This window comes from Devosia litorisediminis, assembly GCF_018334155.1.
Lineage (GTDB): Bacteria > Pseudomonadota > Alphaproteobacteria > Rhizobiales > Devosiaceae > Devosia > Devosia litorisediminis.
The window spans coordinates 227062-342404 of the sequence record NZ_JAGXTP010000002.1; the positions used below are offsets into that span (position 1 = coordinate 227062).

Consider the following 115343-nt stretch of genomic DNA (forward strand, 5'->3'; position numbering starts at 1 on the left):
CCTGATCGTCAGTTCACCAGTCTGGTTGGTAATTGCCATTCTGATCAAGGCCCACGATGGCGGACCGGTCTTTTACCGGCAGATCCGGACTGGCTTGGGCGGTCGTACATTCGGCATCCTGAAGTTCCGGTCCATGGTGCAGAATGCAGACAAGATGGGCGACTACTCGACCGCAGACAACGATTCTCGCATCACACCAATTGGAAGATTCATACGCCGCACCAGCCTTGATGAACTGCCCCAGCTTTTCAATGTTCTGCGTGGCGACATGAGTGTCGTGGGACCCCGTCCCGATGTGCCTCAGCAGCGCTCTCTTTATAGCGCTGAAGAGTTTGACAAGCGCAATCGCATTCGTCCTGGTATCACAGGCATGGCCCAGGCGACCATGCGATCCGCCGCGACACCCGAAGAACGAAAGCGCCTCGATTTGGAATATGTTGATCAGGCAAGCCTTCTCCTCGACATGAAAATACTTGCGCTGACGGTCCGTCAGGTTTTGACAAAAGGTGGCAATTAGCGATGTGCGGCATATTCGGCTATTTTGACCGGCAGGGACGGGGGCTGTCCGAGCGGACCCTTGCGGCCATGGCCAGTGCCATTCGGCATCGCGGTCCCGACGAGCAAGGCGTCTTCGCCGAACCGGGCATTGCATTGGGCAACCAGCGCCTGTCGATCATTGATGTTGACGGGGGGAGCCAGCCATTTGTCTCCGACGACGGCAATATCGTCGTCGTTCAGAATGGCGAGATATTCAACCACGTCGAACTGGCCGCAGAACTAAAAGGCTCGCGATTTGCCTGCCGGACCCACTCGGATACCGAAGTGCTGCTGCGCCTCTATGAACGTGACGGTATCGATTTCGTGCAGCGCCTCAACGGCATGTTCGCGATCGCTATATTCGACCGTCGCACGCAGAGCGTCTATCTCATCCGGGACCGCATTGGCGTAAAGCCGCTCTACATTTTCGACGATGGCGACCGAGCGGTGTTTGCCTCAGAAATCAAGGCCATCCTTGCCGCCACCGGCAGCCTGCAGATGGACGAGGAGGCGCTGCATCACTTCCTAACCTACAACTACGTGCCGCGCCCATTCACCATGTTCAGTGGGGTCCGCCATGTGTTGCCCGGCCACTGGCTAAAGATTGACCGGACCGGGACCCAACTGCGCCGTTGGTGGGACTTGGCGTCGGTCGAACCGGTAGACCAGAGCGAGGCGGCCTGGATCGAAGAGATCAATGCAACGCTGGAGGATGCGGTGCGCATAAGGCTGCGCGCTGATGTGCCCTTTGGTGCCTTCCTCTCAGGCGGCGTGGATTCATCTACGGTCGTCGGCCTAATGTCCCGACACATGGCCAGCCCGGTGAAGACTTTCTCCATCGGATTCGACGATCCACGCTACGACGAGACCGCTTTTGCTCAGGAAGCGGCAGACATGTTTGGCACCGAGCATTCGTCGCAAAGGGTCTCACCCAACATGCTCGATCTCTGGCCTATGGCGACCTATCACTGCGACCAACCTCATGGCGATGTGTCTTTCCTGCCAACTTTCAAAGTCTCAGAAATGGCCGCCAAGCACGTCAAGATGGTGCTCACCGGAGACGGCGGTGACGAATTATTTGCCGGATACGATAAGTATAAGGACTTCTTTACGCCTGCCGTCGACGAGCTCGATGAGGCCGCATTTCGCACCGCCTACTATCGTAACATCAGCCTCTTCCAGGATGAGCAGAAGGCACGGCTCCTTGGAAATGCCCGCACGCAAAGGCCGAACTCCTTTGCTCTTGTATCCGAGCTCTTTGATCGCGTCCCGCACTGGGATCGCATCAATCGGGCGCTCTATATCGACATGGAACTGCTGCTCTCTGGCAACAACCTTGTCAAACCTGATCGCATGGGTATGGCGGTTTCGCTTGAGGCGCGCACGCCCTTCCTGGATTATCGGATGATGGAACTGGCCTTCCGGATGCCGGGTAACATGAAGCTGCGCGACGGTGTGACAAAATATATCCTGAAGAAGGCCGTATCCCCGATGATCGGGCAAAACCTTGCCTATCGCAAGAAGCAGATGTTCACAGTGCCGGTCGGTGGCTGGTTCCGTAGCGAGTTGCGCGAATATTGCCGGCAAATGCTGGGTGAGCAATCCTTCGGGCGCCGCACCGGTCTGTTCACAGATGAAGTTTCAGCACTGCTGGAGAACCATATCCAAGGGTCGCAGAACAACACGCGCGAAATCCGCGCACTGATCGCCATCGAGCACTGGGCTAAGGCATTTAGCGCATGAGAAAGCTGCCAGAGGGCCAGATTGATGTGCTGTTCGCGTCCTATGGTGGCGGGCATGTAGCTGCGCTGCGCCCGGTAGCGCAGGCTCTTGCACGCGAAGGCATTTCAGTGGGCTTCCTCGGCCTCAGCCTGGCCCAAGTCGATCTCGAAAGCCATGGCCTGGACTATTTTGGATTTGCCGAACTCGAAGGGGCAAATAGCGACGACGTTCAGGCATGGGGCCGCGAACTGGCGGGGCCGAATGTGCCCGGATCACCCGTAGCATACCATGAGAGTGTCGCCTATCACGGACTCAATTTTCGCGATCACGTCACCTTGTGGGGCGAGACACATGCTCGGGAACACTATGCTAAACATGGGCGGCAAGGATTTCTTCCGGTGCAGACCATGGAGGCGCTGCTTAGACAGCTCCAGCCGAGGTTGGTAGTCGCCACCAGTTCTCCCCGCGCCGAAAAGGCTCTGTTCATCTCGGCGCGCAAATTGGGAATTCCGAGGGTTTGCTTGGTCGATCTCTTCCCCATTCAGGAGGTCGAGTGGATCGCAAAACCCGGTTACGCCGACATTCTTTGTGTGCTGAATGATCAAGTCCGTGACTACGTGATCAGAAATGGGGGTGCGCCAGATAGCGTGACTGTGACTGGCAATCCTGCGTTTGACGCGGTGAATAGTCAGCACTCCATAGTTCTAGCCAAGGAAATTCGGCAGACGAGGGGCATTGCTGCGCAGAGCAAGGTCATACTTTGGGCTTCAAACATTGAGCCTGAAAAGCATCGCGTTACTGGTGCTGTCGGCGATCCACAATTGCCTAGGCGGATCGAACGAACTTTGCGCAAGATGCTATCGTTTCATCCGGATTGGCACCTCGTTGTCAGGTACCATCCCAGTGAATTTGTCGAATTTGAGCCTGCGCGTAACGTCCATCTCAGCTCGCGCGACGAAAATTTGCACGCACTGATACATTCGTCGGACTTAGTGGTGGTTCTTACCTCCACAGTCGGGTTGGAAGCACATTTGGCTGGAAAGTCGGTGATCTGTGTAGACATGTCCGTTTTCACAGCTGACACCCCACTTTCAAAAATGGGGATCGGGACCGGTGTCACATGTTTGGAGCAGCTCGAACCCTTGGTTGAGCAGCTTCTAGCGAAAGAGGATTTACCCGCAGATGCCAAACATGGCATTCCAAACGCCTGTGCGACCGTTTCCGGTATCATTCTAACTCACTTAGGCAAAATGCCATCATGACAGTAGAATTTTTCCAGGCATTGGTGCTAAGGGGCACAGGTGCATCGTCTGAGTTACCAGGGCGATACGAATCGCAGTCGACGACGCAAACGCGCGCTCGGTCGGTGGATCCCTAGGCCAGATTTCGTCCCAAGCGAGGAACCTAAATTATGCATGACGTGGCAACGAAATACGGCCTGCCTTCGGTAGTGAAATTCTGCAGAAAGTGCACGGTGTCTAACCAGCGCCCGCGCATCACCTTCGATGAGAATGGTGTTTGCTCAGCGTGCAACTATGCTGAATATAAACGAACACAGATCGACTGGGATCAGCGAGAGCAAGAATTGCTCGCGACATGCGAGAAGTACCGCAAGAAAAACGGTGAGTATGACGTTATTGTGCCATGCAGCGGTGGTAAGGATGGCAGTTTCGTAGCTCACCAGCTCAAGTACAAATATGGTATGAATCCATTGACTGTGACTTGGGCACCGTTGCTCGCCACCGAAATCGGTCGCAAGAACCTGGATGCATTTATTCGGTCGGGTTTCGATAACATATTGGGTACCCCAAATGGCCGCGTCACGCGCCGACTGACCGAGTTGGCCTTCAAGCATCTGGGCGACCCGTTCCAGCCGTTCATCTATGGTCAGACAAACTTTCCCATGCACATGGCCATCAAGCACAATGTCTCTCTGATCATGTACGGGGAGAACGGTGAAGTTGAATATGGCGGAGACATGAAGAACGCGTTCCGGCCTGACCGGGACATACAAGACCATGACAAGCACTATTTCTCGGGTCTCCCGCCCGAGTTTTGGGCCGAGCACGGTGTCAGCCTGGCCGATCTTCGGCCTTTCATGGTACCGCGCTACGAAGATATTCTGCGTAATGAGACATCCATTCAGTTCTTTGGTTACTACAAATTTTGGGATCCACAAGAAAATTTCTACTATTGTCAGGAGCACGCTGGGTTCACTCCAAATACCGAGCGGTCTGAGGGCACCTATTCCAAATATGCCAGTCTCGATGATCGGATCGACGGCTTTCATTACTATCTCGCCTATATAAAGTTCGGCATTGGCCGCACAACGTCCGATACAGCTCATGAAATTCGGGACAACAAGATCAACCGGGAGGAGGGAATTGCGTTGGTTCGCCGCTACGATGGCGAGTTTCCAAGGAAATACCTCTTTGAGTTCCTCGAGTACTGTTCAATCACAGAGGAAGATTTCAACGCGGTCATCGATTCTTGGCGCGCGGACCACATTTGGACAAAGCAAGGGAACGGTTGGCAGTTGCGGCATCCCATCTGGGCCGAGAACTGAACCAATAATCGATGAGCAATCTGCGTATCATCCCTAGACTGGACATCAAGGGACAAAACCTAATTAAGAGTGTTCAATTGGAAGGTCTCCGTGTCATCGGCGACCCGCAAGAGTATGCCATTCGCTATTATCACGCCGGCGCGGACGAGCTAATCTATATGGATATTGTTGCCAGCCTATATGGCCGAAACAATTTGTCGGACATCATCTCGCGTGCCGCGGATCAGGTCTTCATTCCGATCACGGTCGGCGGAGGCATTCGGTCTGTAGATGACGTGCGGCACATCTTGCGATCGGGCGCCGACAAAGTTGCCATCAACACGGCGGCTATTGCCCGGCCCGAGCTGATATCCGAAGTGGCCCGACGCTTCGGGTCACAGGCCATGGTTCTGTCAATCGAGGCAAAACAGATCGCTCCTGGCAAGTGGGAAGCCTATACGGACAATGGCCGGGAGCGCACTGGGCTCGACGTGATCGAATGGGCCAAGCGTGGCGCCGAAATGGGCGCCGGCGAACTGATGGTCACCGCCGTAGATCGCGAGGGCACGCGCAAGGGGTTTGACATCGACCTGATTCAGCAAGTCCGCTCCGCCGTTAGCATACCCGTCATTGCGAGCGGCGGCATGGGTACAATCGGACATTTTCTGGAAGCGGCCCAAGAAGGCGGGGCAGATGGCGTTGCCATGGCCGATGTTCTCCACTACGGGCGCATGTCCTTGGCGGATATTCGGGCTGCAGCGCTCGACGCCAAACTCGAGGTGCGCGACATATGATTACTTCCAAGAAGGTGACGTTGCTCGACTATGGCATGTGCAACATGCTCAATGTTGCGCGCGCTTTCGAATATGCCGGTGCTGAACTGACCGTGACCGAAGATCCGCGCGATGCCCTGTCCGCTGAGCGGCTAGTGGTGCCAGGCGTTGGCGCCTTTTCGGACAGCATGAAGGAAGTGCGGACACGTGGGCATGACGACGCCATCCGACGCTTCGTCGAGACGGGCCGCCCCATGCTGGGCATTTGCGTCGGCATGCAGATCCTTTTCGAAGGCAGCGACGAATTCGGCCCAGCGGCTGGCTTGGGCATCATCGACGGCTGGATCAGGGCTGTGCCCTCTCGAAGCCTTGAGGGTCAGGCCCAGCGCGTGCCACATATCGGCTGGAACCAGCTCGTGCAGCCACGTGAGACCAATCGCAGCTGGCAAGACACGATGCTGAAGAGCACTGAGCCGGGCAGAGCTGCGGTCTATTTCGTTCATTCCTTCGCCGCCGTGCCCGCTAACCCTGCGGACCGCCTTGCCGACTTCATTTATGGTGGTCACCAACTCAGTGCCGCTATCAAGCGCGACAACCTGACGGCCACCCAATTCCACCCAGAACGCAGTGGCGCCTTGGGCATTGAAATGCTACGGCGGTTTATGGACTCCTGAAGGCATGTCGACGCTGGCTATCATACCCGCGAGGGGCGGTTCCAAGAGATTGCCAGGCAAGAACGTCAGGCCCTTTGCCGGCACTCCCCTGATCGCCTGGTCGATTCGGTTTGCGCAGGCTTATCCGGGGTTTGACCGAGTCGCAGTTTCCACGGACTCAAACGAAATTGCCGCGGTGAGTGCTGCCGCTGGGACCGAAGTCACGCGCCTGCGTCCGGTTCATCTTGCGACTGATACCGCGGCGACCATATCGGTCGTTCTTGATGTGCTGACGCACGAGGCCTCCGAAGGTCGTCGCTACGACACGGTTGCGCTGCTTCAGCCGACATCGCCCATGCGTCTGACCAGACGTTGGGACGAGGCCTTTGCGCTGCTCGAAGACCCAGACTTGGATGCTGTGATCGGCGTCTCTCCGGTGCGTACGCACCCATTTCACACCTTCACATTTGGCTCGGGTGCACTCGCACCGCTTCACGATCGTGAGACTCTGAAGCAGCGCAGCCAGGACCTGCCCACGGTCGTGGCGGTAGCTGGCAATCTTTACTTAGCGCGCACATCCGTGCTGAAGAGCCACCAGACGTTCTTCCCGGAGAGAACCGCCGGAGTTCTCTGCGACGAGCCGTTCGAGACGATCGACATCGACGATGAACTGGATTGGATTGTCGCCGAAACCATCGCCAACAGATATGGAATTGAACCATGAGCACATTCATCATTGCCGAAGCCGGGGTCAATCACAATGGTGACGCAGCACTGGCGCGGCGGCTGGTCGAAGTGGCGGCGGAAAGTGGGGCGGATGCGGTCAAGTTCCAGACCTTTTCAGCCGATAAGCTGACGGCCAAGGGGGCCGCCAAAGCAGAGTACCAGAAGCGTGCTACGGGTGACGGCGACCAGTATGATATGCTTAAGGCGCTTGAGATGTCCGAGACCCTACACAAGGAGTTGGCGGCACTGTCGAGCGAGTTGGGCATTGAGTTTATGTCGACCGCCTTTGATGAGGAATCGCTCGATCTCTTGGTTGCCTTGGGAATTAGACGCATCAAGGTGCCCTCTGGCGAGGTTACCAACCATCACTTCTTGCGGTACATGGCACGCAAGAACTTGCCGCTCATTGTCTCGACCGGTATGGCCGACCTAGCCGAAGTCGAGGAAGCGATAGCGGTCATCGCAGCAGAGCGGGAGGCTCGGGGCTTGTCTGGCGCCTTAGAGGACATGGTCTCCGTGCTGCACTGCACCTCGAATTATCCGGCTGCCGTTGAAGACGTGAATCTTAACGCCATGCTCACCATGGGTAAAGCCACCGGGATGCCTGTGGGCTACTCCGATCATACATTGGGTATTGCTGTATCGACTGCGGCGGTTGCCATGGGCGCATGCGTCATAGAAAAGCACTTTACTCTCGACAAGAACATGCCCGGACCTGATCATGCCGCCTCGCTTGATCCCGAAGAGCTCAAAGCCATGGTTGACGCGATAAGAGCCGTGGAAGGAGCCCTGGGCGACGGCGTCAAGGCGCCGACTGCCTCCGAGGTTCCGGTACGTGCACTGGTCCGGCGGAGCGTTACCACGGTTCGTCCGGTCGCTGCTGGCATAGTGATCGAGCCATCGGACCTGACCCTGATGCGTCCCGGGACAGGCATACCGCCCAAGGACTTCCAGTCCGTTGTCGGCCGCAAGGCGGCCCATGACATCGCGGCCGGCAAGACGCTGGACTGGGCCGACCTGCAATGAGCGAGCGACGCAAGGTCGTATACGTGACGGGTACGCGGGCAGATTTCGGCCTGATGCAGTCGACCCTGAAGGCCATACATGCCAGCTCAGTTCTGGAACTGGGGATTGTGGTGACCGGCATGCATCTGGACGAGCGCTACGGGGATACCGCCAAGGAGATCGAGGATGCCGGCCTGCCTGTCGTAGCGCGAGTGCCGGTGAGTCATGTCCAGTCGCAGGGCGCCGACACGGCTCGCAACATCGCCACCATGCTCAGTGGCTTCGTCAATGCCTTCGCGGAAATAGTCCCGGATCTCGTTCTGATTTTGGGCGACCGAGGGGAAATGTTGGCCGCGGCAATTGCTGGCGGCCACATGTCGATACCGGTCGTCCACGTGCATGGGGGTGAACGCTCCGGCACCATAGACGAACCGGTACGCCATGCGATCTCCAAGCTCTCGCATATCCATCTCGTTGCGACGGAAGAGAGCGCCGAGCGGCTCGTCAAGATGGGCGAGACGCCAGAGACCGTGCATATCATCGGTGCGCCTGGTCTCGACGGGCTGACCGAGTTGGCCTCCTACGAAAAGAAGGCGCTGTTTGCAGAACTCGGACTCGAGCAAGGCAAACAAACAGCCCTCTTGCTCTATCACCCCGTATTGCAGGAGGCCGATGAGGCCGGCGAACAGGTTGATGCAGTAATCCGATCCCTGCTTGCCGAGAACTTTGCGGTGCTCGCACTCAAGCCAAACTCGGATGCCGGTAGCGCAAAGGTTCTTGGGGCCTTGGAGCGCCGGTCTGGACAAGGTGATATTCTACTTCTGACCCACCTTCGGCGCGACCAGTTCGTATCGCTCCTCAAGCATGTGGACGTTCTAATCGGCAATTCGAGCAGCGGTATCATCGAGGCAGCCTCTTTTGGCACCCCGGTAGTCAATATCGGCTCGCGCCAGCACCTGCGCCAACGAAACCGCAATGTGATCGACGTCGCCGCCGAAGAAAGCGCAATTGCTCGTGGCCTTGCCTTGGCACAGCAGATGGGGCGCCTGCATCCCGGCAACATTTACGGTGATGGCAACGCCGGTGGTCGACTCGTGTCCATCCTAGAATCGCTCGACCTCTCGGGCCAGCTTATGAACAAGTTCAATGCCTACTGACAGCCTGCAATTGATCGGTGCGGGTGGACATGCAGCCGTCGTGGCCGATGCTGCTATGCTCTCCGGGGAGGGGAGGCTGGTCGTTTTCTCCCAAGATCGCTACCAGGCGGGACATGACGTGCTGGGTTGTGTGGTCCAGCTTCTCGACGAGGGCATTGTGCTTGGCCGGATTCATGTGGCTATCGGCAACAATGCAGTTCGGTCGCGACTCCAGCGGCAGTTCTCCGGCAGAGGCGCAGTCTCGACGACGATAATTCACCCTCAGGCGATCATTGCGGCCACATCGGCTGCCGGGGCGGGGAGCTTTGTGGCGGCGGGTGCCATCCTTGCGCCGCGGAGCCGCATTGGAGAGGGGAGCATCGTCAACCACCGCGCCATCGTGGACCATGATGTTTCTGTGGGTGAATTCAGTCACATTGCGCCAGGATCCGTTCTGGGCGGGGGTGTAAAGGTCGGAAGTGGCGTCCTTGTGGGGGCGGGCGCCACGGTAATGCCTAATGTCACGATCGGAAATGGAGCCACGATTGGTGCTGGCGCGGTGGTGCTGGCCGATGTATCGGCTGGGGCAACAGTGGTCGGCGTGCCAGGCCGCGAGATAAGAAAGAATGCCTGATGGAAATCTTGGAATTGAGCATCCTGCGTCACGCTACTCTGCGTGAGGCTCTCGCGCAGCTCGATCGTACTGCGCAGGGGGTCATCCTGCTCAATGACGAGTCCGGTCGCTTCGAACGGACCATCACCGATGGCGATCTTCGCCGAATGATGCTGCAGGGGGCCAGCCTTGACGACCAGCTAGCAGAACTGGCGCACGCCGAATCGGTTACCTTGGCCCCTGGGTTCACGCGCCGCCAGGCCCTCGAAAAGATGCAGAAGCACGGCATCAATCAGGTGCCTGTAGTCGACGCATCTGGGCGCGCCGTGGACCTAGTACTTCGGGCCGAGATCGACGAACAGATACTGCTCTCTACGCCTCATATGGGAAGCGCCGAACTCGATTTTGTCGGTGAGGCGTTCCGAACCAACTGGATTGCCCCACTCGGTCCCAACGTCGACGCCTTCGAGGGTGAAATGGCCGACGCGGTGGGCGCTAGCCATGCAGTAGCTTTGAGCTCAGGCACAGCCGCCATACACATTGCGCTGATCCTGCTCGGCGTTGGCCACGGCGACGCCGTGTTTTGCTCGTCGCTGACTTTTGCCGCAAGCGTCAACCCCATTGTCTATCAGGGTGCAGAACCAGTCTTGATTGATTCCGAACCCGACAGCTGGAACATGTCGCCTGTCGCGCTTGAGCGGGCGCTGGCGGCTGCAACTCGGGCCAATCGCCTGCCGAAGGCCGTGATCATCGTCTCTCTTTATGGCCAGAGTGCCGACATGGACCCGCTGTTGGAGCTGTGCGACCATTATGGTGTGCCAGTTATCGAGGACGCCGCTGAGTCACTTGGCGCCACCTATAAAGGCAAGTCTTCGGGCACCTTTGGCAAGCTGGGCATCTATTCTTTCAACGGGAACAAGATTATCACGACGTCCGGCGGCGGCTTGCTGGTAACCGAAGACAAGGCACTTGCGGACCGTGCCCGATTCCTGGCTACCCAGGCGCGTGACCCAGCGCCGCACTACGAGCATACGGTCATCGGGTACAACTACCGCATGAGCAATATCCTTGCCGGCGTTGGTCGTGGTCAGCTCCGTGTACTGGGCGAACGGGTTGCCGCCCGCCGGGCCGTATTTGATCTTTACAAATCGGAGCTCAGCGACCTCGGCTGGCTTGAATGGATGCCGGAGCCAGAGTGGAGTGTTTCGACCCACTGGCTCTCAGTCTGCACAATAGCCAAGGATTGTGCACGTATCAGCAATTCGGATGTCATCGCTGCCCTTGCCGCAGACCTGATCGAGGCGCGCCCGGTTTGGAAGCCCATGCATATGCAGCCAGTTTTTTCGGCTTGCGATTATTATGAGCATGGCAACGCGTCGGTTTCTGACGACCTTTTCGCACGGGGGATATGCCTGCCCTCTGGTTCAAACATGACCGAGGGCCAAGTTCTGCGAGTTATCGAGCGTCTTCGCGCGTACTCTAGGCTGTGTTGACAAAAGGGATTCCCAAATCGCTGCCTGACTGATCGAGGCTTCCTTTCAGAGGAGGCAGTTTTGGCTCGGGGCGATCTGACTGATGATGAGTGGGCGCAGGTCAATCAACCCAAGGACTCTCCTCAAAATCGGAGGGAACTTGGGGCTCAGGTCAGACTCGACGCCAGCGTTTGGCATTTAGACTCTCCGCTTACGATTGTTGTTCGTCTGCTGAACAATCCCGTTCTTTTGGAAGCCGTTTCAACCCGGCTACTACATGCTGGACGTACCACTTGGGCGGCTCGTCAGTCAGCCGGTCCCAGGGTGCGATCAATCAAGCAAACCAGCGCCTACAGACCAATCTACAGACCGTTGGCGACCTTGCGCTACGTGCGGCCGCTGGTCTCGTCAGCCGAACGGCCTCGGCTTCAAGTTCGACTTACTAGTGTCGTGAAGTCTCTTGTTCCATCATTGGGAACTCGCCGCTTTTCCAGTGTACGCCCACACACGAGAGATGTCGGGTAAGCATTGTCACGGTTGGGATTTCATGGTAGCGAAACGCCTGCTCGACATAGCGAGTACCATGGGTCCGGCCTACATGTTCGATGCATGATCATATCTACAGTGTTGCATTTGTGGGCAGCTCTGCAGTGGTTGCAAAGTGAGTCACGATGTTCAGTTTTGGCTTAATGCTTCACCATTTTCATGGAGGGGCGCATCCACAGGGGCAAGGCACGATTTCTGCCGATGACCTGGCAGACATTATCGAGTATCTGGGGCCACGCAATGTGTTGGCCCCGGACGACTGGATAGAACGTTCGCTCGCCGGGCGCCTTGAACCGTATCATCGATGCATCACACTGGATGACGCCCTTCGCTGCCAGATGGACGTCGCCAAGCCTGTCTTTGACGCCTATAACCTAAAGGCGTTCTTCTTTGTCTATTCCGTGGTTTTCGAAGGTAAAGTGGAGCGTACGGAACTGTTCAGGCACTACAGGACTGTGCGCTTCCAAGATGTAGAAGAATTCTACGCGGCTTTCTTTCGTATTCTCAATAAATCGGAATATGCAAGTGAAGTCCGGGACATGGTCGAAGACTTCGATTCTATCGGGTATCTGTCGAACTACTCATTCTACTCGAGAAGCGACAGGATGTTCCGATACGTGCGGGACGTTGTACTGGGGCGCGACAGATATTTCAGCGTCATCGATGGAATGATAGAAGCCGACGCCGCCTACGACTCCACCGCTGCTTCAAGATCACTGTGGTTGAGCCCGCAGGACGTCAGTCTCCTGCATGAGGAAGGCCACGTGATAGGGCTGCACTCGCACACGCATCCCACATCCTTGGCCAGCCTCAGCGCCGAGGAGCAGCGCAGCGAATATGTGGCCAATATGGAGCACCTGTCAGCCCTGTTGGGGGAAGCGCCTCGGACCATGTCGCATCCGTTGAACAGCTATAATCTCGACACGCTGAACCTGCTGGCCGACCTTGGCGTCAAGATCGGGTTCCGCGATAATATGATGCTAGGCCCCGATGCGTCGCTGCTGGAACAGCCTAGAGAAGATCACGCGAACATAATGAGTGCAATTCGTAAATGAAGGTCTCGATATTCACGTCGAACAGCGCTCGGCACGTCTCGCTCGCAGAGAAGATCTCGAGCGTAGCTGATCATGTGTACCTGGTTCAGGAGTGTTCAACAGTCTTTCCGGGGCGGGTGGAGGGTTATTATCGCAAGTCGCCGGTCATGCAGGACTATTTCGGCCGCGTCATTGAAGCCGAACAAACAGTGTTCGGTACCCCGCGCTTCCTGCCCGGAAATGTTAGCCAGTTGTCTTTCCTTATGGAGGATATCTCCTTGGCGAGCCTTGATATGCTAACGCCAGCACTGGATGTTGATGCCATCATCGTCTTCGGTGCCAGTTACATAAGGGGGCCACTGGTCGATCAGTTGATTGCCCGCCGTGCAATCAACATTCACATGGGGATGTCGCCCTACTATCGCGGCAGTTCATGCAATTTCTGGGCGCTCTATGATGGCAACCCCGATCTCGTCGGTGCGACGATCCACATGATCAGTCGTGGATTGGACAGTGGGGCGATGCTCTTCCACGTGCGCCCGGCCCAGGTGGCCACCGATCCCTTCCTGCTGGGGATGCGGGCGGTCGAGGCAGCACACGACAGCTTGGTGGAACGCTTGTCGAATGGGAGTCTGGCGAGCTACTCCGAAGTCGCCCAAGATCGTACAGCGGAAATCCGCTATACAAGAAATTCTCAATTTACCGATGAGATTGCCGCGGAGTACCTAGCACGCCAGCTTGACGCCGGATGGGTCGGCGAAGCGATGGCCAAGGCTCCGCCACGAGACTTTATCAGCCTCTACCAGCAATAGCAGGTGGCTTATCAGCGGCTACCAAGTCATGGGTGTCGATTTTGCACGGATGCTGCGTCTGGTCCATGGGGCGCTGACGGGAAACCGTAAGACGCGTAGGCTGTCCCGTCTGACTTTAGGAGGCCGACTGGGTGTTGGCACCGTGGGTTTATGACGGTGTGCGTTCCTATGTCTGGGCATATGCCCAGTGATAGAAGTTTCCAGTTGCTGGAGAAAAGCGCGGGTCGTAGGGGTGGCGCTGGCGCCAGACGTGAACGTCTCGGCGGTGGCTCGGCGAAATGGGGTCTCGCTGTTGATTTCCGCCGAGAAGTGCCCCGGGTTTTCCATTGAGAAGTGACCCGCCTATCAGTTGTGGTTTGTGTCGGATGTTGCGGTCAAGGGGCTGGTTTTCTCTTTCGGTTTTGAGGGTGTGTGCGCCGAGCTGTTCTTGAAACGGTAGCTGTCGTTTCCGGTTTCGAGGATGTGGCAATGATGGGTGAGCCGATCGAGCAGCGCGGTGGTCATCTTGGCATCACCGAAGACACTGGCCCATTCGCTGAAGCTCAGGTTCGTGGTGATAATGACGCTGGTGTGCTCGTAGAGCCTGCTGAGCAGGTGGAAGAGCAAGGCGCCGCCCGAGGCGCTGAACGGCAGGTATCCCATCTCATCAAGGATGACGAGGTCGGCATAGGCGAGCCGACCGGCAATCTGACCGGCTCGCCCCTGCATTCTCTTCTCCTCAAGCGCATTGACCAATTCCACGGTTGAGAAGAAGCGGACGCGCTTGTGGTGATGCTCGATGGCCTGGACCCCGATGGCTGTGGCGATATGGGTCTTCCCGGTGCCCGGACCGCCGACCAGAACGATATTGTTGGCGTCCTGGAGGAAGTCGCAGCGATGGAGCTGGCGCACCAAAGCCTCGTTGACATCACTGCTCGAGAAGTCGAAGCCATTGAGGTCGCGATAGGCTGGAAAGCGCGCCACCTTGAGCTGATAGGCCGTCGAGCGCACTTCCCGCTCTGCCGTCTCGGCCTTGAGCAGCTGAGACAGGATGGGGATGGCAGCCTCGAAGGCAGGTGCTCCCTGTTCGGTCAGTTCGTCGACCGCCTGAGCCATGCCATGCATCTTGAGGCTCTTGAGCATGATGATGATCGCACCGGCGGCAGGATTATGACGCATGGCGGGCCTCCGAGGCTGTGCGCAGGGCGTCGTAGCGCTCTACATTGGCCTTGGGCTCATTGGTCAGAGCCAGTGCTTGCGGGGCATTGATGGTTGGCGGCGTGATGGCCTTGCCGTCCACCAGGCGGTGCAGCAGGTTCAACACATGGGTTTTGGTGGGGACGCCCGCCTCAAGCGCCATCTCGACCGCCAGGAGCACGGCATCCTCATCGTGCTGCAGGACCAGGGCGAGGATCTCGACCATCTCCCTATCACCGCCCGGCTTCTTCAGCAGATGCTGCTGCAGCGTTTTGAATGCCGGAGGCAGTTCGGCAAAAGGTGTCCCATTGCGCAGCGCACCGGGTTTGCGCTGCACGACAGCCAGATAGTGGCGCCAGTCATAGACGGTCCGGCCCGGCTGATTATGAGATCGGTCACTGATCCGATGGTGCTCGCAGACGACACCGCCTTGTGCGGCAACCACGATCCGGTCAGGATAAACCCTGAGGCTGACGGGTCGATTGGCAAAGGAGGCGGGCACGCTGTAGCGATTGCGGTCCAGATGCACCAGGCAGGTGGGCGTGACCCGCTTGGTGTATTCGACAAAGCCGTCGAACGGGCGTGGTGCCGGCATCAGGGTTGGGGCTAATGCGCTTCAGCGGCCGCAACTTTTGACGTAGGCTGCCGTCCATAATGCGTTGTAGCGGGGCTTGGTACGTGGCTGGCGGAAGGAAGAAGTTGGTTCAGACTGGCAAGCTGTCTGAGAGAGTACAGTCACTCCTGGAGGCTAGTCTCGCCGAAAATACGCACCGCACTTATGGGAGCGCCATTCGGCTTTTTCGCCTCTGGTGCACTAAGAACAGGTTCAACGCATTGCCCGCCACAGCTGAGGTGGTGGCTGAATACATCGCATCGCTCATCGCCGCAGGCAAACGAGGTTCTTCAGCAAAGATCCACGCCTGCGCCATTGCACATTTGCATAATAGCAACGGGTATTGCACCCCCACGGACAGTTACCTTGTCAGGGCGGTTCTGCGAGGAGCTATGCGTTTGCGAGGGAGCCTTGTTGATCAGAAGTTGCCGGTAGTGGTTGCCGATTTCAGAATTGTTCTGCAGCACGTTCCAGACACACTGAAAGGGCGTCGCGATCGCGCGATGCTTTCCTTATGTTTTGCAGGAGCGTTACGGCGATCGGAAGTGGCTGCACTCCGTTTTGAGGACATGACGCTTTCGGAACAGGGCGTGACGATTTGCATAAGGAAGTCGAAGACCGATGTTCAAGGTCGAGGCGCCTATGTTGGCGTGCCCAACGGACGGGCGCTTGAGGTCGTATCTGCGCTGAGAGATTGGTTGGATGCCGCGAACATTACAAAAGGGGCGGTATTTCGCCCCGTTTACCGTAACAGGGTATTAGCCCGGACGGTTGAACCTCTGCTGGTTTCGCGCGTCTTAAAGGCCTACTTAGAAAAGGCCGGTATCGACCCGGCGCGATACGGTGCGCACTCATTGAGAGCAGGCTTCATTACAAGCGCTGCAGAAGCTGGAGTCAGCTCGGATCGTATCATGGATCATTCGAGACATGTCGATCCAAGGCACGTACGAGAGTACGTGCGACGCGCAAATCTGTTTCTGGATCATCCTGGTGGTGCGTTCCTCTAGCGGGTCTGCGTTCTTGAAAGCTAATCGTGGAAATTTACCTCTTGATTTCAATCACATAAGAGTTCGCAGTTCTATTCTGACTGGCGCGCCACTTCTGAACAAAACAACCGACAGAGTGTGTCCGCGGCGTCGATCTGCTTCCAGATATCGGGCCAGTCATCAATCTTGGCGCCGTGCTCTGTCATGTCGGGATAAATCCCAAACGCGATTTGTCGGGCAGCGGCGTGGATGTGGACCACGTCTACCGCATTCTTGCCCATAATGTTCTCAACGGCCTGCAACACAGATCCAGTGTGGGAGGCACCCGGCTCAGGCTTAAGGCTGCAATTGATCACTACGGCTTAGAGAGGCACGGACATCGCCATGATCCTTGGAGGCGTGTGAGGATTCAAACACCCGACCGTTGCCGACGTCTTCTGACGACAACGCTCCATGCGCCCTAGCGTTGCGTCGTTGGCGCGAAAGACTGAACCGACTTCAGAAGCCCCGCACGATAGCGCAAGTCGATATTGTCGGGGTGGCGCCTGGATACCTATCCGCTGGACCCGGAGGTCTGCAGCAATTCGCTAGGCCGTTGGCGAGTTTTTGCGCCCGCCGACGGTCGGGATGTTCGCCGCCATGGGAGGATTACCTTGCTTCAGCTAAACTGGACGTGACTTGCGTGAACCGGTTTTGCCGCCTATATCGCCGTCGTCAGACCAAACCGGTCTGACAGACGTTCTCAGGGCGGGGTGCAATTCCCCACCGGCGGTGTTTGCGCTTTGGCGCATCAGCCCGCGAGCGCTTGCTTCAGTCGAGGCAAGGTCAGCAGACTCGGTTTGACTCCGAGGCCGACGGTATAGTCCGGATGGTAGAGAACACATGACAGGCGAACCACGTTTCCGCACTCCGGAGACGGGGAATTGCTGTCATTGCCCTGCGCTGCGTCTTTCTCTTGAGAAAGTGCGGGCTGGCATGCAGACGTCAAAAACCCAAGAACACTCAACACTGCCAGCAGAGGCAATCGCCTCGGCGTTTGCTCACGCGCTGGATCTGGCTCAGCAATGGCAAGGGGCGACGGCGCCCAATCCGCCCGTTGGCTGCGTCCTGCTCGGTGTTGACGGAGAAATATTGGCGGCGGCCGCACATCAGCGAGCGGGCCAGCCTCACGCTGAAGCGCTCGCTATTGCCCAGAGCCAATCAAATGGCAGCTTCGCCCGCATTCACACCATTATCGTCACCCTAGAGCCCTGCAACCATTCGGGCCGAACACCGCCCTGCGCGGGGGCCCTCCTGCAAACGCCGGCCCACCATGTCTGGATCGGCGTGCGCGACCCCAATCCACGCGTCGCCTGCGGTGGCGCAGAGCATCTTCAACGCGCAGGGCTGACGGTACATGACTTGGCCGAACTTGAGACCGGGACGACCGAAGAACTTCATAGAAGGGCAGCCCGCCTGCTGGCGCCCTTTGTCAAACACACCCAAACCGGACTTCCCTGGGTGACGCTCAAGCAGGCGATCAGCCGCGAAGGCGGCATGGTCCCCCCAGCAGGGCAGAAAACATTCACGGGTCCCGCAGCGCTCGATCTCGCTCATCGCCGACGCAAGCAGGCCGACGCCGTGTTGACGGGATCGGGTACTGTCCTCGCCGATGCACCCGATTTCAGCGTCCGTCGTGTCTCCGATTTCCAGAACAAGCAGCGTCATCTGGTCATTCTTGACCGTCGTGCTCGCGTCGCGCCCGCCTATATCGCGGCCGCGCAGAGCCGCGGCTTCCTGGTGTCGATCGAGACCGACATCACCACTGCCCTGACGCGGCTGGGCGCAGCCGGATGTCTGGAGGTCTTGGTCGAGGCCGGGGCCGAGTTGACCCAGTCCATCCTGGCCGGAGGGCACTGGGATGAACACGTTCTGATCCGGCAGGCCGCAGATCCCGGCGCGAACGATCTGGTCACGATCCGCTACCGCTCCACGACAACCTAAAGTTGAGAGGAAACCGATGTTTTCTGGAATAGTTGAACGATTGGCCCCGGTGATCAGCATCACCCAGCGGGGACAGACCCGCGTGCTGGTGTTGCAGACCGGTTGGGATGACCTAGCGCTGGGGGAGAGCGTTGCGGTCAATGGCGTTTGCCTGACCGTCACCGACCTGGCTACGGGGGGCGAGGCGACGTTCTTTGTCAGCCCCGAAACGACGGCGCGTACCAGCCTTGGCCGGATTGCGGTGGGCGGCAGCGTCAATCTTGAGCGTGCGGTGCGCCTGGAAACCAGGCTGTCGGGTCATCTGGTACAAGGTCACGTTGATGGCACTGCTCAACTGATCGCTGCGACCCCTGAGGACGGGGCGTTCAGACTGGAACTGGCACTGCCCGCAGAACTTGGCCGCTACTGCGTGCAAAAAGGCTCGATTGCATTGGACGGGATCAGTCTGACGCTCAATAGCGTCAGCGCCGCGGCAGACGGCAAAACCATTATCGGCATCACCATTATTCCCCATACGTGGAACCACACCAACTTGCACGCCACCGGACCGGGTGACGAAATCAATGTCGAGGTCGATATGATCGCCAAATATGTGGAGCGCCTATGTCAGCCCTATCCCAAGCCCTGAGCCAGCTTCGCCAGGGGGGAATGGTGATCCTGGTTGATGACGAAGACCGCGAAAACGAGGGAGATCTGATTGTTGCTGGGCAATTTGCGACTCCTGAAGCTGTAAACTTCATGGCCACCTATGGGCGGGGCCTGATCTGTCTGGCGCTGAGTGGTCAGCAGGTCGACCGGCTGCAACTGTCGCCCATGACGAACAGCAATAAGGGCCGCCGGACAACGGCGTTCACGGTTTCGATCGAGGCGCATGCGGGCATAACCACCGGCATATCGGCGCATGATCGGTCGCGCACGATTTTGGCTGCTGTGAATCCCGAAGCCCGGTCCGGAGACATTGTCTCGCCGGGACACGTCTTTCCGCTGCGCGCGGCAGAGGGTGGCGTTCTCGTGCGCAACGGTCATACCGAAGGCGGGGTCGACCTGATGCGACTTGCTGGCTTGGAGCCGGCCGCCGCAATTTGCGAGATCATGCGGGATGACGGGGAGATGGCGCGACGCCCTGATCTGGAGCGCTTTGCCGCCAGACATGGTCTGCCCATACTGACGATTGCCGAACTTGTCGCCCATCGCTACCGGACCGAACAACTGGTCGAACAGGTGGCCGTCGCCGATCTGCCATCGTCCCTGTCGGGCGTTGCCGCGCGGGTCTATGCCTTTCGCAGTCTTCTTGATGGAGCGGAGCACCTTGCAGTGGTCAACGCACCAATTTCCGGCGTGCCGCTGGTCCGGGTGCACTCCGAATGCCTGACGGGCGATGCTTTGGGATCGCTGCGCTGCGATTGCGGCCCTCAATTGCAGCAATCGCAGCAAATGATCAGCGGCACCGGCGGTGTGCTGATCTATTTGCGCGGCCAGGAAGGCCGCGGCATTGGCCTAGCCAACAAGATCCGCGCCTATGCCCTGCAGGACAAGGGCCGCGACACCGTGCAAGCCAATACCGATCTCGGTTTTGCTCCCGATGCCCGCAACTACGCGATCGCCGCCCAAATCTTGCGGGCACTCGAGATCGACACGATCACGCTGTTGACCAACAATCCGGCCAAGGCCGAGGCGCTAGAGGCCAATGGTATCACCGTTCAGGCGCAACAGCCCCTGATTATTGCCTCGAACCGATTCAACCTGCGTTATCTCGATACCAAGCGTGAAAAATTCGGTCACGCGCTGACTCATCCTAGCTGAAAGTAACCCATGACCAATATTATTGCTTCCCAAGATAGTCGGATCGCCATCGTGGTGAGCCGTTTCAATCAAGATGTGACCGATGGCCTGCTCTGGGGTGCCAGGGCCTGCCTGGCCGAACATGGCATCGCGCTGGCCGAGACCGACGTATTGTCGGCGCCCGGCGCCTTTGAAATCCCGCTGATCGCACAAGCCCTGGCCAAGTCTGGCCAGTTCGACGGCGTGATTTGCCTGGGCTGCGTGATCAAGGGGGACACCGCCCATTTCGAATACATCAGCCAAGCGGCCAGCTCGGGCCTGATGGCGGCTTCCTTGTCCACCGGTGTGCCGCTGAGCTTTGGCATTCTGACAACCTACACCGATGAACAGGCCGCTGTGCGCAGTCGCGACGACGTTCACAACAAGGGGCGAGAGGCGGCTCTGGCCTGTCTGGAAGCGATCCACACCCTCGCAGCGATCAACCAGTTCTCTGGTGCGGCCCGATGACCGACTAGCCTCATGATCTGAAGCTCGGCGCGGCCGGTACCATCCCCACGTCGCCAGAACAGGAGCGGAGATCGGACTGCTACATCGACATGCTTTACGCCACCCGTTTAAACGCTCCGAACTGCCCCCCCACCGTGCCTTATCCGGTAGCCCGAATTCGCCCAATCGCTGCTTCTCATGACAATATGCGAGTGCTTGGTTGTGCGGCGCAGAGAACCGACCGCGAACGACCGGAATGGGGACGGTTGTACCTTGGGGCGATTTTCTGCTGAACGGCGGCTATCGTCATTCAGGTCCTGACAGCTGCCGGTCCCCAACCGGCCCCATTCTTGCCATTGCCCGGATTCCGATAAACGGCTGAGTGGGGGCCGCAAGCGGGCCCGCGGCTTGTGAGAATAATCGATACCGTATCCGCCGTCTCATTCTCTGGTTCCGCGCCTACCAAGCCAACGGCCTCATGCTGGCGGGAAGTGCATGGTTGGTGCGGTCAGACATTTTGCATTTGTGTTTGAGCGCTAGGCCCCAAACTTATCCGGTTGTGGGAACTTGACATCACATTTGTCCTAATCAATAGATATGCATCAATGTTGGGGGCTGATGGCGTGTTGTGGGGGACGAAATTAGACGCGGTGACCCGGCACGGGGCGGCCCAGCTGTTGTTGTGGTCCGCATTTTACTACCAGCTTCCCGCCCTATTGCCCCATATGACAGGCGGTGAGCTGTCCTTCAGTGGTATCTCAGGTGCTGTCACCGCCGCGATCCTGGTCTGGGCCGTGCTCATCCCCGTGGCAGGGCGGTTGGTCGACCACGGCCATGGAGTTGTCATGATGCGCCTCGGCGGTGCTCTGGGTGTCGCCCTTCTGGTGCTGATGACCGTCGTGCCCTATGCGAGCGTGCCGCTGGTGATTGTGGCGTTGGGCGTGCCGATGGCCGCCACCCTCTATGACCCCTGTTTCGCGATCCTGTTGCGCACGACCGGACTGGATGCCAGTCGCGCCATAACCACAGTGACGCTGGTGGCGGGCCTTGCCACCTTGCTCAGTTTTCCGTTGGTCATGCTGATTGCCGCCGCATGGCCGTGGCAGGGCGTGGTGCTGGTCTTCGCGGCAATTGCAGCCCTTGGCGTTGCCAGTATCCCCGGCCAAGCCAATGCGCAGGCGTCCGTCCTTTCCGCTCCGGCGTCGCCTGAGAAGCCGCCGCATCGCACCAGATTTGATGTAGCGCTGATTGCCGTGCCATTCGGGCTGGCCATGTTCACCCATGCGGCGCTGTTATTCCTGCTCCCACTGGCATTGCTGAAAGTCAGCAGTGACAACAGCTGGGCCCTCTATTTGCCCGCCATTCTGGGCCCTGCCCAGATTGCCGGGCGCTTGTTGTGGCGCCGCCTGGCGCCGCGAAGTCAGCCCAAGAGTGCGGCGAATGCCATGTTCGCCCTGTTGCTGTTGCCGCCGCTGATCTTGCTGGTGGCGCAATCGCACTGGATGGGGGTCTTGCTGGCGCTGCTAGTGCAAGGTGGGCTCTATGGCATCCACACCGTCTTGCGCCCGCTCGTTGCCGCTTCAGTGCTGCCGCTGTCCAGTCTGGGTCAGACACTTGGTTCGATAGCGACAATTGGTTTGCTGATGATGGCCGCCGCGCCCGCGCTTGGGGGCGTCATGATGCAGAATCTGGGCTATCAGGGGCTGATCGCATCGCTGTTGGCAGTCAATCTGGCCGCGCTCGGTTTTGCGGTTTTCGGGCAGTTTGAATCGCATGGGAGAGCGAGATGGACCCAGTCATAATTGCCGGCGGTGCGATGACGCCGTTCAACCGACGCAAGGACGGCTCGTCCTGGCGCGACTGGGCCAGACAGGCCTTCGAGGCGGCATTGGCCGACGCCAATCTGGAGCGGTCGGACATTGATGCGCTGGTCGTGGCTAGCGAGAGCGACTTCTTCACCCTGCAACTGAACCCGGCCAGCGTGCTGGCCGATGATCTGGCGCTGTTTGGCAAGCCGGTGATGCGTGTCGAAGGTGGCGGTGCGTCGGGTCACCTCGCGGTGCAGGCGGCGGTGATGCAGGTGCTTTCCGGTCAGGCGGCCCGTGTCGCGGTGCTTGGTGTCGAGGCGCTGGCAGCCCATCTGCCCGGCACCACCGTGTCCGCTCTCTACGGGCTGTCGTTCGACGCCTGGACGGACGGAATGACTGGCGTCGATTCCACCGCGCTTTATGCCTTGTCCGCTCTGGCATTTCAGGAGCGAACCGGCGCCAGCGAAAGCGACTTCGCCGCAGTGGCCGTACGCAATCGGGACCATGCGCGCGACAATAAATTTGCGCATCTGCCACTCGAGATCAGCGTGCAGGATGTGCTGTCGTCGCCGATGATTTCGACGCCATATCACCGGCTGGACTGCTCGCCGCTGAGCGATGGCGCGGCCTGCCTCATTGTCGGGCGCGGCGCGGGTCTGCCACACGCTGGTCGCGATCGTGCCCGGCTGGTCGGCATGGGTGCGGCCAATGACCGCGTCCGTCTGGGCGAGCGGACTGACCCTGGATATTTCGGTGCCAAGCAGATTGCTGCGGCGCGCGCGATTGGCAGCGCCGGCGGGGCACTCTCCGACATCGATATCGCCGAAGTCTATGACAGCTATTCTGGTGCGCAGTTACAGGCCATCGAAGCCCTTGGGCTGAGCGACCAGTTGCTCGCGGATGAACGCGCGGGACGCTTTGGCGCGCAGGGCAGTCTGCCGGTCAATCTCTCCGGTGGGCTGCTGGGGCAGGGCGCTCCGGTCGGCGCAACCGGAGTGGCGCAGGTGCTCACCATCGCCCGCCAGCTCGAGGGCCGATATTGGGGACGCAGGCCTGACCGGACACCCCGCCGGGGATTGGTCGACACCCATGGCGGTATCGCCACGCTGTGCGCCGTCAGCATTGTGGAGGCACCATGAAACGCCAGATGGTTTTGGACTACACGTTGGTCTTTGGCGCCTTGGCGCCCTATGCCGAGGCGGTACGGGCTGGCGAGGCGTTGGCCAGTGTCTGCCAGCACTGCGGCCACACCGCATTCCCCGCCCGCATCGTCTGTCCGCAATGCACCGGCAACGTCATCGCCTGGAAGAAGCTTTCGGGTCGCGCCCGGATTTTGCAGCGCACAGCGGGGCCGGAACAGACGTTTGCGCTGGTCCAGTTCGACGGCGCAGAGACCCGCTCAATCGTGCGGCTGCACGCAATTGATCCTCACCTGTCACACGGGCGGCTGATCGCCCCGCACGATGAACTCATTGGCTTGTGGCTCGGCGCCGATGCGCCTGATGCCAGAAAGGAAGACTAGATGCTGAACGACCTGAATACCGAGGAACTCGCCAAAATTGGTCTTGTGCGCGGCGAAACAGGCCTGTCGATCAGCGTGCCCGATGATGCCAACATCTATGCAATGACGGTGGGGGCGCAACTGGCCGCGGGCAATGGCGAACGCCTTGCCATGATCTTTGAGCAGGCCGATGGCGTCACGCGCTGGACCTTCAACCAGATCGACCAGGCAGCCACCGCTCTGGCGGCGCACCTGCGCGGGCTGGGCCTTGGGCGCGGCAGCCTCGTCGCGCTGCATACCGGCAATCGCCCGGAAACCGCGATCGCCCATATGGCGATCTGCAAGCTTGGTGGCACGGCCGTCACCCTGTCCCAGCTCTATGGCCCCGATGCCCTCAGCCATGCGCTCAATCACAGCGAAGCCAAATGCCTGCTGACCATAGAAAAGGCCTGGGCGCCGCTGCGCGGTACGGCGGCCGCAGACTTCACCCATATCGAACATGTGCTGGTGGCAGGCTCGGCAGGGCCCGAGGCAGATCTGACCGACATTCTGACCGGTCCGGCGCCTGCCGATTTCGTGCCGGATCTGACCGGCGCCAATGACCCGGCCCTGCTGATGTATACCTCCGGGTCAACCGGCATGCCCAAGGGCATCCTGCATGGTCATCGGGTACTGGCTTCATACCGGCCCTCGATCAATCTGTTCTTCAACCTCGCGCTTGAGGACGAAGATGCGGTGTATTTCTCACCGTCCGACTGGGCCTGGGTCGGCGGCTTGCTGGACATGCTGTTTCCCGCCTGGATGGCAGGCCGCCCGGTAGCGACGGCCGAGTCACGGTTCAAGGCCGACTGGGCCTATGATTTCATGGCGCGCCACAAGGTCACCCACACATTCCTGCCCCCGACCGCGATCAAGCGGCTGGCCGACACTGAAAACCCGCGCGGCAAGCATGACCTGTCACTGCGTGTCATTTGCACAGGCGGCGAGGCCTTGGCGGCTGAAACGCTAACCTGGGTGGAGCGTGAACTGGGCGCCGTGTGCAACGAGTTCTACGGCATGACTGAGGTCAACCACCTGATCGGCAATTGTCAGGCCATGTACCCCCGTCGTCCCGGTTCGATGGGCGTTGCTTATCCGGGGCATGATGTCCGGCTGGTCGACGACAATGGTGTGGAAGTGGCGCGCGGCGAGGAGGGCGAGATCGTCACTCGGGCCGACGCCCCGACCCGATATCTGGGTTATCTTAAGAATGCCGAGAAGGAATCTGAACTGCGTCTGGGCGAATGGATGCGGACCTATGATCTGGCCGTACGTGATGCCGATGGCTATTTCTGGTACAAGGGCCGCAGCGATGACTTGATTAAGTCATCTGGTTTCCGCATTGGCCCCGCCGAAATCGAGGAATGCCTCATCGGCCATCCTGCGATTGCTGAAGCCGCTGTTGTCGGTAAGCCCGACAAGGATCGCGGCAGCATCATCAAGGCCTTCGTGCAGTTGGCGCGTGGCTTTGAGCCCTCCGACGAACTCACCGAACAATTGCGCGACCATGTGCGCAGCCGGCTGGCGCCCTACAAGGCACCGCGCGAAATCGCCTATGTCGAGGGCTTCGACATGACGTCGTCGGGGAAAATCAACCGCAAGAAGCTCCGTTTAGCAGAAATCGACGCCCAAGAGCATTGACGCCGCCAATTGGTACATACTAATCTGTAGCTATCAATTTGGAGGTCCCATGAAGTTCGGTATCCATGCAGGCCTTTGGCAACGCGCCTGGAGCGATGATCCAGCGCCGATCATGCGGCAAGCCAAAAGTCTTGGCTTTGACGGGGTCGAGCTTTCCCTGCTCGGTGTCGGTTTGACAGATGCGGCAGCGCTCCGGACCTTGTCTGGCGAGCTTGATCTGGCGTTGACCTGCTCGACAGGTCTGGGCGCTGGCGATGACCCTGGCTCGGCGGATCCCGAGCGTCGCGCTGCAGCGATTGCGACGCTGACCAATGCTGTGCGCACGGCGGGTGCAATGGGCGCGGGCAATCTCTCCGGAGTGGTCGCCAGTCCCTGGGGTTACTACGAGCCGGCGCGCAAGGCCGAACGTGCGAAGTACGCCGCGGAATCCCTGGCCAAGCTTGACTCGATATTACGTGAAGAGGGCGTCGTTATGGGGATCGAGGCGCTCAACCGCTTTGAGTCCGATCTGACCAATACCGCCGCCGAGACGCAGGCGATTGCCGTTGCCACTGGCAGCCAGAACATCGGCGTTCTGCTCGACACATTTCACATGAATGTCGAAGAAAAATCACCGCCAGCGGCCATCGTCGCGACCGGTAAGTCACTGGTGCATTTTCACATTTCCGATAACGATCGCGGCGTGCCGGGCTCCGGCCATTACGACTTCAAGACGACCGCGCAGGCGCTGAGCCAGATCGGTTACACCGGTTGGGTGATGGCCGAAATGTTCGTCACCGCGGGCAATCCCAATAGTGCGGACGTCAATATCTGGCGCAACATTGAAGCGGATCCGACCGAGGCAGCGCGAGCCACGTTGTCATTCATGCAAAGGATTTTTTCCTGATGACTGTGGCACAACAGTATTTTACGCGGCTGCTGGCCAGCATCACCGCCCGCAAGGATGAGCTCAATGCGCTTGATGCGGCCTTGGGCGATGGCGATCACGGTACCACTATGGTCCGCGGGCTGACCAAGGCGGCACAGGCCGAGCCGGGTCTGGGTGCCAAGGCTTTCATGCGCGCCTCTGGCGGGGCGGCCGGGACGCTGTTCGGACTGGTGCTCGTTGCCATCGAGCGGCACCTGGATTCCGGGGCAGATCTGGCGGCCGAGCTTGCGCTGGCCGAAGCGCGCATTTGCGATCTGGGTCAGGTCAAGCCGGGCGACAAGAGCATGATTGACGCGCTGACACCCGCTGTTGCGGCTCTGAAAAGCAGCGGTCTGGACGCCGCCATCGAAGTGGCGCGGCATGGGTGTGAGGCCACCATTGTGCTCGAGGCGCGCCGCGGACGCGCTCAATATGTCGAAGGCAAGGGCAGGGGCCATCAGGACCCTGGCGCGACATCGATCGTGATCTTGTTTGAAGTTCTGCGCCAAACCCAGGAAAACCTATGACCAAGCTCTTCAACAGCCAGGAGACGATGGTCGACGATATGATCGACGGCTTTGTTTCCGCGTTTCCCCAGGTCAAAAGGGGGCAAATCGATCCGCGTGTCGTCGTCCGCAGCCGGGCACGTAAGGACCCCGACCAGAAGGTCACCGTGCTGATCGGCAATGGATCGGGCCACGAGCCAATCGCCATGGGATTTGTCGGTCAGGGCCTGCTCGACGCCAATGTGGTTGGCGACGTCTTCGCCGCTCCTTCGGCTGATCTCATTCTGGACGGTATTCGCGAAGTGAACGGGGCGGCCGGTACGCTGCTGTTGATCTCGCAGCACTCAGGCGACGTGATCAATGGCCGTGCCGCGATCATGCTCGCTGACGACGAGAAGCTGAACGCCCGGGCGCTGCTGATGTATGACGATGTCGCCTCGGCGCCGCCAGAACGGCGGCAGGATCGGCGCGGCGCGCCCGGCACCATGTTTATCTACAAGATCGTCGGCGCCGCCGCTGAAGCTGGGCTGGACCTTGATGGCCTGATGGCGCTGGGCGAAGCGGTGCGTGATCGCACGGTGAGCCTTTCGGCGGCCATCTCTCCTGGTATCTCGCCATTGACCGGCAAGCCCATGTTCAAATTGCCGGAAGGTGAAATCTTCATCGGCATGGGCGTGCATGGTGAGCCTGGTGCAGGCCGCATGCCGCATGGGCCGGTCGACAGACTGGTCGAGACCATCGTCGACAAGCTGCTGCAGGATCGCCCCATCGCTGCGGGCGGACGCGCCGCCGTCATCATCAATGGCATGGGCGGCACCACCCTGATGGAGCTCTACACCATCTGGAACGAGACGAGCAAAGCGCTGGCCGTGCGCGGGATCACCGCGATTGCGCCAATGGTAGGAAGCTTTGTCACCACCCAGGAAATGGGTGGCTTCTCCATCTCGCTGCTCGAGCCAACTGAACAGATGCTGGACTACTGGTGTGAACCCTCCGACAGCCCGGCCTTCCCCAAAGTTTCACTGCTGACCCAGGAGGCACTGTCGTGATGCCCGCTCCTTTCAAATCCCAAGAGCTCATCCACGGCGTGGCCGTTGACCAAGGCAGTGGTCTGGCGGCGGCAATTGCCGCAGCTCGTGGCGCTGATGCACGCGATGATGACCTCAAGACCTTCAAGCGGATCGTTGTAGAAACGGCCAGTCCCTTGGCGACGACCCTGCTGGTCGACTCCAATTACGGACCCCAATTGCTCCCACACATGGCGCCATCCTGCATTCCGATGCTGGCGTTTGAAGCCGATGTTTATCACATCGCTGATGAGGACCGGATCACCCGCTTGCCCGATGATCTGAGCGTGGAACAGTTTCCCGCTCTTGGCGCACCAGTACTAAAATTCTTCCTGTATTACGGTCCAAACGATCCTGCCGAACTGAACCAGCGTAAGTTCGATCTGGTGCGCTCGATCGGTGACCGATGTCGCGCACAGGGCACTACCTTCCTGTTCGAACCCATCGTCTATGATCGCGCTATATCGGATGGCACATCGACGGAATTCGCGCTGCTCAAGCCCAGCCTCGTGCGCCGGGCCGTCGAGGATTTCGTCAATCCTGATTACAAGATCGACATTCTCAAGATCGAAATTCCGGTCACCCTGGATTTCGTCGAGGACTTCGGAACGGCAGCAATGAGCCGCCGTGACGCCGAAGCGGCAATAGTGGATGTTTCCAATGCCGCTGGTGACATGCCGTTCCTCTATCTGAGCGCTGGCGTCACATTCGAGCGCTTTATCGAGGGCCTGTCGTTCTGTAAATCCAGCTCGGGCAAGGCGGCGGGCTTCATGTGTGGGCGGGCCCTGTGGAGTGATGCCATCGGCGTTTTTGGCGCTGATGGCGGCAGCGCCATGGCCAAGTGGATGGAAACAACAGGCCGTGACCGGCTGGCCCGCATGGGCGAGGCCATTGCATGACCTTGCTGGCCCTTAACCCGGACGTTTCAGCCTTTCTGAACGCAGTTCAGGGACTGCGCATCGGTGCCGAACAGGTGCAGGCACGCCAAACCATCACCGTGCTGAACCCATCCACCGAGGAGCGGTTGGCGCAGGTGGCCTGCGGCGAAGCTGACCATATCGATGCTGCCGTTGACGCGGCACGCTTAGCGCTCTCAGGTCCCTGGGGCACCATGTCCAGCCATGACCGCGGGGTGCTGATCTGGCGGCTGGCCGATGCGATTGAAGCGCGCAAGGACATCTTCGGACAGCTCGATGCGCTCGATAACGGCAAGCCGTTCACCAAGGCCCGCGATGTGGATGCTGTCTATTCCGCTCGCCATTTCCGCTATTTTGCCGGCTGGGCCAGCAAGATTGAAGGGCGCACCATTCCGGTTTCCGATCCCGGGCGGTTCAACTACACCCGCGTCGAGCCTGTAGGCGTCTGCGGCCTTATTACACCTTGGAACTATCCCACTTTGATGGTGGCTTGGAAGCTGGCGCCTGCACTGGCTGCCGGCAACACTATTGTCCTCAAGCCTGCCGAACAGACACCGCTCAGTGCGCTATATCTGGCCGATCTGGCGCTGGAAATCGGGTTCCCGCCCGGCGTGCTCAATGTCGTGCCGGGTCTGGGTGCTGGCGCTGGTGCGGCTCTGGCGGGCCATAAAGGGGTCGACAAGATCGGCTTTACCGGCTCGACCGAGACCGGTCGACGGATCGTTGCTGCGTCGACAGGCAATCTCAAGAAGGTTTCGCTCGAACTGGGTGGCAAGGCCGCCAATATCATTTTCCCCGACGCCGACATCGAAACGGCAATCGAGGGGTCGTTCTGGGCGCTGTTTGGCAATAACGGGCAATCGTGCACTGCCGGTGCCCGTCTGTTTGTACACTCGTCCATCCGCGAGCAGGTCGTTGCCGGTTTGGTCAAGCGCGCCAAGGCGCTTTCGGTTGGTCCCGGCATGGACGCCCAACAGCATGATCTGGGGCCCATCATCTCCCAGCAGCAGATGGATAAGGTCTTGTCCTATGTCGGCCAGGGTCAGGCAGACGGCGCGCAATGTGTTGCCGGTGGCGAGCGTATTCGCAATGCCGGGTATTTCGTCGCGCCGACCGTCCTCGATGGGGTGACAGACACCATGTCTGTTGCCCGCGAGGAGATCTTTGGACCCGTCATGGCCGTTCTTTCGTTTGACGATGAAGCCGAAGTTCTGCAGCGCGCCAACAATACTGAATTTGGTCTGGCCGCCGGTCTGTGGACCAATGACCTGTCACGTGCCCACCGCATGGCGGCTCGGCTGCAGGCCGGTACGATCTGGGTCAATACCTGGGGCGATACCGATGCGGCGTCGCCCTTTGGCGGCATGAAGCAAAGTGGCTACGGCCGCGAAATGGGCCAGGAAGCCATCGCGCTTTACTCACAGACCAAGAGCGTATGGCTTGGTCTCAGGGAATCTGATTTGATCTAATCAATTTGTTTCTTTTGAAAGGGTGATCAGGTGGAAAGCAAGTCGGTTCCAAAATATCAGGCCGTGCATGACGAGGTGCTGAACAGGCTCGATACTGGCATGTACTCGGTGGGCACGCGCTTGCCCACGGAAGACGCGCTCGCCAAGTCGTTTGACGTCAGCCGGGTCACGGTGCGCAAGGCGCTCGATATGCTGGTGCAGTCTGGCTACGTCACCGCGCGCCAGGGCAGCGGCTATGTCGTTTCCACGCTGTCGCCGCCATCCTCGACCTGTTTGGTGTCGTTCACCGACCAGGTGATAGGCGAGGGGCGGATACCCGGTGCCAAGCTTTTGGGCATTGACGCCCCGGCTAAATCGGTACCGCCAGAAGTTGCTGCCGTGTTTGACGGTGAACTGACCTTGATCCGTCGTCTGCGCACTGTCGATGGCGCGCCGGTCATGCTGGTGCGCACCTGGGTGCCAAGCCATCTCGTGCCCGACATTTCCGCCGCTGACCTGCCCGAAACAGGTCAGAACCAGTCGATCCTGCGCATTCTGGGGCGTCGCTTCAAGATGCAGTGGACCCGTGCCTGCGAGGTTATCAGTTCACTGATCGCGGACGCCGAAGTTGCCGAATTGCTGGCTGTCCAGCCCAATGCGCCTATTCTTTCACAGGCCTGTACGGCATTTGACGAAGACCAGAAGCCGGTCTTTTACGACCAGGTCTTCCGGCAGTCGCCCATCACCTACAATCTCGACAAATCAGCCCCAACACGAACAGCCGGAAACTCGGCGGGAACCTCTGTGTAATGACCTTTACCATCGGCCTGATCAAAGCATCGTTGCCCAGCTATTTTCCGGAAAAGCATGGTGTCTTTGAACAGGCCGAATCCGCGCTCGGACGCCTTGCAGCGGAAGAGGGCGCGCAACTGGTTGTTGCGTCGGGTGTGCCGATGGATGCATCGCAGGCGCGGCAGGCCATGGATGTGGTTCTCGCACAGGGTGCCGATTTCGTCATCCTGCTGCATGGTGGCTTCACCATGGGTGACGTGGCTCGGGTCCTGGCGAGCTATGATGTGCCTTTGGGATTCTGGGCAACGCCCGAACCCAGTCATGAAGGCGACATCCAGCTCAACAATTTCGTCTCGCTGAATATGAGCATGTCGATTGCCCGCGGTGTCCGCGATCTTCAGGCGTCGCCAGTCCGCTGGTACTTTGGGGCGCCCGATGACGCGGCGCTACAGGGTGTGTTGCGACAGACAATCCAGGCGCTGGGCATGTGCACAGCGCTGCGCGGCTCGCGGATCGGCGTCGTTGGCGGTCTGGCACCGACCTTTTACAATATGGCAGTGCGGGAAGAGGAGCTGTTCAAGCGGCTCGGCGTCGAAGTCGAGCATGTCGACATGCACCAGCTCACCCAGGCGATGACCGGTTTTGCCGGCGATGCCGTAGCGCGGGAACTGACCGCAATGGCAGCAGCAGCCGATGTGGATGGCGTATCAGATGCGCAGATGAATCTGACCGCGCGCATGGTTCTGGCACTGCGCGAACTGGCAAAGGCCAATCGCTATGATGCCCTTGCGGTTTCCGACTGGCCGGCGCTGCAGCAGGATCCCGGCTTTCATCCGGGTGCCGCTTTCAGCTGGCTGGAAGAACACGATCAAATCCCCGTCGCCTCGGAAGGCGATGTCATGGGTGCGGTAACCCAGCTTGCGGTCAAGGCCATGACCGGGCAGGTCGGTTGCCTGCTCGACATGACCTCCCCCCAGCTCGCCGAGGACCGTATCCTGATGTGGCATGGTGGTGGTGGCCCGCTCTATCTGGCAGAACGACGGGCCCGATGGATCAACCATCCAATGATCGGACGCGGCACCGAGCAGGGGCCGATCTATGGCGCCATCGCAGACTATTGTTTTGCGCTGGGTCCGGTGACCGTGCTTCGAATTGGGCGTAGCGGTGCGAGCCGGTTCAGCTTTGAAGCCCAGGTCATCAAGGCGCCGGAATCCGGCTTCACCGGGTGCAGAGGCTGGGTCTCCGGTTTTGCCGAGAACGGCGAAACGCGCAGCGCCCACGACATTGTCGGCGCCGTGCTCGACCATGGCGTAGAGCACCATTTTGTCCTGGTTTCTGGGCATTGGAATCAGGTTCTTGCAGAATTTGGCGAGTGGTCAAACCTCGTCACTCTGGACATCGCCAAGCGGGAAAGAAACATCGGCCTTTCTCCGCGCCAATAGGGCGTTTGGAGTTGACAGGACAGAATTTTCCGCATTAATTTGTAGTATCGAATTGGATACAACCAATTCACTCTTAGGGGAGGGCGCGCGTGACCGAAGTTCGGCTCAATGCGGTTCAAAAACGATTTGGTGCCTTCACGGCAATCGAGTCCATTGATCTCGATATCAAGTCCGGAGAGCTGGTTGCTCTGCTGGGTCCCTCCGGCTGTGGCAAGACGACAACGCTGCGCATGATCGCCGGGTTGGAAGCGCCGACCAGCGGCGAGGTGCTGTTTGACGGCAAGGACGTATCTGACGTTGCCGTGCAGAAGCGCAATGTCGGCATGGTCTTTCAGCGCTATGCGCTGTTCCCCCACATGACAGTCGAAAAGAACGTCACGTTTGGTCTGGACGTGCGTGGCCTGCCCAAGCAGGAAATCAACGAGCGGCTCGAGGAAATTCTCGACGTCGTGCAGCTCAATCAGTTTCGTAAACGCTTCCCGGCGCAGCTCTCCGGCGGCCAGATGCAGCGCGTTGCCATCGCACGCACGCTGATCACCAAGCCATCCGTTCTGATGATGGATGAACCGCTGGCAAATCTGGACACCAAGCTGCGCGGCGAGATGCGACGCTTCATCCGCGAACTACAGAAGCGTCTGGGCATTACCACAATCTTCGTAACTCACGATCAGGTCGAAGCCATGGAGCTGGCGGATCGGGTGGCGGTGATCTTCAACGGCAAGCTCGCCCAGTTTGGCGCGCCGCAGGAGCTCTATCAGCAGCCCAATTCTACTGAAGTTGCCGACTTTATGGGGGCCAGCAACATTTTCAGCGCCAGGCTCCTGGCGGCTGATCGGGCAGAAGCCTCCTTCGGCATCATTGAGATCACCCCGCAAGCGGGGCTCACCACTGGTGCCGATGTGCATGTGATGCTGCGCAGCGAAGGCATCGATCTCTACCCACAGGCTGAGGCGCCGCAGGGCACTCAAAACTTGATTTCCGGCCAGATCAAAGCGCGCGAGTTCTTCGGGGCGTCGGTCCAGTATGTCGTCAGTGCCGGTGGCGCGGACATAACCGTCGCCGAACAATCCCGTCGCCTGCTCGATGTTGGCCAGCCAGTTATTCTCTCGGTCCAGCCGGACCGGGTGTGGACCATCGCCCGTTAGAAAAGCGAACGAAACAGAAAAACGAATGTTTTCAATGAGGAGGAAAGTCAATCATGCGTAAGATAGCACTAGGCGTTTCAATCGTCGCGATGCTCGCCACTGGCGTCGCACAGGCACAGGATCCGGCAGCGACAGAATTCCGCAAGGGCTTCCTCGCCGGCAGCCTCGACTGGTCTGCCGTCGCCGAGCGCGCCAAATCCGAAGGTACTGTGAACCTCTATTACTGGGGTGGTAGCGATCCACTCAATGTGTGGATGGACAGCATTGTTGCGCCAGCGATGGCCGAACTGGGTGTGACGCTCAATCCCGTTCGCATCACCGGCACCAAGGACGCCGTTGATCTCGTGCTGGCCGAACTCGGTTCGGGCAAGATGGTTGGTGAAGGCAGCGTCGACGCAATCTGGCTGAACGGCGAGAACTTCTCGACCCTGAAAAAGCAGGACGCTCTGTTTGGCGCGTTTGCTCCGTTGCTGCCCAATGCCAAAAACATTGAGTGGGACGAGACAGATCCCCGCTCGCTGCTCAACCTGCGCGACTTTGGCGTGCTCACCGGCGGCGCAGAAGTGCCATGGTCTGGCGAGCAGTATGTTTGCGCCGTCAACGCTGATCGCGTCAGCGCTGAAGACGTACCGCACTCCTTTGATGGCTTGCAGACCTATCTCGAAGCCAATCCGGGCAAGTTCATCTACGTTAAGCCGCCGCACTACATCGGCAACACCTTTGTCCAGGAAGCGGTCTATGCACACAATCCTGATGGCACCGGCGCAGCCCCGTTCCAGCAGTCGCTTGACGAACTGGGTGCTGCTGAACTGGCTCGTCTGATCGCACCGGGTCTGGAATACCTCAAGAACATCGAGCCACTGCTGCTCGGTGGTGACAGCGGTACGCCACGCTATCCCGAAGATTCCAACGCGCTGGATGGCCTGTTCCTTAACGGTGAAGTGAACTTCAACTGCAAGTTCGGTCTTTATGCCGTCGCCACCGGCCTCAGCCAGGGTACCTATCCTGAAGCGGCCCAGGAGTTCGTGTTTCCCGAAGGCAACATGATCAAGAACAAGAACTATCTGGCCATTCCAGCCAATGCTCCGAACCCCGGTGCAGCCCTTGTTCTGGCCGATTACATGTCGACCGTTGAAGCGCAGATTTCCAAGCTCGAGTTCACTGGCATGCCAGCGGGTATCGATCCCTGGTTGCTCAGCGACGAAGATGCTGCAGCTCTCGCTGCTGCCTCGCCAGGCCACACCGGTCTGCAAGCAGCCGATCTCGACGCCAACATCGCTCCAGACACCAATGCGACCCTGGTCGATGTGATCGAAGCTACCTGGCTCGAATACATCGAACGTGACAGCACGGACTCGATCGAAACGATCGTGACCCGCGCTGCGGAAAACCTGAACCAGTAGTGCAATTGGTGGCCCGGCTGCAGGCCGGGCCACCTGTCTTCAATTTCGTCCCGGAAGTTTGATATGGCACGCTCCCAAGAAAGCGCACTGAGGGAAAAACTGTGGCTATGGCTGCAGCTCTCCCCGGTATTGCTCATCCTCGCTGTGCTCTTTGGTGGCGCGCTGGTGCTAGCCGTCGTGCAATCTCTGGGCTTCGCCCCTTGGTTCGGCGTCAACACCTTTCCCAGCTTCCAGTATTTTGGCGCGCTGTGGGGCTCAGCCTCATTCTGGGAGTCGCTGTGGCTGACGCTCTACTATGCGACTGTTTCTACGGTGATCGCATTGGCCATGGGCATCGCGCTCGCTCTGGCGCTGGTGCGCACTTTTCCCGGCAAGCAGCTCTACAAATACATCTACAAGCTGCCCCTGATGATCCCCTATACGGTGGGTATCGCCCTGGCCGTGATCATGCTGGGCAATGGCGGCATGGTTTCGCGACTGGCTGCGTTCTTTGGCTTCATTTCTGATCCCTCACAGTTTCCGCAAATCCTCAAGACCCATGCGGGTTGGGGCATTATCGCTGTCTATGTCTGGAAACAGGTGCCGTTCATTACCCTGGCAATCTATGCCGTCATGCTGGGTGTTGGGCGCGAGACCGAAGAGGCCGCCGCCATTCTTGGCGCCAATCGCTGGCAGATCCTTTCCCAGGTCACACTGCCCCAGATCATGCCCGGCGTCGTCTCGTCGACCCTGATTTGCTTTGCCTTCAATGTGGGTGCCTTCGAGGCCCCGTTCATCCTGGGTGGTGGCTTCCCCGATACGCTGCCCGTAGTGGCATGGCGCTATTTCAACGATGCGGACTACACGCTGCAACTTCAGGGCATGGCCACCGTGGTGTCCATTGCGCTGGTCGCGGGCATAATCCTGTTCACCTACCTGGCCATCTATCGCCGCTTTGAACGCAAGATCGGGAGAAACTGATGGCCCGCAAATTTTCCAATACGGCGCTGAACAACCAGCTCTCGGGCTTCCAGAAGATCTATCTGATCCTCATCGTCGGGTTCATTCTGGGACCATTCTTGCCGCTTATCATTCAGAGCCTGGCCTTCCGCTGGGCCTGGCCTGACCTGCTCCCCAGTACGTGGTGGATGGATCAGCGCGAAATCTCCAAGCTGCCGCTTGCATGGGACTATGTGCTCTCGCCCTATAGCCGCATTCTGGAAGCGACCATCAATACCGTGCTGATCGGCAGCATCGTCACCGTGATCTGTCTGGCCATCTGCCTGCCGGCAGCGCGCGTTCTCGCTCGGGAGAGTTTTCGCGGCAAATCCGCCTTCGAGTTCTTCCTGTCCCTGCCACTGATCGTCCCTGAGGCGGCAATCGGCATCGCATTGCTGATGATCTTCATCCGCATGGGCATTGCCGGCAGCTATGTCGGCATCATCATTGCGCACCTCATTCCCACCATTCCCTACATGATCCGCATGCTGACCGCGGTTTATCAGGGCCTGGGCAAGGATTTTGAAGAACAGGCGATGATCCTGGGCGCGAGCCGTTGGCAGGTTATGCGGCTTGTCACGCTACCCATGCTGCTGCCCGGCGTAGTGGCGGGTGCCCTGTTCACCTTCCTGGTGTCCACCAACATCTTCCTGCTCACCTTCTTTCTGGGGCAGGGGAAGATCATCACCTTGCCAACCCTGCTGTTCTCAAAGATCGCGGGCGGAACACTGGATGCGTCAGCAGCCGGCATCACGCTGGTGGTGACCCTGCCAGGGGTGGTCCTGCTCATCATTTCCGAGCGCTTCATCAAGGAAGAAGCCTTCGGCAAGGGCTTCGGCAACTAGGATTTCGATATGTTAGACCAGTCTGTGCTCGCGCGCTTTCCCAAGCTGTCCGCAGAGCTCTATCAAAGCCGTCTCGCCCATCCCGGCCATGCCGCCCGCGTCATCATCGACACCGACACTGCCAATGAGATAGATGATCAGTATGCGCTGGCCTGGGCCTTGCTCTCTCCTGATCGCGTGCGGCTTGAAGGCGTGACGGCAGTGCCGTTCTCCTTTGCCCACCACAAGAAAGACCTCATTCGATCGGTGGCCATTCTCAAAAGAGGTGGTCCGGAGAATCCTGCTGAAGAGAAGTTCATGGGTGGTCTGTCCGGTTGGGCGCAGCGCATGGTCGATACCGGACGCGATCCGAACCAGACGCTGTTTACGCTCCCCGACGAAGGCGCCGAACTGTCCTATCAGGAAATCCTGCGCGTCTTTGCCAAGTGCGGCGTGGATGCCCACGGCAAGGTGTTCCGGGGGGCTCCCGGTTATCTAGAGAGCTTCGATGCGCCTCTCGATACCCCGGCGGCACGATTCATCATCGACAGCGCCCGCCGTCGCGAGGATGGGCCGGTCTATGTGCTGGCCATGGGTGCGTTGACCAATGTCGCCTCGGCCCTGCTGCTGGCGCCCGATATCATCGACAATATCGTGGTGGTCTGGACCGCCGGTTTCCCAACCTATGCACCATTCTCGAACCTGCCATCGCTCAATTTGGTGCAGGACAGGTTATCCTCCCGCTTGCTGTTTGACTGCGGTGTGCCGCAGGTCTATCTGCCAGGCTATCACGTCGGTGCGCAGCTCAAGATTTCACTCCCCGAAATGGAGCGCTTCGTGAAGGAGCAGGGTGCCATTGGCGACTATCTGCACCAGCTCTACACCAACAATCCGCTGCATGAGATGTTCGCCATAACCGGCGCCGAGGCCAAGACCTGGGTGATCTGGGACATGATCAACATCGCCTGGCTACTCGACCCGGGCTATGTTTCAACCTTTGACACCCAGTCGCCCAGCCTGGACGAAGACTTATACTGGCGCCAGGACAGCACAAGGCACCCCATGGTCGAGGCGTTTGATCTCAACCGCGATGCGATCTTCGAGGATTTCTACCGTTGCCTGAGTAAGGCCCCTGCCTAGGTGTCTTGGTTTTGCGGTGCCGTGATTGAAGAAGGTCGGTACCACCCCGACTGACATATCTCCAAACTGAGTTGGGCACCGGAATGACCATAGTTGATCTGTGCCAGCTCATGCTGGTCGCCGGCGCCGCCGCCTACCTGCAAACCCTGACCGGCTTCGCCTTTGGCCTGGTCATGATGGCCGCCATAGCCTTGCTGGGGCTCATTTCGCTGTCCGACGCCGCGATTGTCGTGGGCATCCTGTCCCTGGTGAACGCGGTCCACATTCTTGTCAGAGGATGGCGGGAGGTCGCCTGGCCCGCATTCTGGCTGGTGATTGGCCCGACGCTGGCTGCAACCATCGCTGGCTATGCCATTCTTGAGCATGTGGCCGCTGCAAATCTGGCAGTGCTACAATTGGTCCTGGGCCTGGTGATTATCGCGGCAGCCGCACAACTCCTCCTCAGACCTCACCCATTGGCCGAGCCATCACCCCCACGGCACTTCATTATGGCTGGTGCCGCCGGAGGTCTGCTCGGAGGGTTGTTTTCAACGGCGGGTCCGCCTCTGGTCTATCTGTTCTATCGCCAGCCCATGGCGGTTGCGACGATCCGGGTAACGCTGGTCCTGGTGTTCACAGTCAGCATTCTGTTGCGCACGACGATGGCCGTTGCGACTGGTGGCTTTCCTTATGCCACGGTGTGGTGGAGCCTGCTGGCAATCCCCGCCATTCTGCTGGCCACTGAAATCGCCCATCGATGGCCCCCCGCGATGGCACCCAATACCCTACGTCGGCTAACATTCGGATTGCTGCTGGCTTCGGGGCTCAGCCTGAGCGTTCAGGCGCTGCTCTAGCGATCACCGTTCTCGGCGATGCTCAAAGACGCTTGGCGAACTATCGCCGCAATGTTCCCTATTGTAATGTCTTGGCACGATGCGGATATGATCCAGTGCCTTGGGGTTAGGCTTTGAACGCTTCGCGAGCAGTACAGGCAGTTTTCAAGACGCGCGCCATTTTGCTTGTCGCGTTGGTTGCTCTATGGACTGCCGGCGCTGGTTTGCATCACGTACCAGATGCCCAGGCACACACCATCGACGTCGCGGATATCGCCTCGCATCACACCTCCCAAGAGAACGGTGACACAACGGTGGACAGCCGTCTTGATCGTTGCTGTTCAGGAATTTGGTGCGTTGCACTATTGCCCCGAACAGAATCAGATTTACGGTCCGTAGGCTGCGAAATTGCCGCTTCTTCGCCACTGGTAAACGCCGCTACTGCGATTTCGAACCGTCTTGAGCGCCCGCCGAGATCCGCCTGATTTTTTGACGTTGCTCCAACATCGAATCAGGAAATCAAGATGAAACGAAGAGACTTCGTAAGATTGCTCCCTCTTGCTGCCGGCGCGATGCTGGCCAAGCCAGGATACGCTCAGCAATCAATATGGGATATGATGTCCCGCAGCCGCACGCTCGACCAGACCGATCGCGAAACGCATAGCGTCGCGGCGTTACAAGCGGTGGATACGAATGAACCTATCCTGTCGTACGACACTGCCAACAACCTGCAATTCGCTATCGCACAGTATGAGCCGTTCGTTCTCGCGGGCGGTTGGGAACAGGTGCCGCAAGAAGCGTATGGACTAAACATCGGCAACGCTCGCGATGCGGTAATTGCGCTCAAACGTCGGTTGATATCGTCGACGGACATGCCGTTGACCGAGCGCATAGACGACAGATTTGATACGCCGCTGGATGCCGGCCTACGCAGGTTCCAAGCACGGCATGGGCTGCTGATTAGCGGCCAGGTGGATGAAGCCACCTGGTATGCACTAAATGTGCCGGCCGAGGCTCGCTTGCACCAGCTGCGCCTGAACCTGTTACGGGTGCAGGCAATGGCCCCGAAGCTGGCGGATCGTTACGTTGTGGTCAACATTCCTGCCGCGTCAATTGAGACCGTCGATGCCGGCAAGGTTTCACGCCGACACACAGCCATCGTGGGTCGCATAGATCGGCAAACCCCAATTCTCAAAAGCCGTATTCACGAGATCAACTTCAACCCGTTCTGGAACGTCCCGGTCAGCATTATCCGACGTGATCTGATCAAGTACATGAATGAGGACGCCGATTACCTGACCAAGCAGAATATCAGGATTTATGATGGACAGGGCAAGCAGTTACAGCCCTCCGACATCAACTGGCAAACTGAAGATGCGGTCAACTACAACTTCCGCCAGGATCCTGGGCCAAACAATTCCATGGGAAATGTGAAAATCAACTTTCATAACCGTCATGCAGTCTATCTGCATGATACACCGACCAAGGGATTGTTCGGAGAGAACGCACGCTTCTATTCATCTGGCTGCGTTCGTGTCGACGAAGTTCAAGATTTCGTTGAGTGGGTGCTGCGTGACAATGGCGATTGGGCAAGACCTGAGATCGCTGGCATTTTCGCCAGTGGCGAGCGCAAGGACGTCGCGGTGAAAAATCCTGTCGAACTTCACACCACTTATATTTCGGCATGGGCCAATCGCCAGGGGACCGTCAGCTTCCGCGATGACGTGTATGAATTCGATATGGCGGGCAAAGTAAATCTCGAGGGATAGCCTTCAGAATAGGCGTGAAGGACCAGATTATCTGGCTCTCCCGCCTGTCGCCAATATGTTGACGATCGCGATCGCGAAACGCCTCAGCCGGCATTGAACTTGCTCTGGTGCGTGCGGTCTCGCCGCTTTGGGCGACTGGCACATTCGCCGTCCAAAGCCGCTTACCAAAAATGGAACCGAAATGAACCGCTTTACCCTTTTCCTTCTGTCATCAATTGCCTTGCTGTCCGCACCCGCCGTTCGTGCTGATAGTCACGGTGTTCCCATATCCTCACTGGCGCATGCTCACGGTATAGCCTTCGCAACGAACCCGGCGGCCGGTGTGATCCTGGCGACGCACCACGGGGTCTACAATGTCGATGACGCAGGTCAGGCAATTTTGATTTCTCAGCCAGACGATTTCATGGGGTTCACTCGTGTTCAGGGAGACCGCTTCATAGCTAGCGGACACCCCGTGCAAGGCGGCAATATGGGCGTTCTGTTATCCGAAAATGCGGGAGCTGACTGGGATCGCATCGCCGATGGCAGCAATGGCCCAGTCGATTTCCACGCGATGAGTGTCAGCGCTGCTGACCGGCAGACGGTCTATGGACTTTATGGGGGGATCCAGGTCAGCCAGGACGGGGGGGAGAGCTGGACCCAGACTGGTCCCGGTGCTCCCGACACGATCGATATCGCAGCTGCACCTGACTCTCGCGGATCCGTCTACGCAGGAACCCGTTCGGGCCTGATGTTCAGCGACGACTTTGGTGCAAGCTGGGCACTTCAAGGGCCCGAGGGCGTACCAGTCACGGCAGTAGAGGCGAGCTCTACGGGAACGGTGTATGCGTTTTTTGCCGGCGCGGGCCTGTTCGCTCGGAACTCTGACGGAAAGTGGTCTGCTCTCTCAGAGAGTTTCGGAAACCAAGTGATGCTGCACATCGCTTTGGACGAGGCCTCGCCAGACCGCATGGCATCGGTGCTCGACGACGGCTCGGTTCTGCTCAGCTCAGACGGCGGTGTGACCTGGCGCGCCTTGGGGTCATGATTGCTTTGCGGGCCGCCATTGTCGCGGCATTTCTGACGACGCCAGCTTTTGCCCAAGCCACACTGCCCGATGGGACGGCCCTATATCGAGACAATTGTGCGAGCTGTCACGGTGCAGATCTGAAAGGCCAGCCAGACTGGATGTCGCCCTTGCCTGATGGCAGGCGTCGGGCGCCCCCGCACGACGCCTCGGGTCACACCTGGCATCATTCAGACGAGCAATTGCTAAGGATAATCCGAGATGGGTTGGGCGCCATAGCGCCTGGCTATGAATCCGACATGCCGGTCTTTGGTGAAACACTCTCCGACGCGGAAATCATGTCGATACTGGGGTTCATCAAGCAAGGCTGGCCGGAGCGCGAGCGGCGGTACCAGCAGGAACGGTGAACCAGACGCTACGCCGGCCCGCCGCCGCTTAATGGCTGCAGGGGGGCGGCCGCGGCGCCGTAGATTTGGCAGTGCAACCATCTTGACCTTGCCACGGTTGTAACCACTACATCGGTCGCTGAATGACACCAAAGGGGATACCGGTCATCTGCAGAATTGGCACGCTATTGCTGGTCACGATGCTGTTTCTTGGACAGCTGATTGCGTTCGCCCCAGCGCACGGCGCAACCGTGAATGGCTCAGGTCAGCCAATTGCGGCATCGGCGATGCCGCATGTAGAACTTTCCCCAATGCTGTCGATGTCTGACCATGAAGACGGGACAATTCATCATTCTGGGGGAGCACACTGCATCGGGTGCGCGATTGTGGCGCCGTTGTACAGCTTTGGGTCCCGGTCGGTTAAGCATTCACAGGTCATTCCTTTCGTCCAGATGCTCGCACATTCGGTTCAGCTTCCCCACTTCCGCCCGCCCATAGCTCCGTTCGATTGATGTCACTCCGGCATATGCCGGACACCTCTTTTGATGGAGATTCACATGAGCCTGAAGCTCTCACGCCGAGCATTTCTCGGTTCTGCGGCCATTGCTGGTGCCGCCACTATCCTGCCGTCGCGATGGGCCCTTGGCGCCTCGCAGTCCAAGACCCTGGCGATCGAAAAACGCACGATCGAGGTTCTTGGCAGAGCTGCCAGTGTTTACGGCCTTGCTGGACCAGACGGACGACAAGGTTTGTTTCTCGGGGCCGATGAGCCGTTCACGGTCACCCTCGATAACCAGCTGGATGTGGACAGCATCATCCACTGGCATGGTCAGACACCGGCCCCCGATCTCGATGGTGTCGCGGACACAGGCTACGTCGGGCCCTTGGCTTCGGGGGAAATGCGAGAGTACGATTTTGCGCCACGACCCGGCACCCATTGGATGCACTCCCACCACGGACTCCAGGAGCAGCGCCAACTTGCTGCCCCGTTGATTGTACGGACACGCGAAGACGAAGCCGCCGACGTGCAGGATGCAACCGTGCTGCTTCATGACTTCGCTTTCCGCAGCCCGGAAGACATTCTCGAAGACTTGGTAGGCGCGACCGCAAGCGGTCAAGATGGCGTGTCCATGGGCGGCATGATGGGTGGCATGATGATGCCGGGAATGAACAACGCCCCCATGATGGGTGGGACCTCCATGATGGCCATGGATCTCAATGATGTTGAATACGACGCCTATCTGGCCAATGACCGGACTTTAGAGGATCCCGAGGTCATTCGGGCTGAGCGCAACGGTCGAGTGCGGCTGCGATTGATCAACGGGGCGGCCTCAACGGCCTTCTGGATTGACCTTGGTGCCACGCAAGGCACCGTGATTGCTGTGGACGGCAATGATGTTGAACCAGTCGAGGGGTCTCTGTTTCCCCTCGCCCAGGCCCAGCGGATCGACTTGTTGATCGATGTTGCTCCCGGCTCAATTGTGCCAGTCTTTGCGCAGCGGGAAGGTGGGCGGGAACGCACGGGGGTAATCCTCGCCGCGCCCGACGTTACCATTCCCAGGTTTTCCGAGCTCGCAGACAATGACATCGGACCGGTCGACCTATCGCTTGAGGCTGTACTGCGCGCCAAATCAACCCCGGGAGCACGTTCGAGTGCCAAGTCGTCAGTCATGCTGATGGGCGCCATGTCTCCCTATGCCTGGAACATCGATGGCAATTACTGGCCCGATACCCGACCAATTGAGGTGAGGCAAGGCGAGCGCATTGAGCTTGAAATGATGAACCACTCCATGATGGCCCATCCGATGCATCTGCACGGGCATCACTTTCAAGTCACCAATATCAACGGGAAACCTTTGGCTGGTGCGATCCGCGACACGGTCGTTGTGCCGCCCATGGGCCGTATTTCAATTGCATTCGACGCCGATAATCCAGGCAGATGGTTGTTCCACTGCCACAACCTCTACCACATGGCGACCGGCATGATGGGCGAAGTCCGATACGTATAGCCTGACCCATGGGGTTCCGGGCGGCGGTATGACTGCGCGGAACCCGAGCCAGCACCCCAACACTGCACAACAAGGAGGCTCTCCATGAGCTACGCAAAATTTGCGGCAATGATCCTGACGTCTACCATCGTCATGTTTGGCCTGATGTACCTGAATACTTTTGCACTCGACCACATCTTCTGGAGCCAGACCCGCGGCTGGATGGCACTGTTGATGGGCGCCGTAATGGCCATCATCATGCTGCTGTTCATGCTCTCCATGTACAAGAACAAGGCCGTGAACATCGCCATATTGGTGGGCGCAGCTGTGATCTTTGCTGGCTCGCTCTGGTTGGTTCGCAGTCAGCAGACTGTCGGCGACGTGGACTATATGAAGGCCATGATCCCTCACCACTCGATAGCCATTCTGACCAGTTCCCGCGCTCACATTAAAGACCCGCGCGTGCGTGAGTTGGCTGATGGCATTATTGAGGCTCAGGTGCGTGAGATAGCCGAAATGAAACAGCTGATCGCCGATCTCGAGGCCAATCCGCCGGCGGCAGGTGCCAACGAACTGCCGCCGACTGTTCCCACTCAATAGCTCTACTAGGCGTCGCTCCTTCAACTGGGGGCGGCGCTAGTCTTTGATGTCCAGCAGGTAGGTGGCCATGTCATCAAGATGTTTGGAAAGCAGGAATCTGGTACTGCCGTGCACCACGTCAGCCATGGAGCCTCCAAGTGTATCTCCATCTGGCAGAACGCCCGTTTTCAACGCCGAAACGAGGTTTTCTTTCGTCCACCCATTAGCCAGCAGATCATGCGACGTTATTGAAGGGGATGCACCGCCGTCCTGCATAACAGGATCACCGCTGAGGTCTCCTTCAGGCGCCAAACCACCGGCGAGATTTCGCGGAGAATGGCACGCCGCACAATGTGTTGGTCCCAAAACAAGATACCTGCCCTGGTTCCAGGCCTCAGATCGCGAAGGGTCCTCTTTGTAGGTGTAAACTCTTTCAAACAGTGACCGCCACGGCTTTAACCCTAGCCGGATATTGAACGGGAACTTGACGGCGTTGGGCGTTGACGGCGCCGCTACGGCAGGCACCGCTTGAAGAGCTTCCCAGATATCGGCGAGATCCCGATCCGTCAGACTGGCGTAGAACTCAAAGGGAAACGCGGGGTAATAGGATTCCCCGTCCGGCGACACGCCTTGGCGTACCGCGCGTGCGAACTGCTGAAATGTCCAGCGTCCGATGCCATACCCGGCATCCGGGGTGATGTTGGGGGCGTAGAAATTGCCAAATTTTGATTCCAGGGCCGCTCCACCAGACATTGGTTTCCCGCCTGGCGCCGTGTGGCAGGTTACGCAGCCCGCCAACCTGGCTAAGTAGGCTCCCCGCTTTGCATCCCCTTTGAGCTCGGGTACCGACTGCGTTGCGGGGAGAGGCCAAACCACCAAGGCAAGCACGGCCATAGCCGCAGCGAAAACGGTCAAGATCGACAATAAATATAGCCGTTTCATGCTACCGCCTAAACGCTGCATGACAGGAAGAACAAGTTGCCGTGATCTCGGCAACAATCTGCTTTGGCTCGCGGGGCTGCGCGGCGATATCGCCCGAAGGCGCCGAGCTGGCTATCAGGGAATCAATGGCGTCCGAGCTTGCCTGCTCCTCGCTTGGAAGCCCCATCAGGCCCTCAAAGCTCATTGCTTCCCATTCTGTCGGTGGCTGTTCCACGACCTCAGCAGCAGTTGGCTCAAGTCCAAGACGAGCTGGCTCTGCCGCCATGGCAAGCTCGTCGCCTAACTCTGCCAAGCGGCTCGAATAGTCGGAGAATTTTTCCCAGCGCTGCCATATCTCGGGCCGCGCAACGGACGGTGCGTCCAAACTGCCTTCCGGAAACAGGTCTGTCATAGCGTTGCCAGCATGCATGCTGATCATACCGGCCGCTTCCACGATGGTTGCCTGCTCGACTTGTCCTCCGCCTTCCAGCAGCGGGGTCAGGGCTTTCACCTGCTCGGCGAGCATCATCATGCCCATCATCCGGTCTGCAACGATTCCCGTTGCACCCCCGTGACCCGTTGCCGTTACGCTTGTTCCAAGCGCAATTCCGCCGGCTACTAGCCAAGCGAATACACTGATTCTATTCATAAAATTTTCCCGCAAAGTTTCCTTGGCCGTTAGGACGGCCGCACCAGATGGTCGGTGGTTAGGGGCGCGGAGGACGAATATCCGGCGGAGGGCCGATGGCGGCACTGCGGGTCTTGAGTAGGCGGACAAAGCCAATACGGTCTGCAACTCGACAGTGTTCGACTAACAACACCGCGAAGATCATGGGAGAGCCGCAGTGTACCAGCGAGCCAGGCGATTGATGATGGTCGGTCCCATTGAGCTCTGGGACCAAATCGACATGCGCCGCCACCGATTGGGCATGGTCCAGGTCTGGCGCCGCATGGGCAGGAGCACTGCCCAGGTATATCACTAAGCACATGGCAAGAAGGTGGACGATGCAGCGGAACGACTTCAACCAATGTATCCTATTGTTCGCCCCGATGACGATTGAGTGTCTTGCGCACGAACTCAAGCGACAGCACACCGTCTTCAGGTTAACAAAGCGCTAACTGAAGTCCAGGGCAATCCGGGCGAGGAGAGCTTTGGCTTGGATTGCGCATCATCCGATCTTTACGGCCAACAGTCCAACCTATGCCCATGCCAATTGCTTTCCCCATGAGAAGTCCGATGTGGGGCCCCGGAGCAATCTCGATCGCAGGGCACGTCATGCTCGTTGCTGCTTTGCTGGCCTTTCCTGTGTCCCGGCAATTGTCCAGCCCACGCCAGCGCGTCATCTCGGTGGATCTGGTTTCCGCGCAACGGGCGGCCCCCACAGAACCGCTACCCGATACGGGGCAGCTAACTGCACAAGTTTCTGCTCCCCAGACCGCTACGCCACCTCTTGTGGCACCCAAGTCGGTCGCGCCCATGCCAGCTACCAACAACCCCGATGATATGACCGATGCGGTCAATTTGCTGGCGAGCGACATACTGCACGATCCAGCTAATCGGGAAGTCCGAGAGATGCTGCCGCGACTGGACCGATACGAGAGAATTACCCAACTGTGCAGCATTGAAGCGCTGGAACAGGTGCGGTTAAGCGGTGCCGCAGCGTTGGCTGACTCTGCAGTGCCCAGTGCGTTTGGGAATACTTCGATATCTGGAGTCGTCATGAAAGCACCGAACGGCGCCTACCGTGCGGATAGGAGGTGGTTCGAAATTAGCTTTGAATGCACTGTTGGAGACGATCTCGAAAGCGTTGCCGCGTTCAAGTTTCGTCTTGGCAGGGCAATCCCGAAAGACGCTTGGGAGAGCCACAACTTGATAACAGAAGATTTCGACGACGACTGATCGATGGGCTGAAATCCGGTCAGTCTTTCCAGCGCGAGGCTGAAGCCTTGGCTTGATCCAAAACCACCCGCGTCAGTCTTTCGACGCGCCCAGGCGTTCCTGCCGGGACGTGGCGAAGACCATTCCGCGGAGGCTGTTGCACCATCTGCCCTGACTAGACGATGCGTGCGCTTCACACATAGAAAGGTTCCCCTGCGAAGCCCCGCCATGCGGCAGCTCAATGCCGTCCGCGGAGATGACACTGCTCCTGGTAAACGACGCCCATCGGCGCCAAAAAAGGCGTTGCAAAACGACATGCGATTAGATGACAGCCTCGGCCTCATTATTGCGGGCGGGCGGATGTCCTGCATGATGTCGCTGTTGAGCATCGGTTTCACAGAACTATCTATTGATTTCAATGGAGTAAGAGTTTGCAGTTCTGATCTGACCGGCGCGCCACTTCTTTTCAAACATCACTTCAGCCACCACTGCCAAAGGCAGTCCGTGTCATGCGGGCTTTGTTGCGGCAAACCGATCGGCCGCCGCGATGGTGCTTGCAATCCAATGGGGAACAACGCTCGTATCAGTTTGAGTAGTTAACCCGAGACACACAGCAATGGCGTCACCCCAGCACGCGGATAATCCCCAGCCAGTGCGCCGTCGTCGCCGAAACTGGCGCTGGTTGATCGTACTCTTGGTGCTGCTGGTCGGCGCGGGCGCCTATGGCTATGTGCAGCGCCCCTGGGAAACCAAACCGACCGCCGTGGCCGTTGAAACCGTGTCCGAAGCACCGGTCTCCCAATTGCTGGCCGTCAATGGGCGGGTGGCTGCCCGCGATGTGGTCAATATCCGCTCTGCTGTATCCGGTCTGGTCACCAATGTCGGGGCTCGTGAAGGCGCCAGCGTGGCCTTGGGCGATCTGCTGGTGCAAGTCGACACCGCCCAGCCCCAGGCGCTGGTGGATCAGGCGCAGGCGGCCCGCGCAGCCGGACTGGTCAGGCAGGCTCAGGCGCAGGCCGATGCGGACCGGGCCCGTGCTCTGGGTGATAACGCTACCCGCGCCACCCGCGAAGATGCCGAACGCAGCCTCACCGCCGCCAGCAACGAGGTTGCGCGGCTGACCGCAGCCCTGGAGCAAGTGCAAAGCCAGCTCAGCCAATACACCATCACCGCCCCGCTCAGCGGCACCGTACTGGACCGCTCGGTCGATCAGGGCCAGTTGATCGACACCCAGACGGCTTTGTTCACCGTCGCCGATCTCAGCCAGTTGCTGGTTGAAACCGATGTCGACGAACTCTATTCTGCCCGCATCAAGCAGGGCCTGAAGGCTCTGCTCAAACCTGTTGGTGATACCGTCCCCCAGCATGGCACGGTGGTTTTTGCCGCGCCCACGGTTGATCCGAGCACCGGGGGCAGGGCCATCAAGATCGCCTTTGACCAGCCTGTCGATTTGCCCGTGGGCCTGACCGTCAACGCCAATATCATTGTGGCGCAAACCGACGCCGCCCTGGCCATTCCGCGCGGTGCGATCCTGACCGAAGACACTCAGAGCCATGTGCTGCTGGTCCAGGATGGTTTGGCGGTTGCGCGTGAAATCGAATTCTCCGACTGGCCTGCTGACCGCGTCATCGTCACCCAGGGCCTGGCCATTGGCGATCAGGTCATTCTTGATCCGACCAGTGTGACGCCGGGCCAGAGCGTGGTGGCGGAATAGCCAATGCTCTACGGCCTCAAGATTGCCATGCGATATCTCACCGCCAGCAAGGCCCAGACCGGGCTATTGATTGCTGGCGTGGCCGTGGGCGTGTTTGTTTTCATCTTCATGAGCGCGCTGATCGGTGGCTTGGCCGTCTATCTGGTGCAGCGCACGGTTGGTGACATTGCCCATGTTACCGTCCAGGCGCCCAGCCGCGATGCCGTATCGCTGCTGCCCGATAGCGCCGGCGTGCTGGTGGTGCAGCAGCGCGTCACCAATCAGCGCGAACAATTGCGCACCGCCGATGCCTTCGTGCCGGTGATCGAGGCATTACCTGGTGTGGCTGTCACCTCCCAGCAGATTGTCGGCAATGGCTTTCTGGTGCGCGGCATGGTGACCGCTCCGGTCGGCGTGACCGGGGTTGAGATCGGCAAGGTCTCCGCCATCGCCAATATCGAAAAAGCACTGGTTGATGGCAGCACTGATCTGAGCAATTCCACCGTCATCATCGGCAAGACGCTGGCGCACGATCTCGGCATTGGTGTGGGGCAGGTGGCCCGACTGCAGTCTGATCGCGGCGTCGAGCGCGCGCTCGTGGTTGGCGGCATATTCGAGCTTGGCCTTGATGCACTCGACAGTCGCGCCGCCTTTGTCAGCCTGGCCACGGCCCGCACCCTGTTCGAACTGCCGCAGGGTATTTCGCGCATTGAGATCAAGCTCGATGATCTTGATCAGGCCGATGCCTTTGCCGCGCGCATCGCGGCTGAAACCGGACTGCAGGCGACCTCCTGGACCGAGGGCAATGCACAATTGCTTTCTGGCCTGCAGGCGCAAGGCAGCTCGGGCACCCTGATCAAGGCCTTTGCCCTGATTACCATTGTCATCGGCGTGGCCAGTGCCCTGCTGCTCTCCACGTATCGCCGCCGCCCCGAGATCGGCATCATGCGCGCCATGGGCGCCAGCCGTGGCTTTGTGATCTTTGTTTTTGTCACCCAGGGCTCGCTGATCGGCATACTGGGCGGTCTCATCGGTGCCGGGCTCGGCTATGCCGCTCTCTCGCCCTTTCCGGTCCCCGAGCTGGCCCCGCCCGGCGGCCTGCCGGTCGATGTGCGCCAGGGCGCCTATGGTCTGGCCATCGGCCTGACCGCCCTGGGCGCCATCCTCGCTTCTATTCTGCCCGCGCGCTCGGCAGCCCGCGTCGACCCCGTTTCGGTGATCGGTCAATGAGTGCGCTGCTGGACGTCCGCGATCTGGTCAAGACCTATGGCGAGGGGGATGCGGAAACGCGCGTGCTCAAGGGGCTTGATCTGTCACTGGAAACCGGGGAGCTGTCAGCCTTGCTGGGGCCGTCGGGTTCGGGTAAGTCGACCCTGCTGACCATTCTGGGCACGCTGATGAAGCCCACCTCGGGACAGCACATCATGCTGGGGCAGGATCTGACCACTGCCGATGACCGCAACCTCACCGAGTTCCGTAATCGTCATATCGGTTTCGTCTTCCAGTTCCACCACCTGCTGCCCGATTTCACCGCGCTGGAAAACGTCATCTTTCCATCTGCTGTGGCGGCAGGGCGCGAAACACGCGCCGCCCGCGATCGGGGCCGGGAACTGCTGGCGCGGGTGGGGCTGCAGGATCGCACCGATTTTGTGGCCACCAAGCTGTCAGGCGGTCAGAAACAGCGCGTCGCCATCGCCCGCGCCTTGATGAACCGGCCCGAATTGGTGTTGGCCGATGAGCCCACGGGCAATCTCGATCGGGAATCGGCCACCCAGGTGATGGAATTGATCGCCGAGATCAATGACAACGAGCAGACCACTTTCCTGATCTCCACCCACGACGAAAAGATCGCCGAGACCTGTCGCCGCCAGGTCCGGGTGCTTGACGGTCGCACCGCAAGCCAGTCCCAAAGCTAGAACAGCCCCATATGGCGCTGCATGGCCGCCGAAAAGTGGGCATGTAGCGCCGCCTCGGCCTGCGCCGGATCGCGTGCCTTGCAGGCGGTGATGATCAGCATGTGCTCGCGCAGCGAGCGTTGCGCCAGCGGGGCGGTCAGCTTGCGATCGAGCCGCACCAGCCGCAGATAATTATGCATGCGCTTGTAGCTGGTTTCGATCAGTGGGTTGTTCAGCGCCCCGATAATGGCGTTGTGCAGCAATTGCTCCAGGCTCTCGAGTTCGCTCTTGCCCACATCGGTCAGTCCGTCGCTTTCAATGGCAGCGATCAGCGTCAGATGGCGGCGTTCGATCTCGGCAAGCTCGGCGTCCTCGGCCGTTTCGGCATAGACCGCAACCGCCGCCCGCTCGATGATGCTGCGGAACTGATAGGTCGAGCGCGTCAGCTCCAGCCCCGGCTTGACGAACTGAATACCCGAGCGCGGATGAATGGTCAGCACGCCCTCGGTTTCCAGGATTTTCAGCGCATCCCGCAGCGGCGCCACCGGAATATCGAGTAGCTTGACCAGATCGTTCTGCGACACGAAGGCGCCGGCAGGCAGCCGTCGCGCGAACAGCATTTCCAGGATGCGCGTATAGGCCACATCGCTGAGCCGTCTGCTGCCCCCAGTCCCTGCTGCTACATCTGCACCCACTTGCGGTCCTCCAAACAATGGTCTATCAACTCGTATCACTGATATATCAGTAACACGAATTGGTCGATCAATAACATCATGCGCATTACCGAATTCAGGATTACCCGTTTCCAGTTTGCCCGTGATCGCGTGATCGGCGACAGCCAGGTGCGCGCCGACGACGCCAATGTAGCTGCCCTAGAGCTGATTGCCGATAGCGGCGAGGTGGGCCTGGGCTTTATCCAGACCTTGTTCCATCCGCTGCCCGACGAAAGTGAAATCGAGCGCGTTTTTCTCTCCGAAGCCTGGCCTGATCTAGAAGGTCAGCCGCCCGTGGCGCTGTGCAATCGTGTCGGGCGGCCGCGTGGCGGCAAACAGCGGAGCTTCTCGCTGCCATTCCATGAGGCGCTGCAGGTGGCGCTCTGGGATCTGGCGGCCAAGCAGGTGAATCTGCCGCTGCACAAAATGCTTGGCGGCCAGCGCGAGCGGGTCAAGGCCTATGCCAGTGGCCTCGACTTCCATCTCGATGATGACGCCTTTGCCGATTTCTTCGCCCATGCCGACGAGCTCGGCTACACCGCCTTCAAGATCAAGGTTGGTCATGCCGATTTCGAGCGCGATCTGCACCGCATGCAATTGCTTGCCAATGTCGTGCGGCCCGGCGCGCAATTCATGGTCGACGCCAATGAGGCCTGGGGTGCCAAGGAGGCACTGGTCAAGCTCGAAGCCTTCCGAGCTGCCGGCTACGATCTGCTCTGGGTCGAAGACCCCATCTTGCGTCACGACATCGATGGCCTGCGCCTGCTGCGCGAAAGCGCACCATGGACCCAGATCAATTCGGGCGAGTATCTCGATGTCTCGGGCAAGCGCGCGCTGATGGCTGCTGGTGGTACCGACATTCTCAACGTCCATGGTCAGGTCACCGACGTCATGCGCGTTGGCTGGCTCGCCGCCGATCTGGGTGTGCCGGTGTCGCTCGGCAATACCTTTCTTGAGGTTGGCATCCACGCCGCCTGCGCGCTGCCCGAGGTCGAGTGGCTGGAATATTCCTTCCAGAACTTTGACCATCTGGTCGACCAGCCCATCGAAATTCGCGACGGCTGGGCCTATGCCCCCGATCGTCCCGGCCACGGTCTGGTGCTCAGCGAAACCGCGCGCACCCAATGGCGCCGCCCCAAATTGCTGAGCCGCGCCGAACTGGGCGAGGCCCCTCACAATCCGCGCGTCAGAAGCGCACCGAAATTGGCAGCCAGCCGGGGTTAACCGGTGCTGCCGACGCCCATCATGGAGGAGACAATGATGAAACTGACTCACACACTCGTCGCGCTTTCCGCGCTGCTGGCAGCCAGCCCCACGCTGGCCCAGGAAATTACCGTCTGGGACTGGAAGTCTGGCGACCCGGTAGCGGCAGCCTATTTCGATCAGGCCAAGAGCGCCTTTGAGGCCGCCCATCCCGGCGCCACGATCAACTATGTCTTTCAGCCCAATGACCAGTATTACACCCTGCTCGGTACAGCGCTGTCCTCGGGCGCGGGCCCGGACGTGTTTCTGATGAATGGTGGCGCCCAGGCCAAGGCCCGCATCGAGGCGCTGGTCGACCTGACTGCCGAAGGCGCCGACCTGATCGGCACTGAAGAATTCGCTGGCGACGACGGCAAGCTCTATGCGCTGCCGCTGACGCTGCAGGGCTTCGTGGTCTATTACAACAAGGGCCGCTACACCGAGGCGGGCCTTGATGCCGAAAACCCGCCCACCACCTGGGCCGAACTTGAAGCCGCGTGCGAGGCGATCAAGGCCAAGGGCGCCGTGCCCTGCTTTGCTCTGGGCAACAAGGAAGGCTATGGCGCCGAATTCTTCCTGTCCTCGGTGGCGGCCACCTCGCTGACCGCCCAGGAACAGGCTGACTGGACCGCCGGCAAGCTGAAATGGTCCAGCCCGCAGATCAAGGCGATCCTGCAGGCATGGGTCGATACCCAGGCCAATGGCTGGTACCCGCAGGGTGCCAACTCCACTGCCAAGTTCATGGACGAATACGAGATGTTCATGCGCGGCGAAGCAGCCAGCACCATCGGCCTGCTCTCCGACGTGGCGCACTGGAAGCAGTTTGACGAATTCCTCGGTGCCGACAATCTGGGCGTCTTCCGCCATCCTTCGCCCACCATCGCTGCCGACAAAACCGAAGGTGAGCCCAAGGTCCCCGTCTCGGGCGGCATCGGTTACGGCGTCAACAAGGCATCGGCCAATGTTGATCTGGCCAAGGCCTTCGTTGCTGAACTCGCTTCGCCCGGCACGATCCAGACCTTCGTCAACATTGCCGGCGTTGTGCCGGCCAATACCAAGGTCGATACCTCCGGTCTGGCCAGCCCTTCCATCAAGACCATTCTGGAATGGCTGGGCACATCGAGTGCCCCGACCGCTCACGCCAATGCCTCCGCTCAGGAGCTCGAAGAATGGCATCGTCAGAGCCAGCTCTTGCTCAATGGCGAGACCAGCGTGGATGATGCAGCTGCCCGGCTCGATACCGTGCAGGCCGAAGCCAAGCCGCAGGGCTGATCGAACGCACGATCACGGGTGGGGCCTTGGCCCCACCCATTCCGGAAGCTGATCAATGACCACCACCACGACCGCGCCGATGACCAGAAAACGCAAGCCCCGGCAGGGCTCTCGCGCCGAACGCCGTTTTGCCTATCTCTTCGTGCTGCCGGCGGTACTGTTGGTGCTGGTATTCCGCATCATTCCGCTGATCTGGGGATTTGCGCTCTCTTTCACCAATTCGACCGGGCTGGGCACGGCTGATTTCGTCGGCGCGGATAACTACGCCGCCATCGCCGGCGATCCGACCTTTCACGCATCCCTGCTCAATACCGTGATCCTGCTGGCAACCCTGCCGATCTGGATCATGCTGCCTATGTTGCTGGCCATCCTGATCCATCAGGGTGTGCCGGGCGGCAAGCTGTTCCGGGCGGTCTATTTCTTCCCCGCCGTGCTCAGTTCGGTCATTGTGGGCTCCATCTTCAACGTCGTGCTGCGCTATGATGGCTCGCTCAATGCACTGCTGAAATTTTTCGGTATCAATGCCGTCGACTGGCTGGGCACTGGCGCCACCGCACTGGGCAGCCTGATTGCGGTACAACTGTGGTCCACCTTCGGCATGAGTCTGCTGATCTTCCTGGCAGGCCTGTCCACCGTGCCCAAGGACATGATTGAAGCCGCGCGCCTCGAAGGCGCCTCGCTGGGCCAGACCTGGTGGCACATCATCATTCCGGCCTTGCGCCCCATCATCGAATTCGTTGCCGTCGTCACCACCATTGGCGTGCTCACCTCGATGTTCGGCCTGATCTATGTGCTGACCGCGGGCGGTCCTGGCACAGCGACCACAATGCCCGAATTCCTCATCTGGCTCGAGCAGGGCAAGATGAACCGGCCCGGCTATGCCGCGGCAATTTCCATGGTGCTGTTCGTCTTGATGGGGGGGCTGGCCTGGCTCCAGATCCGCATCATGAACCGCAACGCCAATCTATAGGAGGCGGACATGGCTGCTGCGGGCAAAAAAGAAAAACGCATTCTCTGGATCATCTCGGTGCCCATGGCACTGCTGGCGCTCAGCTGCGTCTATCCGGTGTTCTTTGCCATCAACAATGCGCTCAAGACCTCCAAGAGCTACATTCTGGATCGCTTCGGGCTGGCGACAGCGCCGACCTTCGACAATTTCGTGCAGGCTTGGACCCGCTCCAACCTCGACACCTATTTCCTCAATTCGGTGATCGTCACCGTCGGCGCGGTGGCGCTGCTGCTGGTGGTGTCCTCGCTGGCCGGGTTTGCGCTGGCCGTGCTGCGCTTTCCCATGCGCAAGCTGATCTTCATCGTCATTCTGGCGTCGCTGATGATCCCGGTGCAGGTGGTGCTGGTGCCCTTCTACAAGACCATTATCGGGCTGGGTCTGCTCAACACCCATATCGGGCTGATCATCTCCTACACCGCGTTTTTCCTGCCGTTCTCGGTCTATCTGATGACCGCCTTTTATAGCGGTCTGCCCCGCGAACTGGTCGAGGCGGCTCGCATCGATGGGGCCAAGCTGATCCAGGTCTGGTGGCATGTCATGCTGCCCATGGGCAAACCGGCACTGATCACTCTGGGCATTCTCAACACACTTTATTGCTGGAACGACGTGCTGATCTCGTTGCTGGTGCTGCAGGACAAGCGCACCCTGATGGTGGGTATCGCCGCGCTGCGCGGTGAATACACCACCAATGTGCCACTGCTGTCGGCCGGCATCGTGCTGGCCGCCGCACCCATCGTCATCATCTACATCATTTTCCAACGGCAGATCGTCTCCGGCATTGCCGTTGGCGCCGTGAAGGGCTGATACCATGCCAGAAATCGCACTGCAGAATATCCACAAGAGCTTCGGCAAGGTCGACGTCATCCGCGATGTGTCGCTGGAAATCGAATCCGGCGAGTTCGTGGTCTTTGTCGGCCCCTCGGGCTGCGGCAAGTCCACCCTGCTGCGGGTCATCGCCGGGCTTGAAGACGTCACTGATGGCAGCGTGCATATCGCTGGCAAGGACGTCACCGACGAAGAACCCTCCGATCGCGGCGTCGCCATGGTGTTCCAGAGCTATGCGCTCTATCCCCATATGACCGTGGCCGACAATATGAGCTTTGGCCTGCGCATGGCGCATCGGCCTAAGGCCGAGATCGACGACAAGGTCGGCCGTGCTGCCAAGATCCTGCAGCTCGATCAACTGCTCGACCGCAAGCCCGGCCAGCTCTCGGGCGGCCAGCGTCAGCGCGTCGCCATTGGCCGCGCCATCGTGCGCGATCCCAAGGTGTTCCTGTTCGACGAACCCCTGAGCAATCTGGACGCCGAATTGCGCGTCCAGATGCGCGTGGAAATTGCCAAGCTGCACAAGACGCTGGGCAATACCATGATTTACGTCACCCACGATCAGACCGAGGCGCTGACTCTGGCGGACCGCATCGTCGTGCTGCGCGGCGGCGTGATCGAACAGGTCGGCTCACCGCTTGAACTTTACGAAAACCCCGCCAACGCTTTCGTTGCCGGCTTCATCGGCTCCCCCCGCATGAACTTTGCCGCTGGCAAGGGGCTGCCCGGTCAGCGCATCGCCTTTGGCGGTATTGAATTCGATTCGCCGGTCGAGATCGTTGACGGCAACGAGGTCAGCGTCGGCATCCGCCCAGAGCATCTAGATAGCGAAACCGGTGTAGTACTGCCGCTAAAGGTTGAACTGGTCGAGCAGCTCGGCTCCACCACCTATGTGCATGGTGTGCTCGAGACCGGCGAGACGGTGGTGGCCGAGCAGCGCGCTGGTGGCTGCGGTCTGGGCGATACCATCGAGGTCCGGTTTGATCCCAAAAAGGTCCGACTGTTCAACGCCGCCGGTATGCGGTTGCGCTGATGGGCCAGCGCATGGCCATGGTCGTCGCGCTCAAGCCAGAGCGCATTGAAGACTACAAACGGCTGCATGCCGCGCCATGGCCGGAAATGAACGCAGCGCTCAAGGCCGCGCAGATCGCCAACTATTCGATCTATCTGCGCGAGCCGGAAAACCTGCTGTTTGGCTATTGGGAATATGGCGGCAACGATTTTGCCGCCGACATGGCCGTGCTCGGCCAGTCAGATGTGTGCAAGCGCTGGCTGGCCCTCACCGATCCCTGTCAGAGCCCGCTCGACAGCGCGGCGCCGGGGGAATGGTGGAGCTATTTGCCCGAAATCTTTCACCTCGATTGAGCCATCGGCAAACCACAACGAGATGAGGCATCATGGTTGAACTGTTTGGAGAAAACCTGTCGCGTCGTGCGCTCGCCGAGCGGGCAGGGGCGTTGTCCCAGTTCGCCGGCGTGCGCCTGATGACGCTGGGCGACGGGCTTGAGCGCGGCATCCGCATGCTCGAGTTCCGCACCGGCACCGGTCTGCGCTTCACCGTGCTGATCGACCGCGCCTTTGATCTGGCCGATTGCGAATTCAAGGGCCAGTCCATTGGCTGGAATTCGCCCGCCGGATTCCGCCATCCCGGCCTGCACGAATATGAGGGCGAGGGCGGTCTGGCCTGGGCGCGCTCGTTTTCCGGCTTGCTGGTGACTTGCGGGCTCGACCACATCCTGTTCATGAACGACGTGCCCGCTGACAATTATGTCTATGGTCCCAAGGAGACTGTCAGCCACTCCCTGCATGGCCGTGTCGGCACGATTCCCGCCAAGCTGAGCGGCTATGGCGAGCGCTGGGAGGGTGACCGCTGCTTCCTCTGGGCCGAGGGTGTGGTGCAGCAGGCCGCCGTGTTTGGCGAAGACCTGCATCTGATCCGCCGCATTGAAGCCGAAGTGGGCACCAATGAAATCCGCATGAGCGACCGCGTGGTCAATCACGGCTTCTACAAGACCCCGCACATGCTGTGTTACCACATCAATGTCGGCCACCCCGTGCTCGACGCCGGGTCGCGCTATCTGGCGCCAATCCGCGACGTCGTCTGGGCCGCTCATGCTGGCGCTGACTATGAAAAACAGCAGACGGGTTATCGCACGCTGCCCGCGCCCCAGCATGGCTTCCACGAGCAGGTCTGGCAGCACGAAATGGGCGCCGACGCAGCCGGCGAAGTCCCCGTGGCGCTGGTCAATGACCGGATCGGTCTGGGCTTTGAGGTCACCACCCGCAAGGAGCAGTTCCCCTGCCAGTTCGAGTGGCAGAACCTGCAGGCCGGCCAATATGCGCTGGGCATCGAGCCCTCTACCCATCACGTTCTGGGCAATCTGGCGGCGCGCGAACGCGGCGAAATGATCTGGCTCGAACACGGCGGTGAGCGCCGCTACGACACCATTTTCCGCGTGCTCGATGGTGCCCAGGCCATTGCGGCTTCTGAAGCGCGCATCACCGCCATCGCCCAACAACCTCAGAGCGACTACCCCATGCCCTCGGGTTTTCACGCCAAGCTGGAAGGACGATTATGAGCACCGACCAATTCGGCTCACTGGCCGGCAAGACCATTCTCTATACCGGCGCTGCCGGTGGCCTGGGCCTCGAAACGACGCTCGAATTCCTGCGCACCGGCGCAAAAGTTGTTGCCATCGACAACGACACCACCAAGATCGCCGCGCTTGAAGCTGCAGCAGAAGGCCTGCCCGGTCTGACTGTGGCCAGGATCGATATGTCCGACCTGGCCGGTCTGCGCAGCGGACTTGAGGCGCTGTCCGAACAGGTTGGGGGCTTCGATGTCGTGATCAACAATGCCGCAATCTACCCGTCCAAGCCCTTCGAGGATTTCACCATCGAGGAAATCCAGCTGATCCAGCGCATCAATGTCGAGGCCGGCATTGTCTGCGTGCAGGTGGCGTTGCCGCACATGAAGGCCACTGGCCGTGGCCGCATCATCAATATCGCCTCGGTGACTTTTTCGGGCGGCTGGTCCGAACTGGCCCCCTATGTGCAGTCCAAGGGCGCGCTGATCGGGCTGGCCCGTGCCTGGGCCCGCGAATTTGGCGCCCATGGCATCACCGTCAATGCCATCTCACCAGGCGCCTTCCCCACAGACGCCGAAAAGATCCACCCCGACCTGCCAGCCTATGAAAAACGCATCTACGAGCATCAGGCCATCCAGCGCCGCGGCAGCCCTGCCGACATCGCCAATGCGCTGATGTTCCTGGCCTCGGACGCTTCCTCCTTCATTACCGGCCAGACCATCAATGTCGATGGCGGCTGGGTCATGCACTAACCAGACCGGAACTCACATGGGTATTCTCAGCGGCTATCGCGTTCTCGACTGCTCCATCGCCATGGCCGGGCCCTTTGCGGCCCAGCGTCTGGGCGATCTGGGGGCCGATGTGGTCAAGGTTGAACCGGTGACCGGCGAATGGCAGCGCCATGTCGCAGCGGGCGGGGCGCAGGGCAACAAGGTCAATGTCTCCTTCCTCTCGCTCAATCGCAACAAGCGCTCGCTGGCAGTGGATTTGAAAAACCCCGATGGCAAGGCGGCGCTGATCGAGCTGGTCAAGACCGCCGACGTCTTCCTGCAGAACTATCGCCCCGGTGTCGCCAGGCGGCTGGGCGTGGACTACGAAACCCTCAGCGCCATCAATCCCAAGCTGATCTATGTCTCGATTTCCGGCTATGGCGAAGACGGTCCCTATGTGAACCGCCCCGGTCAGGATCTGGTGCTCCAGGGCATGTCGGGCGCCATGCTCTCGGCGGGCCGCGATGGCGAAGCGCCGACCCCCGCCGGTCAGTATCTGGTCGACGCCATTACCGCCTATACCGCCTTCGAAGGCGTGCTGGCGGCCTTGCTGCATCGCGAACGCACCGGCGAAGGCCAGATGGTTTCGGTCAATATGCTCGACGCCATCACCACCATCCAGATGCAGGAACTCTCGGTGTTCTCGGTCGGCGAAAAACCACAGACCCGCTCCGCCGAACCGCACGCCCATGTCTATATCCGCGCGCCCTATGGCGCCTTTGCTACCAGCGATGGCTTCATCATTGTCGCCTTCCCCAAGCTGACGACATTGGGCGAGGTCATCGGCGAACCGAGCTTCCTTGACATGGATGACGAGGTTGATTGCTGGTCGCGTCGCGACGAGATTTTTGCCAAGACGCGTGAGCGGCTCAAGACCGATACTTCCGCCGCCTGGCTCGAAAAACTGCGTGCTGCCGATATCTGGTGTGGCCCGGTCTATGGCTATGCCGATCTGATCGAGGACGAGCAGATCAAGCACAACGGCACCTTTGTCGAATATGACCACCCCACCGAAGGTCATGTCAAAACCCCGGGCTTCCCGATCCGGTTTTCCAAGACGCCCTCGACGGTGGATCGCGGCGCGCCCCTGACCGGCGAGCACACCCGCGACGTGCTGCGCGAAGCCGGTTTTGCCGACGCCGCTATCGATGCGCTGCTGGCATCAAAAGCCGTGCTGCAGGAGGGACAGTTATGAGCGACAACATCAAAATTGAGCGCGACGGCTTTGTTGGCATCATCACCATCAATCGGCCCGAAAAGCTCAATTCCATGACGCCCGAAATGGCCAGCGCGCTGGTCGAGGCCGTCACCGGTTTCAATACCGATGATGCTATTCGCTGCGTCATCCTCACCGGCGCGGGCGACAAGGCCTTTTCGGCCGGCTCCGATATCCGGGTCCTCGACGATTACGACACGCCCTGGAACTTCCGCAACCGCCCTGACTATTGCGATGCGATCCGGGCGCTGCTCAAGCCATCCATTGCCGCGGTCAACGGCTATGCGTTTGGCGGCGGGCTCGAAACTGCCATGGCCTGTGATATCCGCATTGCTGCCGATACGGCGAGCTTCGCCGCGCCCGAAATCAAGCTGGGCTGGATCGGCGGTGGTGGCATGGCCGTCAATCTCGCCCACGCGGTGGGCCCGTCCAACGCCGCTCTGATGATCATGACCGGCGATCCCATCGATGCGCTCCAAGCCGAGCGCTGGGGACTGGTCAGCCGCGTTGTGCCTCAGTACAGCCTGCTCGATGAAGCCAGAAAGATCGCTTTGGCCATCGCTGCCCGCGCCCCGATTGCGGCTGAAACCGCCAAGCTCAATCTGCGCGCCGCCTGGGACAAATCCACTGCTGACGCCATCACCTATGAGCGCGATCTGCAGACTATCTGCTTTGCCACCGACGACGCCCGGGAAGGCCGCGCCGCCTTCAAGGAAAAGCGCCTTCCGACCTTCAAACGCCGTTAGGACATTTCGCCACCCCAAGGCAGGCCACGCGTTACAAAACAGTGCGCTTCGCCTATGGTTGGGAGATGAAAACCTATTCCGCACAAGACGTTCGCGAGGGCCTTGATTGGCCTGATCTGATTGCCGCGCTCAAGGCCGCTTTTGCCCAGGGGGTGGAAGCGCCATTGCGCCAGCATCTGCATGTCGGCGGCGATGCCATCAATGGCAATCTGCTGCTGATGCCCGCCTGGCAGGCAGGCCAGCATATCGGCGTCAAACTGGTGACGGTCTTTCCTGAAAACGACGCCGTCGGCCTCCCCGCCGTAGCCAGCGTCTATACGCTGTTTGATGGCCGGAACGGCACCATTATCGGCCAGATCGATGGTGGCGAACTCACCGCCCGTCGCACCGCCGCCGCCTCCGTGCTGGCCGCAACATTTCTGGCGCGCACCAGCGCCCGCAATCTGGTGATCCTGGGCACGGGTCGCGTCTCCAAAAATCTGGCGCAGGCCTATTGCGCCATCTTCGCCATCGACAAGCTGACCCTGTGCAGCCGTTCGCTCGACAAGACGCAGGCGCTGGCCACCGAGCTGGGCCCCATCGCGCCCAATGTCGTCACCACGACCGATTTCGCCAGCGCCGTCAGCGATGCCGATATTCTCAGCACCGCCACGCTGGCCAAGACGCCAATCGTGCTCGGCGAGCTGCTGCGTCCCGGCACCCATGTTGATCTGGTCGGTAGCTTCCGCGCCGATATGCGCGAAGCCGATGATGCCGTGCTGGCCCGCGCCGGGGGCATTTTCGTTGATACCTTTGAGGGCGCCAGCAAGGAAACCGGCGACATCACCATCCCAATGGCAGCGGGTACCATTACCCAGGAGAGCCTGCTGGCCGATCTGGCCATGCTGTGCCGGGGCGAGCATCCCGGTCGCCAGAGTGACACCGCCATCACCGCCTTCAAATCGGTCGGCACGGCGCTTGAAGACCTGGCTGCTGCTGTCGCCCTGACGGCGCCAGATCGCGATTGATCAGCTGATCTTGGGCCAGGTGTCCGACAGTCGATAACCGGCCGGCCATGGGTCGGCCGGGTCCAGCATTTCCTGCCGCGTCCCGGTTATCCAGGCGCGGCCAGTGATCGAGGGAATGATCGCCGGCTTGCCCGCCAGATCACTCAGCGCTTCGAGCTTGCAGAAGAACTCCGAGCCGATGATCGAGCGACCGACAAATTCGTCGCCGACCTGCATCAACCCGCGCGCATGCAGCACCGCCATGCGGGCCGAACAGCCCGTGCCGGTGGGTGAACGGTCGATCTTGCCCGGCTGGATCACCACGGCATTGGCCCCGGTCAAGCGACCCTCAATGGTCTCGAGCGGCGCCGCGATCTGGCAGAACGAAATATGCGCCCATTCCGGATTGGTCGGGTGGGTGAAGCCCAGCTGTTCATTGGCGGCGCGGGTAATGCGAATGCCGGTCTCGGCAATCTCGCGCGCTTCGTCTTCCCGAATGGCAAAGCCCAGCGCCTTGGCGTCGGCAATCACAAAGCTGTCGCCGCCATAGGCTGTATCGACGTGCAGCGTGCCAATGCCTTCCACCTCAATGGTGGCGTCGAGCTTGTCGACGAAGGAGGGCACATTGCGCACGGTGATCGATTGCGCCTTGCCGTCGCGACACTGCGCCACCACCTCGACCAGTCCACCCGGTGCTTCAAGCACCATGCGGGTTTCCGGCTCGGTCATCGGCACTATGCCGCTATCGAGCAGCACGGTAGACACGCAGATCGAGTTCGACCCCGACATGGGCGGGGTATCCTCGGGCTCCATGATGATCCAGCCCATCACCGCCCTCTTGTCCTTGGCAGGGACCAGCAGATTGATATGGCGAAACACCCCGCCGCGTGGCTCGTTGAGCACGAAATTGCGCAGCGTCTGGTCCCTGGCGATCCAGCGCGACTGCTCCCACAGCGTATCGCCGGGCGGTGGTGCCACCCCGCCGACAATCACATCGCCCACCTCACCCTCGGCGTGGCAGGAGATGATGTGAATGGACTTGCTGGAACGCATGGCGAGGGGTCTCGGGGTAAGAGGTTAGACGATATGCAGCGCAGGCTCGCCCAGCACATCCAGACGCGGCGTCACGCCCAGACCGGGTGCATCCGGGGCAGTCATGAAGCCCTGTTCACGTACCGGCGCTCCCTCGGCAATCGAGGTGGTGACATAGCTGTTGAAGTCGGTCGCCGAGAAGCAGAATTCTTCGGGCGTTGAGCGCGCCAGATGGGCGATCGCCGCGGTGGTGATGTCGCCGCCCCAGGTGTCCTCAATGGTCATGGGAATGCCGCTGGCCACCGCCAGATCGCGCATCAGCCGCGCCTTGGTCAGCCCCCCCACCTTGGAGATCTTGAGATTGATCACGTCCATGGCGTCTTCGGCCAGGCCCTTGACCAGCGAGCCGGCATTGTCGATCACTTCATCAAGGATGAACGGGCGACTGGTGCGCCGGCGGATCGACAGACATTCCTCATAGGTCATGCAGGGCTGCTCGATATAGACATCGAGATCAGCCACTGCCGCCACTACGCGGGCGGCTTCAGCGCGGTTCCAGCCGGTATTGGCGTCGGCCACCAGAATATCGCTGGGCGACAGGATAGCGCGACAGGCGTGGATGCGCTCGATATCCTCTTCGGCATTGCCGCCCACCTTGAGCTGGAACTTGGTATAGCCCTCGGCGCGATAGCCGGCGATCTTGGCCGCCATCTCCTCGGGCGATTGCTGGGAGATGGCTCGATAGAGCGCCACCTTCTCCTGCGCCGCGCCGCCGAGCAGGGTATAGACCGGCAGCCCGGTCAGCTTGCCCAGAATGTCCCAACAGGCAATGTCGATTGGCGCCTTGATGTAATTGTGCCCGCGCAGTACCGCATCCATATGCCGATTGATGCCATTGAGATTGGTCGGGTCCATGCCGATCAGCTTGGGGCCGATTTCGTGTAATCCGCTGCGCACGCCCAGCGCATAGGATGGCAGATAGGCCGAGCCCAGCGGGCAGCATTCGGCATAACCGGTAATGCCCGCATCGGTTTCAATCGCCACCACGGTGGTGTCGAACACATCGACAAAATTGCCATTGGACCAGCTATAGCGGCCTTCCTTGAGCGGCAGATCGACCTGCCAGGCAGTGATGGCGGTGATTTTCATGGCAGTGATGTCCTTGGGTTAGTTGACCAGAAAGCCGTGCTTGAACGGGTCGCGGTCATCGACAAAAATTGTGTTCAGGCCGGTCATCCGGGCCCAGCCGGCAATCGAGGGGACGATGGCAGGCAGCCCGCCCACGCTCAGCGTATCTTCGACGCGACCCTTGAAGATCGAGCCGATAATGCTCTCATGGATGAAGGCATCGCCCGCCTTGAGCTTGCCCTTGCCATACCATTGCGCCATGCGCGCCGAGGTGCCCGTGCCGCAGGGCGAGCGGTCGATGGCCTTGTCGCCATAAAACACCGCATTGCGCGCCGTCGATCCGTCGTGCTTGGGCGCGCCGGTCCACATCATGTGGCTCAACCCGTTGATCTCGGGCTTTTCGGGATGGATGAAGCTGTGTGCTTCGTTCAGTCGCTGCCGCAGCACCGGGCTCCAGCGAATGAAATCGGCCGCCGAGTACTGGTCCATGTCGGCGAAGTTTTCCTGCGGATCGATGATCGCATAGAAATTGCCGCCATAGGCCACGTCGACCTTGAGCATGCCCAGATCAGGGCATTCCACCTCAAGATCGGTCTTGTAGAGGAAGGAGGGCACATTGGTGATTTTGACCTCTTCGACGTAATCACCCACCTGCCTATATTCGGCGATCACTAGCCCGGCGGGGACTTCAAGCCGCACAGTGCCGGGTGTCTTTGGGGTGATCAGCCCTTGTTCAATCGCCATGGTCACCGTGCCAATGGTGCCGTGCCCGCACATGGCCAGACACCCCGAGGTCTCGATGAACAGGATCGCCATGTCATTGGCCGGATCGGCGGGGGGATAAAGGATCGAGCCCGACATCACATCGTGGCCGCGTGGCTCAAACATCAGCGCGGTGCGGATCCAGTCGTGATGGGCTAGGAAATCGGCACGCCGCTCCAGCATGGTGGTGCCCTTGAGCAGCGGCCCGCCGCCTGCCACCAGCCGCACCGGATTGCCGCATGTGTGCCCATCTACGCAAAAGAAACTGTGTCGTGCCATGGCTGTTCTCGAATTAAAAACGGTCCGCCGCAAAGGGCGTGATGTCGATTGCCGGTGCCTTGTCGCTGATCAGATCCGCGACCAGCCGCGCTGTTGCTGCCGATTGCGTCAGGCCCAGATGCCCATGCCCGAAAGCATAAACGATATCAGGGCTTGCCGTTGAACGACCGATCACCGGCAGGCTGTCGGGCAGCGACGGCCGAAAGCCCATCCACTGCTTACCGCCGTCGGTTTTCAGCCCCGGCATGAAGCTTGCGGCCTTTTTCAGCATCGCATCGGCCCGGGCATAATTGGGCGGCAATTCGAGCCCGCCCAGTTCCACCGCGCCACCAATGCGTATGCCATTATCCAGCGGCGTCACCACAAAGCCGTGCCCGCCAAAGATCAGCTGACGCTGCAAGGGGAAGGCACCGGCGGGCAGGGTGGTATTATAGCCCCGCTCGGTATCGAGCGGCACGCTGTCGCCCAATCCCGCAACCAGGTTTTTCGACCAGGCGCCACAGGCAATCACCACCTGCCTGGCCAGCATCGTCTCGCCATTGCCCAGCGCGACGATGATGCCATTATCGCCCGGCTTGACACTGCTGACAGTCTCGGTGAGCAGTGTGGCACCCTTGGCCAGCACAGCCGCGCCAAGCGCGCTGGCAAACTCATAGGGCTCGCTGACGGTTTGCCATTGCGGCACGAAGGTGCCGGCAACAAACCGCGCCGCCAGCCCCGGCTGCAAATCCGCCAGCCGCGCCCCGCGCACATGCTCAAAGCCGATCCCGTTTGCCTCGCGCACCGCCCAGTCCGACAGGCTGTCGCTGAATTCTGCTTCGCTCTCGTAAAGCTCCAGCGAGCCTTCCGAGCGCACCATATGCGCGGTGCCGGCCGCCTGCGTCAGGGCCGCCATCTCGCTGCGGGCCAGCTCCATCAGCGCAACCTGCGCGGCAATGCTGGCATCGCGCTTGTCGCGCCAGCCCGCGCGCCAGAAGCGCACCAGCCAGGGCATGATTTTGACGAAATAGGCGGGCGGAATGCTCAGGGGCCCCAGCGGGTCCATCAGCCAGCCGGGAACCTTGCCGATCATTCCCTTGGCCGCCATGGGCAGCACGTCGGAAAAGGCAAAGGCGGCCGCATTGCCGAAGCTTGTGCCCCGGGCAATGCCTGTCTTGTCGATCAAGGTCACACTGCGCCCCGCCTCTTGCAGGCGGAACGCAGCTGAAAGGCCGATAATACCGGCCCCGACAATGACGACATCAGCCTGGTTGGTTTTGACCATTTGGCTGTCTGCCGATCGGGCTAAAGCGCTGCCAGCGTGGGCCGCGTATCAATGGCGGTCTGGACGATCTTTTCGATCATCTTGCGCTCCTCGCCGATCAGCGGCAGGCGCGGTGCGCGTACCCATTCGGCGCCTTCGCCAGCCATCTGGTTGGCCAGCTTGATATATTGCACCAGCTTGACCTTGGTATCGAGATGCAGCACCGGCATGAACCAGCGATAGATCGCCAGGGCTTCCTCGACCCGACCCGCCTTGGCCAGCTTGTACATCTGCACGGCTTCATTGGGAAAGCTGTTGGTCATGCCCGACACCCAGCCAACCGCGCCGAACAGCACGTTTTCCAGCATCAGGTCGTCCACGCCACAGAACAGCTTGTAGCGATCGCCCAACACATTGATCATATCGGTGATGCGGCGGCTGTCATGGCTGGATTCCTTGACCGCCACGATGTTCTTCTGATCGTTCAGCCCGACGAAATCCTCGGGCAGCAGGTCGACCTTGTAGGCGACATGATTGTTGTAGATCATCATCGGCAGATCGACGGCCTGCGCCAGCTTCTTGAAATGCTCGACAGCTTCGCGCGCATCCTGCTGATAGACCATGGTTGGCAGTGCCATGATGCCGTCAGCGCCGGCCTTCTTGAGGCGATTGGCGGTCTCGATAGCCAGATCAGTGGTGTATTCGGCAATGCCGGCAATCACCGGTGCGCGGCCATTGGATGCTTCCACGGCGGTACGCACGACGAGTTCTTTTTCATCCAGCGACAGCGACGAGTTTTCGCCCAGCGTGCCCAGCATGATGAAGCCTTCGCAGCCCGCCTTGAGGCTGGATTCGACATGCTTCGCGGTCGAGGGCATATCCAGCGCCCCGTCCTGCTTCATTTCGGTCATCAGAGCGGGGATAACGCCTTGCCAATTCACAGTCATTTCAGTCTCACAGTCTAGAGGGATTGATGGAAATTCTATTCGCCCAGATAGGCCTGGACGATGGATTTGTCGGCGCGCAGCGTGGCGGCCTCGCCCTGCATGCGGATATGCCCGCCCTCGAGCACATAGCCATAATCGGCCAGCTTGAGCGCCAGCCGCGCATTCTGTTCGACCAGCAGGATGGTGGTGCCGGCCTCGTGCAGCCGTTTGACGATCTGCATCGTCTCGATCACCAGCTTGGGGGCCAGACCCATCGACGGTTCGTCCAGCAGCAGCAGGCGCGGGCCGTGCATCAGCGCCCGGCCAATAGCCAGCATTTGCTGCTCGCCGCCCGAGAGCAGGGAGCCGTCGCCATGCTGGCGCTTTTCCAGCACGGGGAACAGGCCGAACACCTCTTTCATCCGCTTGGCGCGAAGGGCCGGGTCCTTGACGGTAAAGGCGCCCAGTTCGAGGTTTTCGCGCACGCTGAGCCCGCGCAGCACGTGGCGCCCTTCAGGCACATGCACCAGACCGCGCCGGGCGATCTCGTGAGCGGGTGTCTGGGTAATGTCTTCACCCTCAAACAGCACGCGGCCACCGGTTGCTCGCACAAGGCCCGAAATGGTCTTGAGCGTTGTGGTCTTGCCCGCGCCATTGGCGCCCAGCAGGGTCACCATGGCGCCGGTCTCGACCTTGAGATCAATGCCGTTCAGCGCCACGATCCGGCCATAGCCAGCGGTGACCCCTTCGAGCTGCAGGATGGTTTCAGCTGGGGTGCTCATAGCAGGTCCTCCCCGTCTTCCTGACCCAGATAGGCTTCGATCACCTTGGGGTTGGCCTGGACTTGCTTGGGTGTGCCTTCGGCAATCATCACGCCATGGTCGAGCACGTTGATGTGTTCGGAAATCTTCATCACCATGCCCGTGTCGTGTTCGATCAGCAGTACCGAGATATCGAGCTCATCGCGGATGCGCCCGATTAGCTCAAGCAGACCCTGCTTTTCGCCGGCATTGAGCCCCGCTGCGGGTTCATCCAGCAGCAGGAGCTTGGGCCGTGTCGCCAAGGCACGGGCAATTTCGACCCGGCGCTGATGGCCATAGGCCAGATTGGTGGCGTCGCGATCCATCTCATCGGCAATGCCGACAAACTCCAGACACTCAATGGCGTGCGCGCGGATCATTGCTTCCTCGCGGCGCTGGCTGGGCAGGCCCAGAATGGCCGACACTGCCCCCGCCTTGGAGCGGCAATGACTGCCACTCATCACGTTTTCCAGCACGGTCATCTGCTGGAACAGCCGCACGTTCTGAAATGTGCGCGCGATCCCGGCCTGGGTGACCTTGTGGGGCTTGAGGTTCATCAGCTCATGGCCATCAACCTTGATCGAGCCCGACTGCGGTTTGTAAAAACCGGTAATGCAGTTGAACAGCGAGGTCTTGCCCGCGCCATTGGGGCCGATCAGGCTGGCGATCACGCCGCGCCCGACAGTGAAGTCGACATTGTCCAGCACGGTATTGCCGGCAAAGCTGAGATTGACGCCGGCCAGTTCGAGGAGGGGATTACTCATGATTATTTCCCCCTCACAGGCCAGATGCCACTGGGTCGGAACAGCATGACCAGCAGCAGACCCACAGCGAACAGCAACAGGCGGAATTCGCCCATGTCCCGCAGCAGTTCAGGGGCCAGCACCACGATGAAGGCACCCAGGATCACACCCGGGATCTTGCCCATACCGCCAAGGATCACGGCCATCAGGATCAGCACCGATTGCTGGAACGAGAAGCTTTCCGGCGAAATGGCGCCCAGATTGACCGCAAAGAACGCTCCGGCAATGGCGCCAAAGATTGCGCCGATGACATAGGCGGCCAGTTTGACGCGCACCGTGTCGATGCCCATCGCTTCGGCGGCATCTTCGTCGTGTCGCACATAGAGCCAGGCCCGTCCCAGTCGCGAATTCTGCAAGCGTACGCTGACGATCACAGCCAGGATCGCGAGCACCACGAACACATAGTAGAATTCAAACGGGGTATTGATGTGCCAGCCAAACAGCCAGGGCTGCTGGATGCCCGAAATGCCGCTGGCGCCGCCGGTGATGTCGAGATTGCGTGCGGTAAAGCGCACGATCTCGCCAAAGCCCAGCGTCACAATGGCCAGATAATCAGAGCGCAGGCGCAGTGTAGGGGTGCCGATGACAATACCGGCAACCACGGCCGCGCCGACGGCAACGGGCAGGGTGACCCAGAAGTTGAGCCCGAATGTGTGGGTCAGGATACCCACTGTATAGGCACCCACCGCAAAGAAGGCGGCGTAGCCCAGATCGAGCAGGCCGGCATAACCCACCACCACGTTGAGCCCCAGCGCCAGCACCACATAGAGCAATGCATTGGTCAGGATCACGGTGGCATAGGGCCCAAGCGAAATGGGCGCAATCAGCAGCAGCGCGATGATCACCGCAAAGGCTGTGTAGCGTTTCCAGGGTTCGTTGAACTGGGCGATGATGTTGTTGAAAGCGTTTGAGCGGGGCTGGGCCATGTTACATGCGCTCCTGCTCTGACTTGCCCAACAGGCCGGTCGGCTTGAGGACCAGCACCAGGATCAGCACGGAGAACGAGAACACGTCCTTCCACTCGCTGCCAATGCCGGGGATCTGTGTGCCAAAGGCTTCCAGCAGGCCCAGGATCAACCCGCCCAGCATGGCGCCGGGGATCGAGCCAATGCCGCCGATCACCGCTGCGGTGAACGCCTTGATGCCGATCAGAAAGCCCATGAAATACCAGACCGAGCCGTAATAGGCCCCGGCCATGGTGCCTGCCGCAGCGGCCAGTGCCGAGCCGACAAAGAATGTCACCGCGATCACTGCGGTGACATTGATCCCCATCAGGCGGCACATGTCCTTGTCGATTGAAATGGCGCGCATGGCGCGGCCGTACTGGGTGCGCGAGACGAAAAGTTCGAGCCCGATCATCAGCGCCGCAGCAGTGCCCACCAGGATCATCTGGTTATGGCTGATGAACAGCAGGCCCAGATTGATGCCGCCAAAGCCCAGATCAGCGCCCATGGGCTGATACTGGCCATGGGTCAGGGTCAGCACGCCGTTCTGCAACACCAGCGACACGGCCAGTGCCGTGATGAGGATCGAGAGCCGGGGGGCATTGAGCATGGGTTGGTAGGCAACCCGCTGGATCACCACGCCCAGAAAGCCCACCGCGATCATCGCCACGACCATCGAGATCGCAACGCCTGTCCAGCCGGGCCCGACAATGGGCGCGATTACCGAAAGAATGAGAAAGCCGACAAAGCCGCCGACCATGTAAATATCGCCATGGGCGAAATTGAGCAGCTTCACCACACCAAAGATCATGGTGTAGCCCAGCGCCACCAGCGCATAGAATGAGCCGAGAACCAGCCCGTTCACCAGCTGCTGCAAAAAGATATCAAGGACCGACATTCACAAGCTCCCCACCTGACCCCGATTGTGATTGACCCCGCCGCTCTGGTGAGCGGCGGGGCCTGTAATCGGTCGCCTATTCAGCCAGGGTCCAGGCACCGCCCTTACCCTGCAGCACCACGAAGTTGGAGCGTGCCAGGGTGTTTTCAGGGGTGAAGGTGATCTGGCCGGCAATGCCGGTGTAATCCGACGCGGCGAGCGCGGCGTTGATCGCTTCGGCATCGGTGCTGCCAGCAGTCTCGATTGCCTTTGCCAGCAGGTGCATGCCGTCATAGGCCAGTGGGGCATAGGGGCCGGGAGCCGAGCCATTGGCTTCGGTATAGTCGGCGATGAAGGCTTTTGCTTCTGGCAGGAATTCGGCGGTCGGGTTGGAGAAGCCAACCACGCCATCAGCGGCCGAGCCGGCAATGTTGAACAGCTCGGGCGAGTTTGAACCATCGCCCACAGCGATCTTGCCCTGATAGCCGGCCTGACGCAGCTGACGGATCAGCAGGCCACCATCGGCATAATAGGCGGTCCAGAACACGGCATCGGGATTGGCCGAACGAATGGCGGTCACGATGGCCGAATAGTCCTGCTCGCCTTTATTGGCGACTTCAAACGCGGGCACGGTATTGCCGGCTTCTTCCCAGTTCTTCTTGGTCAGATCGGCTAGGTCCTGCGAATAGGCATCGCCCTGGTTCACGATGGCCAGCGAGCTCACGCCATTGGCCGTGAAATATTCGATGGCCTTGGCCACCTGATCATTGCCGGTGGAGTTGATCATGAAGGCATTGCCGGGATTGGCGGGGATCAGCTTGGTCGAGTTCGCAGCTGCGATCACGAATGGGATGTTCGCATCGCCAAAAATCTTCAGGGTCGGAACAGTCGCGCCCGAGCAGTAGCCACCGACAATGCCGGTCACGTCGGACGAAGCCAGCTTGCTGGCAGCGTTGACGGCCTGCTGTGGGTCGCAGCCATCATCACCAACGACCGAGCTGAGCTGTTCGCCCAGCACACCGCCGGCAGCATTGATTTCGGCGATCGCCAGATCAACCGCATTGGCCATGTCCTGGCCATAGGTTGCTTCCGATCCGGTGGTGGGCACCAGAATGCCGATCTTCATTTCCGCGTAGGCGGGCGCAGCGAACGCCATGGCAATCGCGGTGGTCGCAAGAAGTGCAGTGATTTTCATATTAAAGGCTCCTCAACCCTGTTTTCGACCCTGGCTTCGTTCCCCTCACCAAGGCTTCTGAAACCAAGATTTGCACGATTGTATCCAATATACAACATGCTATGTTGGTGGTCCCACGAAGTGATTGTGGTTGGCAAAAAGCACCGGTAAAAGCCGGGCATTGCCAATCTTGGAGGAAGTGGATTGATCGACCAGCTCAGCGCGCGAGCATCTAATCTTGGAGCCGGGGCGTCCTCATCGGACGTCATTCACGACGCCCTGCGCGCGGCGATCATTCGCGGTGAACTCGAGGAGGGCCAGACCCTCCGCCAGGACGCCATCGCCAAGATGTTCAATGTCAGCCGCATCCCGGTGCGCGAGGCGCTCAAGCAGCTCGAAGCCAGCGGGCTGGTGACCTCTGTGCGCTATAAGGGCGTCGTGGTCAGCCGCATATCGAGCGACGAGATCCGCGAGATTTTTGATTTCCGCGCCACGGTCGAACCCAAGTTGATTGCCCATTCCGTGCCCCGCATGAGCCAGCAGGCCATCGAGCACGCGCAGGATCTGTGCAACTCATTTGAGCAGGAAACCGATGGCGTGCGCTGGGGCGACCTCAATCGCCAGTTCCATTCCTCGCTCTATGTCGACGCCAATCTGCCCTATTATTTCGCGGCTGCCGAAGCCGCCAATGATCGCATCGAACGCTATATCCGCGCCCAGCTCAGCCTCGCCCATGGCCGCGAACGCGCCATTGAAGAGCATCAGCAGATCATCGATGCCTGTCGTGCCGGCGATGCCGAACGCGCCGCCGATCTGACACGCCAGCACATCGTCAATGCCTCGCTGTCCCTCACCCGTGTCATTGAAGAACAGGTCCAGCAGCGCGACTGATCGCGGCGCATGCGCTCGTGACTGTTACCCTTGGCCCGTAAAATGTCCGGCATTGGGCTAACCCGCTCATCACCCCGCCATGGCAGTGTCGCCATTGCCACCATACCCATATTGCGGGACGGTGCGCATGACAGGACAGTGCAGTCGGGGGACTATTTGCATGACCAAGACACGTTTTTCTGCGTTTCTGACCGCGGCCAGCCTTGGCACCGTTTTTGCTATCGCGCCGGTCCGGGCCCAGCCCGCCAATCTCGATATCGGGCCCGCGCCCTCCATGGATGTCAGCAAGCTCGCTCCCGGCGGGGTCGAACTGGCGCTTGAGCAGCTTGATGACACGGTGCACACCATTATGGAGCGCAGCGGCGTTCCAGGCGTTGCCGTTGCGGTGGTGCAGGGTGGGCAGACTGTGTTTGCCAGGGGTTATGGCGTCAGGAAACGCGGCGCCGATGATCCTGTCACCCCCCAGACGGTCTTCCAGATTGCCTCGGTGTCAAAACCGCTCGCCGCCACCGTGGCGGCGATTGCCGTTACCGAGGGGCTGATCACCTGGGATGATCGGGTAACCAGCTATCTGCCCGATTTCCGTCTCGGCGAGGAATGGGTCAGTGCCAATCTCACCATCGGGGATCTCTATGCCCATCGCTCCGGCCTGCCGCTGGGCGCGGGCGATGACCTCGAAGATCTCGGCTTCGGCCGGGCCGATGTGATGGCGCGTCTGCGCTACCAGCCGCTCGATACCTTCCGCACATCCTACAACTACGCCAATTTCGGCATCACCAGCGCCGCTCAGGCCGTCGCTGCGGCCACGGGCAAGAGCTGGGAGGACCTGTCGGCCCAGTCGCTCTACGCGCCCCTGAAGATGGATCACACCAGTTCGCGCTATGCCGATTTTCAGGCAGAACCCGATCGCGCCAGCCTGCACGCGCTTGTCGATGGCACGCTGCAACCGCTCTATGAGCGCAATGGCGACGCCCAATCGCCCGCTGGTGGCGTCTCATCCAATGTCATTGACCTGGCTGAATGGCTCAAGGTGCTGCTGGCCGATGGCGTCCATGATGAACGTCAGCTCATCGACCCCGCCGCGCTCCAGGCCGCGCTCAGCCCGCAGTCTTTCAGCTCGCCCGGCCACGTGCCCAGCGCGCGCCCCGGCTTTTATGGCTATGGCTTCAATGTCGGTGTGGGCGCCGACGGGCGCACCACTTTCGGGCATTCCGGTGCCTTCACGCTGGGCGCGGCCACCCGCATCCAGTTTGTGCCATCTGCCGACCTGGGCATTATCGTGCTGACCAATGCCGGTCCGCTCGGTGCCCCCGAAGCGATTGCCAACATCTTCCTCGACACCGCGCAGTTCGGCGCCCCCACCCGCGACTGGTATGCGGGCTTTCATGCGCTGATGGCGGGCTTCTACGATCCTGTCGGCGATCTCGTTGACAGCAGCCTGCCTGACGAGCCCAAGCCGTACCAGGCGCTTGAGAACTATGTCGGCACCTACCAGAATGATTATTTCGGTCCTCTCGATATCGTTCTGGATGATGGCGCCCTGGTCGCCCAGCTTGGCCCGCGTGGTGACAGCTTCCCGCTCACCCATTGGGATGGCGATGTCTTTGCTGTCGAACCGCACAATGAGAATGCCCCGACCGGTTCACGGTCCTCTGTCAGCTTCGATCTGGCTACGGGCAGCGTCAATATCGACTATCTGGACGGCAACGGTCTGGCCACCTGGCAGCGCTAGCGGGGGAACCGCATTCCACTGTGCACCGTTGTCGGCTCTGCCCCTGTTCTGAACCGGGGCCGATGCCGCAATCGTGCCATAGTTGGAACGATCAGCGGCCACATGCATTCGGGTAGAGACACACCCGGAGGCGTCCCATGATATTTTCCCGCATTCTTGCCATTCTGTTTGCCCTGAGCGGGCTGTTTCTGGGAGGCGGTGGTATCTGGCTTGCGGCGCTGGGGGGCAGCTGGTTCTACCTGCTGCTCGGCGCAGCCCTGCTGATCACCGCCATCATGGTCTGGCAGCGCGATCGCCGTGCGCTCTGGCTGCATGCCGGCACCATTATCGTAGCCATGGCATGGGCGGTCTGGGAAGTCGGTTTTGACTGGTGGCAGCTGGCCCCCCGCGGCGACTGGCTGGTCATTCTGGGCATTCTGCTTGTGCTGCCTTGGAGTGTGCGCAGCCTCAATCGCTATTCGGCGTCCGGCGGCTGGCCTGCCCTTGCCGTCGCACTGGTGCTCAGCGTCATCGTGGCAGGCATCGCCATGTTCACGCCCACCCATGATCTGGAAGGCACACTGCCCGAATCCAGCATGACCGCCGAGGCGGCACTTTCTGACCCGGCTGTGCCCGATGGGGAATGGCATTCTTATGGCCGCGATACCTATGGTCAGCGCTATTCTCCGCTTGAGCAGATCACTCCCGACAATGTGCAAAACCTTGAAGTCGCCTGGACCTTCAATACCGGTGATGTGCGCGGCGAAAGCGATCCCGGCGAAACCACCTATGAGGTAACCCCGCTCAAGGTCGGTGACAGCCTCTATCTGTGCACACCGCATAATCTGATCATCGCGCTCGATGCCGAAACCGGCGCCGAACGCTGGACCTTCAATCCCCATCTTGATCAGCCACCGCGCAATCAGACCCAGCATCTGACCTGCCGCGGCGTGTCCTATGATGCCCCCTCCGCGGGCGGTCCTGTGGGCGATTGTGCAGCCCGCATCTTCGCGCCGACCGCTGACGCACGCCTGATCTCGATCAGTGCTGAAACCGGCGAAATCTGCCCCGGTTTTGGTGGCGCTGATGGCACTGTCGATCTGTGGCAGAACATGCCCAACGTCACGGCCGGTTCGTACTACTCCACCTCCCCGCCAGTCATTACCGACCGCGTCGTGGTTGTCGGCGGTGCGGTCAATGACAACGTCTCGACCAATGAGACCTCGGGCGTCATCCGGGCCTTTGACAAGTTCACCGGCGAACTGGTCTGGAACTGGGATTCGCTGAACCCCGAGCAGACCGAACCATTGGCTGACGGCCAGACCTATTCGATCAACTCGCCCAATAGCTGGAGTGTCTCGAGCTATGACCCTGAACTCGATCTGATCTACATCCCCATGGGCAATCAGTCCCCTGACCAGTTCGGTGGCAATCGCAGCGAGGAAGCCGAAACCTACTCCTCCGCCGTCGTTGCGCTCAATGCCGATACTGGTCAGGTGGACTGGGTGTTCCAGGGCGTGCACCATGACATCTGGGATATGGACATGCCGGCCCAGCCAAGTCTGGTTGACCTCGATATCGGTGGCGAAACCGTGCCCGCCGTAGTGGTCCCCACCAAGCAGGGCGAAATCTTCGTACTCAATCGCGAAACCGGCGAGCCTATCCTGCCGGTCAACGAAGTACCCGCACCCCAGGGTGCTGTGGCTGGTGACTTTACCGCGCCAACCCAGCCGCTCTCGGCCCTCTCGTTCAATCCTGAACCGCTGACCGAAGCATCAATGTGGGGCATGACACCCTTTGACCAGCTGGCCTGCCGCATCCAGTTCCAGTCGCTGCGCTATGAGGGGCGTTACACCCCGCCTTCCGAGCAGGGCTCGATTGTCTATCCCGGCAATTTCGGCACGCTCAACTGGGGGGCTGTGGCCGTTGATCCTGTCCGTCAGGCTGTCTTCGCCATGCCTGTCTATCTGGCCTTCACCTCCAAGCTCATTCCGCGCGACAATCCCGAAGAGCGCGTCGTGACCGATGAAGGTGCCCCGCCATTTAACGAAAACTATGGCGCACCCTATGCTGCCGAGATGGGCCCCTTGCTCAGCCCGGTTGGTCTGCCCTGCCAGTCGCCACCTTGGGGCTATGTGGCCGGCGCCGACCTGCGCACCGGTGAGATTGTCTATCGCCACGTCAACGGCACCATTCAGGATCTCTCGCCTGTGCCGCTGCCGATCAAGATGGGCGTCCCCGGCATTGGTGGTCCGATCATCACCCGCGGTGGGGTGGCCTTCCTCTCCGGCTCGCTCGACTATTATGTGCGCGCCTATGACGTGAACAACGGCAACCAGCTCTGGGAGAGCCGTCTGCCAGCCGGTGGTCAGGCCACACCCATGAGCTACTGGTCCGAGTACAGCCAGCGCCAGTTCGTGGTGGTTGTCGCCGGCGGCCACGGGTCGACTGGTACCAAGGCTGGCGATTCCATCATCGCCTACGCGTTGCCTCAATAGGCCGTTCGCAATGCTAGATAGAGGGCCGGGCGACCAAGCGTTGCCCGGCCCTTTGCGCGTGCCGGCAATAGTGCCAAGCTGGCGCTCTCAACCGTACCGACCAAGCGAGCCACGATGCCCAGCCTGTCCCTGTTCGATATGATCGCCGTCCTGCTGGTTCTCACCGCCGCCTTTGGCTGGATCAACCACGTCGTGCTCAAACTGCCCCAGACCATCGGTCTGCTGGTGATGGCCCTTGCCGCCTCGCTGGTGCTGATCGGTGTCGAACTCGCCTTCCCCCAGTTCGTGATCTACGAGGACGCCGTTGCGCTGCTGAACCAGGTCGATTTCCAGTCGACCGTGCTCGACGGCATGCTGGCCTTCTTGCTGTTTGCCGGGGCGCTGCATGTCGATTTCAACGCCATGCGCTCGCGCCTTTTGACCATTTCCATCATGGCCACCTTTGGCGTGCTGATCTCGACCGCGCTGATCGGTACCGGGTTCTGGCTGCTGGCCAATCTGTTTGGCGTTGCCATCCCCTTTGTCTGGGCCCTGGTCTTTGGTGCCCTGATCAGTCCCACTGATCCGGTGGCCGTGCTGTCCACGCTCAAACAGGTCAAGGTGCCGCAGGCGCTGGAGAGCACCATGACCGGGGAATCCCTGTTCAATGATGGCGTTGGGGTTGTGCTGTTCACCGTCGTGCTGGCCGCGGCCACCACCATGGGCGGCGAGGGCCTTGATGCTTTCCACATCGGTGAGTTGTTTCTGGTCGAGGCCGTCGGCGGTGGGTTGCTGGGCTGGGTCACCGGCTATCTGGCCTATCGCGCCATGCGGGCCATTGACGATTATCCGGTCGAGGTGCTGATCTCACTGGCGCTGGTGACCGGTCTGTATGCGGTGGCCAGCAAGCTGCACATGAGCGGACCGATTGCGGTGGTGGTTGCCGGCCTGCTGGTTGGTCATCGCGGCCCCCTCGACGCCTTCAGCGATGTCACCCAGCGCTTCCTGTTTGGCTTCTGGACCATGATCGATGAAATCCTCAATTCCGTGCTGTTCCTGCTGATCGGGCTCGAGGTGCTGGTGCTGCGCTTTGATCTTTCCTTCATCGCGCTGGCAATTGCCTCGATCCCGCTGGCGCTGCTGGCGCGCTTTTTCGCGGTGGGGCTGCCCGTCAGCCTGATCCGTCGCCGCACGGAAGTCATGTCAGGCACGGTGCGCGTGCTGACCTGGGGTGGTTTGCGCGGCGGTATTTCGGTGGCGCTGGCGCTTTCGCTGCCGGAGTCCGACATCAAGACCGTAATCCTGGCGGCCACCTATGCCGTGGTGGTGTTCACCATCATCATTCAGGGTCTCACCCTGGCGGGACTGGTCAAGCGCGTCGTCGATTGAAAAACCCGCAGGGCGTTGGCCCTGCGGGTCTGTATTGGTGACTAGGCTGCAGCAACCGGTGGTTTGTTGATCGCCTGCATCGCCTGATGCTGGCTCAGATGCACGCCACCGGACAGATGCGCCAGAAACTCGGTACCTGCCAGCCGATCCATCACCGGTCCCTTGACCTCCGACAGGTGCAACCGCACCCCCAGATCCTTGAGCTGGTGCTCAATGGCCTCAAGGCTTTCGAGCGCCGACATGTCGATGGCATTCACCGCCGAACACATCAGCACCACATCCTTGAGCTCGGGCCGTCCCGCAACCTGGTCATAGACCAGATCCTCGAGATAGCGCGCATTGGCAAAATAGAGGCTCTCATCGACCCGGATCGACAGCACGCTGGGCGTGGTCTCGACATTGTGGCGCTTGACGTTGCGGAAGTGCTCTGTGCCCGGAACCTGCCCCACCACGGCCGCATGCGGCTGCGATGAGCGATAAAGGAAAATCAGGATCGACGCGCCCACGCCCAGCGAAATGCCGACTTCGACACCCATCAGCAGCGTGCCCAGCAGGGTGATGGCCACGGCGGCAAAGTCAGCCTTGGAATAGGTCCAGGCACGCTTGAGGATCGAGAAATCCACCAGTGTCAGCACGGCTACGATGATCGTTGCCGCCAGCGTTGCCTTGGGCAGGATGGCCAGGAACGGGGTCAGCAGCAGGGTTGCCCCGGCAATGCCGATGGCGGTGAAGGCACCAGCCGCCGGCGTAGCGGCGCCGGCATCGAAATTGACCACCGAGCGGGCGAAGCCACCCGTCACCGGATAGCCGCCACCGACGGCTGCCGCGATATTGGCGGCACCCAGCCCGATCAGTTCCTGATTGGGATTGATGCGCTCACGCCGCTTGGCCGCCAGCGTCTGCGCCACCGAGATCGATTCCACAAAACCCACGATCGAGATGATCAGCGCGGGCAGCAACAGCGCCTGAATGGTGTCCAGATTGAAATTGGGCAGCGACAGCATGGGCAGGCCCTGCGGCACATCGCCAACCAGCGAGACGCCCTTGGCACCCAGATCACCCAGCACCGACCAGGCCATGGTCAGAAACACCACCAGCACCGGGCCAGCCCGCGTGATGATGGTCACCGCGCCCTTGGGCAGGCCGAAACGGATCAGCCAGTTTTTGAGATCCATGCGGATCCACAGCAGCAGCGCCAGCGACACCGCACCCACAGCCAGCGTGTACCAGTTGATGGTGCCGATATTGTGCACGATCGACATCACCAGATCGGGCAGGGCATGGCCCTCGGTCTTGATCCCGAGCATGCCGCCAACCTGGCTGGTCGCTATGATCAGCCCAGACGCGGTGATGAAGCCCGAGATCACCGGATGGGACAGGAAATTGGCGATGAAACCGAGACGGAACAGCCCCAGCGCCGCCAGGATAATGCCCGACATCGCCGCCAGCAGAATGGCGGCACTGGCATAGTCCACCGTGCCTTCCGCGGCGATGCTGCCAACCGCCGAAGCGGTCATCAGCGACACCACGGCCACGGGGCCGACAGCCAGCGCCGTCGACGTGCCGAAAATGGCATAGGCCACCAGCGGCAGCACCGAAGCGTAAAGACCCACTTCCGGCGGCAGCCCAGCCAGCAGGGCATAGGCCAGCGATTGCGGGATCAGCATGATCGTCACGATCACCGCCGCGATCAGATCACTGGTCAGGGTCGCCTGATTATAGCGGCTGCCCCAGTCCAGAATGGGAAGATAGGTCTTGAGCTTCATGGGATCTTACTTGGACAGAGTTGCGTAGAGGCTGCCGGCGCGCATGCCCGAGCGGCAATAGCCCAGCATTGGCTTGGGCAGGTTGGCCCAGGCGTCGTGGAAACGGATGATCTGGCCTTCGCCCAGCGGCCCGGAAACCGGGATGTGGACGATCTTCAGGCCTGCCGCTTCGGCGACCCGCGCGACATCGTCATAAGCAGGCTGGCCGCCTTCTTCATTGTCGGGACGGGCGCATATGATCGACTTGTAGCCGGCATCGACCACGGTCTTGACCTGATCGGGAGTGATCTGGCCGGTTGTGGCGAAGTCAGGGCTGATTTTGGTGACGTTCATGGTTTTCTCTTTCGGGTTTGAACTGCTGAAGGGCCACATGGCTCACAGCCCGTTCACGGGAACTTTGAGGTAGCTTTTGCCATCCTCATCCTTGGGCGGCAGCTTGCCACCGCGCATGTTGATCTGCAGCGACGGGATGATCAGCTTGGGCATGGCCAGCGTCGCATCGCGCGCTTCACGCATCGCCACGAAGCTGTCCTCGTCAGTGCCCTTGCCGACATGGATATTGTGCTCGATCTCGTCTGCCACCGTGGTCTCCCACTGGATGTCGCGGCCGTTCGGGCCGTAATCGTGACACATGAACAGCCGGGTCTCGCCGGGCAGGGCCAGCACGCGCTGGATCGACTGATACAGCGTGCGCGCATCACCGCCGGGGAAGTCGGCACGGGCCGAGCCGCCATCGGGCATGAACAGGGTGTCACCGACGAAGGCGGCGTCGCCCACCACATGCGTCATGCAGGCCGGGGTATGGCCTGGCGTGTGCATCACCCGCACCGTCAGCCCGCCGATCTTGTAGCTGTCGCCATCGGTAAAAAGTCGGTCGAACTGGCTGCCATCGCGCTGGAATTCGGTGCCTTCATTGAAGACCTTGCCGAAGGTTTCCTGCACAATTTTGATGTTCTCGCCAATGCCCAGCTTGCCACCCAGCTTGCCCTGGATATAGGGCGCGGCCGACAGGTGATCGGCATGCACATGGGTTTCGATCAGCCACTGCAGATCGAGCTTGTTATCCTCGATATAGGCGATGATCTTGTCGGCGCCGTCATAGGTGATGCGGCCGGCCGCGTAGTCGATATCCATCACTGAATCGACCACCGCACAGGCGTTCGAGTCGGGATCCTTGACCACATAGCTGATGGTGTTGGTCGGCGCGTCAAAGAACGCCACCACTTCAGGATGCACATCAAGTTCGGGGGTGAATGGAATGGACGTCATGGTCATATCCTCTTCTTGGTCATCAGGCGGTTTGTGTTGTCCGGGCCTGCAGGGCCACACGGACGGTACGGGCGGCGGCAATGCCGGTGAGCATGGCGCCAACGAAAATCCAGGCCGAGCTTTCGCCAAGGCCGAGCGCCGGAATGGCGCCGCCCGGGCAGAAGCCGGCAATGCCCCAGCCAATGCCGAAAATGGCTGAGCCTGCCAGCAATTGGGTGTCCAGCTTGCGATTGGTTGGCAGGTGGAAGCGCGCTTCAAGCACCGGCTTGTCTCGCTTGAGCACGTAGAAATAACCAATCGCAGTCACCACCAGGGCACCACCCATGACAAACGCCAGTGAGGGGTCCCAGGTGCCAGCCAGGTCGAAAAAATTCAGCACCTTGGCCGGATTGGCCATGCCGGAGATGGCAATGCCGGTGCCAAAGATCAGGCCGATCAGGCCCGCAAGCAGAGTGCGGCGCATCAGAAGCCTCCCAGCACGTGACGAATGACAAAAACGGTAATGATGGCGGTCGCCATGAAGGTGGCGGTGGCCGCAATCGAGCGTGGGGACAAACGCGCCATGCCGCACACGCCGTGCCCTGACGTGCAGCCTGAGCCCAGATAGGCACCAACGCCAACAATCAATCCGCCAATCACCAGCCAGGGGGTGGGGACGGGGTTGACGAAGCCGACGCTGGCTTCAGAGAACGACACCAGAATGGCAGGGGCGATGATCGCGCCAGCCAGAAAGGCAGCACGCCAGCCCCAGTCGCTCGCCAGGGGCGGCACCAGGCCTGTCAGGATGCCGGTCATGCCGGCGATGCGGCCGTGAAAGGCCATCAGCAATACGGTAGCAAGACCGATCAGCGCGCCACCGGACAGCGACGCGAGAGGGGTGAATTCCGTCATTTATGAATAACTCTGCACATTGATTTATAGGGGGATTGAGTGCTAGGTCTCGATCTGCATATATGTTTATTAGAACATTCTAATAAGGTCAAGATGGAAATCGCAAAACTGGAAGCCAATGCCGAGCAGGCCTCGCGCCTGCTCACGGCCATGGCCAATGCCAAGCGCCTCCGGATTCTATGCTGTCTTCTCGATGGCGAGATGAATGTGGGTGATCTTGAAGAGCGCGTGGGTCTGGCCCAGTCCCCGCTCAGCCAGCACCTGTCCAAGCTGCGCGCCTGGGACTTCGTCAAAACGCGGCGCGACGGCCAGCAGGTCTATTATTCGATCGCCTCAGATGAGGTGAGCAAGATCCTGACGACGCTGTACGACATCTACTGCGACTGACAGGCAAAACGCATGGACCGGCGACATCGCCGCCGGCCCCGTATGACTATTCTGGCAACCGGTTCAACGTGCGTCGGCGCGGCTTGACCATTTTACTTCCGGCGCCCAGGCAAAGTCGGTATCGAACGGATATTGCGGCACGCTCTTGTGCTGGCGCTCCAGCCGCTCGACAAACTGATCCACCACGCCGGGCGACAGCGCCATCAGGCTCGGATTGGCGATCGGCCCCAGATCGGGTGACAGATAGCCTGACTTGACCACCACAATCTTGGCCGTGTGCGGATCAAGACCCAGCCGGGTGAAGTCTTCTATATTGTGGAATGGCCGCCGCCGCGCGGTCAGCACCAGATCAATCCCGCCAATGCGCACCACCGCTTCACGCAGATGGGGCTGCGCGGTTTCAAGCAGGAATACAACTTCTGCTGTCGCCTCCACCATGGTGCTTGAGGGGTCAAGGCTGGCGCCGATCGTGATCGCAATGGTGGCGCCCACGCCGGCTGCATAAGCTGCGTCGGTGGCGGGTTTGTCGGCAATACCGGCAAACACCACGCCCTGCGCATCATTGGCCATCAGTTCGGCCAGCACCTCTGCCCGGTCACCCACGCCCCCGCCGGTTGGATTGTCACCGGACTCGGCCAGAACCACCGGGCTGGTCGTGGCTTCCAGTGCCCAGTCGACACAGGCCTCAATGCTGCCCGTGGTGGTGCCAAACACGAACTGTTCGCGAATATCCCAATAGTTCTGCGCCAGCGCCCGCGCTGCCGCAGTCATTGCCAGCCGGTCAGTGCCCGTGACCACCGCACATGCGGTGGCGCGGGGTTCGTCTGCCCACACATAACCCACCTGAAACGAGGCATCCCAAATTCCCGTCGGATCCTCTGTGGCCTGCAGCTGGGTGTAAAAGCTCCGCGCCGGCTCGTCCTGGGTCGACGTGCGCTCGCCGGGCAACAGCACCGGCACGGGCGCCCAAGCCACAACGGGTCGCTGGCCCGAGCGCAAGGCGCGCACCAGCATGGTCACCGCGCGCCGCATGGTGTCCGCCACATCGATATGGGGCGCCGTGCGATAGGTCGAAAAGATGTCGAGCCCGTCGATGATCTTCTGGCTGACATTGCCATGCAGGTCGTAGCTCGCAGCGATCAGCACATCAGGACCGACCAGTGCGCGCACCGCACTGATGAAGTCGCCTTCGGCGTCGTGAAGGCCCTCGACAAACATCGCGCCATGCATGGCCAGATAAACCCCGTCAACGGGCATGGCCTCTTTGATGCCCTCGAGGATTTCGGCCTTCCAGCGCGCATAGAGCGCCCCTTCCACCGGCCCGCCTGCAATGGCGCGCGCATGCAGCACGGTGATGAACTCGGCCGGGAAATGCGTCAGGAAATCGAAATAGCCGTCCTTGAGCATGGATGGTCCGCGCAGCACCCGGAAATCGGCCTCGCGCGCCAGCACGGGGTTATAGGTGCTGCACTCGGTGTGCAGGCCAGCAACAGCAATACGCATCAAAGCACTCCAGCAATATCGGCTTCAGGATTATGATTGGTCTTGGCGGGTTTCTTGGTTGCCAGCCTTCCGGTCAGCATCAGGCTCACCAGCAGCGCAGGTACCACACAGGCAACCCCCAGCCGGATATCGGCATGTTCGGCGACAAAGCCGATCACCGGCGGGCCCACCAGAAAGCCCAGCAGTGCCACAAAACTCAAAATCGCGACATTGGCCGATGCCGCCCGATCAGTCAGCCCGGCGGCAGCCGTCACCGCCAGCGGAAAGCCCACCGAAACGCCCAGGCCGATTACGCCAAACCCGATCAGCGCCAGCGCTGTGTTGGGTGTGACAAACAGGATCGCGGCGCCAGTCAGTGCCAGCACGCCGCAAATGCGCGCCGTGGTCACCGCACCAAAGCGGCGCTTGAGCGTGTCGCCGCCAAATCGGCCCGCCGCAACCATCAGGGCGAATACCGAATAGCCCAGCCCCATCGTGCCCGCTTCGGCGCCCAGTGCATCGCGCAGGAAGATCGCGGACCAATCCGCCATCGCGCCCTCGGTCATGGTGATGCCAAACACAAAAAAGCAGATCCCCAGCAGGGCCCAGCTGGGCAATGCCCAGGCCGATCGTTTGCCCTCACCGCTCTCCCTGCTCTCGGCATATACCGGCAGGGCCAGCGCCACCACGATCGACAGCGGCAGAACCAGCGCTGACACCAGCGCGATGGCCCAGCGCGCTTCCAGTCCCAGCGCCGCCAATGCCGAGCCGATCAGGCTCCCCGCCATGATACCGACAGACCAGAAGCCGTGCGAGGTGGTCATGATGATCGACCCCGTGGCCTTTTCCACGGCGTCGGCCTGCACGTTCAGCCCCAGTTCGACAAACGACATCGACGAGCCGATCAGCATCAGCGCCACAAACAGCAGCGTGGCGTCACTGGCAAACGCGGGCAGAACCATTGCCATCGAATACAGCACGAACCCCACAAGGATCGCCGCGCGCGCCCCGATCCGCCCCACCAGCGGTCCGGCAAAGGGCAGGGTGAGCAGTGTACCGCAGGGCAGCCCCAGCAGGGCTACCGCCAGCCCGGCGGGCCCCAGCCCCAAAGCCGTCTGCACTTCGGGAATGCGCACCAGCCAGGAGCCGAATGCGATCGGCTGCAGAAAGAACACCAGCATGGTCAGGCGCTGTGCGGTAAGGAAGGACATGGTCGTTGAACTCGATGCGAAAACAGTCGCTGGACGGATTCCCTCCCCTTGATGGGAAGGGCCGGGGTGGGTGGGCCTCAGGAATAGTGCCTGAATAACTCCACCCTCATTTCCTCCCCGCATGGGCGCAAGCAGATGGCGCTACCCTGCCTTGCCCATGGGATAGGGAAGGTAGCCAGTGAAGCCGGTCAGCTTCCACTGCCCGTCCACCTTGCGGCAGAAATACAGGGTCTGCCAGTTCAGCACGTCCTTGCCGCCATCGCTCAGCGCGATTTCGCCGTCGAACTTCTTGTGCGCAATGGCAATGTCGCCGCTGATCTCGATTTCGCTTAGCGAGGTGGCGCGATGAATGCCGGCCAGCACGTCTTCAGCATAGTCCAGCTTTTGGCTTTCCCGCGCCTGGTTGAGCCAGTCATCGCGATAGGCCTCAAGCGTGGGGTAGCTGATGCGCCAGTCATCGGGGTTGCCCGATTTGCCGCCATTGATTCCCAGAAAGCCCTCTTTGACGAAATCGCCATCCACCATGCTCCAGTCCGCTGCAACGAACGCCGCAATGTCGCGCTCCACCAGCATGGTCCAGATTGCGCTGCGGTCGGCGTCATGGGGGAAAGGGTTGGTGCTGCTCATGATTGTCTCGTGTCTGTGCTGTGATCGTGCGGGGCTTGGTTCGGTGCTGCGCCAGAGAACGCCGATTTTCAATGCGATGGCGTCGCGTCGCTATTTGTGTTCCAAATTTTCAAAGCTGTCATCTGGGTAGAGGTAATTTTTCAAGCCCACATGAATACCAATCTGGACAATCTGCGCGTTAAGTCGCGGCTTGTCCACATTCATAAGCGCGAAAAGCCCCAGTACAACGCCCAGAAATGCGCCAAAACGCTGCCTCTTTAGGCAAATCGCTCAAGTGGCTTATATTGGTATTGTTATTGCGGCGGATTCGTGTTGACATTGCTTTCAGAACGATCCTAATCTTGAAAATCGTTTACAGAAAGCACGACCAAACCAGCAGAGTTTGGCGGGCAGTACAGGGATGACGGGCACTAATATGCGGGTAGGCATCATCGGCCTCGGCTATCGTTTGGGCTATCTGGCGCGGGTTTTTTCCGCCGCCCGGGATGACTTCTCTATTGCCGGATATGTGGATCCGGCGCCGGCTGGTCTGCCCTATGCGAGCGAATATGGTGTCGATGTCGGCGCCCAGTTTGATAGCCTCGAGGCCATGCTCGACAGTGAGCCGCTTGATCTGCTGATGGTGGGCTCGCCCAACCATCTCCATCTCGAACACATTCGCATCGGCCTTGAACGCGGCCTCAAGATCTTCACCGAAAAGCCAGTCGTCACCTCCATTGAAGACACCATGGAAATCGCCGGGCTGATCGCTCAGTACGGCTCCGACAATCTGATGGTTGGCCTGGTGCTGCGCTACGCGCCGCTTTATGTCGATCTGCGCAGGATGCAGGCCGAGGGCCATCTGGGCGATGTCACCTCAATCGAGGCTTCCGAACACATTCCGCCCTATCACGGCGCTTTCTTCATGCGCGACTGGCGCCGCTATGAGCGCTATTCGGGCAGTTTCATGCTCGAAAAATGCTGTCACGACCTTGATCTCTACAACGGCGTGATGGGCTGCCGCCCGCAATATGTCTCCAGCTTTGGCGGTCGCCGCACCTTCGTGCCGGCCAATGCCCCGCAAAATGTCGGCATCAACGACATGGAAGTCTATCACCGCAAGCCCAGTGGCTGGCAGGGTAGCGACAAGGTCTTTGACAGTGATGGCGACATCATCGATTTCCAGACTGCCATGGTGCAATACGCCAATGGCGCCGCGCTGACCTTCCACACCAATCTCAACGTCCCCGATGATTTCCGCCGCTTCGCCGTCATGGGCGCCAAGGGCATGGCCGAGGGCGATTTCATCCGCAATTTCCTGCGCGTCACTGACAGCCGTACATCCGAGCGACTGGTCGACACCACCTACAAGATCAGCGAGCTCAGCCAGCATTATGGTGCCGATGAGCAGATGGCCGAGGACATCCTCAATCACGTCCTGGATGGCGATCCATTGCCCGTCTCGATCACCGATGCACTCGAGGCCGGCTTGCTGGCTCTGACCATGGATCGCGCCATGCGCACCCGATCCGTCATCGACATGACCCCCATCTGGCAGCAATTCGACGCCGCCCTTGGCAAAGCGGGCTAGGAGACAAGCCGATGACCAGCACAAGAAGCGCTTCACTGTTTGCCCTGGCCCTGCTGGCTCCGGCTCTCATCTATATCCTGATCATCGTGGCCTATCCGCTGTTCGACACAGTGGTGCTGTCCTTCACCAATGCGTCGCTCCGCCCCACTTCGGACTGGGTTGGCTGGGCCAATTACGAGCGCATCTTCGGCGCTGGCAATTTCACCGAAGTCATCATCCGTACCTTCATCTGGACCTTCTTTTCGGTTGCCGCCAAGATGATCATCGGCACGCTGGGCGCCACCCTGCTCAATGCCGCCATTCCCGGTCAGGCCATCTTCCGCATCCTGATCATGCCGCCCTGGATCGTTCCCATGGCCATCGGCATCTTCATGTGGGGCTGGATGTATAACGGCCAGTTCGGCATGATCTCGGGCCTGCTGCAGAACTTCGGTATCATCGACAAGCCCTGGCCGATCCTCGCCTATGGCGACAGCGCCTTCTGGGCCACCATCGTCACCGATGTGTGGATCGGCATTCCCATGGTCACCATCTACATGCTGGCCGCCATGCAATCGATCCCCAAGGATCTCTATGAGGCTGCCTGGACCGATGGTGCCGGGCGTGGCTATCGCTTCCGCCGCATCACCCTGCCGCTGCTGGTGCCTGCCCTGCTGACCATGAGCCTGCTCAGCATGATCGCCACCTTCAACTCGTTCGACATCATCTGGATCCTGACCCAGGGCGGTCCTTCGGGCACCACCACCACCATGATCATCGACACCTACAAGACCGCCATGGGCAGCCGCAAATACGGCGAAGGCGCTGCGCGCGCCGTGGTGATCTGCATCTTCGTGTCGCTGTTCTGCATCGTCTATTTCCGCGCCGTCCGGAAGCTCGCGCAGGGAGAAGCCAAATGAGTGACGTCGCCCGCACCACCGAAGTCGCTGCAGTCGACAGCAAGGCGCTGGTCAAGCCGAAGCCGCGCCGCGCCCGCTCCACCAAGCCGATGATCGACCGCTACAAATGGTATGAAACGGCGCTGATGTATATGGGCATGGCGGTGTTCCTGTTCTTCATCCTGGCGCCTTTCATCGAAGGCTTCCTGGTGTCGCTTAAGCCCCTCGCGCTGCTGTTCTCCACGCCCTACAGCTTCCTGCCCAAGAACGGGTCGTTCGATGCCTATTTCAGCATGTGGGAATCGGTCCCCATGCTGGGCATGCACATCTTCAATTCCTTCTTCATCTCCAGCGTCGTCACGCTGATCGTGGTGGTCATTGTGGTGCCGGCCTCCTACGCCTTTGCCCGTTTCCAGTTTACCGGCTCCAGCCTGATGCTGGGCGGCTTTCTGGCGGTCAACATGTTCTCGGGCGCCGTGCTGCTGATCCCGCTGTTCCGCCTGATGCGCCAGCTGGGCCTGCTCAATACCTACTGGGCCATGATCGTGCCGGGCGCCGCCTTCCTGATCCCCAGCTCCATCTGGCTGCTGCGCACCTACATGATGCGCATTCCCAAGGAGTTGGATGAGGCCGCATGGGTCGATGGCGCATCCCGTCTCTACACGCTGCGCCGGGTCATTCTGCCTCTGGCCATGCCGGGCATCGTGGTGGTCGCCATCATGACCTTTATCGGTGCCTATGCGCAGCAGTTCATCTTCGCCCTGACCTTCAACTCCAAGACAGAATTCATGCCCCTGCCGGTTGGCCTCTTCGCCTTCTTCGGCAAGCAGGAAGTGATCTGGAACGAGTTGATGGCAGCCAGTTTCATCGGAATCCTGCCGGTCATGATCGTCATCGTGTTCCTGCAGCGCTACCTGGTTGCCGGCCTCACCGCCGGTGCCATCAAGCAGTAAGACCACCAAGGGAATCGAGATCGGGGTCTAGCGATCCCGGTTGAGGGAAGTCGCCTCTCGGGGCGCACACAAAAGGGAGACTACAAAGTGAAAAAGACTATCGCACTGACCGCGGTATCGTTGCTGGCTGTCGCCGTTGCAACACCCGCTGCCTTCGCCCAGGACAAGGAAATCAGCTTCATCAACTGTGGTGACGAGCTGACCGCTGGTTACGCCGAATACTTCGCCGAATGGGAAGCTGCCAACCCAGGTTACAAGGTCGCTCCCGAGATCGTCGGTTGGGGCCAGTGCCAGGACAAGGTGACCACCTTGGCCGCTGCTGGCACGCCCGTTTCGCTGGCCTATGTTGGCTCGCGTACCCTCAAGCAGTTTGCGCTCAACGACCTCATCGTGCCCGTGCCGATGACCGATGAAGAAAAAGCCGGCTACTACAACTACGTGCCCGACACCGTCACCTTTGACGGCACTCAGTGGGGCGTGCCGGTTGCCTTCTCGACCAAGGCCCTGTTCTGGAACAAGGACCTGTTCGAAGCCGCAGGCCTCGATCCTGAAGTTGCGCCCAAGACCTGGGAAGAAAAGATCGCTTTCGCCAAGCAGATTTCGGAAAACACCGACGCTGCCGGCTATGGCGTTGTCGCCAAGACCTTCGACAACACCATGCACCAGTTCTTGCACTGGGTTTACACCAATGACGGCCAGATCATCGACGCCGATGGCAATATTGTTGCCGACAGCCCACAGGTCCTGGCGGCCCTGACCGCTCTGCATGACATCACTGCCTATGCAGAAGAAGGTCCGACCGCTTACGAGCAGAACGAAGTCCGTGCCATCTGGCTCGACGGTGGCGTTGCCATGATCGAAGCCAGCGTTGGTGCCGCTCTGCGCGGTGAAGAAGCCGGCATGAACTGGGGCGTGGCGCCACTGCCACTGGGTCCCGATGCCAAGGGTCCCGGCACGCTGCTGATCACTGACTCGCTGGCCGTGTTCAAGGGTACCGGGGTTGAAGAGCAGGCCATCAGCCTGGCCAAGTTCATCACTGCGCCTGAGCGTCAGTGGGATGCTGAAATGGCCCAGGGCCTGACCCCACTGCGCCCACTGCAGCCACAGACCGACGCACTGGTCGCCGAAAAGCCCTACTGGAAGCCATTCCTGGACGGCATCGAATTCGGTGGTCCTGAGCCTCTGTTCACCGACTATGTCGGCCTGCAGAACACCATGATCGAAATGGTTCAGTCCGTTGTGACTGACGCTGCCACGCCAGAAGAAGCCCTCACCAAGGCTGCTGGCGAACTCGAGCAGTACAAGTAAGGTCCTCCGACCTGGCCGCCGTCCCTGCACCGGGGCGGCGGCACCTTCTTTCCCATCGCCTGCCCGCGGACCAGTCCGCCGACCGGAGACGACCCATGTCGCAGCTCAGCCTCAAACGCCTCGAAAAGTCCTTCAACGAAGCCCGCATCATCAAGGGCATCGATCTGGAGGTATCCGAAGGTGAATTCGTGGTCTTTGTCGGCCCGTCCGGCTGTGGCAAGTCCACACTGCTCCGCATGATTGCCGGTCTTGAGGACGTCAGCGAAGGCGAGATCGAAATCAGCGGCAAGGTGGTCAATGATCTGCCACCCGTGCAGCGCGGCATCGCCATGGTGTTCCAGAGCTACGCGCTCTACCCGCACATGACCGTATACGAAAACATCGCTTTCCCCCTGCGCGTGGAAAAGCTGCCCAATGCTGAAGTCGCGGCGCGCGTTGACGCTGCCGCCAAGGTGCTGCAGCTGGAATCGCGCCTGCAGCATCGCCCCGGCCAGCTTTCGGGTGGCCAGCGCCAGCGCGTTGCCATTGGCCGCGCCATTGTGCGCCAGCCCAAGATCTTCCTGTTCGACGAACCCCTGTCCAATCTCGACGCCGCCCTGCGCTCCGAAATGCGCATCGAGCTGATGGAGCTGCACAAGCGCCTGGGCTCCACCATGGTCTATGTCACCCATGATCAGGTCGAAGCCATGACCATGGCCGACAAGATCGTGGTGCTTGATGCCGGGCAGATTTCCCAGGTCGGCTCGCCGCTCGAGCTGTATCACAAGCCCGACAATCTCTTTGTTGCCGGCTTCATCGGCAGCCCCAAGATGAACTTCATCTCCGGCACGGTCAGCAAGGCCGATGGCACCACCGCGACCATCGATCTGGGCGCGCTCGGCACGCTGGATCTGCCGCGCACCGCAACCGCCATTGCCGGCCAGACGGTGACTGTGGGTATCCGTCCAGAGCATCTTCAGCTGGGCACGGGTGACTTCACCCTCTCGATCACGCCCAATATCGTCGAGCAGCTCGGCATCCATACCGTGAGCTATTCGACGCTCCCCGCTGGCGAGAACTTCATCGCCCTGTTCGAGGGCGATCCGCAGATTCCCGAAGGCGCGCCATCTCAAATCAGTTTCGCGCGCAGCCAGGTGCACCTGTTTGATCAGGCGGGTCTGGCGGTCTACTGAACGGCACATCACGCGCCGGGGAGGTGACCATGCTCGATATTGTTGGACTGCTGCAGACCGAAAAGAACGAATTCACTCGTTCCGAGCGTGCCCTGACCGAAATCGTGCTGGCCGACGTTGATAGCGTTCTCAAGCTCTCCATCGTTGATCTGGCCGCCCAGGCCGATGTGTCCCCCCCCACCGTCACCCGCTTCTGTCGTCGGCTGGGCTGCGACAGCTATGCCGATTTCAAGGTGCGGCTGGCGCAGTCGCGGTTTGTCGGACAGCGCTACTTCGCGCCTGCCGCCGGGCCTTCAAGCGTGCATGAGATCGCTCAGGGCGTCGTCAATGGCATCCAGTCCATCATCTACGAAACCTTCGATCACCTCGACTTTGCTGCCGTCGAGCGCGCCGCCGAAAGCCTGGTCAATTCCAGCTACATCCTCTCCTTCGGCTCGGGTGGTGCCTCTTCCATGATGGCTGGTGAGTTCGAGGCCCGCATGTTTCGCCTCGGTCTCAAGATCGCCTCGACCGATGATCACCAGCTCCAGATGATGCGCGCCGCTGCCGCACCCGCCGGCACTGTCATCGTGGCCTTCTCGCTGTCAGGCAATAACGCCCAGCTGGCCAAGACCCTCACCGTGGCCGGTGAATACGGGCTGACGCGCATCGTCATCACCCGTTCCGCCTCCATGGTCTCGGCGCAGTCCGATATCCTGCTGCCCATCAACTGGCACGAGAACACCGATATTCTGCGCCCCACACCGGGTCGCTATGCCTTCCTCGCGACCATCGACGTACTGGCCCAGACCGTGGCGACCCGACTGGGGCCATCCGCTGTTGCCAGCATGCGCCGCATCAAGCACCAGCTCGTCGTCAATCGCGATGGCGATGACGCCCAACCCCTCGGGGATTGATGATGGCAGGCGCACCAAATCCCCCCGTGCCCGGCGCGACACCTCCCCCTTGATGGGGGAGGCTGGCAGGGGTGTGTCGCCCGTCCAGTTTCCCCCATTGCCAGCCCTGCCCGGAATGGGGAGGGCGCCGCCCTCATGTGCGGCAAATCTCAATTCCTCCACTTCCCCAGGATGACTTCCATGCCCATCGCACTTTCGCTTGCCACCACCTGGACCCCAGCTACCGAGACCGAAGGACTGGCCTATGGGCTTGAGCTCACCAATCATGGTGACGCGCCCATTTCCGGTTTCACCATGGGCTTTTCAGGCCCCGCTCGCATCGACCCCACAGCGACGCTGGAAAACGGCAAGCTGCTCAAGCGCCTCTCCAACTACACACTGATCGCGCCACCTGATGGCTTTGCTTTGGCGCCGGGTGAGACCTGGCGTGCGGTGGCCCGGGGCCTGTCCTATGGCCTGCGCCACTGGAGCGATGGCGCCAATGCTGCCTATGTCGAACTGGCCGATGGCACCATCGTCAATCTCGACACCGCCCCCACCCAGGGCAAGGGGCACAATTCGCCGCTGCTTAAGGGCGCTGCCAAATTCCCTGTGCCCGCCAAGGCACCGGTCGCCGTCTCGATCATCCCCTGGCCCAAATCGGTTGCCACCACGGGCGCCCGTATCGCGCCACAGGGTTTTGACCTGCAGCCGCAGGGCGATGATGCGGGCCAGGCCGCAGCTGCCTTCGCTGGGCTGGTCGACGATCTCTTCCCCGTTGAAGGTCTGGTGCGGCCAGCGGCCGAAGCGGGCATGCCCGTATCCATCACGCACAAAGCGGGCCTGGGCGCCGAAGCCTATGAGATCACCTTTGATGAAGCTGCCGCCAACGTATCGGCAACCACACGTCAGGGCATGCTCTATGGTCTGATCACGCTGGGGCAGATCCTGCGCGGCGCCAGACAGCACCCACAAACCTTCGTCTTCCCCACCGGTGGCACCATCGCCGACGAACCCGGCTTTGCCTATCGCGGCTGCCATCTCGATGTGGCGCGCCAGTTCTATTCGGCCGCTGAAGTCAGCCAGCTCATCAAGCTGATGGCCTGGAACAAGCTCAACAAGTTTCACTGGCACCTGTCCGAAGACGAAGCTTGGCGCATCGAGATCGAGGCATTCCCCGAGCTGACCGAGATCGGCGCCTGGCGCGGTCACGGCAAGGCCCTGCCGCCGCTGCTTGGCTCTGGTCCACAGCCCACCGGTGGCTACTATTCCAAGAACGTCGCCCGTCAGATCGTTGCGCTGGCCGATAGCCTGGCCATCGCCGTCATCCCTGAAATCGACATTCCCGGCCACTCCTATGCCACGCTGCAATCGCTGCCGCAGCTGCGCGATCCGGCCGAGCAGGGTGAGTATCAGTCAGTGCAGGGTTTTCCCAATAATAGCCTGAACCCGGCCTATGAGCCGGTCTATAAATTCGTCGAGACCGTGGTCGATGAAATCCTTGAGCTGTTCCCGGCGGGCATCTTCCACCTCGGGGCTGACGAAGTGCCGCTGGCCGCCTGGTCGGGCTCGCCGCTGGCCCTGGACATGATCGAAAAGCTCGGCGGTCCCGAAATGCGCGCCAAGCATGAGCGCCAGTTCAACAAGCTCAGCGAGTATCACGGCGCCGACGAAATCGAGGGCTCGCCCACCGCGCTCATTCAGGCCGCCTTCGTCCGCCGCGTGCACGAATACATCGCGTCAAAGGGCGCGATTACCGGCGGCTGGGAAGAGGCCGCCCATGGCAATGCGGTCGACCCCGACAAGAGCTTCGTCATCGGTTGGCGCAATGTCGAGATCAACGCGGCGCTGGCCGAAAAGGGCTTCAACATCGTGGTCTCGCCCGGCCAGCGCTACTATCTCGATATGGCCAATGGCGTCGACTGGGCCGAGCCCGGTGCCGGCTGGGCCGGCTGGTCTGGTCCACAGGAAACCTATGAGTTCGAAGCGCGTGCCGGCTTCTCCGAACAGGGGCTCGAAAAGCTCATGGGCGTGCAGGCCTGTATCTGGAGCGAATCCATGACCGACCGCGCCATCTTTGATCGTCTGGTCTTCCCCCGTCTTTCGGCCATTGCCGAGGCCGGCTGGACCGCGCCCGATCGCAAGAGCTGGGATCGCTTCAAATCCCTGGTCGGCCTGATGCCCATCATGTACGGCCACTGGTCTGCCTAATAAGACCAGACGGTTCTACGCACTCCATGTCATCCCGGCGAAAGCCGGGATGCATCTTGAGATTGGGCTGGTCACGCGATGGCAATTGCACGCGTCAGCGCGTCGACGCTAACAGTGTGTGAGCGCCAGAGCCTCGCCTGTCACGCGTAAATGCTTAGGCCCAGGGGTTCTCAACCATGGGCCAGATATCGCGCCGCGCCTTGCGATAGGGCGTGGTTGCCGGGGTGTTTGGATAGGGTTTTCCGGCCGCGCAATAAACGATTTCCGAGGCGATCCTGGAGAAGGAATCGTAGAAGTGATTGGTCGACTTGATCAGCAGGATCTTGCGTGATGTCGGATCGATCCCCATCGCGGAAAACAGTGACGGATCAAAGCTTTGCGCGCGGGTAGAGTTCAGGATCACATCAATCCCGGCAAAGCTGATCCACGCCGCGTCACCAAAGGGCGCATAGCTCTCGCCGAACCGCATTTCGGCATCCCGCACCAGCCGGTTCACCCGCACGAACTGGTCTATCGGACTGCCGGTATGTGGCGCTGATTTGGCACCGAAACGCAGTGGAATTTCAGCACCTTCGCCCGCTGCCATGCAGATTTGCACCGCAATCGGGTCCCAGATCGTGCCCACCGCAACGTCACTTATCCCCCGCGCAATCAGCTCTGCTAGAATGACCGTTGCATCGCCCGCCGTGCCGCCACCGGGATTGTCCCACATATCGGCAATCACCACAGGCCCGCGCGGCGCAGCCACGGCCGCATCGACGGCGGCATGCTCATCCACCTGCGCCACCATGAAGGTCCCGCGCAGGGCAAACAACTCGCGCCCCAGCGTCTCGGCGAGGGCGTCGCCCTTGGCCGCATTGTCGTTGGTAATGGCGATGATCTTGGTGCCCAGTTCGGGCACGTCACCCGCCATGAAGCCATGGATAACCGATAGCGACAGCACATCGGGTTCCGATTGCTCCAGCGCATAGAGCTTGTTCACAAAGCCCCGCATCGGCTCCTTGGAGGTCGGGAATACATCGATCATCCGGCAATCGAACACGCTCATCACCGGCTTGATCTCGCCCTTGAGCGCCCGCACCGCGATGGCCCACAGATCCCGCGCCCGATCGACGAAATCGATATGAGGGAATTCCTTGAACACCACGAAGAAGTTGGCCGCATTCACCCGCTTGGCCGTCAGATGGCTATGCGGATCAAGCTCGGCACAGACCAGCACATCCGGCCCGACAATGGCCCGCACGCGTGCCAGCAGATCCCCTTCAGGGTCGTCATAGCCTTGCGCCACCATCGCGCCATGCAGCCCCAGCACCACGCCGTCAACCGGCATAGCCGCCTGCAATTGCGCAAGAATTTCGTCGCGCAGTTCTTCATAGGTTGCCCGCGCCACCAGACCGGCAGGATCGGCCCAGCTGGCGCTGCCCTCGATCAGGGTCCAGCCCAGATCGGCGCATACCGCACGCCCCACCGTGATCGGCGCCGTACACAATGTCGGCGTCGCCGGATGCTCGCCCGCCTTGGCATAAAGCGAGGCTTCAAACGCCCGCTTGTCGATGGCGATAGGAGAAAACGTATTGGTTTCAGTGGCCAGGGCGGCGGTGAAGACGCGCACGTGGAAACTCGCAATAATGAAAATCGATGGGCTTGGCCTTGAGGTGCCCTTCAAGCAGGTTAGCACAGGCCATGGGGTGCAATCACGTAAGAAATTTACATTTTTGTCCGCAATTAGTCGATGAAACCGTGCTTTAGGCTCGCTATGCTGCCCTCTAGCGAAATTGCCTTTCAGAAAATCATCCAGGAGACCCGCTATGTCGATCAAACGCTATGGTGCTGAAAAATCCGGTGCCGGTGGCCAGAACCTGCCCTTCGCCCGCGCTGTCGAAGCCGATGGCTGGCTCTACGTTTCCGGCCAGGTGGCCATGAAGGATGGCGAGATCGTGCGCGGTGGCATTGTCGAAGAAACCCACCTCACCATCAAGAACGTCATCGCCATTCTCGAAGAGGCTGGCTACGGTCTTGAAGATGTGGTGCGCTGCGGCGTCTGGCTTGATGACCCGCGCGATTTCTGGAGCTTCAATGGCGTCTACAAAAGCTATTTCGGCGAGCACCCGCCCGCCCGTGCCTGCGTGCAGAGCCACATGATGGTGGACTGCAAGGTCGAGATCGATTGCGTCGCCTACAAGGCCAAAAAGTAGCATGAGCCCATCTCCATTCCGCCTTGATGGCAAGACCGTACTGATCAGCGGCGCCGGTGGTGGCATCGGCCAGTCACTGGTCGCCGCCTTCCGTGCAGCCGGCGCCTCTGTCGTCGGGGCGGATCGGGATGCCGCCATGCTCCAAGACCGCGAACTGAGCGCCCGGCTCTTGTTCGATCAGGCCGATGCCAAGGCGACGCGCGCCGCCGTGATGGACTATCTGGCAACCCATGGCGCGCCCGATGCGGTGATCTCCAATGCCGGCTTCACCCGGGCTGAGCATCTCGATCAACTCGATGATGATGTCTGGGCCGCCGAACTGGCAATCAACCTCAATGGCGCCTATGCCATGACCGACCCTATCGTGTCTGCCATGGCCGCGCGGGGCAGCGGCAGTCTGGTGTTCATCTCCTCGGTCAATGCGCTGGGTCACTACGGCAATCCGGCCTATTCGGCCGCCAAGGCCGGGCTGATCGCCTATGCCAGGGCGATCGCGGTCGAACGGGGCGGGCAGGGCGTCCGCGCCAATGTCATCTGCCCCGGTTCGGTCCGTACTCCGGCCTGGGATCATCGGCTGGAGGCGGACCCCACCCTGCTCGATAATGTGCTGCCGCATTATCCACTGGGACGCATGGTTCTGCCGGTCGAAGTCGCCAATGCCGCGGTGTTCTATTCCAGCGTCGCCGCTTCGGGTATCACCGGCACGGTGCTGCCTGTCGACGCTGGCCTGACCGCCGGCAATCTCCGTTTCGTCGATGAAGTCCTGAGGGGCAAATGAGCAAGATTTCCGACCTTGATACCCCCGCCGTTCTGATTGATCTCGACCGCGTCGAGGCCAATCTCAAGCGCGCACAGGATTATGCCGACAGCCACGGGCTCAAGCTGCGGCCGCACATCAAGACCCACAAGCTCCCAAGGTTCGCCCGGCTGGCGATGGATCTGGGTGCGGTGGGTATTACTGTCCAGAAACTGGGTGAAGCCGAGGTGATGGCCGATAGTGGCATCACCGAAATCTTCCTGCCCTACAACATTCTCGGGTCGGCCAAACTGGCCCGCCTCAAGGCGCTGCATGAGCGCGTGCATATCACCGTCACCGCCGATAGCGCGCAGACTGTCGCTGGTCTCTCGGCCACCTTTGCCGATGCGGCCGAGCCTCTCACCGTGCTGGTGGAATGCGATACCGGCATGGGCCGCTGCGGCGTGCAAAGTCCCGAGGCAGCGCTGGCGCTGGCGCAGACGATTGCAGCGTCCCCCGGACTGGTTTTCGGCGGGTTGATGACCTATCCCGCTGCCGGTCAGGTTGAGGCCAATCAGGCCTTTTTGTCCGCCGCACAGGACGCCCTGATTGCAGCCGATCTGGCACCAACTATCATTTCCAACGGCGGTACACCCGATCTCTGGCGCGCCCACGAGGTGACCGCCGCCACCGAGCATCGCCCCGGCACCTATATCTATATGGACCGGTTCCAGGTTTCCAAAGACGTTGGCGGTTTCGACGATTGCGCCCTGACGGTTCTGGCCACCATCGTCAGTCGCCCCACCGACGATCGCGCCATTATCGACGCCGGCTCCAAGGCGCTGACCAGCGATACACTGGGCATGGATGGCTTTGGTCTGATCGAGGAATACCCCGAGGCCCGGATTGTCGGGCTAAGCGAAGAGCACGGTACGATTGATCTGTCGGCCTGTACCGACAAGCCACAGTTCGGCGACACCGTCCGCATCATCCCCAACCACGCCTGCGTGGTCAGCAATCTGTTCGATCATGTGACGCTGATTTCGGGCGATGACGTCGTCGAGACGGTCGCGGTTGGCGCGCGAGGGCGAGTAGGCTGAGGAGGTAAGCGCCACCTGTGTGGCGTGACCCCTCCCCCTTGACGGGGGAGGCCGGGAGGAGGTGGAGCAAAGCGCGCCGATGACTGCAGTTGACCAAACCTTCTTCGACCGTCCCGTCGCCACCGTCGCCGCCGAACTGATCGGCGTTACCCTGCTGGTAAACGGCGTTGGCGGTCCTATCGTGGAGGTGGAGGCCTATGACGGCGCCGACCCCGCATCACACAGCTTTAACGGGCCGACACCGCGCAATGCCGCCATGTTTGGTCCGCCCGGCCACGCCTATGTCTACAAGATATACGGCATTCACTGGTGCCTGAATTTCGTTTGCCAGCCCGGCAGCGCCATTCTGATCCGGGCGCTGGAGCCAGCCCATGGGGTTGAGCGCATGCAGGCGCGCCGAGGTCAGCTTACGCCGCGTCAGCTCTGCTCGGGACCCGGCAAGATATGTCAGGCGCTGGGGATTGATGCGGCTCAGAACACCCTGCCGCTCGACGCGCCGCCCTTTGCGCTGATCCCCCGCGAACAGGCCCATGATATCGCCGCCGGACCCCGCATCGGCATTACCAAGGCGATCGATACACCCTGGCGTTTCGTGCGGCGCGGCTCGCCCTTTTTGAGCAAGCCGTTACGTTGATCGGGGAACTTTTTGCCCGGATCTGAATTTTTCCAGCACGAGACCAGCGCGCGTCAATCGGACATGGCGGCACAGGGAACGGGGTGGTTTTTCCGATTTCCCGCCCCGGCCAACGAAGCGGCAGCCGAGCCCTTATCCCGCCCGCGCTGGTCTCACCTCAAACTCGGGAGCCAGGCATGCCACAGGGTGATAAATCCGCTTACACCGACAAGCAGAAGCGCAAGGCCGAGCACATCGAGGATAGCTACGAGGAGCAGGGCGTCGGCAAGGACGAGGCGGAACGCCGCGCTTGGGCGACCGTCAACAAGCAGGATGGCGGGGGTAACAAATCGGGTTCGGGCCGCGACGACTAACCGGTCGCTCGCTTGTGCGGTGGATACCACCCACACGTGACCCCTGACGCCTTGCGGCGCACCCACCCCTGTGATTCAAGAGCCGGGTGAGCACACTAGAATCGGCCTTTGCATTGTTCGAGGCGGAGCGCACGGCGACGCCGCGCGACCCGCTCGCGGTTCTGCGCGAAGTTTTCGGCCATAAGAGCTTTCGTGGCCTGCAGCACGATGTCGTCAGTCATGTGGTGACCGGCGGCGACGCGGTGGTGCTGTTCCCCACCGGTGCTGGCAAGTCCATGTGCTACCAGATCCCGGCCATCTGCCGCCCGGGTGTCGGCATTGTCATCTCACCCCTGATTGCCCTGATGCGCGATCAGGTCGAAGCGCTCAAGCAGGCTGGTGTTGCCGCCGCTGCCCTCAATTCATCGCTGAGCGCTGACGAATCCGCTGAAGTGCGCGGGCAATTGCGGCGCGGCGAACTCGATCTGCTCTATGTGGCGCCCGAACGCGTGGCGACGCCCGGCTTTGCCAACATGCTGTCGGGCATTGATATAGCCCTGTTCGCCATCGATGAAGCCCATTGCGTGAGCCAGTGGGGGCATGATTTCCGGCCCGAATATCGTGAGCTGACCAAGCTCACCGAGCTGTTCCCCGGCGTGCCGCGCATTGCACTGACCGCGACGGCTGATCCGACAACGCGCGAAGACATCATTGAGCGTCTAGGGCTGGAAAGCGCTGAGGTCTTCACCACCAGCTTTGACCGGCCCAACATCTCCTATTCCATCGTTGAGCGCGACAAGGCCCGCGACCAGCTGCTCAGTTTCCTGGCGGCGCACAAGGGCAGCTCGGGCATTGTCTATTGCCTCAGCCGTGCCAAAGTCGAGGACACGGCAGACTGGCTGTCGCGCAAGGGTATTCCGGCGCTGCCCTATCATGCCGGGCTCAGCGCCGAGATGCGCAACACCAATCAGGACGCCTTCCTTAAGGAAGAAAATATCTGCATCGTGGCCACTGTGGCCTTTGGTATGGGTATCGACAAGCCCGACGTGCGCTACGTCGCCCATATGGACCTGCCCGCCTCCATCGAAGCCTATTATCAGGAAACCGGCCGAGCCGGTCGCGATGGCCAGCCATCAGATGCCTGGATGAGCTATGGCATGGCCGATGTGGTGCAGCGCCGCCGCATGATCGATGAGGGCAATGCCCCCGATGAGGTCAAGCGCCTCGAACACGGTAAGCTCAACGCCCTGCTCGGCGTTTGCGAAACGGCCGAATGTCGTCGCAAGGCGATCCTGAGCCATTTTGGCGAGGCCTATCCCGGCAATTGCGGCAATTGCGATACCTGCCGTTCGCCCGTGGAAACCTGGGATGGCACCGAGGCAGCCATCAAGGCGCTGGCCGCCATTTACCGCACCGGCATGCGCTTTGGCGCCGCGCACGTCATTGATGTGCTGATGGGCAAATCCACCGAAAAGGTCGAACGCTTCGGCCATCAGAATCAGGCCGTATTCGGTCAGGGGTCCGATCTCGACGCGCGCACCTGGCAATCGGTCATCCGGCAGCTGACGGCCTCGGGCCTCATCGTTGTCGATCACGCGGCCCATGGCGCGCTAACCCTAGGCGAGGGCGCCCGGGCGGTGTTCAGGCATGAGCGCAGCGTAATCCTGCGCAAGGACAGGCCCAAGAAAGCTACCGAGGTGCGTCGCCAACTGGCCAATGCCGTGGAACTTCCTGAACCCGCCATGAGCGTATTCAACGCCCTGCGCGAGGAGCGTCTGCGCATCGCCAAGGATCAGGGCGTGCCGCCCTATGTGATTTTCCACGATGCTACGCTGCGCGCCATGGCACTGGCCATGCCCGGCCATCCCCACGACATGCTCAACCTGCCCGGTGTCGGTCAGGCCAAGCTCGACCGCTATGGCGATGCCTTCCTGGCCGTTTTGGCACTGCAGAACTGAGCCATTGTCCATGACTGACCAGCATGTCGCCCGCCCCCGTTTCGCTGTCATCGACATTGCCCGGGGCATGGCCATCATCGCCATGGTGGCATACCATTTCTGCTGGGATCTCAGCTTCTTCCGCTTCATCGCGCCAGATGTCGGCCGCGACCCCGAATGGGTGGTCATTGCCCGTTCGATCCTCGCGGTGTTTCTGGCACTGGTCGGGGTAGGGCTGGTGCTCGGTCATGGCAGCGGCATTCGGTGGCACAGCTTTTGGCGACGCTGGGCCTTCGTGGTGCTGGGCGGGCTGGCCATAACCATTGGCACCTGGCTCGTCTTCCCCGATGGCTTCGTCTATTTCGGCGTGCTGCATGCCATCGCGCTGTTCAGCCTGCTGGGTCTGGCATTTGTGCGCGCGCCGCTCTGGCTGGTCATCGGGGTGGCCGTGGCGGTGATCGCTTTGCCATTCCTCTATGCAGACGCGTTGTTCAACGCCAAACCGTACTCGTGGATCGGTTTCTGGCAGGTGCCACCACCCACCAACGATCTGGTGCCGCTCTTCCCATGGTTTGGGGTCGTACTGGTCGGCATCATTGCTGCGCGCATTGTGCTGGCCTCCTCGTTGGCCACAAAACTCGCGGCCATCAGGCCACAGGGACGCCTGGCCAATACCCTGGCGTTCATGGGGCGCTGGAGTCTGCTGATCTATCTGCTGCATCAGCCCATCCTGCTGGCGCTCGTCGCGCCTGCAGCCGGCCTGCTGCAACCCGAGATCGCCATGCGGCAGAACGATTTTCTCGCTGCCTGCCAGTCGACCTGCATGGCGGGCGGCACCACGGCCCCGCTCTGCACCACCTATTGCCAGTGCGGGCTCGAAGGGGTGGAGCAGAACGATCTTTGGAATGCGGTGTTTACCGGCATGGTGACGGCCCAGGAACAGACCATCCTGGACGCCAGCAATCGCCAGTGTTCGGCCCTGATCTATCCCGAGCTCAATGCTACCCAATAACGTCCTGACGGGCACTAGAACGTTGCGATTTGCGTTTTTTGCTCAGATTCTATCTTGAATGGTAGGCGGAATGGGCATTCAATACGCACGCGAGTTGATTTGTCCGAGCCCCGGTGACGGTTGCCGCCCGGCTCGTTCGGACCCCACACAATTTTGAAGTCTGGATACTTCCTTGACCACCCACACGGCTGGCCGCGACCATTCACGCGGCGTTGCACGGGCACATTTGGCCGCCGCACATGCAGGCAAAGGCCGTCGTCCTCTGGTTCGAATTGCGCTGTTTTCCCTGCGTCATCCCTTTCAGGCATCGCTGGCGATTGGCGCGACCATTGTCGCCTCGGTACTGCAATTGATGATCCCGCGTCTGCTGGGGCAGGCGGTTGATCAGGCGCAGAACATCCTGACCGTAGCGGCCGATGATGCGCAGGCCGCCCTGATGTGGACCGCCATGACCCTGCTGGGCGTCTCGGTTGCCCGCGGCGCCTTCACCCTGTTGCAGAACTATTTCTCTGAATCAGTGGGCCATCATGTTGGCTATGAACTGCGCCTGGCCTTTTACGACAAGGTGCAAAAGCTCTCCTATTCCTATCATGACAAGGTCCATACCGGTGATCTGATCACCATGGGGCTGCTCGACCTGGACGGCGTGCGCATGTTCTTTGCCACCGGTCTGGTCCGCACCATCCTGCTCTCGGTACTGATCGGAGTGGGCGCCTATATGCTGCTGAGCACCGACCTGATGCTGGGCCTGTTGGCGCTGAGTTTTGTGCCCTTCGTGGCGTGGCGCTCTTCGGTGGCCCAGCTTACCCTGCGCACCACCTGGATCGCGCTGCAGAAAAAGCTCAGTGGACTGACCCGGGTGATGGAAGAAAACCTGGGGGGCATTCGCGTGGTCCGCGCGTTCTCGGCGCAGGATTTCGAACTCGACAAGTTTGAAGCCGCATCGCGCGAGGCGCTTGAGTTGTCTCACCAGCGCGTCAATGTCCGTGTGCGCAATACCAGCGCCATGACCTTTTCCTTCTTTGCCGCAATGGGATTGGTGCTCTGGTTCGGTGGCAACAAGGTGATCGACGGTGAGATCAGCGTCGGAACGCTGGCGACCTTTCTGACCTTCATGACCATTCTGCAGATGCCGGTGCGCCAGCTGGGCATGATGGTCAATTCCTATGCCCGTGCCTCAATCTGTGGGGAGCGCCTGTTCGGCTTTATCGATGAGCCTCTGGCCATTGATGACGCGCCGGGCGCCACCGACCTCACCATCGACAAGGGCACGCTGCGCTTCAACGACGTCCGCTTCACCTATCCCGGCGCCACCCATGCAACGCTTGATGGCGTCAGCTTTGAAGCCAGGGCCGGCCAGACGGTCGGTATTGTTGGCGCGCCGGGCAGTGGCAAGTCGACGCTGGCGCATCTGATCCCGCGCTTTTATGACATCGATGGCGGCTCCATCACCATTGATGGTCAGGATGTCAGTCAGGTTACGCTGCAGTCGCTGCGCCGCGCCGTGGCCGTCGTGCAGCAGGATACCTTCCTGTTCACCACCACCATCGAGAACAACATCGCCTACGGTGATCCCTGGTCCAAGGAGACCAAGATCGAAAAGGCCGCCGAAAGCGCCCAGCTGCACAACTACATCATGGGTCTGCCCGCCGGTTACGACACCGTGGTGGGCGAGCGCGGCGTCTCGCTTTCCGGTGGGCAGCGCCAGCGCCTGTCGATTGCCCGCAGCCTTGTGCTCAAGCCAGCAGTGATGGTGTTCGATGATTCCACCGCGGCCATTGATGCGGGCACCGAACACCGTATTCGCAGCGCCATCCGCCGTTACGCCAAGGACCGGGTGACGCTGGTCATCTCCCATCGCCTCAGCTCGCTGCTGCATGCCGACACCATTCTGTTCCTCGAGAACGGCAAGATTGTCGAACAGGGCACGCATGACGAACTTCTGGCATTGGGAGGGCGCTATCGCGCGCTCTATGACCTGCAAACCCGCCCCACCGACGATATCGAACTCGGGAGCGCAGCCCAATGAGCGCTATTGATCAAGACGAACGCGAAACCGCATCCTTCCCCGGTCAGCGTCCCCCCCGTGCCAGCGTCGGCAGCCACCGCATTGAAGAAGAGATTTTCGGCAAGGCCTATGACCCCAAAACGGTGCGCCGTATCTGGGCCTTTGTGCGCCCCTACAGGCTGCGCATCTATCTGGCCGTGGCAGCGGTGCTGGTGTTTACCACCACCCAGCTGGCGATCCCCCTGATCATCGGGCGCGCCATCGATAGCGGCATGACCCAGGGCGGCAACGCCACCAATCTGCTGTGGGCCATCGGCGCCTTTGCCATCGCCGTCCTGTTCAATTTTGGCGCGTCCTTCGTTCAGGAAACCGAAGTTGGCAAGGTTGCTGAAAACGTGCTGTTCGACATGCGCCGCGCCATGTTTGCACAACTCCAGCGTGTCTCGCTCAGCTTTATGGACAAGACTGAAGTCGGCCGCCTGATGAGCCGATTGCAGGGCGATGTGAACTCCATGCAGGAGTTTTTGGAAACCTCGGTGATCTCGGTCGGCGACATGGTGCTGCTGGTCGGTATCGTGGTGGTGCTGCTCAGCCTCGATTTTCGTCTGGGCCTGCTGACCCTGTCCACTATGCCCATCCTGTTTGTGGTGCGCATCTTCTGGTTGCCCCGCGCCAAGCGTGCCTTCTGGGCGGCGCATGAAACCAATTCGATCACCGCCGGCGCCATGGCCGAGGGGATCAATGGCGTGCGCACGGTGCAGAATCTGGACCGTCAGAAGGTCAATTTCGACCTGTTCGATGACAAGGCCTACGCCAATTTGCGCACCCAGCTGACCGGCTCACGCTTTGCCCAGGTCATGGTGCCCATCGTCGACAGTCTCACCGGTTCAGCCATGGCCATCGTTGTGGTGGTGGGCGGCTCGCTGGTGCTCAATGGCGGACTCGAAGTCGGCGTCATCGTCGCCTTCCTGTTCTATGTGCAGCGCTTCTTTGATCCGATCCGCTCGCTGACCATGCAGTATTCCATCATGCAGCGGGCAATGACCTCGGGCCGGCGCATCACCGAAGTGCTCGATATTCCAGCCTCCATCAACGACAAGCCCGGCGCGATCGAGTTGACCCGCGACATGGATGGCTCGGTCGAGTTCCGCAATGTCGACTTCGCCTATGATGCTGATCGTCCGGTGCTCAAGAAGGTCAGCTTCAAGGTCAAGCCGGGCGAGACCGTCGCGCTGGTCGGCCCCACCGGATCGGGCAAGACCAGTGCCATGGCACTGGTGCATCGCTTCTACGAAGTGCAGTCGGGCGCCGTGCTGGTTGGCGGGCACGACGTCCGCGACATCACCCAGGAATCGCTGGGTCAACAGGTTGCCATGGTGCTCCAGGAGGCCTTCCTGTTCACCGGCAGCGTGTTCGAGAACATTCGCTACAATAAAAGTACGGCTACTCTTGAAGACGTCATTGACGCGGCCAAGGCCGTGGGAGCGCATGAGTTCATCGTCCGCCTGCCCGAAGGCTATGACACAGTGCTCGAACAGCGCGGCTCCAACCTCTCGCAAGGCCAGCGGCAATTGCTCAGTTTTGCACGGGCGCTGGTGGCCGACGCCAAGATACTGGTGCTCGACGAAGCCACTGCCAATATCGACAGCTATACCGAGCGACAGATTCAGAAGGCGCTGTTGACCCTGCTTGAGGGTCGCACCGGCATGGTCATTGCCCACCGGCTGGCCACCATTCGTGGCGCCGATCGGATCATCGTGCTGCAGAATGGCGAACTGATCGAAACCGGCAATCATGACGAACTGATGGAACTCGGCGGGCTCTACGCCAAGCTCTACAACATGAACTATTCCAGCTTTGACGACATTCCCGATGAACTGGTGAGCCAGGGCAACGCGAAGGCCGCCTCAACCTGAGGCGGTCTGGCTGGCCAGCGCTTCCCGGCGCGTATTCGGCATCCCCTCATGCCGCATTGGTTCTTGGCGCATGCCACCGGCGCAGTCATGACTAGCCTCAGCTTTGAGGGAAAACGGGCATGACGATCTTGATCACTGCGGTGCTGCTGCTGGCAGTGTTTGCCACGTCAACACTCTCGGGCGTCTTCGGCATGGCCGGCGGCCTCGTACTTCTGGGCATTCTGCTGACAATTCTGCCCGTGGGCACTGCAATAGCGGTTCAGGGCGCCATCCAGATTGTCGCCAATGGTTCTCGGGCTTTTCTGTCCCGCGCCTTCATCGACTGGAAAATCCTCGGCACCATCTGCCTGGGGCTGCTGGTGGCGGGCATCATCCTGTTCATCGTGCGTTACACGCCCGATCTGGCCACCGTCTGCATCACCATCGGTCTGCTGCCCGTTCTGGTCTGGATCCCCAAGCACTGGCTGGCGCTTGATGCCAGCAAGCCAGCGCACGCATTTTTCTGTGGCCTGCTCGGCGGTGGGCTGAACCTGACGGTCGGCGTGTCCGGCCCCACCGTCGATATCTTCTTCATCCGTACCGAGATGGATCGCCGCAAGGTTATTGCCACCAAGGCGGCCACCCAGGTCGTGTCCCATGCCGCCAAGGTTGTGTTCTACTGGAATGCCACCCAGGTCCTGACCCCGCTTGAATGGGGCGCCATTGCGCTGGCCGCGCCCTTCGCCATTGCTGGCACCAGTGCAGGACACTGGATCCTGCAGCGGCTGACCGACGCCAATTTCCGCGCCTGGACGCGACTGATCGTGACCGCGATAGGGATTTTCTATCTGCTGCGCGGCATTTCCTTGCTGATCTGACGCTGATGGGTATGGTGCCCTCAGGAGACCAGATGACACCGTTCGACAGCGTTACCGCGCGCTTGATTCTATTGCTGGCCGATACCGGTTCGATCGGCCGCGCCGCCGAGCGCGAGGGCATTGCCTCTTCGGCTGTCAGCCGCCGCGTATCCGATCTCGAAAGCCGCCTGGGGGTCGTCCTGTTTGACCGCTCCGCGCACGGGGTCAGGCTGACCACGGCGGGTCTGTCCTATGCCGAGGGTTGTCGCACCGTCTTGCGCGCCATTGCCGACCTCGATGCCGTCATGGCCGATTTTGGCAGCGGCCAGCGCGGCGCACTCCGACTGGCCTGTACCAGTTCGGCACTCACCGGGCGGCTGCCCGAATTGCTCGCACGCTACGCGGACAAGCATGTCGGCATCGATCTCGATATTCAGGAAATGAGCGCAGCCAAAGCACTGCTGGCACTGGACGAAGGGCGAGCCGATGTCGCCATCGTCTCGGACAATTACGATTTCACGCGCTTCGACATCAAACCTTTTGAGGATGATCGAGTGTGGGTTGTGGCGCCGCCCGATCACGCCCTGGCGGACCGGATCGAGCCGCGCAAGGATATCGCCTTTGCCGATGTGCTCGATCATCCAATTGTCGGCATTCATCACGCCGGCTCGCTTGATCGACTACTGGCCGATGCCGCCAAGGCCGCCGACAAGCCGCTGACGGAAACGCTGCGCGTCGAGAGTTTCCCGGCGCTGGTGCGCATGGTTGAAGCCGGTTTTGGCATCGGCTTTCTACGCTCGACCAGCCTGCATCTGCTGGCCGGCACCGATCTGATCTGCGCCCCTTTGGCGGAGCCTTGGGCATTGCGCCAGCTTCTGGTGGCGCGCCGCAAGTCGACGCCGCTCTCGGCCGCGGTCAAGACCTTCATTACCTTGTGCAGCGAAACCTACGTCCCCTCAATCTGAGGCTTGCGACATTTCGGCGCTTTCGCGCGCCGCGGCGCCATCCTATGAGTGAGCCATGAACAGCGCGCGCAGCTTCAGCAGAGAAATCGGAACGGCCCTGGCCGTGCTCGCCGTCTATCTGTTTACCATTCTGGCGCCGCTGCACGAAGCCCGCGCCAGCCAACTGGCCTTTGAGGAACTCGGCTACAGCACCATCCAGACCGGCTGGGTGCTGTGTAATTCGCTCGAAACCAATGGGCAGGACGGCGACGTTTCGCTCACCAAATGTCCCGTAACCGGTATTGGCAAGCCTGCCGCGGTGGCGCCCACGTCGACAGCGCTGGTACTCGAGCAGCGCCCCGCACGCCTGACGGCCCCGCGCCCCTTTGCGACGCAGACCCCGACGCCTGTGATCATTGCCGCACCATCGGGACCGCGCGGACCGCCGGCACTGGTTTGACCGCCTGAGCCATTGGGCTCGCCTCAAATCACACTGCCATTTCCGGAGATCATCATGATCACTCTGCTGCGCGCCGCCCTTGCGGCCACTCTTCTGCTCGTTACCCCCGCCTTCGCCCATAACGGTGTTGTTCACCTCGGTGAAATCAACATCTCGGCGCCCTTCACCCGCGCCACCCTGCCCAATGCGCCGGTCGGGGGGGGCTTTCTGACCATCGAGAATACAGGTGATCAGACTGACCGTCTCATCTCGGCCACATCCAGCGTAGCTGGCGACACCCAGATCCACGAAATGTCCATGCAGGGCGACGTCATGAAAATGCGTGAATTGGCCGAAGGGCTGGAAATCCCCGCCGGTGCAACCGTGGCCATGGCTCCCGGCGGCTACCACATCATGTTCATGGGTCTCAATCAGGCCTTCGTTGAAGGCGAAAGCATCACCATCACGCTGGTATTTGAGAAGGCCGGTTCGGTTGAAATCGAACTGCCCGTGCTGGGCACTGCAGCCGATAGTGCAGGGCATGGCGCAATGGAAATGGATCACGACGCCAGCCAGGATGTTGCGCCCATGATGGACCATGGCGCCCTGAACAGCGAAAGCACCAATTGATGGACCTTGGGACCATTCGTTTCTGGCTCTGGGGATTGGTTGGTGCGCTGGCATTGACGGCCGGAGCCGGGGTGTTTTTGCTGCGCGAACCACCCAAACCCGCGTCGGGCTTTGGCACGGGGAGCTATGATCTGGTTGATCAGAAAGGCAATGCGGTGGATGAAACCATCTTTGTGGGCCATCCCTCGGCGCTATTCTTTGGTTTCACCCATTGCCCTGAAGTGTGCCCCACAACCATGGCGGAAATGGCCGGTTGGTTTGAAGCGCTTGGCGATGAAGGCGAGAATCTGCGCGCCTACTTCGTCACGGTCGATCCAGAACGCGATACGCCAGAAATCCTCGCTGACTATGTCGGTTGGGTCAGTGATCGCATTACCGGCCTGACCGGCTCGCCCGAGGAAATTGCCAAGATCGCCCGGTCCTGGGCTGTCTTTTACGAGCGCGTGCCGCTCGAAGGCGACGATTACACCATGGACCACAGCGCCTCGGTTTTCCTGATCGACGACAACGGCGAATTCCAGGGCACAATTGCCTATCGCGAAGATCAGACCACGGCACTGGCAAAGCTGCGCATGCTGCTGGCCAAGTCCTGATCCCCAGCGCCCGGTCTGTTTAAGTTCAGCCCGGGCGCTTATAATATGACGGAAAATATCACATTAGCTTTTGACTCCGCTTGGCGGCGTGGATAATAACCGGACATACTCAATCATGTTTGATTGTGCCCCTGTTTGTCGTTCCCGATTGGATGCCAAGTGAACAAGCTTACTCACACGCCCGCCATTCTCGCAGCGCTGGTCGCTGGCGCTCTTGCCCTGCCCAGCATGTCCCTGGCGCAAGACGTCACGGTCACCCATGCACAGGGCGAAACCACTATTTCCGGTGTGCCAGCAAAGGTGCTGACCTCGGACTGGGCTGCATTTGATAACCTGCATGCCATGGGCATTGCCGTTGCCGGCGTACCTGCCTCCAACTCCCCGGCTTATCTTCAGGGGTTCGTGGCGCCAGATGCGTTGCAGATCGGCTCGCTGTTTGAGCCCGATTTTGAAGGCATCGCCGCCTCGGAAGCTGATCTTTACGTCGTTGGCGCCCGCTCGCGCGCAGCCTATGAGACGGCCAAGGACATTCTGCCCACCATCGATATGTCGATCGACAATGCCGACATCATTGGTGGCATTGAGGCCAATCTGACCAAGCTGGGGGAAATCTTCCAGCTGCAGGACAAGGCTGCCGAACTCAACGCCGCGCTCGACGCCAAGGTGGCTGAGGTCAAGGCTGCTGCCGACGGCAAGGGCAATGCTCTGGTGCTGGTCACCAATGCCGGCAATGTCGGCGTCTATGGTCCCGACAGCCGCGTTGCCTGGATCCACAATCAGCTCGGTATTCCCACTGCCATGCCTGACGTCGAAGATGGCGATCACGGTGGCGACGGCATCTCGTTTGAGTTCATCCTGGAAACCAACCCCGACTGGCTGTTCGTTATCGACCGCGATGCGGGAACCGGCGAAAGCACCGGCGCAGCCGCTGCCCTGCTCGATAACGAACTGGTCAACCAGACCAGTGCTGCCCAGAACGGGCACATCGTCTATCTCGATCCGCAGGCTGCCTACATCACCATGCACGGCTATACCGGCGTGATGCTGCTGCTCGATCAGGTGCTGGCCGGCCTGAACGGCTGATCCCACGAGAACCAACCAACACCCGGCTGTTTCGGCAGCCGGGTGTTTGCCTGTTTGATTGGAGCTGGTCGCGATGCGCCTGCTTGCTCTTGCCATCGGGGCAACTATTGCCCTGGCCATTGTCAGCCTGTTTGTTGGTGTCAGCGATGTTTCGCTTGGCACCCTTTTGGCGTCTGACGCTGATAGCCGCGCGATGCAGGTACTGCTGATCAGCCGTATTCCACGCACACTGGCGATCATTCTGGCGGGCAGTTCGCTCGCCATTGCCGGGCTGGTGATGCAGATGGTGGTGCGCAACCGCTTCGTCGAACCCTCCACCGCGGGCACAACCGAAGCTGCCAGCCTCGGTTTTCTCGTCGTCACCATTCTGGCGCCGGGCTGGCCCTTGATGGCCAAGATGCTGGTTGCCGCTGCCTTTGCTTTGGCGGGAACCGCTTTGTTCCTGCGGATTTTGCGGGTGGTGCCGCTGCGCGACCAATTGCTGGTGCCGCTGGTCGGCATCATGCTGGGCGGCATTATTGGGGCCGTCACCAGTTTTTTTGCCTACCGATACGGTCTGCTGCCCTCGCTGCTCGCCTGGAACATGGGCGACTTCTCCGGCATTCTTCGCGGCCGTTACGAACTGCTCTGGATCGGTCTAGCCTGCGCCATTCTCGCCTATATCGCTGCTGACCGGTTCACCGTGGCGGGCATGGGCAAGGACTTCACCACCAATCTGGGTCTGAACTATGAGCGCGTCATGGTGCTCGGACTGGTCATCGTTTCGCTGATCAGCGCAGTGGTACTGGTCAGCGCCGGGTCCATCCCGTTTCTGGGCCTGATCATTCCTAATCTGGTCAGCCTGTTTGTCGGTGACAATATGCGCCGCACCGTGCCCTGGGTGGCTGTGTCTGGAGCCGGCTTCGTGCTGGCCTGCGATATTCTGGGACGCCTGATCCGGGCTCCCTATGAAATCCCCATCAGTGTGGTGGTCGGCGTCGCCGGTAGCGCCATCTTCCTCTATCTGCTGCTGCGGACCCCGCGCCATGCCAGTTAAGCTCTCTCGCCCGGTCCTTGCTCTGATCGTTCTCAGCCTGCTCGCGCTGGTTTCACTTCTCTGCTTCATGACGCTCGGCGCCAAGGGTAGCTGGAGCTTTGTGCTGCCGTTCCGAGGCCGCAAACTGCTGGCGCTGGTGCTGGTGGCCTATGCGGTGGCGGTCTCGACCGTGCTATTTCAGACGGTCACCAATAACCGCATTCTGACCCCCTCCATCATGGGGTTCGACGCGCTCTACATCCTGCTCCAGACCGCCATTGTCTTTTTTCTGGGCGCCGGTGCCTTGACCACGCTGAACGACCAGGCCCAGTTCGGTGTCGAGATCGTTGTGATGGTCGTGTTCTCCGGCCTGCTGTTCCGCTGGCTGTTTCTGGGTGAAGAGCGCAGCCTGCATTTGCTGGTACTGGTCGGGATTGTCTTTGGCATTCTGTTTCGCAGCCTGAGCCAGTTCATGCAGCGTCTGCTCGATCCCAACGCCTTCAATGTGCTGCAGGACAGCTTTTTTGCCAGTTTCGCCACGGTCGATACGACCTTGCTGACCACATCTACCATCATTGTCATTGCCGTTAGCCTGGTCGCGTTCCGCCTCGGTCACACCTTCGATGTGCTCGCGCTTGGGCGGTCCCAGGCGATCAATCTGGGCGTGCCCTACAAGCGCACGGTGGTGACCATTCTGATGCTGGTCTCGGTGCTGGTCGCCGTCTCCACCGCGCTGGTGGGACCCATCACCTTTTTCGGCCTGTTGGTCGCCAGTCTTGCGCACGGATTGGTGGGCACCAGCCGTCACAAATTCGTGCTGCCTGCTGCCGTGCTGCTGTCGATCATCTTTCTGGTCGGCGGCCAGACCGTGCTCGAACGCGTATTTGCCTTTGATACGGCCCTCTCGATCATCATCGAGTTTCTGGGTGGTATCGTCTTTATCTTCCTTGTTCTGCGGAGAGCTGCCCGATGATCGTCACCCAGGGCGTCACCAAGCATTACGGGACCAGTTGCGTTGTCGACGGCGTCTCGCTGCACCTGCCGGCCGGCGGCATCACCTCAATTATCGGCCCCAACGGCGCGGGCAAGTCCACGCTGCTTTCAATGGTCAGTCGCCTGATGGCCATGGACACCGGCACCGTTGTCATTGATGGACTCGATATCGCGACCACGCCCAGCGACGTACTCGCGCGCCGCCTGTCCATTTTGCGCCAGGACAACCACATGACCGCCCGTCTGACGGTGCGCGATCTGGTCAGCTTTGGTCGCTATCCCTATTCCAAAGGACGTCTGACCACAGAGGATCAGCACCACATCGAACAGGCGCTGGGTTACCTCAACCTGCTCGAACTTGCTGATCGCTTCCTTGACGAGCTTTCGGGCGGCCAGCGTCAGCGGGCGTTTGTCGCCATGGTGCTGTGTCAGGACACTGATTATGTGCTGCTCGACGAGCCGCTCAACAATCTCGACATGAAGCACGCTATGGGCATGATGAAACTGCTGCGCCGTGCCGCCGATGAGCTCGGCAAGACCGTGGTATTGGTGCTGCACGACATTAATTTCGCGTCCTGGTATTCGGACTACATCGTCGCCATGAAGCTGGGCAAGGTGGTGGGGCAGGGCGCTGTCGATGCCATGATTGATCCCGAGGTACTCTCGAAAATCTACGAGATGGACATCAAGGTGCACCAGATCGGTGGGCAGAAAATCAGTGTCTATTACGGGTGACGATTCAGCCTGCGATGGCTAACCTGAAGCCAAGATCGCAAAGGAGCGCACCATGAAGCCATCGATTTCCATCATTACCATCGGTGTCGATGATCTGGAGCGCGCCTTCGTGTTCTATCGGGCTCTGTTCGACATCGCCGAAGAGCAGATCGGCGCTGGAGAAGACCACGTAGCCTTCTTTTTTGATGACGGCTTTTCCTTTGTATTGTTCCCGCGCGAGCAGATCGCCCAGACAGCCGGCAAGGACATCGCCGTGGCCGGGACGCCCGGCTTTGTGCTCAGCCACCAGGCATCCAGCGCAGCAGAAGTCGACGAAATCTTGCGCAAGGTGCTGGCCGGTGGTGGCGCCATAGTCACCGAAGGCACCCAGTCCGAATGGGGCTATTCTGCCTATTTCGAGGACAGTGAAGGCAATATCTGGGAGCTGATGGCTCAGCCGCCCGCCAATTAGCTGCTAGAAGCCGCCGCCGGTCTTGAAGCCGCCATGCTTGCGTGTGCCGCCTGAGCCGGTGCGGGGCCGTGAAAACCCGCCGCCTGATCCCGGGCCACCCGAGGGGCGTCCGAAACCGCCACCGAAGCCGCCCTTGGTCTTGCCGCCCGCACCGCCACCAAAGCTGTTATCGGGCCACTTGAAGCCGCCATTATCTGGCCAGGGGTTGTTCGAGCGCTGACGACCATTATTGGGCAGGCCGACGCCACCACCCCAGTCCGAGGTG

General features: G+C 60.4%; 111 protein-coding genes, 2 pseudogenes and 1 riboswitch (2 of these 114 only partly in view). Of the genes and pseudogenes, 87 read left to right on the plus strand and 26 right to left on the minus strand.

Annotated elements, in window-relative coordinates; genetic code table 11:
• The 13 genes from KD146_RS13915 to KD146_RS13975 all read left to right on the plus strand — a co-directional run.
• Positions 1-517, plus strand: the 3' portion of a protein-coding gene (locus tag KD146_RS13915; RefSeq protein WP_212659426.1) for a sugar transferase. It extends 41 nt beyond the left edge of the window; the window shows 517 of its 558 coding nt (coding positions 42-558); its start codon lies off the left edge, out of view; the stop codon is at positions 515-517.
• Positions 518-519: 2 nt separating this feature from the next.
• Complete coding sequence (gene asnB, locus KD146_RS13920) at positions 520-2280, plus strand: asparagine synthase (glutamine-hydrolyzing) (RefSeq protein ID WP_212659427.1); 1761 nt, start codon at positions 520-522, stop codon at positions 2278-2280.
• Entirely contained in the window at positions 2277-3521 is a 1245-nt protein-coding gene (locus tag KD146_RS13925; RefSeq protein ID WP_212659428.1) for a UDP-N-acetylglucosamine 2-epimerase, read from the plus strand. Before asnB ends, KD146_RS13925 begins: the two co-directional genes overlap by 4 nt.
• Positions 3522-3670: 149 nt before the next feature.
• Positions 3671-4825 (plus strand): N-acetyl sugar amidotransferase, encoded by a 1155-nt coding sequence (locus KD146_RS13930; protein ID WP_212659429.1) that lies wholly within the window; start codon positions 3671-3673, stop codon positions 4823-4825.
• Between the two features lie 11 nt (positions 4826-4836).
• Entirely contained in the window at positions 4837-5598 is a 762-nt protein-coding gene (gene hisF / locus KD146_RS13935; protein ID WP_212659430.1) for an imidazole glycerol phosphate synthase subunit HisF, read from the plus strand.
• Complete coding sequence (gene hisH / locus KD146_RS13940) at positions 5595-6251, plus strand: imidazole glycerol phosphate synthase subunit HisH (RefSeq protein WP_212659431.1); 657 nt, start codon at positions 5595-5597, stop codon at positions 6249-6251. Before hisF ends, hisH begins: the two co-directional genes overlap by 4 nt.
• 4 nt (positions 6252-6255) lie before the next feature.
• Positions 6256-6954 (plus strand): acylneuraminate cytidylyltransferase family protein, encoded by a 699-nt coding sequence (locus KD146_RS13945; protein WP_212659432.1) that lies wholly within the window; start codon positions 6256-6258, stop codon positions 6952-6954.
• A complete protein-coding gene (gene neuB, locus KD146_RS13950; protein WP_212659433.1) occupies positions 6951-7982 on the plus strand; it encodes an N-acetylneuraminate synthase in 1032 nt (343 codons plus the stop codon). Before KD146_RS13945 ends, neuB begins: the two co-directional genes overlap by 4 nt.
• Positions 7979-9118 (plus strand): UDP-N-acetylglucosamine 2-epimerase, encoded by a 1140-nt coding sequence (neuC, locus tag KD146_RS13955; RefSeq protein WP_212659434.1) that lies wholly within the window; start codon positions 7979-7981, stop codon positions 9116-9118. The genes neuB and neuC overlap by 4 nt, the downstream gene beginning before the upstream one ends.
• Entirely contained in the window at positions 9108-9731 is a 624-nt protein-coding gene (locus KD146_RS13960; protein ID WP_212659435.1) for a NeuD/PglB/VioB family sugar acetyltransferase, read from the plus strand. The genes neuC and KD146_RS13960 overlap by 11 nt, the downstream gene beginning before the upstream one ends.
• Positions 9731-11203 (plus strand): aminotransferase class I/II-fold pyridoxal phosphate-dependent enzyme, encoded by a 1473-nt coding sequence (locus tag KD146_RS13965; protein WP_212659436.1) that lies wholly within the window; start codon positions 9731-9733, stop codon positions 11201-11203. The genes KD146_RS13960 and KD146_RS13965 overlap by 1 nt, the downstream gene beginning before the upstream one ends.
• Positions 11204-11853: 650 nt before the next feature.
• Positions 11854-12783, plus strand: coding sequence for a polysaccharide deacetylase family protein (locus KD146_RS13970; protein ID WP_212659437.1), 930 nt, complete (start codon positions 11854-11856; stop codon positions 12781-12783).
• Complete coding sequence (locus tag KD146_RS13975) at positions 12780-13574, plus strand: formyltransferase family protein (RefSeq protein WP_212659438.1); 795 nt, start codon at positions 12780-12782, stop codon at positions 13572-13574. The genes KD146_RS13970 and KD146_RS13975 overlap by 4 nt, the downstream gene beginning before the upstream one ends.
• Before the next feature lie 345 nt (positions 13575-13919).
• On the opposite strand, the gene istB is transcribed toward KD146_RS13975, so the two are convergent.
• Entirely contained in the window at positions 13920-14732 is an 813-nt protein-coding gene (istB, locus tag KD146_RS13980; RefSeq protein ID WP_212659439.1) for an IS21-like element helper ATPase IstB, read from the minus strand.
• Positions 14722-15354: pseudogene (locus tag KD146_RS13985) on the minus strand (Mu transposase domain-containing protein); the annotation flags it as partial. The gene istB and the pseudogene KD146_RS13985, both read right to left, overlap by 11 nt.
• A gap of 230 nt (positions 15355-15584) precedes the next feature.
• On the opposite strand from KD146_RS13985, the gene KD146_RS13990 reads away from it, so the two are divergent.
• On the plus strand, positions 15585-16370 hold the full coding sequence (locus tag KD146_RS13990) for a site-specific integrase (protein WP_212659440.1): 786 nt from the start codon (positions 15585-15587) through the stop codon (positions 16368-16370).
• A 71-nt stretch (positions 16371-16441) separates the two neighbouring features.
• On the opposite strand, the gene KD146_RS13995 is transcribed toward KD146_RS13990, so the two are convergent.
• On the minus strand, positions 16442-16630 hold the full coding sequence (locus KD146_RS13995; protein ID WP_212659441.1) for a hypothetical protein: 189 nt from the start codon (positions 16628-16630) through the stop codon (positions 16442-16444).
• A 453-nt stretch (positions 16631-17083) separates the two neighbouring features.
• Positions 17084-17233: riboswitch (FMN riboswitch) on the plus strand.
• 91 nt (positions 17234-17324) lie between these two features.
• Here KD146_RS13995 and ribD point away from each other — a divergent pair.
• From ribD to KD146_RS14125, 26 genes are all read left to right on the plus strand, one after another.
• Complete coding sequence (ribD, locus tag KD146_RS14000) at positions 17325-18332, plus strand: bifunctional diaminohydroxyphosphoribosylaminopyrimidine deaminase/5-amino-6-(5-phosphoribosylamino)uracil reductase RibD (RefSeq protein WP_212659442.1); 1008 nt, start codon at positions 17325-17327, stop codon at positions 18330-18332.
• A 16-nt stretch (positions 18333-18348) separates the two neighbouring features.
• On the plus strand, positions 18349-18960 hold the full coding sequence (locus KD146_RS14005) for a riboflavin synthase (protein WP_249327874.1): 612 nt from the start codon (positions 18349-18351) through the stop codon (positions 18958-18960).
• A complete protein-coding gene (gene ribB, locus KD146_RS14010) occupies positions 18936-20135 on the plus strand; it encodes a 3,4-dihydroxy-2-butanone-4-phosphate synthase (RefSeq protein WP_212659444.1) in 1200 nt (399 codons plus the stop codon). The genes KD146_RS14005 and ribB overlap by 25 nt, the downstream gene beginning before the upstream one ends.
• 9 nt (positions 20136-20144) lie before the next feature.
• Positions 20145-20621 carry a 6,7-dimethyl-8-ribityllumazine synthase gene (gene ribH / locus KD146_RS14015; protein WP_212659445.1) on the plus strand — a complete coding sequence of 159 codons (477 nt, stop codon included), beginning with the start codon at positions 20145-20147 and terminating at the stop codon, positions 20619-20621.
• Between the two features lie 584 nt (positions 20622-21205).
• A complete protein-coding gene (locus KD146_RS14020) occupies positions 21206-22402 on the plus strand; it encodes an MFS transporter (protein WP_345790825.1) in 1197 nt (398 codons plus the stop codon).
• Positions 22387-23547, plus strand: a complete 1161-nt coding sequence (locus KD146_RS14025) for a thiolase family protein (protein WP_212659447.1) — start codon at positions 22387-22389, stop codon at positions 23545-23547. The genes KD146_RS14020 and KD146_RS14025 overlap by 16 nt, the downstream gene beginning before the upstream one ends.
• Entirely contained in the window at positions 23544-23930 is a 387-nt protein-coding gene (locus KD146_RS14030; RefSeq protein WP_212659448.1) for a Zn-ribbon domain-containing OB-fold protein, read from the plus strand. The genes KD146_RS14025 and KD146_RS14030 overlap by 4 nt, the downstream gene beginning before the upstream one ends.
• Positions 23931-25589 (plus strand): AMP-binding protein, encoded by a 1659-nt coding sequence (locus KD146_RS14035; protein ID WP_212659449.1) that lies wholly within the window; start codon positions 23931-23933, stop codon positions 25587-25589.
• A gap of 49 nt (positions 25590-25638) precedes the next feature.
• Positions 25639-26475 (plus strand): sugar phosphate isomerase/epimerase family protein, encoded by an 837-nt coding sequence (locus KD146_RS14040; protein WP_212659450.1) that lies wholly within the window; start codon positions 25639-25641, stop codon positions 26473-26475.
• Complete coding sequence (locus tag KD146_RS14045) at positions 26475-27023, plus strand: DAK2 domain-containing protein (protein WP_212659451.1); 549 nt, start codon at positions 26475-26477, stop codon at positions 27021-27023. The genes KD146_RS14040 and KD146_RS14045 overlap by 1 nt, the downstream gene beginning before the upstream one ends.
• Positions 27020-28051 carry a dihydroxyacetone kinase subunit DhaK gene (locus tag KD146_RS14050; protein ID WP_212659452.1) on the plus strand — a complete coding sequence of 344 codons (1032 nt, stop codon included), beginning with the start codon at positions 27020-27022 and terminating at the stop codon, positions 28049-28051. Before KD146_RS14045 ends, KD146_RS14050 begins: the two co-directional genes overlap by 4 nt.
• A complete protein-coding gene (locus tag KD146_RS14055; RefSeq protein WP_212659453.1) occupies positions 28051-28968 on the plus strand; it encodes a tagatose 1,6-diphosphate aldolase in 918 nt (305 codons plus the stop codon). The genes KD146_RS14050 and KD146_RS14055 overlap by 1 nt, the downstream gene beginning before the upstream one ends.
• Complete coding sequence (locus KD146_RS14060; protein WP_212659454.1) at positions 28965-30455, plus strand: aldehyde dehydrogenase family protein; 1491 nt, start codon at positions 28965-28967, stop codon at positions 30453-30455. Before KD146_RS14055 ends, KD146_RS14060 begins: the two co-directional genes overlap by 4 nt.
• A 30-nt stretch (positions 30456-30485) precedes the next feature.
• Positions 30486-31244 carry a GntR family transcriptional regulator gene (locus tag KD146_RS18510; protein WP_212659455.1) on the plus strand — a complete coding sequence of 253 codons (759 nt, stop codon included), beginning with the start codon at positions 30486-30488 and terminating at the stop codon, positions 31242-31244.
• Positions 31244-32668 carry an L-fucose/L-arabinose isomerase family protein gene (locus tag KD146_RS14070; RefSeq protein ID WP_212659456.1) on the plus strand — a complete coding sequence of 475 codons (1425 nt, stop codon included), beginning with the start codon at positions 31244-31246 and terminating at the stop codon, positions 32666-32668. The genes KD146_RS18510 and KD146_RS14070 overlap by 1 nt, the downstream gene beginning before the upstream one ends.
• Positions 32669-32757: 89 nt before the next feature.
• On the plus strand, positions 32758-33813 hold the full coding sequence (locus KD146_RS18515) for an ABC transporter ATP-binding protein (protein ID WP_212659457.1): 1056 nt from the start codon (positions 32758-32760) through the stop codon (positions 33811-33813).
• 53 nt (positions 33814-33866) lie between these two features.
• On the plus strand, positions 33867-35216 hold the full coding sequence (locus KD146_RS14080; protein ID WP_212659458.1) for an ABC transporter substrate-binding protein: 1350 nt from the start codon (positions 33867-33869) through the stop codon (positions 35214-35216).
• Positions 35217-35279: 63 nt separating this feature from the next.
• Positions 35280-36176 (plus strand): ABC transporter permease, encoded by an 897-nt coding sequence (locus KD146_RS14085; protein ID WP_212659459.1) that lies wholly within the window; start codon positions 35280-35282, stop codon positions 36174-36176.
• Positions 36176-37039 carry an ABC transporter permease gene (locus tag KD146_RS14090; RefSeq protein ID WP_249327875.1) on the plus strand — a complete coding sequence of 288 codons (864 nt, stop codon included), beginning with the start codon at positions 36176-36178 and terminating at the stop codon, positions 37037-37039. The genes KD146_RS14085 and KD146_RS14090 overlap by 1 nt, the downstream gene beginning before the upstream one ends.
• 9 nt (positions 37040-37048) lie before the next feature.
• Complete coding sequence (locus KD146_RS14095; RefSeq protein ID WP_212659460.1) at positions 37049-38158, plus strand: nucleoside hydrolase; 1110 nt, start codon at positions 37049-37051, stop codon at positions 38156-38158.
• An 83-nt stretch (positions 38159-38241) separates the two neighbouring features.
• Positions 38242-38991 (plus strand): TSUP family transporter, encoded by a 750-nt coding sequence (locus tag KD146_RS14100; protein ID WP_212659461.1) that lies wholly within the window; start codon positions 38242-38244, stop codon positions 38989-38991.
• A 503-nt stretch (positions 38992-39494) separates the two neighbouring features.
• Positions 39495-40739 carry a L,D-transpeptidase family protein gene (locus KD146_RS14105; RefSeq protein ID WP_212659462.1) on the plus strand — a complete coding sequence of 415 codons (1245 nt, stop codon included), beginning with the start codon at positions 39495-39497 and terminating at the stop codon, positions 40737-40739.
• A 181-nt stretch (positions 40740-40920) separates the two neighbouring features.
• Positions 40921-41766: a WD40/YVTN/BNR-like repeat-containing protein gene (locus KD146_RS14110; RefSeq protein ID WP_212659463.1), complete on the plus strand. Its 846-nt coding sequence runs from the start codon at positions 40921-40923 to the stop codon at positions 41764-41766.
• Positions 41763-42152: a c-type cytochrome gene (locus KD146_RS14115; protein ID WP_212659464.1), complete on the plus strand. Its 390-nt coding sequence runs from the start codon at positions 41763-41765 to the stop codon at positions 42150-42152. The genes KD146_RS14110 and KD146_RS14115 overlap by 4 nt, the downstream gene beginning before the upstream one ends.
• Before the next feature lie 536 nt (positions 42153-42688).
• Positions 42689-44140 (plus strand): multicopper oxidase family protein, encoded by a 1452-nt coding sequence (locus KD146_RS14120; RefSeq protein WP_212659465.1) that lies wholly within the window; start codon positions 42689-42691, stop codon positions 44138-44140.
• Between the two features lie 84 nt (positions 44141-44224).
• Positions 44225-44719: a DUF305 domain-containing protein gene (locus KD146_RS14125; RefSeq protein ID WP_212659466.1), complete on the plus strand. Its 495-nt coding sequence runs from the start codon at positions 44225-44227 to the stop codon at positions 44717-44719.
• Positions 44720-44755: 36 nt separating this feature from the next.
• Here KD146_RS14125 and KD146_RS14130 read toward each other — a convergent pair whose 3' ends face one another.
• Together KD146_RS14130 and KD146_RS14135 are read right to left on the minus strand one after the other, a co-directional pair.
• A complete protein-coding gene (locus KD146_RS14130) occupies positions 44756-45451 on the minus strand; it encodes a c-type cytochrome (RefSeq protein WP_249327876.1) in 696 nt (231 codons plus the stop codon).
• 190 nt (positions 45452-45641) lie between these two features.
• Positions 45642-46268, minus strand: a complete 627-nt coding sequence (locus KD146_RS14135; protein WP_345790826.1) for a cytochrome c — start codon at positions 46266-46268, stop codon at positions 45642-45644.
• A 627-nt stretch (positions 46269-46895) separates the two neighbouring features.
• Here KD146_RS14135 and KD146_RS14140 point away from each other — a divergent pair.
• The 5 genes from KD146_RS14140 to KD146_RS14160 all read left to right on the plus strand — a co-directional run bounded on the left by KD146_RS14140 (position 46896) and on the right by KD146_RS14160 (position 51107).
• The gene (locus tag KD146_RS14140; RefSeq protein ID WP_212659468.1) at positions 46896-47519 is read left to right on the plus strand and encodes a DUF930 domain-containing protein; all 624 of its coding nucleotides are present in this window, start codon (positions 46896-46898) and stop codon (positions 47517-47519) included.
• Between the two features lie 207 nt (positions 47520-47726).
• Positions 47727-48098, plus strand: coding sequence for a hypothetical protein (locus tag KD146_RS14145; protein WP_212659469.1), 372 nt, complete (start codon positions 47727-47729; stop codon positions 48096-48098).
• Between the two features lie 16 nt (positions 48099-48114).
• A complete protein-coding gene (locus tag KD146_RS14150) occupies positions 48115-49212 on the plus strand; it encodes an efflux RND transporter periplasmic adaptor subunit (RefSeq protein WP_212659470.1) in 1098 nt (365 codons plus the stop codon).
• Between the two features lie 3 nt (positions 49213-49215).
• Positions 49216-50421 carry an ABC transporter permease gene (locus tag KD146_RS14155; protein WP_212659471.1) on the plus strand — a complete coding sequence of 402 codons (1206 nt, stop codon included), beginning with the start codon at positions 49216-49218 and terminating at the stop codon, positions 50419-50421.
• On the plus strand, positions 50418-51107 hold the full coding sequence (locus KD146_RS14160; RefSeq protein ID WP_212659472.1) for an ABC transporter ATP-binding protein: 690 nt from the start codon (positions 50418-50420) through the stop codon (positions 51105-51107). Before KD146_RS14155 ends, KD146_RS14160 begins: the two co-directional genes overlap by 4 nt.
• On the opposite strand, the gene KD146_RS14165 is transcribed toward KD146_RS14160, so the two are convergent.
• Positions 51104-51781 carry a GntR family transcriptional regulator gene (locus tag KD146_RS14165; protein WP_345790828.1) on the minus strand — a complete coding sequence of 226 codons (678 nt, stop codon included), beginning with the start codon at positions 51779-51781 and terminating at the stop codon, positions 51104-51106. The two genes, KD146_RS14160 and KD146_RS14165, sit on opposite strands and share 4 nt — an antisense overlap.
• A 78-nt stretch (positions 51782-51859) precedes the next feature.
• Here KD146_RS14165 and KD146_RS14170 point away from each other — a divergent pair, with 78 nt between their 5' ends.
• From KD146_RS14170 to lhpI, 11 genes are all read left to right on the plus strand, one after another.
• Positions 51860-53023, plus strand: coding sequence for a mandelate racemase/muconate lactonizing enzyme family protein (locus tag KD146_RS14170; RefSeq protein ID WP_212659473.1), 1164 nt, complete (start codon positions 51860-51862; stop codon positions 53021-53023).
• 36 nt (positions 53024-53059) lie between these two features.
• Complete coding sequence (locus KD146_RS14175) at positions 53060-54313, plus strand: ABC transporter substrate-binding protein (protein WP_249327877.1); 1254 nt, start codon at positions 53060-53062, stop codon at positions 54311-54313.
• A gap of 55 nt (positions 54314-54368) precedes the next feature.
• Positions 54369-55283: a carbohydrate ABC transporter permease gene (locus tag KD146_RS14180; RefSeq protein WP_212659475.1), complete on the plus strand. Its 915-nt coding sequence runs from the start codon at positions 54369-54371 to the stop codon at positions 55281-55283.
• A gap of 9 nt (positions 55284-55292) precedes the next feature.
• Positions 55293-56126, plus strand: coding sequence for a carbohydrate ABC transporter permease (locus KD146_RS14185; protein WP_212659476.1), 834 nt, complete (start codon positions 55293-55295; stop codon positions 56124-56126).
• A 4-nt stretch (positions 56127-56130) separates the two neighbouring features.
• Positions 56131-57180 carry an ABC transporter ATP-binding protein gene (locus KD146_RS14190; protein ID WP_212659477.1) on the plus strand — a complete coding sequence of 350 codons (1050 nt, stop codon included), beginning with the start codon at positions 56131-56133 and terminating at the stop codon, positions 57178-57180.
• Positions 57180-57512 carry an L-rhamnose mutarotase gene (locus KD146_RS14195; protein WP_212659478.1) on the plus strand — a complete coding sequence of 111 codons (333 nt, stop codon included), beginning with the start codon at positions 57180-57182 and terminating at the stop codon, positions 57510-57512. The genes KD146_RS14190 and KD146_RS14195 overlap by 1 nt, the downstream gene beginning before the upstream one ends.
• Before the next feature lie 32 nt (positions 57513-57544).
• Complete coding sequence (locus tag KD146_RS14200; protein ID WP_212659479.1) at positions 57545-58726, plus strand: aldose 1-epimerase family protein; 1182 nt, start codon at positions 57545-57547, stop codon at positions 58724-58726.
• Entirely contained in the window at positions 58723-59487 is a 765-nt protein-coding gene (locus tag KD146_RS14205) for an SDR family NAD(P)-dependent oxidoreductase (RefSeq protein WP_212659480.1), read from the plus strand. The genes KD146_RS14200 and KD146_RS14205 overlap by 4 nt, the downstream gene beginning before the upstream one ends.
• Before the next feature lie 16 nt (positions 59488-59503).
• Positions 59504-60700 carry a CaiB/BaiF CoA transferase family protein gene (locus KD146_RS14210; protein WP_212659481.1) on the plus strand — a complete coding sequence of 399 codons (1197 nt, stop codon included), beginning with the start codon at positions 59504-59506 and terminating at the stop codon, positions 60698-60700.
• The gene (locus KD146_RS14215; RefSeq protein WP_212659482.1) at positions 60697-61467 is read left to right on the plus strand and encodes an enoyl-CoA hydratase/isomerase family protein; all 771 of its coding nucleotides are present in this window, start codon (positions 60697-60699) and stop codon (positions 61465-61467) included. The genes KD146_RS14210 and KD146_RS14215 overlap by 4 nt, the downstream gene beginning before the upstream one ends.
• Positions 61468-61532: 65 nt before the next feature.
• Positions 61533-62474 carry a bifunctional Delta(1)-pyrroline-2-carboxylate/Delta(1)-piperideine-2-carboxylate reductase gene (gene lhpI, locus KD146_RS14220; protein ID WP_212659483.1) on the plus strand — a complete coding sequence of 314 codons (942 nt, stop codon included), beginning with the start codon at positions 61533-61535 and terminating at the stop codon, positions 62472-62474.
• Here lhpI and KD146_RS14225 read toward each other — a convergent pair whose 3' ends face one another.
• From KD146_RS14225 to KD146_RS14270, 10 genes are all read right to left on the minus strand, one after another.
• Positions 62475-63506, minus strand: coding sequence for a trans-3-hydroxy-L-proline dehydratase (locus KD146_RS14225; protein ID WP_212659484.1), 1032 nt, complete (start codon positions 63504-63506; stop codon positions 62475-62477).
• Positions 63507-63530: 24 nt separating this feature from the next.
• Positions 63531-64634, minus strand: coding sequence for a cis-3-hydroxy-L-proline dehydratase (locus KD146_RS14230; protein ID WP_212659485.1), 1104 nt, complete (start codon positions 64632-64634; stop codon positions 63531-63533).
• Positions 64635-64652: 18 nt separating this feature from the next.
• Entirely contained in the window at positions 64653-65654 is a 1002-nt protein-coding gene (locus KD146_RS14235; RefSeq protein ID WP_212659486.1) for a 4-hydroxyproline epimerase, read from the minus strand.
• A 13-nt stretch (positions 65655-65667) separates the two neighbouring features.
• Entirely contained in the window at positions 65668-66918 is a 1251-nt protein-coding gene (locus KD146_RS14240; protein ID WP_212659487.1) for an NAD(P)/FAD-dependent oxidoreductase, read from the minus strand.
• Between the two features lie 20 nt (positions 66919-66938).
• Positions 66939-67844, minus strand: a complete 906-nt coding sequence (locus tag KD146_RS14245; protein ID WP_212659488.1) for a dihydrodipicolinate synthase family protein — start codon at positions 67842-67844, stop codon at positions 66939-66941.
• A gap of 35 nt (positions 67845-67879) precedes the next feature.
• Complete coding sequence (locus KD146_RS14250; RefSeq protein WP_249327878.1) at positions 67880-68605, minus strand: ABC transporter ATP-binding protein; 726 nt, start codon at positions 68603-68605, stop codon at positions 67880-67882.
• Positions 68602-69387, minus strand: coding sequence for an ABC transporter ATP-binding protein (locus KD146_RS14255; RefSeq protein ID WP_212659489.1), 786 nt, complete (start codon positions 69385-69387; stop codon positions 68602-68604). The genes KD146_RS14250 and KD146_RS14255 overlap by 4 nt, the downstream gene beginning before the upstream one ends.
• 2 nt (positions 69388-69389) lie before the next feature.
• Positions 69390-70352 (minus strand): branched-chain amino acid ABC transporter permease, encoded by a 963-nt coding sequence (locus KD146_RS14260; protein WP_212659490.1) that lies wholly within the window; start codon positions 70350-70352, stop codon positions 69390-69392.
• A 1-nt stretch (position 70353) separates the two neighbouring features.
• The gene (locus KD146_RS14265) at positions 70354-71268 is read right to left on the minus strand and encodes a branched-chain amino acid ABC transporter permease (protein ID WP_212659491.1); all 915 of its coding nucleotides are present in this window, start codon (positions 71266-71268) and stop codon (positions 70354-70356) included.
• Positions 71269-71344: 76 nt separating this feature from the next.
• Positions 71345-72442 carry a branched-chain amino acid ABC transporter substrate-binding protein gene (locus KD146_RS14270; RefSeq protein WP_212659492.1) on the minus strand — a complete coding sequence of 366 codons (1098 nt, stop codon included), beginning with the start codon at positions 72440-72442 and terminating at the stop codon, positions 71345-71347.
• 183 nt (positions 72443-72625) lie between these two features.
• On the opposite strand from KD146_RS14270, the gene KD146_RS14275 reads away from it, so the two are divergent.
• The 4 genes from KD146_RS14275 (at position 72626) to KD146_RS14290 (ending at position 78889) form a co-directional block, all read left to right on the plus strand.
• Positions 72626-73312 (plus strand): GntR family transcriptional regulator, encoded by a 687-nt coding sequence (locus KD146_RS14275; protein ID WP_249327879.1) that lies wholly within the window; start codon positions 72626-72628, stop codon positions 73310-73312.
• Between the two features lie 160 nt (positions 73313-73472).
• On the plus strand, positions 73473-75044 hold the full coding sequence (locus KD146_RS14280) for a serine hydrolase (RefSeq protein WP_212659493.1): 1572 nt from the start codon (positions 73473-73475) through the stop codon (positions 75042-75044).
• A 137-nt stretch (positions 75045-75181) separates the two neighbouring features.
• Positions 75182-77521, plus strand: coding sequence for a glucose/quinate/shikimate family membrane-bound PQQ-dependent dehydrogenase (locus tag KD146_RS14285; RefSeq protein ID WP_212659494.1), 2340 nt, complete (start codon positions 75182-75184; stop codon positions 77519-77521).
• A gap of 123 nt (positions 77522-77644) precedes the next feature.
• Entirely contained in the window at positions 77645-78889 is a 1245-nt protein-coding gene (locus tag KD146_RS14290; RefSeq protein WP_212659646.1) for a cation:proton antiporter, read from the plus strand.
• A gap of 41 nt (positions 78890-78930) precedes the next feature.
• Here KD146_RS14290 and KD146_RS14295 read toward each other — a convergent pair whose 3' ends face one another.
• Genes KD146_RS14295 through KD146_RS14315 form a run of 5 tightly spaced genes read right to left on the minus strand, consistent with a single transcriptional unit; the run spans position 78931 to position 82815 of the window.
• Entirely contained in the window at positions 78931-80655 is a 1725-nt protein-coding gene (locus tag KD146_RS14295; RefSeq protein WP_212659495.1) for a SulP family inorganic anion transporter, read from the minus strand.
• 6 nt (positions 80656-80661) lie between these two features.
• Positions 80662-80988, minus strand: coding sequence for a protein tyrosine phosphatase family protein (locus KD146_RS14300; RefSeq protein ID WP_212659496.1), 327 nt, complete (start codon positions 80986-80988; stop codon positions 80662-80664).
• Positions 80989-81030: 42 nt separating this feature from the next.
• Positions 81031-81924, minus strand: coding sequence for an MBL fold metallo-hydrolase (locus KD146_RS14305; RefSeq protein WP_212659497.1), 894 nt, complete (start codon positions 81922-81924; stop codon positions 81031-81033).
• Positions 81925-81946: 22 nt separating this feature from the next.
• A complete protein-coding gene (locus KD146_RS14310; RefSeq protein WP_212659498.1) occupies positions 81947-82387 on the minus strand; it encodes a YeeE/YedE family protein in 441 nt (146 codons plus the stop codon).
• Positions 82387-82815: a YeeE/YedE family protein gene (locus KD146_RS14315; protein WP_212659499.1), complete on the minus strand. Its 429-nt coding sequence runs from the start codon at positions 82813-82815 to the stop codon at positions 82387-82389. The genes KD146_RS14310 and KD146_RS14315 overlap by 1 nt, the downstream gene beginning before the upstream one ends.
• A gap of 93 nt (positions 82816-82908) precedes the next feature.
• Here KD146_RS14315 and KD146_RS14320 point away from each other — a divergent pair, with 93 nt between their 5' ends.
• On the plus strand, positions 82909-83202 hold the full coding sequence (locus KD146_RS14320; protein WP_212659500.1) for an ArsR/SmtB family transcription factor: 294 nt from the start codon (positions 82909-82911) through the stop codon (positions 83200-83202).
• 63 nt (positions 83203-83265) lie between these two features.
• On the opposite strand, the gene KD146_RS14325 is transcribed toward KD146_RS14320, so the two are convergent.
• The 3 genes from KD146_RS14325 to KD146_RS14335 all read right to left on the minus strand — a co-directional run bounded on the left by KD146_RS14325 (position 83266) and on the right by KD146_RS14335 (position 86522).
• Complete coding sequence (locus KD146_RS14325) at positions 83266-84705, minus strand: M81 family metallopeptidase (RefSeq protein WP_212659501.1); 1440 nt, start codon at positions 84703-84705, stop codon at positions 83266-83268.
• Positions 84705-85895 carry an MFS transporter gene (locus KD146_RS14330; protein WP_212659502.1) on the minus strand — a complete coding sequence of 397 codons (1191 nt, stop codon included), beginning with the start codon at positions 85893-85895 and terminating at the stop codon, positions 84705-84707. The genes KD146_RS14325 and KD146_RS14330 overlap by 1 nt, the downstream gene beginning before the upstream one ends.
• 141 nt (positions 85896-86036) lie before the next feature.
• Positions 86037-86522 (minus strand): hypothetical protein, encoded by a 486-nt coding sequence (locus tag KD146_RS14335; RefSeq protein ID WP_212659503.1) that lies wholly within the window; start codon positions 86520-86522, stop codon positions 86037-86039.
• Between the two features lie 415 nt (positions 86523-86937).
• Between KD146_RS14335 and KD146_RS14340 the strand changes: the two genes are divergently transcribed.
• The 7 genes from KD146_RS14340 to KD146_RS14370 all read left to right on the plus strand — a co-directional run bounded on the left by KD146_RS14340 (position 86938) and on the right by KD146_RS14370 (position 95489).
• On the plus strand, positions 86938-88092 hold the full coding sequence (locus tag KD146_RS14340; protein WP_212659647.1) for a Gfo/Idh/MocA family protein: 1155 nt from the start codon (positions 86938-86940) through the stop codon (positions 88090-88092).
• An 11-nt stretch (positions 88093-88103) separates the two neighbouring features.
• Positions 88104-88991 (plus strand): carbohydrate ABC transporter permease, encoded by an 888-nt coding sequence (locus KD146_RS14345; RefSeq protein ID WP_212659504.1) that lies wholly within the window; start codon positions 88104-88106, stop codon positions 88989-88991.
• Between the two features lie 89 nt (positions 88992-89080).
• The gene (locus KD146_RS14350) at positions 89081-89923 is read left to right on the plus strand and encodes a carbohydrate ABC transporter permease (protein WP_212659648.1); all 843 of its coding nucleotides are present in this window, start codon (positions 89081-89083) and stop codon (positions 89921-89923) included.
• Positions 89924-90010: 87 nt separating this feature from the next.
• Positions 90011-91231, plus strand: coding sequence for an ABC transporter substrate-binding protein (locus KD146_RS14355; protein WP_427857108.1), 1221 nt, complete (start codon positions 90011-90013; stop codon positions 91229-91231).
• A gap of 95 nt (positions 91232-91326) precedes the next feature.
• A complete protein-coding gene (locus KD146_RS14360) occupies positions 91327-92403 on the plus strand; it encodes an ABC transporter ATP-binding protein (RefSeq protein ID WP_212659505.1) in 1077 nt (358 codons plus the stop codon).
• Between the two features lie 29 nt (positions 92404-92432).
• Entirely contained in the window at positions 92433-93299 is an 867-nt protein-coding gene (locus KD146_RS14365) for a MurR/RpiR family transcriptional regulator (RefSeq protein ID WP_212659506.1), read from the plus strand.
• A 171-nt stretch (positions 93300-93470) separates the two neighbouring features.
• Positions 93471-95489 carry a beta-N-acetylhexosaminidase gene (locus KD146_RS14370; protein ID WP_212659650.1) on the plus strand — a complete coding sequence of 673 codons (2019 nt, stop codon included), beginning with the start codon at positions 93471-93473 and terminating at the stop codon, positions 95487-95489.
• Between the two features lie 154 nt (positions 95490-95643).
• On the opposite strand, the gene KD146_RS14375 is transcribed toward KD146_RS14370, so the two are convergent.
• A complete protein-coding gene (locus tag KD146_RS14375; protein WP_212659507.1) occupies positions 95644-97101 on the minus strand; it encodes a M81 family metallopeptidase in 1458 nt (485 codons plus the stop codon).
• Positions 97102-97297: 196 nt separating this feature from the next.
• Between KD146_RS14375 and KD146_RS14380 the strand changes: the two genes are divergently transcribed.
• The 19 genes and pseudogenes from KD146_RS14380 (at position 97298) to KD146_RS14470 (ending at position 115078) form a co-directional block, all read left to right on the plus strand.
• Positions 97298-97684 carry a RidA family protein gene (locus KD146_RS14380; protein ID WP_212659508.1) on the plus strand — a complete coding sequence of 129 codons (387 nt, stop codon included), beginning with the start codon at positions 97298-97300 and terminating at the stop codon, positions 97682-97684.
• Between the two features lies 1 nt (position 97685).
• Complete coding sequence (locus KD146_RS14385) at positions 97686-98462, plus strand: SDR family oxidoreductase (protein WP_212659509.1); 777 nt, start codon at positions 97686-97688, stop codon at positions 98460-98462.
• On the plus strand, positions 98459-99520 hold the full coding sequence (locus tag KD146_RS14390; protein ID WP_212659510.1) for a D-TA family PLP-dependent enzyme: 1062 nt from the start codon (positions 98459-98461) through the stop codon (positions 99518-99520). Before KD146_RS14385 ends, KD146_RS14390 begins: the two co-directional genes overlap by 4 nt.
• A gap of 79 nt (positions 99521-99599) precedes the next feature.
• The gene (locus KD146_RS14395; protein WP_212659511.1) at positions 99600-100154 is read left to right on the plus strand and encodes a DNA-3-methyladenine glycosylase; all 555 of its coding nucleotides are present in this window, start codon (positions 99600-99602) and stop codon (positions 100152-100154) included.
• A 176-nt stretch (positions 100155-100330) separates the two neighbouring features.
• Positions 100331-100498 (plus strand): annotated as a pseudogene (locus KD146_RS14400) (plasmid stabilization protein); the annotation flags it as partial.
• A 95-nt stretch (positions 100499-100593) separates the two neighbouring features.
• Positions 100594-102444 (plus strand): DNA helicase RecQ, encoded by a 1851-nt coding sequence (gene recQ, locus KD146_RS14405; protein WP_212659512.1) that lies wholly within the window; start codon positions 100594-100596, stop codon positions 102442-102444.
• A 10-nt stretch (positions 102445-102454) separates the two neighbouring features.
• Positions 102455-103435, plus strand: a complete 981-nt coding sequence (locus KD146_RS14410) for an acetyltransferase domain-containing protein (RefSeq protein WP_212659513.1) — start codon at positions 102455-102457, stop codon at positions 103433-103435.
• A gap of 172 nt (positions 103436-103607) precedes the next feature.
• Positions 103608-105464 (plus strand): ABC transporter ATP-binding protein, encoded by a 1857-nt coding sequence (locus tag KD146_RS14415; RefSeq protein ID WP_427857109.1) that lies wholly within the window; start codon positions 103608-103610, stop codon positions 105462-105464.
• Positions 105461-107359 carry an ABC transporter ATP-binding protein gene (locus tag KD146_RS14420; protein WP_212659514.1) on the plus strand — a complete coding sequence of 633 codons (1899 nt, stop codon included), beginning with the start codon at positions 105461-105463 and terminating at the stop codon, positions 107357-107359. Before KD146_RS14415 ends, KD146_RS14420 begins: the two co-directional genes overlap by 4 nt.
• Before the next feature lie 119 nt (positions 107360-107478).
• Entirely contained in the window at positions 107479-108216 is a 738-nt protein-coding gene (locus tag KD146_RS14425; protein ID WP_212659515.1) for a TSUP family transporter, read from the plus strand.
• A gap of 32 nt (positions 108217-108248) precedes the next feature.
• Positions 108249-109160, plus strand: a complete 912-nt coding sequence (locus KD146_RS14430) for a LysR family transcriptional regulator (RefSeq protein WP_212659516.1) — start codon at positions 108249-108251, stop codon at positions 109158-109160.
• Positions 109161-109215: 55 nt separating this feature from the next.
• Complete coding sequence (locus tag KD146_RS14435; protein ID WP_212659517.1) at positions 109216-109599, plus strand: hypothetical protein; 384 nt, start codon at positions 109216-109218, stop codon at positions 109597-109599.
• A 54-nt stretch (positions 109600-109653) separates the two neighbouring features.
• On the plus strand, positions 109654-110208 hold the full coding sequence (locus KD146_RS14440; protein ID WP_212659518.1) for a copper chaperone PCu(A)C: 555 nt from the start codon (positions 109654-109656) through the stop codon (positions 110206-110208).
• Positions 110208-110801 (plus strand): SCO family protein, encoded by a 594-nt coding sequence (locus KD146_RS14445; protein ID WP_212659519.1) that lies wholly within the window; start codon positions 110208-110210, stop codon positions 110799-110801. Before KD146_RS14440 ends, KD146_RS14445 begins: the two co-directional genes overlap by 1 nt.
• A gap of 159 nt (positions 110802-110960) precedes the next feature.
• Entirely contained in the window at positions 110961-111884 is a 924-nt protein-coding gene (locus KD146_RS14450) for a siderophore ABC transporter substrate-binding protein (RefSeq protein ID WP_339892956.1), read from the plus strand.
• Between the two features lie 73 nt (positions 111885-111957).
• Entirely contained in the window at positions 111958-112920 is a 963-nt protein-coding gene (locus KD146_RS14455; RefSeq protein WP_212659520.1) for an ABC transporter permease, read from the plus strand.
• Positions 112910-113872 carry an iron chelate uptake ABC transporter family permease subunit gene (locus KD146_RS14460; protein WP_212659521.1) on the plus strand — a complete coding sequence of 321 codons (963 nt, stop codon included), beginning with the start codon at positions 112910-112912 and terminating at the stop codon, positions 113870-113872. The genes KD146_RS14455 and KD146_RS14460 overlap by 11 nt, the downstream gene beginning before the upstream one ends.
• The gene (locus KD146_RS14465) at positions 113869-114627 is read left to right on the plus strand and encodes an iron ABC transporter ATP-binding protein (RefSeq protein ID WP_212659522.1); all 759 of its coding nucleotides are present in this window, start codon (positions 113869-113871) and stop codon (positions 114625-114627) included. The genes KD146_RS14460 and KD146_RS14465 overlap by 4 nt, the downstream gene beginning before the upstream one ends.
• 52 nt (positions 114628-114679) lie before the next feature.
• Positions 114680-115078 carry a VOC family protein gene (locus tag KD146_RS14470; protein ID WP_212659523.1) on the plus strand — a complete coding sequence of 133 codons (399 nt, stop codon included), beginning with the start codon at positions 114680-114682 and terminating at the stop codon, positions 115076-115078.
• Between the two features lie 3 nt (positions 115079-115081).
• Here the strand turns inward: KD146_RS14470 and KD146_RS14475 are convergent, their stop codons facing one another.
• On the minus strand, positions 115082-115343 hold the 3' end of the coding sequence (locus KD146_RS14475; protein ID WP_212659524.1) for a coiled-coil domain-containing protein. 1286 nt of this gene lie beyond the right edge of the window; 262 of the gene's 1548 nt are visible here — the last part of the coding sequence; its start codon lies beyond the right edge, outside the window — the gene reads right to left on this strand; it ends in the stop codon at positions 115082-115084.

Excerpts from the sequence above, each read along its gene's own strand:
- asnB (WP_212659427.1), top strand. The coding sequence starts at position 520 with ATGTGCGGCATATTCGGCTATTTTGACCGGCAGGGACGGGGGCTGTCC.
- KD146_RS13925 (WP_212659428.1), top strand. The coding sequence starts at position 2,277 with ATGAGAAAGCTGCCAGAGGGCCAGATTGATGTGCTGTTCGCGTCCTAT.
- KD146_RS13930 (WP_212659429.1), top strand. The coding sequence starts at position 3,671 with ATGCATGACGTGGCAACGAAATACGGCCTGCCTTCGGTAGTGAAATTC.
- hisF (WP_212659430.1), top strand. The coding sequence starts at position 4,837 with ATGAGCAATCTGCGTATCATCCCTAGACTGGACATCAAGGGACAAAAC.
- hisH (WP_212659431.1), top strand. The coding sequence starts at position 5,595 with ATGATTACTTCCAAGAAGGTGACGTTGCTCGACTATGGCATGTGCAAC.
- KD146_RS13945 (WP_212659432.1), top strand. The coding sequence starts at position 6,256 with ATGTCGACGCTGGCTATCATACCCGCGAGGGGCGGTTCCAAGAGATTG.
- neuB (WP_212659433.1), top strand. The coding sequence starts at position 6,951 with ATGAGCACATTCATCATTGCCGAAGCCGGGGTCAATCACAATGGTGAC.
- neuC (WP_212659434.1), top strand. The coding sequence starts at position 7,979 with ATGAGCGAGCGACGCAAGGTCGTATACGTGACGGGTACGCGGGCAGAT.
- KD146_RS13960 (WP_212659435.1), top strand. The coding sequence starts at position 9,108 with ATGCCTACTGACAGCCTGCAATTGATCGGTGCGGGTGGACATGCAGCC.
- KD146_RS13965 (WP_212659436.1), top strand. The coding sequence starts at position 9,731 with ATGGAAATCTTGGAATTGAGCATCCTGCGTCACGCTACTCTGCGTGAG.
- KD146_RS13970 (WP_212659437.1), top strand. The coding sequence starts at position 11,854 with ATGTTCAGTTTTGGCTTAATGCTTCACCATTTTCATGGAGGGGCGCAT.
- KD146_RS13975 (WP_212659438.1), top strand. The coding sequence starts at position 12,780 with ATGAAGGTCTCGATATTCACGTCGAACAGCGCTCGGCACGTCTCGCTC.
- istB (WP_212659439.1), bottom strand. The coding sequence starts at position 14,732 with ATGCGTCATAATCCTGCCGCCGGTGCGATCATCATCATGCTCAAGAGC.
- KD146_RS13995 (WP_212659441.1), bottom strand. The coding sequence starts at position 16,630 with ATGGGCAAGAATGCGGTAGACGTGGTCCACATCCACGCCGCTGCCCGA.
- ribD (WP_212659442.1), top strand. The coding sequence starts at position 17,325 with ATGCAGACGTCAAAAACCCAAGAACACTCAACACTGCCAGCAGAGGCA.
- KD146_RS14005 (WP_249327874.1), top strand. The coding sequence starts at position 18,349 with ATGTTTTCTGGAATAGTTGAACGATTGGCCCCGGTGATCAGCATCACC.
- ribB (WP_212659444.1), top strand. The coding sequence starts at position 18,936 with ATGTCAGCCCTATCCCAAGCCCTGAGCCAGCTTCGCCAGGGGGGAATG.
- ribH (WP_212659445.1), top strand. The coding sequence starts at position 20,145 with ATGACCAATATTATTGCTTCCCAAGATAGTCGGATCGCCATCGTGGTG.
- KD146_RS14020 (WP_345790825.1), top strand. The coding sequence starts at position 21,206 with ATGTTGGGGGCTGATGGCGTGTTGTGGGGGACGAAATTAGACGCGGTG.
- KD146_RS14025 (WP_212659447.1), top strand. The coding sequence starts at position 22,387 with ATGGACCCAGTCATAATTGCCGGCGGTGCGATGACGCCGTTCAACCGA.
- KD146_RS14030 (WP_212659448.1), top strand. The coding sequence starts at position 23,544 with ATGAAACGCCAGATGGTTTTGGACTACACGTTGGTCTTTGGCGCCTTG.
- KD146_RS14035 (WP_212659449.1), top strand. The coding sequence starts at position 23,931 with ATGCTGAACGACCTGAATACCGAGGAACTCGCCAAAATTGGTCTTGTG.
- KD146_RS14040 (WP_212659450.1), top strand. The coding sequence starts at position 25,639 with ATGAAGTTCGGTATCCATGCAGGCCTTTGGCAACGCGCCTGGAGCGAT.
- KD146_RS14045 (WP_212659451.1), top strand. The coding sequence starts at position 26,475 with ATGACTGTGGCACAACAGTATTTTACGCGGCTGCTGGCCAGCATCACC.
- KD146_RS14050 (WP_212659452.1), top strand. The coding sequence starts at position 27,020 with ATGACCAAGCTCTTCAACAGCCAGGAGACGATGGTCGACGATATGATC.
- KD146_RS14055 (WP_212659453.1), top strand. The coding sequence starts at position 28,051 with ATGCCCGCTCCTTTCAAATCCCAAGAGCTCATCCACGGCGTGGCCGTT.
- KD146_RS14060 (WP_212659454.1), top strand. The coding sequence starts at position 28,965 with ATGACCTTGCTGGCCCTTAACCCGGACGTTTCAGCCTTTCTGAACGCA.
- KD146_RS14070 (WP_212659456.1), top strand. The coding sequence starts at position 31,244 with ATGACCTTTACCATCGGCCTGATCAAAGCATCGTTGCCCAGCTATTTT.
- KD146_RS14080 (WP_212659458.1), top strand. The coding sequence starts at position 33,867 with ATGCGTAAGATAGCACTAGGCGTTTCAATCGTCGCGATGCTCGCCACT.
- KD146_RS14085 (WP_212659459.1), top strand. The coding sequence starts at position 35,280 with ATGGCACGCTCCCAAGAAAGCGCACTGAGGGAAAAACTGTGGCTATGG.
- KD146_RS14090 (WP_249327875.1), top strand. The coding sequence starts at position 36,176 with ATGGCCCGCAAATTTTCCAATACGGCGCTGAACAACCAGCTCTCGGGC.
- KD146_RS14095 (WP_212659460.1), top strand. The coding sequence starts at position 37,049 with ATGTTAGACCAGTCTGTGCTCGCGCGCTTTCCCAAGCTGTCCGCAGAG.
- KD146_RS14100 (WP_212659461.1), top strand. The coding sequence starts at position 38,242 with ATGACCATAGTTGATCTGTGCCAGCTCATGCTGGTCGCCGGCGCCGCC.
- KD146_RS14105 (WP_212659462.1), top strand. The coding sequence starts at position 39,495 with ATGAAACGAAGAGACTTCGTAAGATTGCTCCCTCTTGCTGCCGGCGCG.
- KD146_RS14110 (WP_212659463.1), top strand. The coding sequence starts at position 40,921 with ATGAACCGCTTTACCCTTTTCCTTCTGTCATCAATTGCCTTGCTGTCC.
- KD146_RS14115 (WP_212659464.1), top strand. The coding sequence starts at position 41,763 with ATGATTGCTTTGCGGGCCGCCATTGTCGCGGCATTTCTGACGACGCCA.
- KD146_RS14120 (WP_212659465.1), top strand. The coding sequence starts at position 42,689 with ATGAGCCTGAAGCTCTCACGCCGAGCATTTCTCGGTTCTGCGGCCATT.
- KD146_RS14125 (WP_212659466.1), top strand. The coding sequence starts at position 44,225 with ATGAGCTACGCAAAATTTGCGGCAATGATCCTGACGTCTACCATCGTC.
- KD146_RS14130 (WP_249327876.1), bottom strand. The coding sequence starts at position 45,451 with ATGTCTGGTGGAGCGGCCCTGGAATCAAAATTTGGCAATTTCTACGCC.
- KD146_RS14135 (WP_345790826.1), bottom strand. The coding sequence starts at position 46,268 with ATGAATAGAATCAGTGTATTCGCTTGGCTAGTAGCCGGCGGAATTGCG.
- KD146_RS14140 (WP_212659468.1), top strand. The coding sequence starts at position 46,896 with ATGCTCGTTGCTGCTTTGCTGGCCTTTCCTGTGTCCCGGCAATTGTCC.
- KD146_RS14145 (WP_212659469.1), top strand. The coding sequence starts at position 47,727 with ATGCGGCAGCTCAATGCCGTCCGCGGAGATGACACTGCTCCTGGTAAA.
- KD146_RS14150 (WP_212659470.1), top strand. The coding sequence starts at position 48,115 with ATGGCGTCACCCCAGCACGCGGATAATCCCCAGCCAGTGCGCCGTCGT.
- KD146_RS14155 (WP_212659471.1), top strand. The coding sequence starts at position 49,216 with ATGCTCTACGGCCTCAAGATTGCCATGCGATATCTCACCGCCAGCAAG.
- KD146_RS14160 (WP_212659472.1), top strand. The coding sequence starts at position 50,418 with ATGAGTGCGCTGCTGGACGTCCGCGATCTGGTCAAGACCTATGGCGAG.
- KD146_RS14170 (WP_212659473.1), top strand. The coding sequence starts at position 51,860 with ATGCGCATTACCGAATTCAGGATTACCCGTTTCCAGTTTGCCCGTGAT.
- KD146_RS14175 (WP_249327877.1), top strand. The coding sequence starts at position 53,060 with ATGAAACTGACTCACACACTCGTCGCGCTTTCCGCGCTGCTGGCAGCC.
- KD146_RS14180 (WP_212659475.1), top strand. The coding sequence starts at position 54,369 with ATGACCACCACCACGACCGCGCCGATGACCAGAAAACGCAAGCCCCGG.
- KD146_RS14185 (WP_212659476.1), top strand. The coding sequence starts at position 55,293 with ATGGCTGCTGCGGGCAAAAAAGAAAAACGCATTCTCTGGATCATCTCG.
- KD146_RS14190 (WP_212659477.1), top strand. The coding sequence starts at position 56,131 with ATGCCAGAAATCGCACTGCAGAATATCCACAAGAGCTTCGGCAAGGTC.
- KD146_RS14195 (WP_212659478.1), top strand. The coding sequence starts at position 57,180 with ATGGGCCAGCGCATGGCCATGGTCGTCGCGCTCAAGCCAGAGCGCATT.
- KD146_RS14200 (WP_212659479.1), top strand. The coding sequence starts at position 57,545 with ATGGTTGAACTGTTTGGAGAAAACCTGTCGCGTCGTGCGCTCGCCGAG.
- KD146_RS14205 (WP_212659480.1), top strand. The coding sequence starts at position 58,723 with ATGAGCACCGACCAATTCGGCTCACTGGCCGGCAAGACCATTCTCTAT.
- KD146_RS14210 (WP_212659481.1), top strand. The coding sequence starts at position 59,504 with ATGGGTATTCTCAGCGGCTATCGCGTTCTCGACTGCTCCATCGCCATG.
- KD146_RS14215 (WP_212659482.1), top strand. The coding sequence starts at position 60,697 with ATGAGCGACAACATCAAAATTGAGCGCGACGGCTTTGTTGGCATCATC.
- lhpI (WP_212659483.1), top strand. The coding sequence starts at position 61,533 with ATGAAAACCTATTCCGCACAAGACGTTCGCGAGGGCCTTGATTGGCCT.
- KD146_RS14225 (WP_212659484.1), bottom strand. The coding sequence starts at position 63,506 with ATGCGTTCCAGCAAGTCCATTCACATCATCTCCTGCCACGCCGAGGGT.
- KD146_RS14230 (WP_212659485.1), bottom strand. The coding sequence starts at position 64,634 with ATGAAAATCACCGCCATCACTGCCTGGCAGGTCGATCTGCCGCTCAAG.
- KD146_RS14235 (WP_212659486.1), bottom strand. The coding sequence starts at position 65,654 with ATGGCACGACACAGTTTCTTTTGCGTAGATGGGCACACATGCGGCAAT.
- KD146_RS14240 (WP_212659487.1), bottom strand. The coding sequence starts at position 66,918 with ATGGTCAAAACCAACCAGGCTGATGTCGTCATTGTCGGGGCCGGTATT.
- KD146_RS14245 (WP_212659488.1), bottom strand. The coding sequence starts at position 67,844 with ATGACTGTGAATTGGCAAGGCGTTATCCCCGCTCTGATGACCGAAATG.
- KD146_RS14250 (WP_249327878.1), bottom strand. The coding sequence starts at position 68,605 with ATGAGCACCCCAGCTGAAACCATCCTGCAGCTCGAAGGGGTCACCGCT.
- KD146_RS14255 (WP_212659489.1), bottom strand. The coding sequence starts at position 69,387 with ATGAGTAATCCCCTCCTCGAACTGGCCGGCGTCAATCTCAGCTTTGCC.
- KD146_RS14260 (WP_212659490.1), bottom strand. The coding sequence starts at position 70,352 with ATGGCCCAGCCCCGCTCAAACGCTTTCAACAACATCATCGCCCAGTTC.
- KD146_RS14265 (WP_212659491.1), bottom strand. The coding sequence starts at position 71,268 with ATGTCGGTCCTTGATATCTTTTTGCAGCAGCTGGTGAACGGGCTGGTT.
- KD146_RS14270 (WP_212659492.1), bottom strand. The coding sequence starts at position 72,442 with ATGAAAATCACTGCACTTCTTGCGACCACCGCGATTGCCATGGCGTTC.
- KD146_RS14280 (WP_212659493.1), top strand. The coding sequence starts at position 73,473 with ATGACCAAGACACGTTTTTCTGCGTTTCTGACCGCGGCCAGCCTTGGC.
- KD146_RS14285 (WP_212659494.1), top strand. The coding sequence starts at position 75,182 with ATGATATTTTCCCGCATTCTTGCCATTCTGTTTGCCCTGAGCGGGCTG.
- KD146_RS14295 (WP_212659495.1), bottom strand. The coding sequence starts at position 80,655 with ATGAAGCTCAAGACCTATCTTCCCATTCTGGACTGGGGCAGCCGCTAT.
- KD146_RS14300 (WP_212659496.1), bottom strand. The coding sequence starts at position 80,988 with ATGAACGTCACCAAAATCAGCCCTGACTTCGCCACAACCGGCCAGATC.
- KD146_RS14305 (WP_212659497.1), bottom strand. The coding sequence starts at position 81,924 with ATGACGTCCATTCCATTCACCCCCGAACTTGATGTGCATCCTGAAGTG.
- KD146_RS14310 (WP_212659498.1), bottom strand. The coding sequence starts at position 82,387 with ATGCGCCGCACTCTGCTTGCGGGCCTGATCGGCCTGATCTTTGGCACC.
- KD146_RS14315 (WP_212659499.1), bottom strand. The coding sequence starts at position 82,815 with ATGACGGAATTCACCCCTCTCGCGTCGCTGTCCGGTGGCGCGCTGATC.
- KD146_RS14320 (WP_212659500.1), top strand. The coding sequence starts at position 82,909 with ATGGAAATCGCAAAACTGGAAGCCAATGCCGAGCAGGCCTCGCGCCTG.
- KD146_RS14325 (WP_212659501.1), bottom strand. The coding sequence starts at position 84,705 with ATGCGTATTGCTGTTGCTGGCCTGCACACCGAGTGCAGCACCTATAAC.
- KD146_RS14330 (WP_212659502.1), bottom strand. The coding sequence starts at position 85,895 with ATGTCCTTCCTTACCGCACAGCGCCTGACCATGCTGGTGTTCTTTCTG.
- KD146_RS14335 (WP_212659503.1), bottom strand. The coding sequence starts at position 86,522 with ATGAGCAGCACCAACCCTTTCCCCCATGACGCCGACCGCAGCGCAATC.
- KD146_RS14340 (WP_212659647.1), top strand. The coding sequence starts at position 86,938 with ATGCGGGTAGGCATCATCGGCCTCGGCTATCGTTTGGGCTATCTGGCG.
- KD146_RS14345 (WP_212659504.1), top strand. The coding sequence starts at position 88,104 with ATGACCAGCACAAGAAGCGCTTCACTGTTTGCCCTGGCCCTGCTGGCT.
- KD146_RS14350 (WP_212659648.1), top strand. The coding sequence starts at position 89,081 with ATGATCGACCGCTACAAATGGTATGAAACGGCGCTGATGTATATGGGC.
- KD146_RS14360 (WP_212659505.1), top strand. The coding sequence starts at position 91,327 with ATGTCGCAGCTCAGCCTCAAACGCCTCGAAAAGTCCTTCAACGAAGCC.
- KD146_RS14365 (WP_212659506.1), top strand. The coding sequence starts at position 92,433 with ATGCTCGATATTGTTGGACTGCTGCAGACCGAAAAGAACGAATTCACT.
- KD146_RS14370 (WP_212659650.1), top strand. The coding sequence starts at position 93,471 with ATGACTTCCATGCCCATCGCACTTTCGCTTGCCACCACCTGGACCCCA.
- KD146_RS14380 (WP_212659508.1), top strand. The coding sequence starts at position 97,298 with ATGTCGATCAAACGCTATGGTGCTGAAAAATCCGGTGCCGGTGGCCAG.
- KD146_RS14385 (WP_212659509.1), top strand. The coding sequence starts at position 97,686 with ATGAGCCCATCTCCATTCCGCCTTGATGGCAAGACCGTACTGATCAGC.
- KD146_RS14390 (WP_212659510.1), top strand. The coding sequence starts at position 98,459 with ATGAGCAAGATTTCCGACCTTGATACCCCCGCCGTTCTGATTGATCTC.
- KD146_RS14395 (WP_212659511.1), top strand. The coding sequence starts at position 99,600 with ATGACTGCAGTTGACCAAACCTTCTTCGACCGTCCCGTCGCCACCGTC.
- KD146_RS14410 (WP_212659513.1), top strand. The coding sequence starts at position 102,455 with ATGACTGACCAGCATGTCGCCCGCCCCCGTTTCGCTGTCATCGACATT.
- KD146_RS14420 (WP_212659514.1), top strand. The coding sequence starts at position 105,461 with ATGAGCGCTATTGATCAAGACGAACGCGAAACCGCATCCTTCCCCGGT.
- KD146_RS14425 (WP_212659515.1), top strand. The coding sequence starts at position 107,479 with ATGACGATCTTGATCACTGCGGTGCTGCTGCTGGCAGTGTTTGCCACG.
- KD146_RS14430 (WP_212659516.1), top strand. The coding sequence starts at position 108,249 with ATGACACCGTTCGACAGCGTTACCGCGCGCTTGATTCTATTGCTGGCC.
- KD146_RS14435 (WP_212659517.1), top strand. The coding sequence starts at position 109,216 with ATGAACAGCGCGCGCAGCTTCAGCAGAGAAATCGGAACGGCCCTGGCC.
- KD146_RS14440 (WP_212659518.1), top strand. The coding sequence starts at position 109,654 with ATGATCACTCTGCTGCGCGCCGCCCTTGCGGCCACTCTTCTGCTCGTT.
- KD146_RS14445 (WP_212659519.1), top strand. The coding sequence starts at position 110,208 with ATGGACCTTGGGACCATTCGTTTCTGGCTCTGGGGATTGGTTGGTGCG.
- KD146_RS14455 (WP_212659520.1), top strand. The coding sequence starts at position 111,958 with ATGCGCCTGCTTGCTCTTGCCATCGGGGCAACTATTGCCCTGGCCATT.
- KD146_RS14460 (WP_212659521.1), top strand. The coding sequence starts at position 112,910 with ATGCCAGTTAAGCTCTCTCGCCCGGTCCTTGCTCTGATCGTTCTCAGC.
- KD146_RS14465 (WP_212659522.1), top strand. The coding sequence starts at position 113,869 with ATGATCGTCACCCAGGGCGTCACCAAGCATTACGGGACCAGTTGCGTT.
- KD146_RS14470 (WP_212659523.1), top strand. The coding sequence starts at position 114,680 with ATGAAGCCATCGATTTCCATCATTACCATCGGTGTCGATGATCTGGAG.